The organism is Flavobacterium flevense, assembly GCF_900142775.1.
GTDB classification, from domain to species: domain Bacteria; phylum Bacteroidota; class Bacteroidia; order Flavobacteriales; family Flavobacteriaceae; genus Flavobacterium; species Flavobacterium flevense.
This window is the reverse complement of record NZ_FRCC01000011.1, coordinates 1-90,379: the sequence shown is the minus strand read 5'-3', so window position 1 is coordinate 90,379 and position 90,379 is coordinate 1. Positions and strand designations below refer to the sequence as shown.

The 90,379-nt window shown below is 34.8% G+C and carries 72 protein-coding genes and 1 pseudogene; 32 read left to right on the top strand and 41 right to left on the bottom strand.

Annotated elements, in window-relative coordinates; genetic code table 11:
• The coding region (locus BUB89_RS15880) for a transketolase family protein (protein WP_317048479.1) at positions 1–594 on the top strand (594 nt) is incomplete at its 5' end.
• Positions 595–898: 304 nt separating this feature from the next.
• On the opposite strand, the gene BUB89_RS15875 is transcribed toward BUB89_RS15880, so the two are convergent.
• Together BUB89_RS15875 and BUB89_RS15870 are read right to left on the bottom strand one after the other, a co-directional pair.
• Entirely contained in the window at positions 899–1,399 is a 501-nt protein-coding gene (locus tag BUB89_RS15875) for a hypothetical protein (RefSeq protein ID WP_073246821.1), read from the bottom strand.
• A 9-nt stretch (positions 1,400–1,408) separates the two neighbouring features.
• Positions 1,409–2,173: an MBL fold metallo-hydrolase gene (locus BUB89_RS15870; RefSeq protein WP_073246818.1), complete on the bottom strand. Its 765-nt coding sequence runs from the start codon at positions 2,171–2,173 to the stop codon at positions 1,409–1,411.
• Positions 2,174–2,275: 102 nt separating this feature from the next.
• Here BUB89_RS15870 and BUB89_RS15865 point away from each other — a divergent pair, with 102 nt between their 5' ends.
• Positions 2,276–3,730: a TonB-dependent receptor gene (locus BUB89_RS15865; protein WP_073246816.1), complete on the top strand. Its 1,455-nt coding sequence runs from the start codon at positions 2,276–2,278 to the stop codon at positions 3,728–3,730.
• Between the two features lie 244 nt (positions 3,731–3,974).
• Positions 3,975–4,520, top strand: coding sequence for a LemA family protein (locus BUB89_RS15860; protein ID WP_141384465.1), 546 nt, complete (start codon positions 3,975–3,977; stop codon positions 4,518–4,520).
• A 343-nt stretch (positions 4,521–4,863) separates the two neighbouring features.
• Here the strand turns inward: BUB89_RS15860 and bcp are convergent, their stop codons facing one another.
• A complete protein-coding gene (gene bcp, locus BUB89_RS15855) occupies positions 4,864–5,316 on the bottom strand; it encodes a thioredoxin-dependent thiol peroxidase (RefSeq protein WP_073246812.1) in 453 nt (150 codons plus the stop codon).
• 152 nt (positions 5,317–5,468) lie between these two features.
• On the opposite strand from bcp, the gene BUB89_RS15850 reads away from it, so the two are divergent.
• Positions 5,469–6,116, top strand: coding sequence for an endonuclease III domain-containing protein (locus tag BUB89_RS15850; RefSeq protein WP_073246810.1), 648 nt, complete (start codon positions 5,469–5,471; stop codon positions 6,114–6,116).
• A 569-nt stretch (positions 6,117–6,685) separates the two neighbouring features.
• Here the strand turns inward: BUB89_RS15850 and BUB89_RS15845 are convergent.
• The 8 genes from BUB89_RS15845 to BUB89_RS15810 all read right to left on the bottom strand — a co-directional run bounded on the left by BUB89_RS15845 (position 6,686) and on the right by BUB89_RS15810 (position 21,539).
• The gene (locus BUB89_RS15845) at positions 6,686–7,270 is read right to left on the bottom strand and encodes an RNA polymerase sigma factor (RefSeq protein WP_073246832.1); all 585 of its coding nucleotides are present in this window, start codon (positions 7,268–7,270) and stop codon (positions 6,686–6,688) included.
• Between the two features lie 220 nt (positions 7,271–7,490).
• Positions 7,491–8,246 (bottom strand): glycoside hydrolase family 16 protein, encoded by a 756-nt coding sequence (locus BUB89_RS15840; protein WP_073246807.1) that lies wholly within the window; start codon positions 8,244–8,246, stop codon positions 7,491–7,493.
• Positions 8,247–8,249: 3 nt separating this feature from the next.
• Positions 8,250–10,550: a beta-glucosidase BglX gene (gene bglX, locus BUB89_RS15835; RefSeq protein WP_073246805.1), complete on the bottom strand. Its 2,301-nt coding sequence runs from the start codon at positions 10,548–10,550 to the stop codon at positions 8,250–8,252.
• A gap of 64 nt (positions 10,551–10,614) precedes the next feature.
• Entirely contained in the window at positions 10,615–12,261 is a 1,647-nt protein-coding gene (locus BUB89_RS15830) for a family 16 glycosylhydrolase (protein ID WP_073246802.1), read from the bottom strand.
• Positions 12,262–12,272: 11 nt separating this feature from the next.
• Positions 12,273–13,898 carry a hypothetical protein gene (locus tag BUB89_RS15825; RefSeq protein WP_073246800.1) on the bottom strand — a complete coding sequence of 542 codons (1,626 nt, stop codon included), beginning with the start codon at positions 13,896–13,898 and terminating at the stop codon, positions 12,273–12,275.
• Between the two features lie 4 nt (positions 13,899–13,902).
• Positions 13,903–15,435 carry a RagB/SusD family nutrient uptake outer membrane protein gene (locus tag BUB89_RS15820; protein ID WP_073246798.1) on the bottom strand — a complete coding sequence of 511 codons (1,533 nt, stop codon included), beginning with the start codon at positions 15,433–15,435 and terminating at the stop codon, positions 13,903–13,905.
• Positions 15,436–15,446: 11 nt separating this feature from the next.
• The gene (locus BUB89_RS15815; RefSeq protein WP_073246830.1) at positions 15,447–18,494 is read right to left on the bottom strand and encodes a SusC/RagA family TonB-linked outer membrane protein; all 3,048 of its coding nucleotides are present in this window, start codon (positions 18,492–18,494) and stop codon (positions 15,447–15,449) included.
• A gap of 243 nt (positions 18,495–18,737) precedes the next feature.
• Positions 18,738–21,539, bottom strand: a complete 2,802-nt coding sequence (locus BUB89_RS15810; protein ID WP_073246796.1) for a triple tyrosine motif-containing protein — start codon at positions 21,537–21,539, stop codon at positions 18,738–18,740.
• A gap of 185 nt (positions 21,540–21,724) precedes the next feature.
• On the opposite strand from BUB89_RS15810, the gene uvrA reads away from it, so the two are divergent.
• Positions 21,725–24,511 (top strand): excinuclease ABC subunit UvrA, encoded by a 2,787-nt coding sequence (gene uvrA, locus BUB89_RS15805; protein WP_073246793.1) that lies wholly within the window; start codon positions 21,725–21,727, stop codon positions 24,509–24,511.
• A gap of 54 nt (positions 24,512–24,565) precedes the next feature.
• Here the strand turns inward: uvrA and BUB89_RS15800 are convergent, their stop codons facing one another.
• The 5 genes from BUB89_RS15800 to BUB89_RS15780 form a co-directional block, all read right to left on the bottom strand.
• Positions 24,566–24,859: a hypothetical protein gene (locus tag BUB89_RS15800; RefSeq protein ID WP_073246829.1), complete on the bottom strand. Its 294-nt coding sequence runs from the start codon at positions 24,857–24,859 to the stop codon at positions 24,566–24,568.
• 130 nt (positions 24,860–24,989) lie between these two features.
• Entirely contained in the window at positions 24,990–26,459 is a 1,470-nt protein-coding gene (locus BUB89_RS15795; RefSeq protein ID WP_073246791.1) for a lipopolysaccharide biosynthesis protein, read from the bottom strand.
• A gap of 14 nt (positions 26,460–26,473) precedes the next feature.
• A complete protein-coding gene (locus tag BUB89_RS15790; RefSeq protein ID WP_073246789.1) occupies positions 26,474–27,766 on the bottom strand; it encodes a glycosyltransferase family 4 protein in 1,293 nt (430 codons plus the stop codon).
• 101 nt (positions 27,767–27,867) lie between these two features.
• Positions 27,868–30,300: a YfhO family protein gene (locus BUB89_RS15785; protein WP_073246788.1), complete on the bottom strand. Its 2,433-nt coding sequence runs from the start codon at positions 30,298–30,300 to the stop codon at positions 27,868–27,870.
• A 45-nt stretch (positions 30,301–30,345) separates the two neighbouring features.
• Entirely contained in the window at positions 30,346–30,627 is a 282-nt protein-coding gene (locus tag BUB89_RS15780; protein ID WP_073246786.1) for a DUF4834 family protein, read from the bottom strand.
• Between the two features lie 119 nt (positions 30,628–30,746).
• Here BUB89_RS15780 and BUB89_RS15775 point away from each other — a divergent pair, with 119 nt between their 5' ends.
• Together BUB89_RS15775 and BUB89_RS15770 are read left to right on the top strand one after the other, a co-directional pair.
• Positions 30,747–31,700, top strand: coding sequence for a transporter (locus BUB89_RS15775; RefSeq protein WP_073246784.1), 954 nt, complete (start codon positions 30,747–30,749; stop codon positions 31,698–31,700).
• Between the two features lie 12 nt (positions 31,701–31,712).
• A complete protein-coding gene (locus tag BUB89_RS15770) occupies positions 31,713–32,831 on the top strand; it encodes a GTP cyclohydrolase (protein ID WP_073246782.1) in 1,119 nt (372 codons plus the stop codon).
• A gap of 59 nt (positions 32,832–32,890) precedes the next feature.
• On the opposite strand, the gene BUB89_RS15765 is transcribed toward BUB89_RS15770, so the two are convergent.
• Both BUB89_RS15765 and BUB89_RS15760 read right to left on the bottom strand, forming a co-directional pair.
• On the bottom strand, positions 32,891–33,367 hold the full coding sequence (locus BUB89_RS15765; RefSeq protein WP_073246780.1) for a hypothetical protein: 477 nt from the start codon (positions 33,365–33,367) through the stop codon (positions 32,891–32,893).
• A 118-nt stretch (positions 33,368–33,485) separates the two neighbouring features.
• Positions 33,486–34,748, bottom strand: a complete 1,263-nt coding sequence (locus BUB89_RS15760; RefSeq protein WP_073246827.1) for a cysteate-C-fatty acyltransferase — start codon at positions 34,746–34,748, stop codon at positions 33,486–33,488.
• Positions 34,749–36,601: 1,853 nt separating this feature from the next.
• On the opposite strand from BUB89_RS15760, the gene BUB89_RS18105 reads away from it, so the two are divergent.
• From BUB89_RS18105 to BUB89_RS15720, 6 genes are all read left to right on the top strand, one after another.
• Positions 36,602–36,802 (top strand): YqaE/Pmp3 family membrane protein, encoded by a 201-nt coding sequence (locus BUB89_RS18105; RefSeq protein ID WP_073246775.1) that lies wholly within the window; start codon positions 36,602–36,604, stop codon positions 36,800–36,802.
• A gap of 292 nt (positions 36,803–37,094) precedes the next feature.
• Positions 37,095–37,631 (top strand): YfiT family bacillithiol transferase, encoded by a 537-nt coding sequence (locus BUB89_RS15740; protein ID WP_073246773.1) that lies wholly within the window; start codon positions 37,095–37,097, stop codon positions 37,629–37,631.
• A gap of 87 nt (positions 37,632–37,718) precedes the next feature.
• Positions 37,719–38,069 (top strand): DUF2200 domain-containing protein, encoded by a 351-nt coding sequence (locus BUB89_RS15735; protein ID WP_073246771.1) that lies wholly within the window; start codon positions 37,719–37,721, stop codon positions 38,067–38,069.
• A gap of 126 nt (positions 38,070–38,195) precedes the next feature.
• Complete coding sequence (locus tag BUB89_RS15730) at positions 38,196–38,576, top strand: SpoIIAA family protein (protein ID WP_073246769.1); 381 nt, start codon at positions 38,196–38,198, stop codon at positions 38,574–38,576.
• 18 nt (positions 38,577–38,594) lie between these two features.
• Positions 38,595–39,107, top strand: coding sequence for a pyridoxamine 5'-phosphate oxidase family protein (locus BUB89_RS15725; protein ID WP_073246767.1), 513 nt, complete (start codon positions 38,595–38,597; stop codon positions 39,105–39,107).
• A 156-nt stretch (positions 39,108–39,263) separates the two neighbouring features.
• On the top strand, positions 39,264–40,061 hold the full coding sequence (locus tag BUB89_RS15720) for an NYN domain-containing protein (protein ID WP_073246765.1): 798 nt from the start codon (positions 39,264–39,266) through the stop codon (positions 40,059–40,061).
• Here BUB89_RS15720 and BUB89_RS15715 read toward each other — a convergent pair.
• On the bottom strand, positions 40,058–42,439 hold the full coding sequence (locus BUB89_RS15715; protein ID WP_073246763.1) for a hybrid sensor histidine kinase/response regulator: 2,382 nt from the start codon (positions 42,437–42,439) through the stop codon (positions 40,058–40,060). The two genes, BUB89_RS15720 and BUB89_RS15715, sit on opposite strands and share 4 nt — an antisense overlap.
• A gap of 177 nt (positions 42,440–42,616) precedes the next feature.
• Between BUB89_RS15715 and BUB89_RS15710 the strand changes: the two genes are divergently transcribed.
• The 4 genes from BUB89_RS15710 to BUB89_RS15695 all read left to right on the top strand — a co-directional run bounded on the left by BUB89_RS15710 (position 42,617) and on the right by BUB89_RS15695 (position 47,900).
• Positions 42,617–44,125 (top strand): FMN-binding glutamate synthase family protein, encoded by a 1,509-nt coding sequence (locus BUB89_RS15710; RefSeq protein ID WP_073246761.1) that lies wholly within the window; start codon positions 42,617–42,619, stop codon positions 44,123–44,125.
• 271 nt (positions 44,126–44,396) lie between these two features.
• Positions 44,397–44,975: a non-canonical purine NTP diphosphatase gene (locus BUB89_RS15705; RefSeq protein ID WP_073246759.1), complete on the top strand. Its 579-nt coding sequence runs from the start codon at positions 44,397–44,399 to the stop codon at positions 44,973–44,975.
• Between the two features lie 205 nt (positions 44,976–45,180).
• Positions 45,181–47,049, top strand: a complete 1,869-nt coding sequence (locus tag BUB89_RS15700) for a DEAD/DEAH box helicase (protein WP_073246757.1) — start codon at positions 45,181–45,183, stop codon at positions 47,047–47,049.
• Between the two features lie 86 nt (positions 47,050–47,135).
• Positions 47,136–47,900, top strand: a complete 765-nt coding sequence (locus BUB89_RS15695; RefSeq protein ID WP_073246755.1) for a carboxypeptidase-like regulatory domain-containing protein — start codon at positions 47,136–47,138, stop codon at positions 47,898–47,900.
• Between the two features lie 299 nt (positions 47,901–48,199).
• Here BUB89_RS15695 and BUB89_RS15690 read toward each other — a convergent pair whose 3' ends face one another.
• Positions 48,200–49,663 carry an aminoacyl-histidine dipeptidase gene (locus tag BUB89_RS15690; RefSeq protein ID WP_073246753.1) on the bottom strand — a complete coding sequence of 488 codons (1,464 nt, stop codon included), beginning with the start codon at positions 49,661–49,663 and terminating at the stop codon, positions 48,200–48,202.
• A 313-nt stretch (positions 49,664–49,976) separates the two neighbouring features.
• On the opposite strand from BUB89_RS15690, the gene BUB89_RS15685 reads away from it, so the two are divergent.
• Positions 49,977–51,038: a DUF3810 domain-containing protein gene (locus BUB89_RS15685; RefSeq protein WP_073246751.1), complete on the top strand. Its 1,062-nt coding sequence runs from the start codon at positions 49,977–49,979 to the stop codon at positions 51,036–51,038.
• A 10-nt stretch (positions 51,039–51,048) separates the two neighbouring features.
• On the opposite strand, the gene BUB89_RS15680 is transcribed toward BUB89_RS15685, so the two are convergent.
• From BUB89_RS15680 to BUB89_RS15670, 3 genes are all read right to left on the bottom strand, one after another.
• Positions 51,049–52,353: an NAD(P)/FAD-dependent oxidoreductase gene (locus tag BUB89_RS15680; protein WP_073246749.1), complete on the bottom strand. Its 1,305-nt coding sequence runs from the start codon at positions 52,351–52,353 to the stop codon at positions 51,049–51,051.
• A gap of 92 nt (positions 52,354–52,445) precedes the next feature.
• The gene (locus BUB89_RS15675; protein ID WP_073246747.1) at positions 52,446–53,258 is read right to left on the bottom strand and encodes a lysophospholipid acyltransferase family protein; all 813 of its coding nucleotides are present in this window, start codon (positions 53,256–53,258) and stop codon (positions 52,446–52,448) included.
• 56 nt (positions 53,259–53,314) lie between these two features.
• A complete protein-coding gene (locus tag BUB89_RS15670; RefSeq protein ID WP_073246745.1) occupies positions 53,315–53,968 on the bottom strand; it encodes an NUDIX hydrolase in 654 nt (217 codons plus the stop codon).
• Between the two features lie 87 nt (positions 53,969–54,055).
• Between BUB89_RS15670 and BUB89_RS15665 the strand changes: the two genes are divergently transcribed.
• Positions 54,056–54,496 (top strand): DUF4268 domain-containing protein, encoded by a 441-nt coding sequence (locus BUB89_RS15665; protein WP_073246744.1) that lies wholly within the window; start codon positions 54,056–54,058, stop codon positions 54,494–54,496.
• 10 nt (positions 54,497–54,506) lie between these two features.
• Here BUB89_RS15665 and BUB89_RS15660 read toward each other — a convergent pair whose 3' ends face one another.
• From BUB89_RS15660 to BUB89_RS15640, 5 genes are all read right to left on the bottom strand, one after another.
• The gene (locus BUB89_RS15660; protein ID WP_073246742.1) at positions 54,507–54,926 is read right to left on the bottom strand and encodes a hypothetical protein; all 420 of its coding nucleotides are present in this window, start codon (positions 54,924–54,926) and stop codon (positions 54,507–54,509) included.
• A gap of 11 nt (positions 54,927–54,937) precedes the next feature.
• Positions 54,938–55,882 (bottom strand): NAD(P)H-dependent flavin oxidoreductase, encoded by a 945-nt coding sequence (locus BUB89_RS15655; RefSeq protein WP_073246825.1) that lies wholly within the window; start codon positions 55,880–55,882, stop codon positions 54,938–54,940.
• Between the two features lie 5 nt (positions 55,883–55,887).
• Positions 55,888–57,501: a S8 family serine peptidase gene (locus tag BUB89_RS15650; RefSeq protein WP_073246740.1), complete on the bottom strand. Its 1,614-nt coding sequence runs from the start codon at positions 57,499–57,501 to the stop codon at positions 55,888–55,890.
• A gap of 80 nt (positions 57,502–57,581) precedes the next feature.
• Positions 57,582–58,769 (bottom strand): tRNA 2-thiouridine(34) synthase MnmA, encoded by a 1,188-nt coding sequence (mnmA, locus tag BUB89_RS15645; RefSeq protein WP_073246738.1) that lies wholly within the window; start codon positions 58,767–58,769, stop codon positions 57,582–57,584.
• A gap of 178 nt (positions 58,770–58,947) precedes the next feature.
• Positions 58,948–59,646, bottom strand: a complete 699-nt coding sequence (locus tag BUB89_RS15640) for a toxin-antitoxin system YwqK family antitoxin (protein ID WP_073246736.1) — start codon at positions 59,644–59,646, stop codon at positions 58,948–58,950.
• 328 nt (positions 59,647–59,974) lie between these two features.
• Between BUB89_RS15640 and BUB89_RS15635 the strand changes: the two genes are divergently transcribed.
• The gene (locus BUB89_RS15635; protein WP_073246733.1) at positions 59,975–60,934 is read left to right on the top strand and encodes a fasciclin domain-containing protein; all 960 of its coding nucleotides are present in this window, start codon (positions 59,975–59,977) and stop codon (positions 60,932–60,934) included.
• Positions 60,935–60,980: 46 nt separating this feature from the next.
• Here the strand turns inward: BUB89_RS15635 and yidC are convergent, their stop codons facing one another.
• The 7 genes from yidC to BUB89_RS15600 form a co-directional block, all read right to left on the bottom strand.
• Positions 60,981–62,876, bottom strand: coding sequence for a membrane protein insertase YidC (gene yidC / locus BUB89_RS15630; RefSeq protein WP_073246731.1), 1,896 nt, complete (start codon positions 62,874–62,876; stop codon positions 60,981–60,983).
• A gap of 64 nt (positions 62,877–62,940) precedes the next feature.
• Positions 62,941–64,554, bottom strand: a complete 1,614-nt coding sequence (locus BUB89_RS15625) for a CTP synthase (protein WP_073246728.1) — start codon at positions 64,552–64,554, stop codon at positions 62,941–62,943.
• Positions 64,555–64,697: 143 nt separating this feature from the next.
• Positions 64,698–64,931, bottom strand: coding sequence for a DUF3820 family protein (locus tag BUB89_RS15620; protein WP_073246726.1), 234 nt, complete (start codon positions 64,929–64,931; stop codon positions 64,698–64,700).
• A gap of 8 nt (positions 64,932–64,939) precedes the next feature.
• On the bottom strand, positions 64,940–66,823 hold the full coding sequence (locus BUB89_RS15615) for a PBP1 and LysM peptidoglycan-binding domain-containing protein (RefSeq protein ID WP_073246724.1): 1,884 nt from the start codon (positions 66,821–66,823) through the stop codon (positions 64,940–64,942).
• 117 nt (positions 66,824–66,940) lie between these two features.
• Positions 66,941–68,470 carry a glutamine-hydrolyzing GMP synthase gene (gene guaA / locus BUB89_RS15610; protein WP_073246722.1) on the bottom strand — a complete coding sequence of 510 codons (1,530 nt, stop codon included), beginning with the start codon at positions 68,468–68,470 and terminating at the stop codon, positions 66,941–66,943.
• 124 nt (positions 68,471–68,594) lie between these two features.
• Positions 68,595–69,293, bottom strand: a complete 699-nt coding sequence (locus BUB89_RS15605) for a hypothetical protein (RefSeq protein ID WP_073246720.1) — start codon at positions 69,291–69,293, stop codon at positions 68,595–68,597.
• A 121-nt stretch (positions 69,294–69,414) separates the two neighbouring features.
• On the bottom strand, positions 69,415–70,014 hold the full coding sequence (locus BUB89_RS15600) for a hypothetical protein (RefSeq protein ID WP_073246718.1): 600 nt from the start codon (positions 70,012–70,014) through the stop codon (positions 69,415–69,417).
• Between the two features lie 240 nt (positions 70,015–70,254).
• On the opposite strand from BUB89_RS15600, the gene BUB89_RS15595 reads away from it, so the two are divergent.
• The 7 genes from BUB89_RS15595 to BUB89_RS15565 all read left to right on the top strand — a co-directional run bounded on the left by BUB89_RS15595 (position 70,255) and on the right by BUB89_RS15565 (position 76,476).
• Positions 70,255–70,641 carry a RidA family protein gene (locus BUB89_RS15595; protein WP_073246716.1) on the top strand — a complete coding sequence of 129 codons (387 nt, stop codon included), beginning with the start codon at positions 70,255–70,257 and terminating at the stop codon, positions 70,639–70,641.
• 110 nt (positions 70,642–70,751) lie between these two features.
• Complete coding sequence (locus BUB89_RS15590) at positions 70,752–71,999, top strand: voltage-gated chloride channel family protein (RefSeq protein ID WP_073246713.1); 1,248 nt, start codon at positions 70,752–70,754, stop codon at positions 71,997–71,999.
• Between the two features lie 69 nt (positions 72,000–72,068).
• The gene (locus BUB89_RS15585) at positions 72,069–73,073 is read left to right on the top strand and encodes a DHH family phosphoesterase (protein WP_073246711.1); all 1,005 of its coding nucleotides are present in this window, start codon (positions 72,069–72,071) and stop codon (positions 73,071–73,073) included.
• 5 nt (positions 73,074–73,078) lie between these two features.
• Positions 73,079–73,741, top strand: a complete 663-nt coding sequence (gene gldI, locus BUB89_RS15580) for a gliding motility-associated peptidyl-prolyl isomerase GldI (RefSeq protein WP_073246709.1) — start codon at positions 73,079–73,081, stop codon at positions 73,739–73,741.
• An 18-nt stretch (positions 73,742–73,759) separates the two neighbouring features.
• Positions 73,760–74,878, top strand: coding sequence for a peptidylprolyl isomerase (locus BUB89_RS15575; RefSeq protein ID WP_073246707.1), 1,119 nt, complete (start codon positions 73,760–73,762; stop codon positions 74,876–74,878).
• Between the two features lie 35 nt (positions 74,879–74,913).
• Positions 74,914–76,077 carry a peptidylprolyl isomerase gene (locus tag BUB89_RS15570; RefSeq protein WP_073246704.1) on the top strand — a complete coding sequence of 388 codons (1,164 nt, stop codon included), beginning with the start codon at positions 74,914–74,916 and terminating at the stop codon, positions 76,075–76,077.
• 177 nt (positions 76,078–76,254) lie between these two features.
• Positions 76,255–76,476, top strand: a complete 222-nt coding sequence (locus BUB89_RS15565; protein ID WP_073246702.1) for a hypothetical protein — start codon at positions 76,255–76,257, stop codon at positions 76,474–76,476.
• Between the two features lie 61 nt (positions 76,477–76,537).
• On the opposite strand, the gene BUB89_RS15560 is transcribed toward BUB89_RS15565, so the two are convergent.
• Entirely contained in the window at positions 76,538–76,978 is a 441-nt protein-coding gene (locus BUB89_RS15560) for a hypothetical protein (protein WP_073246696.1), read from the bottom strand.
• A 275-nt stretch (positions 76,979–77,253) separates the two neighbouring features.
• Here BUB89_RS15560 and BUB89_RS15555 point away from each other — a divergent pair, with 275 nt between their 5' ends.
• Both BUB89_RS15555 and BUB89_RS15550 read left to right on the top strand, forming a co-directional pair.
• The gene (locus tag BUB89_RS15555; RefSeq protein WP_073246694.1) at positions 77,254–79,149 is read left to right on the top strand and encodes a heavy metal translocating P-type ATPase; all 1,896 of its coding nucleotides are present in this window, start codon (positions 77,254–77,256) and stop codon (positions 79,147–79,149) included.
• Between the two features lie 85 nt (positions 79,150–79,234).
• Positions 79,235–80,707: a PAS domain-containing protein gene (locus BUB89_RS15550; protein ID WP_073246692.1), complete on the top strand. Its 1,473-nt coding sequence runs from the start codon at positions 79,235–79,237 to the stop codon at positions 80,705–80,707.
• A 45-nt stretch (positions 80,708–80,752) separates the two neighbouring features.
• On the opposite strand, the gene BUB89_RS15545 is transcribed toward BUB89_RS15550, so the two are convergent.
• On the bottom strand, positions 80,753–81,118 hold the full coding sequence (locus tag BUB89_RS15545; protein ID WP_073246690.1) for a hypothetical protein: 366 nt from the start codon (positions 81,116–81,118) through the stop codon (positions 80,753–80,755).
• A gap of 105 nt (positions 81,119–81,223) precedes the next feature.
• The gene (locus BUB89_RS15540; protein ID WP_073246823.1) at positions 81,224–82,402 is read right to left on the bottom strand and encodes an AIR synthase related protein; all 1,179 of its coding nucleotides are present in this window, start codon (positions 82,400–82,402) and stop codon (positions 81,224–81,226) included.
• Positions 82,403–82,686: 284 nt separating this feature from the next.
• On the opposite strand from BUB89_RS15540, the gene BUB89_RS15535 reads away from it, so the two are divergent.
• A complete protein-coding gene (locus BUB89_RS15535; RefSeq protein WP_073246688.1) occupies positions 82,687–82,959 on the top strand; it encodes a DUF4242 domain-containing protein in 273 nt (90 codons plus the stop codon).
• Positions 82,960–83,065: 106 nt separating this feature from the next.
• Here BUB89_RS15535 and BUB89_RS15530 read toward each other — a convergent pair whose 3' ends face one another.
• A complete protein-coding gene (locus BUB89_RS15530; protein ID WP_073246686.1) occupies positions 83,066–85,255 on the bottom strand; it encodes a glutamine synthetase III family protein in 2,190 nt (729 codons plus the stop codon).
• Positions 85,256–85,527: 272 nt separating this feature from the next.
• Here BUB89_RS15530 and BUB89_RS15525 point away from each other — a divergent pair, with 272 nt between their 5' ends.
• Positions 85,528–86,544 (top strand): glutamine synthetase beta-grasp domain-containing protein, encoded by a 1,017-nt coding sequence (locus BUB89_RS15525; protein WP_073246684.1) that lies wholly within the window; start codon positions 85,528–85,530, stop codon positions 86,542–86,544.
• A gap of 139 nt (positions 86,545–86,683) precedes the next feature.
• Positions 86,684–87,634 carry a TerC family protein gene (locus tag BUB89_RS15520; protein WP_073246682.1) on the top strand — a complete coding sequence of 317 codons (951 nt, stop codon included), beginning with the start codon at positions 86,684–86,686 and terminating at the stop codon, positions 87,632–87,634.
• A gap of 56 nt (positions 87,635–87,690) precedes the next feature.
• Here the strand turns inward: BUB89_RS15520 and BUB89_RS15515 are convergent, their stop codons facing one another.
• Positions 87,691–88,206, bottom strand: a complete 516-nt coding sequence (locus BUB89_RS15515; RefSeq protein ID WP_073246680.1) for a hypothetical protein — start codon at positions 88,204–88,206, stop codon at positions 87,691–87,693.
• A gap of 145 nt (positions 88,207–88,351) precedes the next feature.
• Positions 88,352–90,379 (bottom strand): annotated as a pseudogene (locus tag BUB89_RS18100) (hypothetical protein); the annotation flags it as partial.

The window sequence follows — 90,379 nt, the reverse complement described above, 5'->3', positions numbered from 1 at the left end:
GGAGCTACGCACCAAATCCTTGAAGATATCGGTTTGATGAAAATGTTACCGGGAATGACGGTTATCAATACTTGTGATCACAACCAGACAAAAGCGGCTACAATTGCTTTGGCAGATCACCACGGTCCAGCTTACTTGCGTTTTGGACGTCCGGTAGTGCCTAACTTTACTCCTGCTGATGAGCCTTTCATCATTGGAAAAGCAATTATGTTAAACGAAGGTACTGATGTAACTATTGTTGCTACAGGTCACTTAGTTTGGGAAGCTTTAATTGCTGCTGAAAAACTGGAAGAAAAAGGAATTTCTGCTGAAGTAATCAACATACACACGATTAAACCATTAGACGCTGAAGCTATTTTAAAATCAGTAGCTAAAACTAAATGTATTGTAACTGCTGAAGAGCACAACTACCTTGGTGGTCTTGGAGAAAGCATTGCTGGTGTATTAGCATTAAACAATCCTACTCCACAGGAATTTGTAGCTGTTAAAGATAGTTTTGGTGAGTCTGGAACTCCGGAACAATTAATGGAAAAATACAAACTAAACAATCAGGCGATTGTTGAAGCGGTAGAAAGAGTTATCAAAAGAAAATAATTCGATTTTGAAATGTATTAAAAATCCCATCTTGTTTTAAACGAGATGGGATTTTTTATTTGAGAAACATTGTTAAGTTAAGAAAAAACAATATCCATTTTTAAACATATAAGTCATATAAGCTTTTGTTTACTCGCCTCTTGCTAATGATTTAAAATAGATAACATAAGTTAAAACGTGGCTTTACAAGACAATAAATTATTTCGTATTACTTATATGGTCTGATTTGTAAATAACTGTAAGCTATAAAAAATTTAAGCCTAAAACTTATAGGACTTATATGTTTAAAAATCAATACTGATTATTATTTCGCATAAAGCAAAGACTCCATCACTTCAAACGAAATACTCTCATCTTCATTAACAAAATATTTCAACAACACTTCACCCCATATTTTCCCATCACTATAATCAGCAATAATCCAGCGGTGATTTAATACTTTTACTTTGTTGATTACAAATTTATTTTCGCCAATTTGATCTTGTCCTGTGTAAGGATTTCCCTTTGGATTGGCATTTAAATCCATTAATTTTTCGGTAACTATCGGAATCAATTTCTCGTAAGCAATTGTTTTATTGGCTACAGCCGAATCAAAATAATTTTGAGCATTTTCATTTTTTTCCAAAGAAAAATAATTGGCGTCATTCAATTTTGCAGTAACGGAATTCAAACTGTCTCTTAGTTTTTTAGTCGTTCTTTCATATCTGTTTTGCTCAAATTTCACTTCGCTATTTAAAAAAGAATAGGTAAAAACATTAATTAACACCAATAAAATAAAGGCATAGAGTAGAAAAGATTTCTTCATTGTAAAAAATTATAGGGTGATTTCTAAATTATCGTAAGCCAGGAAAACATTTTCAGGAAGTCGTTTTTGTACTTCTTCATGAAATCCTAAAATATGACTGATATGAGTAAGATATGCTTTTTCAGGTTTTACCAAAGCAATAAAATCTAAAGCTTCCTGCAAATTAAAATGAGAAAAATGATGTTCTTCCCGCAAGGCATTCACCACCAGCACTTTCAGATTTCTCAATTTTTCAATTTCAACATCTTCTATGGTTTTAACATCGGTCAGGTAAGCAAAATCATCTATGCGATACCCAAAAACCTGTAGGTTTCCATGCAGTACATCAACAGGAATCACTAATTTATTGCCTATTGAAAAAGGTTCATTATTGACTATTTCGATTGTTTTTACGGATGGTGCTCCCGGATATTTATTGACGGTTTCAAAAACATAACCAAAACGGCTTTGCATGTCTTCAAGCACTCTTTTATGAGCATAAATAGGCATTTCACCCTGCTTATAATTAAAAGGTCTTATGTCGTCCAGACCGGCAGTATGATCCGCATGTTCATGTGTAAAAATAATTCCGTCTACTTTTTGACAGTCGGAAGCCAGCATTTGTTGTCTGAAATCAGGACCGCAATCAATAACATACGAATAGTTATCCCATCGAATCAATACCGAAACCCGAAGCCTCTTGTCCTTACTATCCGTACTTTTACATACGGGATGATCACTTCCTATAACCGGAATGCCCTGAGAAGTACCTGTACCTAAAAAATATACCTTCAAATCTTATTTTTTTCACAAAAATAGGATTATTTCTCTTTTATTAGGCTAGCTATTTAATTAACTTTGTAACATCAGGCAAAAACATAAATTTAAACTAAAAAAATGGGTAGCGAAATAAAACTAAAAGGAGACAGAGTAATTGCACAAGTCCCTTCGATAAAAGACAAGGCACTACGTATCAATTTAAATGAAAATATTTATGGAACATTTGCCGAGATTGGCGCAGGACAGGAAACTGTAAGACATTTTTTTAGAGCCGGAGGTTCGTCAGGAACTATTGCAAAAGCAATGTCAGCATATGATAAAGATTTTAGTGATGCGGTTTACGGGGTGGAAAGAGACGGACGTTATGTGACTGAAAACCGCCTGAAGAAAATGCTCTCGCACGAAGTAAGTCTTATTGAAAAACGACTGAACAGAGAGAAGCACCCTAACAAAATGTTTTTTAGTTATGCCAATACGGTAGCCACAATAGATTTTGCCAAACAATTTAAAGGTCACGGTTGGGTAGGAATCAGTTACCAGATTGACCCTAACGAAGACTACAACGAAATTATACTTCATATTCGTTTTAAAGAAACGGATGCCAAACTCCAACAGGAAACACTGGGAATTCTGGGTGTAAATTTAATTTATGGCGCTTATTATAAGTACAATGATCCTAAAAAATTGTTGCGCTATTTATACGACCATTTAGACAAAGACCAACTGGAGATTGACACCATTAATTTTTCCGGACCACGATTTGCCGATGTTGACAACCGTTTAATCAGCTTGCAACTGGTTAAAAACGGAATGACCGATGCCGTAATGTTCAACCCAAAAGGAAAAAATATTCTTCCGGCTTCTATTTTATACAAGAAAAACCTTCTTGCCCTTAGAGGAAGTTTCCGTCCGGTTACTAAGGTAAACATGGATATGTACGAGAAATCGATGCGTATGTTTATTGAGGAAAATAAGGTGGACAAAGAAAATACTCTGGTTATTTTCGAAATTACCTTGTCTAACCTGCGTTCGGATGGTGAAATTGACGAAAGAGATTTCATGGATCGTGCCGAATTACTTTGTTCATTGGGACAAACAGTAATGATTTCGAATTTCCAGGAATACTACAAAGTGGTAGAATATTTTGCTAATTATACTAAAGCCCGTATGGGACTTGCAATGGGTGTCAACAATTTAGTTGATATTTTTGACGAGAAATACTACCGTCATTTGAGTGGTGGAATTCTGGAAGCTTTTGGTAAATTATTCTTTAGAGACATGAAGGTGTTTTTATATCCAATGATAGACGAAAACGGAGAAATCACCACTTCAGAAAACCTAAAAGTACATCCCCGAATGAAAGAATTGTACAAATTCTTTAAATTCAACGGAAAAGTAATCGACGTTGAAGATTACAATCCTGAAAATCTAAAAGTATTCTCCCGTGAAGTCCTTAAAATGATTAGCCACGGAGTTCCAGGATGGGAACCAATGCTTCCTGCGGGAGTTTCGGAAATCATCAAAGAAAAACGCCTTTTTGGTTATAATCCCGAAAAAACATTGGTTGAATAAACCTCTATCCTATTCATATAAAACGCCACAACTAGATAATTCTATTTGTGGCGTTTTTGGTTTATTAAGTCTTTCTCTACTAATTTTTGAAATAAATATCCTATTTTTGGAAATAGATAAATACTGATAGTTATCAGACAAAATAATCCTATTTTGGGGTGATAGGTCTGATTTTGTCAGACCTATATGCAAGTTAGGCGTAATTATGCAGAAAAACGAAAACTAAATAAGTATAATCACTAATATGAAAATTTTAAAAGGTTGTTTAATAACGATAATTGGTTTTGTTTTAATTTGTGTAGTTGGTTACTATCTATATAGAAATAGTGTGATGTCTAATTTAGAAAGCTCAAGTAAAAATATTGAAGAGAATTGGAAAAAATACACCGAAAATATAAATTTAAGAAACGAGAAATTAATTCTTGAAACAATCAAAAATGATACTTTACAGCATTATTTAAAAACTTCCAAGAATATTGAAAAAAAGGAATTTTCAAGAGAATTCGAATATATAGAATACAAAATCAATGAAAAGCTAATGTCCGAAAATATGGAAACTGACTTTAACGAAAAACTAAATTCGAATGTTGATGTTTATAATCAATCGGTCAGGGTGTATAATATTTATAGAGTAACTTTTCCAAATTCTCTAATTGCAAGAAAAACAAAATATCCAAAAAGTTTCAACTATTTCGATATTATTAGATATGGAATTGAAAACCAAAATCCGAAAGAGAAAAGGCGAAAAGTTGATAATTGGATTAAAAATGGTGGAATACGCCCTGAATAAAACAACTACTTGCAACACACGCTACAAGCGATTTGGGCAATTGGCTTAATAGAAAAATTGGTTTGTATTTGGAAGTTTTGGCTTCTCCGAAATTAACACTAATTTAGTCCCAAACCGCGTGTAGTGCGAGAACGTTGTAGGCAAGGTTCTCCCAGCTCCGCAAAGTCTCCGACTTTGAGGATGTATCACTCTGTCTCTGACAGATATAATTCATTTAAAATTGTCGATTAAAAATCGACAAACACTACCTCAAAGTCGGAGACTTTGCGGAGCAGTATAAAATTCTATTTTTTTACAATTTCAACAACAAAAAACGCCAAGAAAAAATCTTGGCGTTTCTAGTTTACTTCAAAATCTGAGCGGCGTGCTCTTTGGTTTTTACATTTTCAATTACCTCATCGATAATTCCGTTTTCGTCGATTACAAAAGTAGTGCGGTGAATACCGTCATACTCGCGTCCCATGAACTTTTTAGGTCCCCAGACACCAAACGCCTGAATGACTTCTTTTTCTTCGTCGGCTAATAATGGAAAAGGGAATTTGTATTTATCTTTGAATTTGGCTTGTGCTTTTGCCGAATCAGCACTTACACCCAGAAGTTCATAATTATTAGCCTGAAAACGCTCAAAATTATCTCTTAAATCGCAGGCTTCGGCGGTACAACCTGGCGTACTGGCTTTTGGATAAAAGAAAACCACTAATTTCTTTCCTTTGTAATCTTCTAATTGATGTGCTTTTCCATCCTGGTCTACACCGAAAAAATCGGGTGCTTTATCGCCTTTTTTTAATGTTGTCATGTTTTATAGTTGCTGAGTTACTGAGTTGCTAAGATACTAAGTTTTATAAAAAATGAGATTCGAATCCAATTCAAAAACTAAATAATAGTATTTTTACATTCGAAAAAAGTCTTTAAAACTTAGACTCTTAGTAACTCAGCAAATTAATAAAAATGACCAAACAAGAACGGGTAACATTTGTTATAAATACGTTAAAAGAACTCTACCCTGTTATTCCTATTCCGCTAGACCATAAAGACCCCTATACATTGTTGATTGCGGTTTTACTTTCGGCTCAATGTACGGATGTGCGTGTGAACCAAATTACGCCTTTGCTTTTTGCGAAAGCGGATAATCCGTATGATATGGTCAAAATGTCGGTGGAAGAAATTAAGGAAATTATTCGTCCTTGTGGCTTATCGCCAATGAAATCGAAAGGCATTCATGGCTTGTCACAAATTTTAATCGAAAAATACGATGGAAAGGTTCCGCAAAGTTTTGAAGCCTTAGAATCATTACCAGCTGTGGGACATAAAACGGCCAGCGTGGTGATGTCACAGGCTTTTGGAGTTCCTGCTTTTCCTGTAGATACACATATTCATCGCCTGATGTACCGCTGGAATCTGACTAATGGAAAAAATGTGGTGCAAACGGAAAAGGATGCCAAACGTTTATTTCCTGAGGAATTATGGAACGAATTGCATCTACAAATTATTTGGTATGGAAGAGAATATTCGCCGGCACGTGGTTTGAATCTGGAAAAAGATATTATCACCCGAACTATTGGACGAAAAACTGCCTTGGATGGCTATAAAAAGTAACAGGAATCCGCTTACAAACAAAAACAGACCACAGATAACACTAATTGAACAGATAAAAACGGATTTTTTATAGCTCTTTGCAAATAACAATCTACAATAATCATTTAAAATCAGTTTTATCGGTGTCTTTCTTAATAATTGATAGGAAACGGATAGTCATAAAAAAGTAAATCTCACTAATTTAAAAAAGATTAGTGAGATTTACCCAAACAGCTGTTTCCAGCTTCATTAATTTGCAATAATTTCAAAACTATTATCTGCCACTTTAATCATGTGGAGTGATTTCGAATAATTCAAAAGAAAAGAAATAACTTCTTTTTTGGGTTTCATGTTTGAAATAAGCTGATTTTTTTTAGAGTAAATTTTTGCCATGTACTATTTTAATTAAAGGTCTTAGAATAGAAACGTGACAGCTATTTAAATATTGTTTAGTGCCTGTTTAAATTTATAAAAAAAGAAATTTTCTTTTTTTCCCAAACCTAAAGGGTGAAAAATTTCTTGAAAAATTCATCAAAATTACCCCCTTTAGGATTTGGGGATATTAATTTTGATGAATTTTAAACAAACTCTTAATTGGTTAAAATAATCTGATGTTTATCAATTACTTTTCTCAAATTCATTAATGCATAACGCATTCTGCCTAATGAAGTATTGATACTTACTCCTGTGATCTCTGAGATTTCCTTAAAACTCATGTCTTTGTACATACGCATAATCAAAACTTCTTTTTGATCTTCGGGAAGTTCTTGGATTAATTTTTGAATGTCCAGTTCTACCTGATCAGCAATTAACTGATTTTCTATTGTAAGAGAATCATCCGTCATAATAGAGAAAACTGAAAACTCTTCTGTTTCCCGGTACATAGGCATTTTTTTATTTTTTCTAAAAAAATCAATGACCAGGTTATGTGAAATTCGCATAACCCACGGAAGGAATTTACCTTCTTCGTTATAAGAATTAGACTTTAGTGTTTTAATTACTTTTATAAAAGTATCCTGAAAAATATCGTTAGCAACATCTCTGTCGGATACTTTTGAATATATAAAACCGTAAATTTTAGATTCGTGTCTTTTTATTAAAGTAGCTAAGGCGTCTTCGTTGCCTGCTACATAATCCTGTACTAACAAGGCGTCAGGAATTTGAATATCAGCTATCATAGTAATACTTTTTAGTATGAGTTTAATTTGGGTATTTTTCTAAAAAGTAGTTTTATACTATAGGCGCTTTTATTTTTTTACATGGATTAACAGTTCAAATTTAACAAATAATTGTTTCGCTCGACAAATAAAAAACAGAAAAATGATATAAAAACGATTATTTATCGAATTTAAATTCAAAATTCAGACATTTTATAAGCCTAAAATCAATTCTGCCTTATTGATATACTTTAATATAGTCAACAGTAAACTCTTGCGGAAAAATAGTATCATCAACCTCAGGACCGCCAAAATTTCCGCCAATAGCCATGTTTACCAAAAAGTAAAACGGCTGATTAAAAGGCCATACTGCCTCCGTTTTAGTTTCCGGACTAAAGGTGTAAACCAATTGATTGTCAACATAAAAATCAATTTTATCAGGATTCCAGTCTATTGCATACAAATGAAATCCTTGTTCAATTGTTGGAATTGTCGTTTTCTTGGTATTGATGGTATTGCCATGACTGTCCTGAGTATGCAATGAGGTAAAAACGGTATGAGGCTCCTTACCCACATATTCCAGAATATCAATTTCGCCACATTTAGGCCAGCCCACCTTGTCAATATTAGCACCGAGCATCCAAAATGCCGGCCAGATACCGGAACCCACAGGCAGTTTAGCTCTGGCTTCAAAATAACCGTACTGAAATTCCTTTTTGCCTTTCGTGGTAATTCTTGAAGAGGTATATTTTTCACCTTCTTTTTTAGCTGTTATCACTAAAAAACCATCTTTTAACTGTTGGTTCTCATTAGTATAGAGCTGGCGTTCATTATTACCCCAACCGCAGTTGGGGCAACCATCACCTAATTCCACATTCCAATTATTCAAATCTAATTCCTTAGCATTAAATTGTTCTTCCCAAACCAATTTTTTTCCTTTTGGCTGAGCCAAAGAAAGAGTGCTGACGAAAAGTATGATTAAAAATTTATTCATTTGTTAGTTGTTTAAATATTGGAAATCATTTTCCAGAGTTTGCACTGAACTTCCTCCGATGAAAACTTTAAAATCTCCCGGTTCTGCTTCCCATTTTGACTGGGCAGTATAAAACTCAATTGTTTTTTTATTGATTACAAAATTTACTTTTTTAGACTCACCGGGCTGTAATTCTATCATTTCAAATCCCTTTAATTCTTTTACCGGACGCGTCACAGAAGCAATTAAATCCCGAATGTATAACTGAACCACTTCTTTTCCAGGGTATTTCCCTGTATTTTTTACAGTAACCGTAACTTCAATTTGTCCTTCTCCTGAAAATGTTTTTTGACTTAAACTTAAACCTGAATATTCAAACTTTGCATAACTCAAACCATAACCAAAAGGATACAGAGGTGTGTTTTTTTCATCAATATAATGCGACCAGAATACGCTATCGGGCTCAGTCATCACTGGGCGGCCAGTGTTTTTATAATTGTAATAAATAGGAACCTGCCCCACATTTCTGGGGAAAGTCATTGGTAATTTTCCACTTGGGTTATAATCTCCGTATAACACTTGTGCAATGGCATTTCCGCTTTGTGTTCCCAGCTGCCAGGCTTCTACAATAGCAGGAATATGAGCATCAGCCCACGGAATTGCTAAGGGTCGTCCGTTATTTAAAACCAAAACAATATTAGGATTCACTTTATAAACTGCTTCCAACAATTCTTGCTGAACTCCCGGTAATCCAATATCGGCTCTGCTTCTTCCCTCACCTGATTGCAGACCGTGTTCGCCTAAAGACATAATGACAACATCGGCATTTTTAGCTGCTGTTATTGCTTCTGGAAATCCGCTTTTATCAGTGGTATTGATTTTAGTTTCGAAAATAAACTGTGTCTTTCCCTCCGTAACATCAGCACCTTTTGCATAAGTCAACTGATTATCTTTATAATTTTCTAATCCTTCTAACAAAGAAACTGCCGAATTATCATCGGCTGCAATACGCCAGCTTCCCAGCGGACTGGTTTTATCATTTGCCAAAGCACCGATTACGACAATTTTTTGACCTGATTTTTTAAGAGGTAATAACTCTTTTTCATTTTTTAAAAGGACAATTGATTTTTTTGCCATTTCTAAAACACCTTCGTGAAAAGCTGCTTTTCCAACAGTTTCTTTTTCGTAATTTTCATCACAATACAAGTAGGGATTATCGAATAAGCCCAACTCAAATTTGACTTTCAAAATTCTTCGGGCGGCATCATCAATTAAGTCTTCTTTTACTTTTTCTTCTTTTACTAAAGTCGCTAAATGCTCCACATAAGCATTGGATTCCATATCCATATCCGAACCGGCATTAATAGCAATTTCGGCAGCATGTTTGCTGTCTTTAGCAAAACCATGAGGAATCATTTCGTTAATAGAACCCCAATCAGAAACCACAAATCCATCAAAACCCCAATCGGATTTCAGGATTTTTCTTTGTAAATAAGAATTCCCTGTTGCAGGAATTCCATTGAGCTCATTAAAAGAATTCATAAAAGTACGAACCCCGGCACCCACAGCTGCTTTGAATGGAGGGAAAACAATATTTTGCAACGTAGATTCGCCAATATCAACCGTATTGTAATCTCTCCCGGATTCAGCAAATCCATAGGCTGCAAAATGTTTGGCACAAGCCAAAATAGTATTTCTGGCTTTCAAATCATCACCCTGAAAACCTTGTACGCGGGCAATTGCTATCTGGCTCCCTAAATAAGGATCTTCACCGGCACCTTCCATTACGCGTCCCCAACGGGCATCACGGGAAATATCTACCATAGGGGCAAAAGTCCAATTGAGTCCTACAGCAGCAGCCTCTTCGGCAGCAATGGCAGCTGATTTTTTTATTTCTTCTAAATCCCAACTGGCTGCTTCGGCCAGCGGAATGGGACTAATGGTTTTATACCCATGTATTACATCAAAACCAAACAACAACGGAATTCCTAATCGGGTTTCTTCGACTGCTATTTTCTGCAAAGCTTTTACGTCTTTTACTCCTTTGACGTTCAACATGGAACCTACCAATCCATTTTTTAAATCGGAATATTTCTTAGCTGCCTGACCTTCTTTTGGCGTAGGCCCTGTAATTTCCCAAAAACCATTGTATTGATTGAGTTGTCCAATTTTTTCTTCTAAAGTCATCAGTTTTAAAACAGAATCTACTCTGCTGTCTAACTGATTTTTTGAAACAAAACCTGCATTGGGCTTTATTATTTTTTGACTACAACTCCATATAGCAATGGTAATGAAAACAAATAATATTGTTTTTATTACTCTCATTTTGTGTATATTTTTAATTAAAAGGCCGAATAAAACCGACCTTTTAATATCATTTTTAATTTGATTATTGGTACACTCTTACATAATCTACTTCCATAGATGACTGAGTGAATGCCGGATCAATTGTTCCTCCAAAAGTTCCTCCCATGGCCACATTTAAAATCATAAAGAAGTCTTTGTTAAAAGGTAAACTACTGTCGTTAGTAACCGTATGAAAAAGTACATCATCTACATATATTTTTACTGATGCCGGACTCCAGACCGTTTTGTAAACATGGAATTCTGAAGAAGCATTGGTGATTAACGTACTGTTTGTGTTTCCGTTTCCTCCTGAACGTCCCGGATAATGAAGCGTCCCATGAATTCGATTGGGTTCGTTTCCTTTATGTTCCATGATGTCTATTTCACCACAGGCAGGCCAGGAATTAGTAGCATAATCAGCACCTAACATCCAGATGGCAGGCCAAGTTCCTCCACCAATAGGTAATTTAGCTCTTACCTCTACTTTTCCATAGGTAAAATCAAATTTCCCTTCTGATTTTAATCTTGCAGAAGTATAGCCTGATCCTACTTTTTTAGCGGTAATTTTTAAACTTCCTCCAGCAACAACTACATTATCGGAAGCATTGGTATAACTTTGTGCTTCATTATTCCCCCATCCATCAGTACCGGTACCTAAGTCATAAGTCCATTTTGTGGCATCAGGTGCTCCATCGGTATTGAATTCGTCTGAGAATTTTAAAACAGTATAGTCTGGATCAGGAGATGAAGTTGGCAAAGTAGTAGTAAATATAAGATACCAGGCTAGTGCCGTATTATTTCCTTGAACTAGTCGCACTACCATTCTATTTTCAGTGATTGATAAAATTTCATACTGAGTAGCTCCCGCATAATAACCCATAAAACCTCCATCAGAAAAATTCATTACTGTTCCTGTGGTTACTCTTGTATCCACTGGATTTTTAGAAACAACTGAAGAGGAAGGACTTAAAGCTACAATTTTAGTACCTGCTGTGCTGTAAGCTAAACAAGCATCATCGCCACCATTTGTTCCGCCTGCAACACTTTTATAAGAGTTGTTAAAAAAGGAATTCCCTTTGTTATCTTGCTTGTATTCAATTTTACCATTTACCAAAGCAAAAGTATACTCACCATCATAGAAACAAGTAGTTGATTTTTCAAACGGCTCTGCCTGATAATAATTAGCAAAATAATTTTTAGTAGCATCACCATCATTTTGTCCAACTCCAAGATGCCCTTTTTCGGAAGCAGCTAAATACCATTTTTTTCCAGTAGCCGTACCACCAGTAAGAAACTGTGTAGATCTTTCATCGCTAAAATTACTAAAAACAGTGACTTCTACTGTTTCAGTGGTAGCTACACCACCTTTACCATAAGCAATAACTGTTACAGTATAAGTATTAACACCAACTGTTGTAAAGCCATGCTCTTCTATACCTCCTGGAGAATTTTTTGTTTCGCCATCACCATAGATGTATTTATAGGAAATAGCATTATCGGCTGTACTTTTAAACTTAACAGTACCAGAACCATCTCCATTAGGTAAAGCATCCGTTTTTCCAACTATTTCTACTGTAACATCCAGATTAGTTGGAGCGTTTAATGTTCCAAAAACTAAATTATCCTCCTGACAATTGACCATCAATAGAAGGACAAAAACAGATACTATATTTACTATTATTTTTTTCATTTTTTTAGTTTTTAGTTAGATTGTTTGATATCATCAAAATAATAGGCCGTTCCTGTTCCATTTACACCAAAATCAGGGAATAAAATGACTCTATCATACGCATTAGCAGTATTAAAAGCAGCAGAACTTGTCAAATCAAACGTGAGTACCTGCCATGAATTAGCCACAGTAGTGGTAGCTTCCACTTCAATAAAAACCGTTGGATTGCCATTACCATCTTTTGGTGAAGTTGAAACTTCCATTTTTAATAATATTTTGGCTCCAACTTTTGGTGACCAAACATTCACTTTCACCTTAGTTCCTTTAGTAAAATCAACTTTAGCATCTAAATTCAAACTTGCTCCAGCCCAAACCTGTGCACCTGATGGTTTCTCAATTTTCACCACTTTATTAGATAGATTAATACCCGATTTATCAGGATTATCAATCACAGCTGCCGGAATACCTCCAAAATCAGCTGCTCCAAAACCTGCCCATGGATAAGTAAGTGTGGTAGATTCAAAATCAATAGGCATTTCAATTAATGCCGAAGGCGTTTTATAGAAATAAATATTATCGATAAAAACACTGCCCCCAGCCCAAGGTGTACCTACCAATTTCAATTGGAAAATATCGGCTACTGTTAATCCCTGACTCGTAAAAGCCGAGATTGGAATATCAATACTTGTCCATTGGTTTGCTGTTAAATCCCTTACAACCGGTTTTTCACCATTTGTTTTACTGATTAAAGAAGTTTCTATTTTTTGCAAATCAGCAGTCCATACGTCCATGTGAATGAATTCCATTCCGGAAACATCAATAGTCGTTCCGTCAGCCAATGCAATTCCCTGATAACTCAATTTGATATAATTAAGCATTTTATCTCCATTCAAATCAAACTCAGTCCAGCTGCTTCCCTGACCTCCTTGTCCCCAATCCGGAAAATAGTTAGTTCCGGCAACATTTGTATATTTCGAACCATAAATAGAAATTACATCAGCTGCTTGACGATTAGGCGGTGTTGGAGCAGAAGCAAAAGGCTTATTCACAACCGTTACTGTAAATTCTTGTGAGAACTCAGTAGTTTGAATCGCTGCACTTTTAGATACTACTCTTATGGTATAAACACCTGCGTTTTGATAGGTATAAGAGATAGATTCGCCATTATTAGCTGATACTGGATCGGGTTTTCCTGCTTCACCAAAATAAACATCATAAAACAAAGCATAATCAGCTGTTGCTGTAACATTTACTTTTTTAGAAACCTGCAAATCATTTTCGATAGTAACCACTAAATTTTGCGGAGCTTTGAAAGAAACAACAACTTCCTGAATAACTTCTGTTTTTTTACCATTTAAAGTTGTTCCAATAATTCTCGCATTATAAGTCCCTTCTTTGTAAATATGATCTACCGTAGCACCCGGATTTACATAAGCAGGTGTTGTGGTTGCATCACCAAAATAAATTTCGAATTCAGTAACTCCCTCTCCTTTAGGCAAGAAAGTCACTTTTCCTGTATTATCCTGCGTAACAGTAGTTAATGCTGAAATATTAGTTGGAGCACCCAGTGTATCCAAATCAATCAGCTCATTCTCGGTTGAACAGCTAAAAATTATAGCTGCTACAACAAGACTTGTTATATATTTTATCTTTTTCATTGTACTAATTATTATAGTTAGGATTTTGTTGCCAGTTTCCTGCTGCAAATTGAATCTCTTCAATTGGAATAGGAAATAATTCATTCTTATTAGCCGTAAATCCCGGAATTTCCTGAGCTGCTTTTCCTGTACGAACCAAATCAAAGAAACGGTGTCCCTCTCCTGCTAATTCTACTCTTCTTTCTGCCTGAATAAAATCAGCTAAGGCTGCTCCAGATGCAGTAATATCATGGTTGTTATCCCCAAAAGCACGACGTCTTACTTCATTCAGATAATTTCGAGCAAGGCCATCATTTGGTGCTGTACTTTTATTGTATGCTTCTGCTGCCATTAATAGTACATCAGCATAGCGAATGGCTCTGTAATTATTTGGACTTGTTAATTTAACATCCCCAGCTGCTTCTGTTCTTCTTTTTCTGGGTATGTATTTTCTATTAAAATATCCTGTATCTTGATTTTGTTTAGTGTAGCTTGTACCTGGATTTTGTGCTATCCATGCTACCATATCTAAAATAGTTACCTCTTTTCTTAAATCGCCTGCTTCAAAAGCACTAACGAGTTTTGGAGTAGGTAAATTGAAGTTGTTTCCATCAGCAAATACAGGACCAACGTATCCAAAAGGACCTGCAAAACCTACTGCAACATTCCCTTCGCTATATTGTAATTGTCCATAACTCGCACCTTCAACATCAGTGTACTGAATTTCAAAAACAGATTCAGGTCCGTTTTCCCCTGATTCTTCGAAAATACTTCCAAAAGGAGTCAAACCAGCATTTATTTGTTGGGTTGTCAAATCAGCAGTTTTAACTAAATGGTATTTACCAGTAGCAATTAATTTTCCAAAAGTCTCGGCCGCTAAATCGTATTTTTTATCATATAAGTATGCTTTTCCAAGTAATGCTAAAGCTGCACCACTTGTTGCTCTGCCCTGTTGTGCAGGAGTTGCAGGTAAATTTTCTGAGGCATAAATTAAATCATTTTGAATAGAAGTATACACCTCTGAAACTGATGAGCGTGGTATGGAAGTCTCATCACCAGGGGAAAAACGTGCGTCTCCTTTCATTGGGATACCTCCAAACCATTTTACCAACTCAAATTGATAGTAAGCTCTTAAAAAACGGGCTTCTGCAATAACTTTATTTTTTCCATCAAAATCCGTTTTATCTTTGAATTCAAGGATATAATTAGCTCTTTGAACTCCTGCAAACATCCAATCCCATAGTTGTTTTAAATTTTCATTTACAGGACCATGAATCATTTGATCAATTTGTTGGTAACCTATAACGTCTGTAGGGCTGTTTCCTCCTGCAAATGTGTTATCAGAAGCGATTTCTCCCATTAAAACATTAATAAAAGTGGACTGTAGTAAATCATAGGCTGCAATTACAGCATTTTCATAATCGGATTCAGAATTAAAATAATTCTCTGAATCAATAGAATATTGAACAGGACGACTCACAAAATCATCACTACAAGAGCTAGTCATTGTAGCAAAAACAGTTATCGTCATTATGGTGATAAATAGATACTTTTTCATTTTAATATGAATTAAAAATTAATGTTTAAACCTAACATATACGTTCTTGGAATAGGATAGAAACCATAATCGATCCCACCTCCTATAGGAGCACCATTAGAAGCACCCGGGTCAAATCCTTTGTATTTTGTAAAAGTGTAAAGGTTATTCACCCCAGCATACAGGCGTAACTTACTTAGTCCAACTTTTTCTATCATATTTGGATTTAAAGAGTATCCCAGTTGGATATTTTGGATTCTTATATAGGACGCATCTTCAACAAAATAATCAGAAAACAAATTATTAGTTGTAGCTGCTGTCGTAACTCTGGGAATGCTATTACTAGTTCCTTCCCCGGTCCATCTGCCTAAAACATAATTTAAACGATTAGCATCCGGTGCAACACTCTCGTAATTACGAACCATATTATTGCCTAAAGAAGCAAAAGTGTGCATCGAAAAATCAAGTGCTTTGTAATTAAACTGCATATTGAAACCCATTGTTGCTGTAGGGATTGGATCTCCAATATCTGTTCGGTCATCAAAACTGATTTTACCATCTCCATTGACATCAACATATCTAATATCTCCTGGAGATGCCGCTACACCAAGCTCAACCTGAGAAGGGGCATCATTAACTTCTTGTTGATTTTGAAAAACACCATTTGTTTTCAAACCATAAAAATAGCCTATGGAATGACCTACCTGCATTCTTGAAGGCGCTTGTTGACCTATTCCAAAAGAGCCACCTGCAATAAATGGTGTTCCCATATAAGTTACGTTGTTGCGTAGCATAGTAACATTGTAACCCAAACTCATATTAAAATCATCTGAAAAGCTTTTGCTATAATTTACAGCGAATTCAATACCTTCATTTCTAACTGTTCCTGCATTAATCGTAGGGTTTGAAGCTCCGGGTGCTTGCCCTCCTGATATCCCTGAAACCGGAATACCTGGAATTAGTAAATCAGCTCTGGTATCAATAAAATAATCAACAACTATATTTATTTTATTGTCAAATAAATTCATATCTACTCCAACATCAAATTTCTTAGCTTCTTCCCATTTAAGATTCGGATTCGGAATTTGACCACTAGCGCGACCATTTATTAAAGTACCATCAAAAACATAAGTCCCTTCACCCGTAAGCTGAGAAATGTAGCCATTATTAGGAATAGCATCATTTCCTACTATACCATAACTCCCTCTCAATTTTAAGAAATTCACAATAGATGATTCACCATAAAAACCTTCGTCAGAAATTACCCAACCAGCCGTTACCGAAGGAAAATAACCTACTTTATTTCCGGGACCAAATTTGGTTGAAGCATCTCGTCGTAACATGGCTGACAAAAGATATTTCCCTTTATAATCGTATTGTAATCTTCCAAAATAAGATAATCTTCTTTCATCATATACATAAGAGCTTACAGGCACTGTTCCCTCAGGAGGAGCTCCGTTAGCCAGGCTAATATCTGCAAAATCCCAGGAATTATTAGGCACATCGTACCCTGTTGCAAACAAACCGTTACCATATTCTTTATAAATAGTATTACCAACTACACCAACCAATTTGTGGTTTTCCGCTATGGTTTTAGTATAAGTAGCAAATAAATCAAAAGAATAATTATTATCGTTAACCGCATTTTGAGAAACGGAACTACGTGTGGTATTGAACACCTTACCACTACCGTAATCTAATATTGGAGAAAAGCTCTTAGACTCACTATTTGCTGTCTTAAATCCAATGCTACTGCTTAACACAAAAGCGGAAGTAATTTTATAATCCAATCCAAAATTTCCATTTATTTGTTTAAAGTTATAATCATTATAACTATTAGCAATTTGAGCCAAAGGATTGATCATTTCATTTCCTAATGACCCACCCGGAAATACTGTAAAATTACCTGATGTATCGTAAGGATTAAGATTAGATGGTGCGTTAACAGCATTTAATAATACGGAAGCATTACTGTTCTCTGGCAAAGTTCTTCTATTAAAATAAGTGTAAATAACATTTGTTTTTAACTTTAGCTTTTCAGTAACATCTGCCCCCAGAGAAACTCTTGCTGTATTTCTCAAAAATCCAGATTTTGATTCGCCTACAATTCCTTCCTGATCTAAGTGCGAACCACTTACAGAATACGTAATCTTATCTGATCCACCTGAAAAAGTTAAATCATGATTAATAATAGGAACGCCTTTATTTAGTACTTTATCTTGCCAATTCGTTCCTTTACCAAATCCGCTCACATTTGTATATGGTATTGTGTTTCCACTATTGGCATATCTTTCATTAAGCAACAAAGCATATTCCGTAGCATTTAATATTGGTAAAGTGCGTGAAGTTTCCTGGAAACCAGCATAAGTATTATATACTATTTTACCTTTAGAATTCTTTTTACCCATTTTAGTGGTTACCAAGATTACACCATTTGCAGCAGCAGAACCATAAATAGCAGCCTGAGCGTCTTTTAAAACAGTTATGGTTTCGATATCATTAGGATTCAATAGCCCCAATTCTCCAATATATCCATCTATTATAGTTAATGGTTTGGCATCACCATTAGTAGCAATACCACGAATTCTGATATCCAATGCTGCTCCTGGAGATCCGGATTGTGTAGTTACGTTAACCCCTGAAACAGTTCCTTGTAAAGCTTGTTCTATTCTTACAGGCTTTAATACTTCCAGCGTTTTACTATCCACAGTAGAAACTGCTCCGGTAACTTCTTTCCTTTTTTGGCTTCCATAACCAATTACAACTACTTCATCCAGCATTTTCTCATCTTCTGATAAAGCAATACTCATATTAGTATCAGTTCCCGTTACTGTATATTCAAAAGTTTTATAACCTATAAAAGTAAAAACAACAACTGATCCTGATGAAATTCCCTTAATAGTAAACTTTCCATCAAAATCGGTAGTGGTACCTCTAGTGCTATTCTTAATTTGAATATTAACCCCTGGTATTGATAAACCAGATTTTTTTTCTTTTACAGTTCCGCCTATGTCATAACTTTGAGAAAAAACCAAAGTAGAAAACATTAGAAAAACAATTAATAGATAATTTGATTTCATATAGTTTGTGTTTTTATTGTGAATTATAAAATTAGTACCTAAAAACGCTAATAAATCAAAAATAACCCCTACAAAAAACATACATAAAAAATAAAAACGTTTTTATTTATCAATATTTCAATAAAAACCTTAAAACACCTGAATTTACCAAATCTTAAATTCAAGTTAAAAAACATAAAAAAACCACAATATTTTACAAATGTTGTGGTGATGTATAGTTTATTGTGTCTTTGTAAGGACTAGCTATACAGTCAAGATGTACTCGACCAGCCCTTTTTCATGTGGTAAATTCATTTTTTTACGTAAACGGTATCTTTTTATCTCCACACTTCGTACAGAAATATTTAATAATGGAGCTATTTCTTTAGAAGATAAATTGACTCTTAAATACGCACATAAACGCAAATCATTAGCTGTTAAAGAAGGATGTGCTTCTTTCATCTTTTTCAGGAAATCCTGATCGGTTTTATTAAAAGCTTCCTGAAAAACACTCCAGGAATCTTTTCCGGTAATATTTTTATTAATAGTAGAAATGACTGTTTTAATGCTTCGACTGTCACTTTCTTCATTGCTTTTTAAATCTTTCTGGATAAACGCTAATAATTCATTTTTACTATTTAAACTCATCGCCGAAGCAGCCAGTTCTTTATTAATTTCATCTACATTTTGAGACAACTGTTCGTTTTTCAATCGCATTAACTGTTGTTCATTTTCCAGTTCTTTTATTTCTAATAACAAATTGTTTTCTTCAATTAGTTTTTCTTTCTGGCGTTGGTAATATTTATTGTATTCTTTATGAAGTAACTGAATGCCAAAAAATCCCAAAATGATATAAATAATAATAGCCAGATTAGTCGCATACCACGGTTTTAAAATGGTAAAACTATAAGTAACTGTATTTTCCAGATTGGAATTAGCCAGTTTAGCTTTCACTTTAAAAACATAATCTCCGGATGGCAAATTCTTAAAATTAACAGAAGGTCTCACATTCCAATCACTCCATTGATTCTGAAAACCTTCTAAAATATACTGATATTCCACATTAATGTATTTATTATACTCCGCTACAGTGTATGAAAAAGTAATATTATTTTCATCATGCGGAAATTCTCCTTTGTCAAAAATAGGATTTGTTTGCACAGAACCATTCAGGGTGTTGCTACTGATATTTGAAATGGAAACTTTATAATTTTCGAATGCCAGTTCGTTAATATTCATGGTATAATAACCGTCAGTAGTACCAAAAAAATAAGTAAAAGGAGATAATTGGGTAATATTTTCATACCCTAACATAGAATTAGTCAGAGAAGCAGGAATAGGAATACTATTTCTTTTAAGGTTATTAACCAATTTATCAGACGCATAATAACTGATGTAATTTTTAGAAAACAACCAGATTTTATTCGAATAATCCACAATCATTTTACCCGAAGTATATTCGTCTTTTTCAAAAACAGAACTCAGCACAGGTTCCTTGTAAAACTCTTTGGTAGCACTATTCAATTTAAAAACCCCTTCTCTGTTAGCATAATAAATGCTGTTATTAAACTGAATCAAACTGGCATTTTTTCCTTTTTTAGGGTTTTTATAAGCGAAATATTTATCTATGTTTTGAAGTTTCGCATTTGTTTCTAATCTAAAAACGCCCTTGTACTCATGACTCACATAAATTTCAAAGCCTTTAGTAATCTCAAAATATTTAGATGAATAATCAAACCCTTTGATTTTATTTCGAAAAACCCATTCCTCATTTTTTTTCTCCAAAACCGAAATACCATAATAATTTCCTTGCAGTAACAGCTTTTTATTTCCGGGAACTTTTCTAAAATTCCAGGTTCCTGATTTAGAAAATATATTTTTTACCGATGCATTTTTCACCACAAAAGTCCCTAAATCATGTCCGCAAAACAAGGTGCCGTCATAAGTATACAAGGACCACACCTGTCCTTTAGTACCGCTAATAAACTTAAACTCTTCATTACTTTGATAATCCTTATAAAACAATCCCTGATTAGTCCCTACATACAATTTTCCATTATACAATTGTGAGGTATAAACCGTACCTAAAACTCCCGAATCATCCACATAGCTTTGTATAGGCGAATTGAGATTGATACAATTAATCCCATTATCAAGACCTATCCAGAGATTTTTTTCTTTATCCTCAAAGAGCGACAAAGCAGTATTGTTACTCAGGCCTTCCTTTTGAGAAATATGGTATTTCTTTTTTCCGTCTTTAGTAATTATAAAAATTCCGTTAGAAACCGTTCCTATAACAAAACCTCCATCTGATAATAACTCACAACTATACACGCTTTCGTCCAAAAAATCGACATCAATCTCTGTTGGAAATTTCTTTATTTCTTTACCTAAAAGACTGAAAAAACCGGCACGTTGCGTTAAAATCAAAAGTTCTTCTCCTTTTTCAAAAACATTTACAATCCTGTTTTTCTTCAATTCGGGATGAGCAGAAATTAACTTACTCTTTCCGCCTTCAATCTCAAATAATCCCTGATTATTGGTTTGATAATAAATGGCATTTTTAGTCTTAAAAGCTTTAACAACATCCGTATCAGGTGCAATAATTTTAAAACTATTGTTTTGTGTATCATAAATATAAATCCGGTTCAAAGACTGAAACACAACCCAATAATCATAACTTAAGATATTCCAAAATTGTTCATCGTCTAAAATTTTAGATTTTATGGAATTACTTAAAGACTTATATTCTAACAAACCATCTGGTTTTCGTTTCCAAAAACCAAATTCCATATAACTGCCCGTATAAATTCGGTCTCCAATTACTTTTACTGACCGGAGAATGGTTTCATTAGGCGAAGGATATAATTTCCAATACGAACCATTAAATTCTAAAAGTCCTTCATTATTTGCAAAAAAAACAAACTGGTTCTGATCTTGCGAAATCATCCAGTTTTGATTTCCTGCTCCGTAATCAGCCGGCACATATTTTACAATAGGAGGTAAATCTTGTGCGAAAACGGTAAAGAATAAAAATAAAAATAGCAGTGTAAATTTTGTCTTCAAGGCTTTGGTTTTTTGGTGGTCTAGTGTAAATTTAAAACTAAATCCTATTAGTTGTTCTAAAAAACACCAGATAATAATTATTTATTTATTGGCTCAGCACCTAACTTATTTAACTAAATTTAGGTTTTGTTCATCCCTGTTTGTCGTTTTAAAAATGATTACTTTTGTAGAAATCAATATTTTTTATGCAAGTTGACTTTTCTAAAATAGATCCAAAGAAAAATATAATAATAAAAGGTGCTCAGGTTCACAACTTAAAAAACCTTGATGTAGTTATTCCACGTAACAAGTTAGTAGTGATTACAGGACTTTCCGGTTCAGGAAAATCCAGTTTGGCATTTGATACTTTGTATGCCGAAGGACAACGCCGTTATGTAGAAAGTCTGTCTTCTTATGCCCGACAATTCCTGGGCAGATTAGACAAACCAAAAGTAGAATACATCAAAGGAATAGCTCCTGCTATTGCCATTGAACAAAAAGTAAATACCAGTAATGCCCGTTCTACCGTGGGGACTTCGACGGAAATTTACGACTATATGAAACTGCTGTTTGCCCGGATTGGCCGAACTTTTTCTCCGGTTTCTGGTCGCGAAGTGAAGAAAAACACCGTTTCGGATGTTATCAATGATGTTAAACAATTAGAACCTAACAGTAAATGGCTGCTTCTTGCCCCAATTCATCTGGAAGAAGGAAGACAACTGGAAGACAAATTAAAAGTTTTACTGCAACAGGGTTTTTCCCGAATATTAGTGGATAATGAAATGGTTCGTCTGGACGAGATTGACCAACATTCGTTAGACAATAAAGATGTTCTTTTAATTGTGGATCGAATTGTAGTTAAAGACGAAGAAGAATTCTATAACCGTCTTGCTGATGCCGTGCAAACTGCCTTTTATGAAGGAAAAGGAATCTGTTATTTACAGGAATTAAATACGGACAAGCGATTGGATTATTCGAATAATTTTGAATTGGATGGCATTAATTTCTTAGAACCGAATGTCCATTTATTCAGTTTTAACAATCCTTACGGAGCCTGTCCAAGCTGTGAAGGTTACGGAAACATCATTGGGATTGATGCCGAATTAGTTGTTCCTAATACCAGTTTGTCTATTTATGAAAATGCCATTTTTCCGTGGCGCGGCGAAAGCATGAGTTGGTATCGGGATCAATTAGTGAATAGCGCTTATAAATTTGATTTTCCTATTCATAAACCCTATTTTCAGTTAACGGAAGAACAAAAAGAGTTAATCTGGACCGGAAATTCTTATTTTGAAGGCCTAAATGATTTTTTTCAGGAATTGGAAGCCAAAAATTATAAAATTCAAAATCGGGTGATGCTGTCGCGTTACCGTGGAAAAACCAAATGCCAAACCTGTAAAGGAAAGCGTTTGCGTGTAGAAGCTTCTTATGTAAAAATCAACGGCAAAACGGTTTCTGATTTGGTTGATTTACCCATCAGACATTTGGCTGAATTCTTTAAAAATCTGGAATTAGACTCCTACGAAAAACAGATTGCCAAAAGACTTTTAATCGAAATCAATAACCGATTGTCATTTTTAACGGAAGTTGGTCTGGACTATTTAACGCTCAATAGAAACTCATCCACACTTTCGGGAGGAGAATCGCAGCGCATCAACTTAGCGACTTCGCTTGGCAGTAGTTTAGTGGGTTCTATGTATATTCTGGATGAACCGAGTATTGGTTTACACCCAAAAGACAGTGAACGCCTGATAAAAGTTCTTTTGTCTTTACGTGATTTAGGAAACACAGTAATCGTGGTAGAACATGATGAAGATATCATGAAAGCGGCTGATATGATTATTGATATTGGTCCGGAAGCAGGGACTTTTGGAGGAGAACTGGTTGCTCAGGGTGATTTTGATGAAATTCTGAAATCAACTTCCTTAACAGCAAAATACCTCAATGGAGATTTAGAAATTGCTGTTCCTAAAAAACGTCGCAGTTTTAAAAATTTTATCGAAATAAAAGGCGCCAGAGAAAACAACCTTCAAAATATTGATGTTACTTTTCCTCTGGATGTCCTCACTGTAATTACCGGGGTTTCCGGAAGTGGAAAAAGTACGCTTGTCAAGAAAATTCTGTTTCCTGCCATGCAGAAAAAACTGGATAATGCCGGAGAAAAAGCCGGGCAATTTACCGAAATAGCAGGTTCTTTTTCGCAAATAAAACATATTGAATATGTAGATCAAAACCCTATTGGTCGTAGTTCACGTTCAAATCCTGTGACCTACATTAAAGCGTATGATGACATCAGAGATTTATTTGCTAAAGAAAAATTGTCTAAAATAAGAGGGTATCAGCCCAAACATTTTTCTTTTAATGTTGATGGAGGTCGCTGTGAAACCTGTAGTGGCGAAGGAACTATCAATGTAGAAATGGTTTTCATGGCCGATGTACAATTGCCATGTGAAACCTGTAACGGGAAACGCTTTAAAAAAGAAATCCTTGAAGTCGCATTTGAAGGCAAGAACATCAATGATATCTTAACAATGACTATTGATGATGCCGTTGCTTTTTTCGAAAAAAACAAACAAAATAAAATTACTCAAAAATTAAAACCGTTACAGGATGTGGGTCTGGGTTATGTACAATTAGGGCAATCGTCTTCTACACTTTCCGGCGGAGAAGCACAACGTATCAAATTGGCTTCTTTTCTGGTAAAAGGAGCTACGAAAGACAAAGCTTTATTTGTTTTTGACGAACCTACAACGGGCTTGCATTTTCACGACATCAAGAAACTTTTAGCCTCATTTGATGCTTTATTAGAAAAAGGACATTCCTTATTAGTCATCGAACACAATCTCGATTTAATAAAATGTGCCGACTGGATAATTGATTTAGGACCTGAAGGCGGAGAAAATGGCGGACAATTATTAGCCGTGGGAACTCCTGAAGAAATTGTAAAAAACAAAAAATCAATTACTGCTCAATACCTCAAAGAAAAGCTATAAAACAAAAAACTCCGCCTTAATCAGACGGAGTTTTTGTTTACAATTTTAAGTTATTTAATTATAACATTTATCTTCAAAAGTGTTTCCATCTTCGTCGATAGCAATTATAATTTTTTTCTCTTTTTTAGCTTCTAAGCTTTTATATATCCAGGGAATAGACCATAAACCAAAAGTAGCACAAGAAATTAAAAAGTTTAAATGGTGATTGATTTTTTCCGGTTTTTTAGACAAAATCACAAATGGTAATTTATGATTAACTTCCTCTACAACAAAACCTTTCTTAATTTTTTTATCTAAAACCTCATTTAATTTCAAATTTTCCGGTTTATCAAGAATAATATTTATCATAATTGGTTGTTTTAATCTTGTTATACTTCTAATGAAATACATTCTGCTACAAAATTAATACCATAAATCAGGATTTCAAATACCCACTTTTAGTGATTAACACTTGTTTAAACTCGGTTTTTGTAAAAAATTACTTTATTAATTTAAATTTCTTTAACAAACCATCAATAACTTCATTGATTTGAAGAGAAATAACAAATCTATAATTTAAATATATATAAGCTAAACTCACCAGTACCGATTTCAAAACAATGGAAATAATGGAATTAAAGGTAAAATCCCAAAAGTAGAACAGCATAAATAAAATAAAGGTTAAACCTAGAGAATACAATGTCTGATTCGTAAAAGGATACAAATGCAACCTTTTTACAACAAAAGCTAATTTGGCCACGCTGTACAAAGTAATGGACAACAAAGTAGCGAAAGCTGATCCCAGAATTCCGTATAGAGGAATAAAAATCATGTTTAAACCAACGGTAAGGAAAACCAGAACCACACCGAGGAATAAGACTGCTCTATAATATTTAGTGTTAAAAATGATGGCATTGTTATTACCTAAAATCAAATCAAAATATTTTGACAAACCAATCATAAAAACCACATATATTCCTCCTCCGTATTCCGGCGGAATCATTTCATACAGTTGATTAATATTTACAAAAATGCAAAGCATCACGTATCCGCCTACAATTTGCAGATTAATCGAAGTCTTTTTATACAAATCATTCAGCTCATCATGTTTTTCTTCATGCATTAATTTTGCCGTTATGGGATATACAATTTGGTGCATAGCCCTACTGGGAACCGAAATCACTAATGCGATATATGTAGCCACCGAATAGTAGGCAATATTTTCAATTTTGATATATTGATTCAGCATTATTTTATCAATATCCAACAGTAACGTTGCTACTCCTCCTGACAAAATAATAAAAAAAGTATACACCGTAATATCCTTTACATTATTAGGAACAGCTATCTGGAAATGTGGTTTTTTTAGATAAAATGCATAAAACATAGTTACCACAAAAGCTAAAAAATAAATAACTGCTGTTACATAAATAAACTCTACAGGGCTAATCCAGTCATAATACACTCCAACAAGAGCAATTAATGAGAATAAACGCAAGCCAACTTCTTTAATGAAATTCCCAAAAACCGAGTGCATCTGAACTCTTGCCCAGGCATAAAAAATTTCGAAATAAGCCATGCAAATTCCGATGAAAGGAATTAGCCATAAAAAATCTTTTACAATGGGATTCACTTTGGACAAATAATCTGATATATCTCCGTAAAAAAGCACATAAATTAACAGTAACGGAATGGACAAAACCAAAGGAAACAAAACTGCAAAGGATAAAAATTCGTCCTGTTCCTTATCTGTTTTACACTGAGAAAAAAACTTGACTAAAGTATTTTGCATCCCAAAAGCTAGCAAAGGCATAATAATCGCCGCCGCCGAAAGAATATAATTATTTAAAGCATAATAGGTTGCTCCTAAAAAAAAAGGATATAAATAAATGGTATTGATGGCTCCAATCCCGAAACCAATATAGGTTATTATAGTATTTTTTAATGACTGATTTAATACAAGTCCCATTTATAAGTACGAAATTAGTTGTTAGAAGTCAGAAGTTGTACCAATTGTCCCGTCAAATTTTTTCTGGAATATTTTTCCATACCAATCCCGTGAGATTGTAATTTGCCTTCCAGATACTGATTATAAAAGTCCAAAATTAAGTTTTTTAGCTTTACTTTTTCAGAATAATCAAAAAACACTCCCGTATTAGTATTGGTAATAATTTCTGCAAAGTCAGAACCATTAGGTCCAATAGCAATTATGGGTCTGTTAGAAACCATATATTCGAATAATTTCCCCGGAATAATACTCTTTGTTTCTTTCGAATCAATTTCGATTAACAATAAAACCTGCGATTTTCTTTGGTGAACAATAGCCTCAGCATGCGAAACATACCCCAGATTATTCAAATACGAATTCAGGCCAAAAGCAGCAATCGTATCCAGCACTTCCTGACTAACAGCGCCAATTAGTTTAATTTCTAAATGAGATCCAAAATCAGGAATTTCACCTAATAATTCCGTTAAAGATTCCCATAATAATTTAGGATTTCTGGCCGAAAGAAAAGAACCAATATGTGCCAAAGAAAACTTAGTATCCAATGGTTGTTTTTCAACATTTTCTACATCAAAACCATTTGTAATTACTGCAATAGGTTTTGTAGTCAGCGCTTCAAACTCTGATTTTGTAGTTTTGCTGGTCACAATAATAGTATCGGCAGTATTTAAAACTTTAGATTCTAAATCCTTATGTCTCTGAGCTGCAAAATCAGACAGTCGCAATGATTTATGATAGCCTATTGTAGTCCAGGGATCCCTGAAATCAGCAAACCATTTTACATTCAGTTTTTGTTTTAATTCCAGTCCTATGAGGTGTAAACTATGTGGGGGACCTGATGTAACAATCGTATCTATATTATTCTCAACAATGTATTTTTCTAAATAGGAAACAGAAGGTTTTACCCAAAAAAAACGAGCGTCAGGGATAAATAAATTCCCGCGAATCCACAAGAAAACCTTGTCTAAAAAAGATTGTTTCTTTTGGTTGGGAATAATCCCCGAATTCATCTTCTTAGTCTTATTCTTCGATAAAAAAGAAGCCAATTGATAGGGTTCGAATATTTTTTGCTTCAGAATAATCGCCTTATCGGAAACTTCCTGAAGTAAATTTTCGTCTACAATGGGATATGTGGGATTTTCAGGAATATAGACAATGGGCTGAACACCAAAATCAGGTAAATATTTGACAAATTTTAACCAGCGTTGCACTCCCGGACCTCCGGCAGGCGGCCAATAATAAGTAATAATAAGGACTTTTTTTGGTTCCAATTTGACTATAGTTTTCAAATGATAATGAAGCTGATAATTGCAGAATGCAGATTAACTATTTTTTTTTGAATGCAGATTTCTAAATCAAAAATCTTCAATCGTTAATCTTCAACCTTAGTTCCTTTTTTCCTTTGGTAATAAACGCCACCTATTAACAAAATAAGCATTCCTGCCCCACTGATAAGTGTAATGGTACTTCCGATTTTGATGACTTCCGGTTCAAACTTGAATTCTACGGTATGAACACCTTTAGGCAACATCATCGCTCTTAACACATAATCTACCGGAAAATGATCTGTTTTTACTCCATCTACATAAGCATTCCAGCCATTTGGATAATAAATTTCAGAGAAAACAGCTAAACCTTCATTTTTGCTGTCGGAAATATACTTGATATAATTAGGTTTATAAGTACGTAACTGAATGGTTCCTGTAGTATCCATATTGCGTTTTAAACGTACATTTTTAAACTTACTACCGTATAAATTCAAATTAAAAACAGCTACTTTCTTAGTGTTTAAGTGATCCAGTGCTTTCATTTCGTCATTAGCTTTATTCACTAATTTCACTTCGTTAACAAACCAGGCATTTCCATTAGCATCCGGATTAACAACAGGAAATTCTTTTCCTTCCTTATCAGTCTGGATAACATACTTCACATTTAGCATATTGAGGATTTCCAAATTATTTTTAGCAATTTGGAAATCAAACAATTGTTGCATTCTTCGAGGTTTTGCGGCATGATAACCACCTATCGATTTATGGAAATAAGAAGTTCGGGCACTTGAGAAGTTACCACTTACTTCAAAAACACGGTAATGAGATGAATCTCTTAAAATTTGAGCATCGGCAGCTGTTGCCTCAAAAGGAACAGCAACTTCTCTTGAGCTTACAAAATCCTTAGCCGAAACGTATTTTTTATCTACCAAAAACAAATCAGAAACCATAAACAAACCTACCAGAATAAGTGCTGTAGTTTGCGCTATTCTGTTTTTTATAAACAACCATAAAACTCCTGCAGTTAAAACAATAAAGAAAGCCGAACGTAACAAATCAGCACTATATAACGTTTTTCTGTCGCTTATAAGAGCATCTACAAAACTAGGTCCGTAGCTTTCGGAAAAATAACTGTCACTTGCTCCTGAGAAACTAAACATGCTTTTGCATAAAAACAAAATCACAATAGTTCCTAAAACAATCGCTCCTGATTGCCATAAACCTTCCCACTGTTTATTTTTATCTACTTTAAAAAAGGATTGCAATCCCATAATAGCCAAAACGGGGAAGCATAATTCTAAAATAACCTGAATAGAAGAAACGGCTCTGAACTTATTATACAAAGGAACGTAGTCAATAAAGAAATCGGTTAAAATTGCGAAATTTTTACCCCAGGAAAGCAATAAAGCCACCACAGCTCCTGAAAGGAAAACATATTTTATTCTTCTTTCATCTAGAATTAAAGCGAGGATTCCCAGGAAGAAAACCACTACTCCTATGTAAGCCGGAGCTGCCACAATGGGCTGATCACCCCAATATGTTGGCATTCCGCTGACAAAATCAGCCGCCTGTCCGGCAGGAACACCCTGACTAATCATAAAATTATACATACTGCTGTCAGTACCCAAAGCTTCATGATTAGAACCACCAAAAAGTCGTGGTGCAATTAAATTAAAACTTTCTGTTATCCCATAACTGTATTCGGTAATATAATCACGAGTCATGGCACTGGTATTGGTACTTCTGGAACCATCGGGATTAAAGGTCAGTTCACTTTTCCCACGGGTACTAAAATCAGCATACTCAGCTGTAGCCATTAAATTAGTAGCATTGGCACCAAGAGCAAAAATTCCGGCAACGGCTAAAACGCCAAAAGAAGTTAATAACGCTTTAAATTCTTTGGTTTTAATCCTCGTATAAGTATAATAAGCCGAAAGAATCAAAAGGAAAATCAACAAATAATAAGTCATTTGAAAGTGATTCGCATTAATTTCTAATGCTGTTGCAATCATCGTCAACAAACCACCTGCTATATATTTTTTCCTGTAAACCAATATAAAACCGGCAATAACTAATGGCATATAAGCAATCGCATGCGCCTTAGCATTATGTCCCACTCCTAAAATAATAATAAGATAGGTTGAAAAACCAAAGGCTACGGCTCCAAAAAATGCTTTTAACGGATCTGTTTTTAATACCAGAAGCAAACCATAAAAGCCCAGAAAATAAAGGAATAAATAATCAGCCGGGCGTGGTAAAAAACGTAAAGCATGATCTAATACACTTATAAAATCATACGGATATTTTGCACCTAACTGATAAGTAGGCATCCCTCCAAAGGCCGAATTGGTCCAGTAAGGTTCTAAATGTTCTACAGCCCTGAAATCATTTTGTTCCTTAGCCATACCCGTGTATTGGGCAATATCGGACTGGAAAATCTGTTTACCCTGAAGTACGGGATAAAAATAAATGAGTGAAACTAATACAAAACCAAAAATGGCAATAGCGTGCGGATATAACTTATTTATTATTTTCAATTTTTCGGGAATTTTATTAAAATATGGATTACTATCGAGGCAAATTTAATCTATTTCTTCGTAATCCACATAATCTCCTACTTTTTTGGTTTCACGGGGTTTCTTTACGTTATCAGTATTGTAAATTACAGTATCGTCATTTTGATTCTTTTGCCACGATGACTGTTGCTGACGCTGTTGTTGCTGATACATATTTTCTCCTGCTTTCTCCACTACTTTTTTAACTATCAACGGCAAAAAAAGTTTTGCCAGAAACCTAAAAATATAATAGAAAGCTATAATATAAAACAACGTTTTTATAAATCCTGAAAAAGAAGCCAATTGCATAATAAAAATATTTTTTAGCAAAATTAACAAATACTACGCTCAAAATTGGATTATCATTCTTAAATAAATAATAAAATATAGTACATTTGGAAAGCCTATCACTTTTAAAATCCACTAACATGTCTTCATTTAAAGTTTTATTAGTCTTAGTTATAAGCTTAGTTGTTAATTACAATTATGCACAACACACCGATGAAATTAACTCCAACAGGCCGGGTGAATCCATGTCGGCATACGCCGTTGGGAAATCAGTAATTCAGGTTGAAACCGGTGTTTACGGCATCAATGAAAACCACCGTTTACTGGGTTATGATGCTAATGGATATGGTATAGACCTTGATTTACGCTATGGTTTTTTTATGGAAAAATTAGAAATAGTTGCCAATCTTCAGTATCAAAACGAAGACTTTGTAACCGCTTTTAATCAATATAACAAATCCAATTTAAAGCAAACTGTTTTAGGAGCTAAATACCTCATCTACGACCCCTATAAAAATTACGAAAAAAAAGTAAATATTTACAGCTGGAAAGCCAATCATGCTTTCAACTGGCACCAATTAATTCCTGCTGTTTCTGTTTTTGCCGGTGCTAATTTTACGATGAAAAACAATCCGTATGCTTTTTCTCCTGATGCCATGATTTCTCCAAAGGTGATGTTAGTGACACAAAACCATTTAGGCGACGGTTCCTGGGTTTTAGTTACCAATATCATTGCTGATTACATCGCTACAGATTATCCCAGCTACGGCTACATCGTTACTTTAACAAAAGGCATCAGCCGCAAATGGTCCGGTTTTATCGAAAATCAGGGGTATAAAAGCGATTTTTACAGCGATGCCATCATGCGTGGAGGAGCCGCTTTTTTACTTAACAAAAACATGCAAATAGACGCATCCATAAGCCATAATCTAAAAGACACACCAACTGTTTTTTATGGAGGAATAGGCTTTTCATGGCGATATGACACCAATTATAAAGAAGTACGAATGGAAATAGACGACAGTCCTTCGCAACCCAAATCGGTTAGAAAAGCAGCCAAAAGAGATCAAAAACGAAAAGACGCAATTGAATAAAGACAACAAACAATGATTACAGTAAAAGAAGCAATAACAAAAAAAGAACTGACCGAATATATTAAATTCCCTTTTTCTTTATACAAAGACAATGAATTTTGGGTTCCACCATTGATTGCAGACGAATTAGAAACATTCGATAAAACTAAAAATCCAGCTTTTGAAAATGCAGAAGCTTATTTTTATATTGCCTATAAAGATGATAAAATTGCAGGACGCATTACCGCCATCATCAATTGGGCAGAGGTAAACGGACAGCAAAAGAAAAAAGTACGTTTTGGCTGGTTTGATGTCATTAACGACATCAATGTGACCGAAGCTTTACTGGAAAAAGTATACGAACTGGGCCGAAAAAACAATCTGGAGTATGTAGAAGGTCCTATGGGATTTTCAAATCTGGACAAGGTAGGTGTCCTTACCGAAGGTTTTGATCAACTGGGAACTATGGTTACCTGGTACAATCATCCGTATTATGCCACTCATTTTGAACAACTGGGCTATGTTGTGGAAAAAGAATATGTAGAAAGCAAATTCCCTTTTTCGAATGTAAAACCGGAGTTTTTCCAGAAGGCCAATGAATTAGTTAAAAAAAGATACCAGTTAAATGCCCTTAATTTTAAATCTACTAAGGAAGTGATGCCTTATGTAGATAAAATGTTTGATTTGTTCAACACCTCTTATGCTAATTTATCCTCTTTTGTAGCTATTTCTGATGTGCAAAAAGAGTATTTCAAGAAAAAATACATTAGCTTCATCAATCCGGAATATATCAAATTTGTAGAAGACAAGGATCATAACATTATTGCTTTCAGTATTGTAATGCCTTCTTTTTCCAGAGCATTACAAAAAGCCAAAGGAAAATTATTCCCTTTTGGAATATTTCATTTGCTTAAAGCAAAAAAACAAAGCAAAGACATGCTTTTTTACTTAATAGGGGTACATCCTGAATACCAGAACAAAGCGGTAACGGCTATTATTTTTAACGAATATTACGATACTTTTAAAGAAAAAGGCATTGAAAATTGCTTTAGAACCCCTGAATTAGCAGACAATATTGCTATTCATAATTTGTGGAAACACTTTGATCCTAAGGTACATTGCCGCAGAAAAACATTTAGAAAAAATCTTTAAAAAAAATATCCATTAGCGCACACTAATGGATATTTTTTTTTCGTCAAAAAGTAAAGCTATTATTCACAATCAATCTTGTGATAAATGATATTTCCGTCAAATTTAATTTCACTTTTATCCTTAAAAGCCATTCTGTCATTGGTTTCAATCATTTCGCCATGACCTTCCACATAGGTATTAGAATCTTTTTTAATAAAAGCCATTTCTCGGATAGATGTTTTACCTTCAGACTCAAATTTATAGTCGGCAAATATGGTGTCTCCATGCATGTTCCCTAAAAGTGTCCCAAAGCTTCTGTCTTTTTCAAAATACGAGGCATCTAATTCTCCATTTACATCATTAACAGCATTGATATCAATAGTCAGCCTCAGTGTATCCTTCTCAATCACAGCCTGATAACATTCTTTTTTAGGTGTTTCCATTGGCGCTTCAACTTCCTGCGGAGCTACAACAACCTGATCGTTTTTCTTATTCATACAAGACGAAGCAAGAATTACAAACAACGCCACATTACTAAGTATATATATCACTTTCATAATTATAAATTTTTAAAATTAATATCATGTAAAGATATTTTTTAACAAAAAAAATCCACTCATATAATGAATGGATTCTTTTATATAATTCCCATAAAGAGAATTGTTTTTTTATGTATTATGCTTCCATGTTAACCGTAGTTTTCTCTGCAATAGCTTTATAAGTACCATTTACTAATTTTTCACGAATAGCTTCAAATGCAGTTAGTGTTTCCTCAATATCAGCAATGGTATGAGACGAAGTAGGAATCATTCTCAACAGGATAATCCCTTTTGGGATAACCGGATAAACCACAATCGAAAGGAAAATACCGTAGTTCTCTCTCAGGTCGTTTACCATCACCATCGCCTCAGGAATACTTCCTTCAAGATACACAGGAGTAATGCAAGTATTAGTATCACCAATGTTGAATCCTTTTTCTTTTAATCCGTTTTGCAATGCGTTTACATTTACCCAAAGCTTGTCTTTAATCTCCGAAGATTTACGCAATAATTCCAAACGTTTCAACGAACCAATAGTCTGAATCATTGGTAATGCCTTAGCAAACATTTGCGAACGCAGGTTGTATTTTAAATAATCAATCACATCCTTATCAGCCGCTACAAACGCACCAATATTAGCCATCGATTTTGCAAAAGTCGAAAAGTAAACATCAATTCCGTCCTGACAACCTTGCTCCTCACCTGCTCCGGCACCTGTTTTTCCAAGGGTACCAAAACCGTGCGCATCATCAACTAACAAACGGAAATTGTACTTTTCTTTCATAGCAACAATTTCTTTCAACTTTCCTTGTTGCCCGCGCATCCCAAAAACACCTTCGGTAATAAATAAAATTCCTCCTCCGGTTTCTTTAGCCATTTTAGTAGCACGTTGCAGGTTTTTCTCCATGCTCTCTAAATCGTTGTGCTTGTAAGTAAAACGCTTACCCATGTGCAAACGAACACCATCAATAATACAGGCGTGCGAATCCACATCATACACAATAATATCATTTTTAGTAACCAAAGCATCAATAATAGACACCATTCCCTGATAACCAAAATTCAATAAATAAGCCGATTCCTTCATTACAAATTCAGCCAATTCTTTTTCTAATTGTTCGTGATAAGTAGTGTGACCACTCATCATACGAGCACCCATTGGATAAGCAGCACCAAACTGAATCGCTGCATCAGTATCCGCCTGACGTACTTCCGGGTGATTGGCCAGACCTAAATAGTCATTCAAACTCCAGTTCAAAATATCTTTTCCTGCAAACTTCATTCTAGGCCCTAGTTCTCCTTCTAATTTTGGAAATACAAAATATCCCTCTGCTTGCGAAGCCCATTTTCCTAACGGTCCTTTATTGCTCTGAATTCTTTCGAATAAATCTTTTACCATACTATCGTGATGTAATAACATTAATTTTTAACTCCCGAAATTCCGGGAGCAAAAATAATTATTTAAATTTTATTAAGGGCTTTTAAGCTAAATTTATTTTTAGGAGCTATTTCCGTAAGTGCATTTCATTCCCTTTTTCACCCGCTGTTCGCTCTATCTCTTGTGCCTTGTTAAAGAAACAAGCCACAAGAGGATGCCGCTTCCATCAGGGCTAAGAAACAAGAATAGTTTTCAAAATCAACCAATGAGCGGAATGTTTGTAAGGAATTAATGAATATATTTGGGAAAGCAACAAAGCAAAGTTTTGCCAATCTGCCGTTGGATGTATAAGCGCTACTTTTTAGCGAGTATTTAAAAGTTAGCACACATTTAAATGAAAACAGTAGTAAAAACATTCATTATTACATTTTTATGCCTCCTAGTAACAATAATCTTTGCAGGTGGAGGACACGGTACATATATTCCTGCTAAAATAATTTTTCCTTTTACAATGTTATTAGCAAACTTGAATAGAGAAATAAATTTAATTGGTTTTACCCTCGCTTTAATCCAAATACCGATTTATAGCCAAATTTTAATATCCAAACCGAAATGGAAATACTTTCTGTTTGGTATACATTTATTTGCATTAGCTTTATGTTTTTACTTTAATAACGACTCATTTTGAATTTACAAAAACTCACTAAACTAAAAACCGAATATAAAAGCATTGCAATTAAAAGCATATTGCTTTGTGTGATTCTCATTTTACTATTTATAATTGAATTTTTTGTCTTTTGGGGATTTTATGGCGAAGGTGCAACTGCAAGCAGAATTTCAGAAATTTGGTACGTTGAAATAATTTTGGACTATTTACCAATCTTTATAATCGGTGGATATTTAATGTCTCAAATATTTTCAAACTTTAACGAACAGAAATATACTGAATCCAAAACTAACATAATTACATTAGTGATTTTGATTGTTGTATTCTTCATGCGAAACGAAATTCAACAACTAATATTCTAAAAGCAAACAAGTGATAATCCCCACTGCTGTCGCACGAATCCTTTCGTGTGGCTCGTTTCTAAAATCAATACGGAGCTACTTATGGAGTTCCTTCCTTCGTCAGGAAGACAAGTTTGAGGAAATGGATTGAAAATAAAACCAGAACAAACTATAACTAACATGGCATTAGAACACCTGAATATCCGCCGCTCGCATCGGGACTAGGAAATCAGAATAATTTTCTAAAATCAACTAATAAGCGGAAGGTTTGTAAGAAATAATGAATATATTTGAGAAGGAAGTATATAAAAAACGAAAACCCGGTAGCTTGACTAATCAGGGGCTATCGGGAATAATATAGAACAAATATAATAACTTCATTTAAAACCACCAAATTAAAATGAAATATATCGAATTTGAAGATATAATGTCAAGTGCAAGAATGCATAGATATCTTGTAGCAACTGGAAACAACTCAAGAAAAGCAATGACTTTATATCGGAAAAATTTACAGCTTTCTCAAGAAATGTTCACCGTAATAAGTTGCTTTGAAGTTGCATTACGAAATAAAATAAACGAACAATATGTAGCCCAACATGGAAATGATTGGTTAAGAGACAGCATTGCAGCAGGTGGAACCTTTAGCACAAACAGATGTGTAAATACTAAAAAATTAATTGATAAATCATTAAATAAACTAATAGTATATACGCACCCAAAGCTTTTAGCAACATTTGATTTTGGTTTTTGGAGATATCTTTATGCTCAACCTCAATTCTTTGCAGGTGGACAAACTTTACTAAAAGTATTTCCATCAAAACCTACAAGTACACCTGCAATTCAGTATAATCAATCGTACATAAACCATGACCTTAATTGCCATTTTCTTTCCGTTTGTTTCTTTTTTCCTGAGAGGAAAAATACTAACGTCAATCATTTGTTTACTATTACAAATAACGCTTATTGGATGGATTCCAGCTGCAATTTGGGCAGTCATCTCTTTACAAAATTCAAGAGCCGATAAAAGAAATAAAGAACTCATAAAAGCAATGAAATCTAAATCGTAGTTTTCAAGCTGGCACAAATACAATATCACTAAGTTAAGTGATAGCGACTGCACCACCCCGCCCTCTGGAGGGGTGTCTGAAAGACGGGGTGGTTTTTGAATGTTAACGGACTTACTCTTTTAAAGATTTTTTTAAATTTAATACCCGCTGCTGACACGAATCCTTTCGTGTGGTACGTTTCTAAATCAATACGGAGTTACTTACGAAGTTCCTTCCTTCGTCAGGAAGACAAGTTTGAGAAAAACAGGAAATGGATTGAAAATAAAAAATAGCAACAAAACTATAAACTAACATGACATTAGAACAACTAAAATATCCCATCGGAAAGTTTGAAGCTCCAGCAACTATTACAAAAGACATTTTATCACAATGGATAGCTGACATTTCATCTTTTCCTGCAAGACTAAAAAACGAAGTGTATCATTTAACCGATGAACAATTAGATACACCATACAGACCCGAAGGCTGGACGATCAGACAGGTAATTCACCATTGTGCCGACAGCCATATGAACAGCCTGACCCGTTTTAAACTCACACTTACCGAAGACCAACCTACCATAAAACCGTATCATGAAGAACGATGGGCAGAACTTATGGACAGTAAAAACATGCCAATCGCTCCTTCGTTAAAAATGCTGGAAGGTATTCATGAACGATGGACAATGCTGCTAAACCATCTTACAGAAGAACAAAAAGGAAGCGTTTTTATTCATCCTGAACACGGAAAAACCTTTAGAATAGACGAAAACATTGGCACCTATGCCTGGCATTGCAACCATCATTTGGCACACATAACCCAAACAAAAAAACGCAACAACTGGAAATAAACAGCCGGCAGAAAGCAGAAATAAGAAAACAGCAGTAGTTATCGTTGAATATATTAAAAGGTATAGGGAACTTAACAAAAATGAAAAATGAAAAACACCCGAATCTATAAAATGTCCTTTGCTTCGGTTTATCCGCATTACATTACCAAGGCGGAGAAAAAAGGACGCAGCAAGCAGGAAGTTGATGCAATTATTTTCTGGCTTACCGGATACAACGAGCAAAACTTACAACACATATTGGACAACAAAACCGATTTTGAAACATTTTTTGCTCAGGCTCCACAAATCAATCCCAATGTTTCTAAAATTACCGGCGTTATTTGCGGCTATCGTGTAGAAGAAATTGAAGATCCGCTGATGCAGCAAATCCGTTATCTGGACAAATTGGTTGATGAATTAGCCAAGGGAAAATCGATGGATAAAATTTTGCGCAGTTAGAAAATTAACTTCCCTCAGCCGAATCACCTTTTTATACTCCAAAAAGAAAATGATGTAATAATTCGGTGAAAATCTGTAACATACCCCAATATAGAAGTGATATTTTTGAATAAAAACAAAATAATCATGATAGCTATACTACAAAATACTCCCGATAATGTTGCTGCTTTTGAAGCACGCGGCACCGTAACTCAAGCCGATTTTGAAAACGTGGTCTTCCCCACTGTAGAACAAAAAGTAAAAATTTTTAACGAATTAAATTACCTTTTGTATCTAAACACCGAGATTGGAGATTTTACTTTTAAAGCCTGGTTGCAGGATTTACTCCTGGGGATAAAAAATCTTACCAAATGGAATCGTTGCGCTATTGTTACAGACAACAATAATGTGCAAAATTTCACCGAAATATTTAGCGTCCTGATGCCGGGAGAATTTAAGTCTTTTTCGAAAAACGAACTAGACAAGGCTATTATTTGGTGTGCTAACGGAGCAGAAAACAATCATTAACTTTTAAAAATCTAAGACATGTCAATAGAAAATCTAACACATACAAAAGCCATTGAAAAATTAAAAGAATTATCAGAAAGTGCAAGAATTTGTATGTTTTGTACCAATTTAACAGAACTTCCGATGAATTCCCGACCTATGAGCCTTCAGGAATGCGACAATCAGGGAAACCTCTGGTTTATAAGCAGTGCCGAAAGCAATAAAAATTTTGAAATAAAAGAAGAAAACAAAGTACAGCTGTTCTTTATGAATAATAGTAATTCCGAATACCTGTCTATTTATGGCAAAGCTTTTATTTACAAAGACAAAAATACGATAGAAGAACAATGGAGCTCTCTGGCAAATGCATGGTTTGAAGAAGGAAAAGACGACCCTAAAGTAACCGTAATCAGAGTGACTCCAGAAGAAACCTATTATTGGGATACCAAAGCAGGAAAATTTATAACCATGATGAGTTTTGTGGGTGCCGCTTTAACCGGATCAACAACCGATAACAGCGATGGAGTTGAAGGAAACCTGAATATCAGATAAACCTATTCACGCTCTTTTCGTAAAAATAATACAAACAAAGGGGAAGTAAAAAAACTTCTCCTTTTCTATTAAAAAAAATAAAGCCAAATGAAATAATTACAATTAGGACAAAAACTAAATGAAAATATTTATCTTTAGCTCTCATAAAAAAACACAATGCCGCAAAATACAAAAGAACTCAAACTAGCCGTATTAATTGATGCCGATAATGTTCCGTACAGCAATGTAAAAGGAATGATGGAAGAAATTACTAAATTCGGTACCCCAACCACAAAACGTATCTATGCCGACTGGACTAAACCCAATGCCAATGGATGGAAAGGTGTTTTACTGGAACACGCCATCACTCCTATCCAACAATACAGCTATACTACAGGCAAAAACTCATCCGATTCTGCGTTGATTATCGATGCTATGGACTTACTGTATTCTGGGAAACTGGACGGTTTTTGTATTGTTTCCAGTGACAGCGATTTTACCCGTTTAGCGATTCGTTTAAGAGAATCAGGCATGAAAGTGATTGGAATTGGTGAACAAAAGACACCAAAACCTTTTATCAGCGCCTGCGACCGTTTTATATTTATCGAAGTTTTAGATGGCGCTATCAAGAAAAAAACCACTAAAACTGTAGTGGATTCTAAAAAACCAGTGGAAAAAACCACTATTAAAGCCACCGAAAAACCGACTCAAAAACCATTAAATAAAATTGACGAACCTACCATGGATCTTATCGAAGATTCTATTGACGACATTGCCGATGATAGTGGCTGGGCTTTTCTGGGCGATGTAGGAAACCTGATTGTAAAGAAAAAACCCGAATTTGACCCACGAAATTACGGCTTTACAAAACTGACTCCCATGTTAAAATCACTAACTGACATTCTTGAAATAGATGAAAGAGATTCAGATAAAAAAGGGATTAAACACGTTTATGTACGTCTTCGTTATAGTTAAATTAACTTTTTAACTACCTGATACAATAATTCTTTACTAATAGGTTTAGACAAATAATCATTCATTCCTATTTCCTTGACACGCAATTGAGTGCTTTCCATCACATCTGCAGTTACGGCAACAATAGGAATGTTTGCGTTTTGTTCACCCACTTTTCCATTCCTTATGGCAATGGTAGCTTCATAACCGTCCATAACAGGCATTTGAAGATCCATTAAAACTAAATCAAAAGTATTATTTGCAAAAGCATCTAAAGCTTCTTTCCCATTATTGGCATACACAATTGTGGTATTCAACCACTTTTTAGTAATCATTTTAATGACCATTTGATTCATTGCATTATCCTCTACAACCAAAATAGTTTTACCACCTAAATCGCAAACTGCTGAGTCAGCAACCGCAACCGGGATTTTCTTTTTGGCTGCGATTTCATAATCAATTACAATGGTACAAACTGTTCCTTTATGGATTTCACTTTGAATTTCGACAAGTCCTCCTTGCTTGTCCACTAAGGTTTTCACAATGTAAAGTCCTAATCCCAGTCCTCCAAATTTTCGTTTATTATCAATACTGTGCTGAGAAAAAGAATCAAACAAGCTATTCATTTTTTCTTTGGCTATGCCAACACCTGAATCGGTAACAATCAATTTTACACTTGCAATAGTATCTGATTTTTTTTCCACTTCCACCTTGAAATCAACAAAGCCGTGAGAAGTGAATTTTATAGCATTATTTAAAACATTGTTGATAATCTGAAACAATCTGTTCTCATCACCCACAAGAGTTGAAACAGGAGTATCCGGCTTAGTAAAATGGAACTTAAGCCCTTTATCTTTTGATTTGATTTTAGCACTGGACTTAACATTTTTTAAAACCGTCAGTAAATCAAACTCTTTTTTCTCCAGCCTTAATTCATTTTTTTCAATTTTAGAAAAATCCAATATATCGTTTACAGACCCCAATAAACTCTGAGCTGAATATTTTATAACCTCACAGTTTTTCTTCTCTTTTTTATCTTTGACGGCACCGGAAACAGTTTCAATCAAATTACTAATCGCATTCAGCGGTGTACGCAATTCATGGCTGATATTCGATAAAAAATATGATTTTAACTCATTCATTTCTTCCGACTTCACTAAAGCAATCCGGTTAAATTCTTCTTTTTCATTTTTTAATTTCCGAATCAGATTTGACATTGAAAGAGAAAGAAAAATTACTTCTAAACCAGTACCAATTTTAGAACTATTCTGAGTCACAAAAGTATTCTCCACCAATCCCAGATTATTGAGAATAAAAACACCAAAACCCAGAATCAAAAAGAAAATACCGATGATAAACAAAGAATCAACAGCTTTCTTACTGTAGTATAAATATCCTATTGAAAAAACGATCAGAAATAAAAAAACTAAAACTAACAAGTTTACTATTTGGTAACAATAAATCAGAGCTACAGGTACAAAAACAGCAAAAAACAATAAAATTAACAGCAAAGCATAACTCACCCGATACATTAAATAGATAACACTGCTATTCTCCTTAATTTTCAAAAACAATTCGCTATACTTACCTGATAAAAATGCTCCTATTATGGCTAAAAACAGTACCGCATGATTTGAAAACCAGCCGCCACCAGGAGTTATGTATTGGTAAAAATATCCGTCTAATGCAAATTGTAACAAGCCCACAGAGACTACATACAAACTGTAATATAAAAATGTAGATTCTTTCAATCCTAAAAAGAAAAAGAAATAAATAATAGCAACTATGGCTAAAACACCGTAAAAAAGTCCGTTAACAAACTGTGCGGTCGAATTAGCATTTACAAAACCTTCCGGAGAATATAAAACTAATGGCAGTTTAACTACTTCACCGTCACTTTTAATATGCAAAACTAACTTTAAATTCGCTTTCGGTTTAATTTTCAAATTAAACAGACTCCTTCTGTTAGGATAGCTTCGTTCCTCAAAAGCCATAGCGTCACCACTAATTTCTTTTTCAATTTTTCCCGTAGCGGCATTCACAAGATACAATTCAACTACATCCGTTATGGGGCGTGCCGTCTCAAAAAAGTAATGCAACTCTTCATCAGTATCATTCACTAAAGTAGTCATTGACCAAAAATTATTTTCAGTGAATCCTAAATAATCTCCCTTAGCTTTAAGTTCTTGTGGATTTAAAGTATTAAATTCTCTTAAAACAAATTGAATATCAAGGTCTTTTTGACCTACATCAGCAATTGAAGTGTAATCTTGCAGCGAAAGCACATCTGGTAAATCATCTGATTTAAAAACATATTGCGAGTAATTGTTAGCATAAACCAGCAGAAAAAAGAATAATACTATTCTTTTTAGAAAAACCAAAAAGCTTTCCGTTTTCATATTCAATCATTTTAGGGGTAAGCAAAAGTAGCAAAACATGCTGACTTTCATGACATAACACTTATATTCTTTTTTTGCTGACAAAATCTTTAAATTTAATTTATTAATATTTTCTAAAATATTTCACAGGACTATATATTCTTTCTACATTAGTTCATCAACATTTTTTTTAAGATTATGAGAAAGCAAATTTTCATCGTTGGAATTTCATTATTAGCCATTTCGCTATTTTTTAATTATTATATGGAAACATCGTATTTGTTTTCTGTAATAATGCTGGTTTTTATAGCAATCGGATTTTATAATAGTGTCCAGAAAAAGCACGCAATACTCCGAAACTTTCCGGTTATAGGTTACTTCAGATATATTTTCGAAAGTATCTCACCGGAAATTCAACAGTATTTTATTGAACGCTCTACCGATGGAAAACCTTTTTCAAGAAACCAGCGTTCGCTGGTTTATCAGAGAGCCAAAAACATTGATTCTAATACACCATTTGGAACACAATTAGACCTCAACCATACCAATTATGAAGGAATCAAACATTCTATATTTCCTGCCAAAGTAAATGAGGAATTACCCCGCGTACTGGTGGGAGGAAAAGATTGTAAACAACCTTATTCAGCCTCATTGCTCAATATTTCGGCAATGAGTTTTGGGTCATTAAGCGAAAACGCAATTGTAGCTCTTAACAAAGGTGCTTTAAGAGGTCATTTTTATCACAATACCGGCGAAGGAGGATTAACTGATTTTCATTTACAGGGAGCCGATGTAACCTGGCAAATAGGAACCGGATATTTTGGCTGTAGGGATGACAGAGGGAATTTTGACGGTGGAAAATTCAAAGAAAAAGCAAGTCATCCCAATGTGAAAATGATTGAAATCAAACTCTCTCAAGGCGCTAAACCCGGACACGGAGGTGTATTACCCGCTGCTAAAAACACCGAACAAATTGCTAAAATAAGAGGTGTATTACCTCACACATTAATATTATCTCCTCCTGCTCACAGTGCTTTTTCGGATGCGAAAGGCTTAATTGAATTTATCGCCCGCTTACGCGAATTGTCTAACGGAAAACCCATTGGTTTCAAACTCTGTATTGGAAAAACCAGTGAATTTGAAGCCATTTGTCACGAAATGATTGCCGCAGATTGCTATCCTGATTTTATCACCGTTGATGGCGCCGAAGGAGGAACAGGTGCTGCACCTTTAGAATTTTCGGATGGTGTGGGAATGCCTTTTGAACCTGCGTTGATATTTGTCAATAAAACATTAGTCAATTTAAATATCCGGGATAAAATACGCATCATAGGAAGTGGAAAAATCATTTCCGGTTATTCGGTTTTACATGCTATTGCTTTAGGGGCAGACATGTGTAACAGCGCCCGGGGTTTTATGTTTTCACTGGGCTGCATTCAGGCGTTGCGTTGCCACAACAATCAGTGTCCCACCGGCGTGGCCACCCAGAATAAAATGCTGATGAAAGGTTTAGTGGTAACCGATAAATCCGAACGGGTTTATCATTATCATCGAAATACACTTCATGCTGCCAATGAATTATTAGCCGCAGCCGGAAAAAACAGTTTTGCCGAAGCTGATATTTCTATTTTTATGCGTGGGGACGAATTTGCACATCTTTCCGATTCGTATTTTCCAAATAACCTAACCAATGTCAGTCAGCATTAACAAAAAAAAGGAGGGCTATGAAAGCCCTCCAAAAATTGGTTTTGATTTACTATTATCAACTATAATTAACTAAAAAGTGTTGATAGTGTGCTTTCATTTTTCTACCCAAATTAACATACACACATTAATGAATCAAAACCACAGTGTAAAGATACGGCTATTATTCAAAGAAAAATATTTCTTACTATAATTTAACACCTAATTAACCTGAAATACAGATACTTATATATTTTTTAATACAAAAAATAATATTTTTTAAAATTCTCTTATTATGAAACTCGTATTTGCCTCTAATAACAAAAATAAAATCAAAGAAATCCAACAATTATTGCCGGATACCATTACGCTTTTAAGTCTGGAAGCCATTGGTTGTCATGAAGAAATTCCGGAAACAGCTGACACTATAGAAGGCAACGCCATCCTGAAAGCCAATTATGTAACTCAAAAATACGGTTATGATTGCTTTGCCGATGATACAGGACTGGAAGTGGAAGCCTTAAACGGAGCACCCGGTGTCTATTCTGCACGATATGCCGGAATGCAGCGTAATGCAGAAGACAATATGAATCTTTTATTGGAAAACTTAAAAAATCAAGATAACCGCACCGCACAATTTAAAACTGTAATTGCATTAAATATAAATGGCAAACAACAACTCTTCACCGGAATTGCAAAGGGGGAAATTACGCTGGAAAAATCAGGAAATCAAGGATTTGGATACGATCCTGTTTTTCAGCCTGAAGGTTACCAGGAAACTTTTGCCGATTTAGATTTGGAAATAAAAAACCAAATTAGCCATCGAGGAAAAGCCACCCAATTACTCATTTCTTATTTAACAGAAACAAAATAATTATCTAATATCCAATATTTTTCAGGTGTTTTTTCGAAAATAAACCTTCTATTTACCGTTAAAATTCTAAAACTGAAGGCGCTATTTTAAGTTTCAAAACATAACTTTCTGATAATCAAAAGATATTAAATCATTAAAACTTAGAAATGCATTAGTTTATATGGATAATTAACAGTAATTTTGCACCCTATTTTAAAAATACATAATGAATAAATTTGAACAATTAGGATTGAGTGAATCGTTACTGAAGGCGATTTTAGATCTAGGATTTGAGAATCCGTCAGAAGTACAGGAGAAAGCGATTCCCCTATTATTGGAAAAAGATACAGATTTAGTTGCGTTGGCTCAGACAGGGACAGGGAAAACGGCAGCTTTTGGTTTTCCAGTTATTCAAAAAATTGATGCCGACAACAGAAATACACAGGCGTTGATTTTATCTCCAACGCGCGAACTTTGCTTACAGATTACCAACGAACTTAAAAACTACTCTAAATACGAAAAAGGTATTAATGTGGTAGCAGTTTACGGAGGAGCTAGTATTACCGAACAAGCGAGAGACATTAAAAGAGGAGCACAAATTATTGTGGCTACTCCAGGAAGAATGCAGGATATGATTAACAGAGGATTAGTAAACATCACTCAGATTAATTATTGTATTCTTGACGAAGCAGACGAAATGCTGAACATGGGATTCTATGATGATATCGTAAACATCCTTTCAACAACTCCTGACGAGAAAAACACATGGTTGTTTTCTGCAACAATGCCGGCAGAGGTTGCCCGAATTGGTAAACAATTCATGACAAACCCTGAGGAAGTAACTGTAGGAACTAAAAACTCTGGTTCTGCTACCGTTTCTCACGAATTTTATCTTGTAAACGCACGTGATCGTTACGAAGCTTTAAAACGTTTAGCAGATGCTAACCCGGACATTTTCTCTGTAGTTTTTTGCAGAACAAAACGTGATACACAGGCTATTGCCGAAAAATTAATCGAAGACGGATACAGCGCTGCTGCATTACACGGAGATTTATCTCAGGCACAACGTGACGGAGTAATGAAATCTTTCCGTGGAAGACAAATCCAAATGCTTGTTGCAACTGATGTTGCGGCACGTGGAATTGACGTTGATAATATTACTCACGTAGTAAATTACCAATTACCGGACGAAATTGAAACGTACAACCACCGTTCAGGAAGAACAGGTCGTGCAGGAAGATTAGGAACTTCTATTGTAATTGTAACAAAAAGCGAATTACGCAAGATTTCTTCTATCGAAAGAATCATCAAACAAAAATTTGAAGAAAAAACAATTCCTTCCGGAATCGAAATCTGCGAAATCCAATTATTACACTTAGCTACTAAAATTAAAGATACTGAAGTAGATCACGAAATTGACAACTACTTACCGGCTATCAATGATGTATTAGAAGGTTTGACTAAGGAAGAACTGATCAAGAAAATGGTTTCTGTTGAATTTAACCGTTTCATCAACTACTACAAGAAAACAAGAGATATTTCGGCTCAATCTGGTGACAGACGTGAGCGTGGAGACGATCGTGCTCCAAGAGAAAACAACAATAGTGGTGCTACAAGATATTTTGTAAACATTGGTTCCAGAGACAATTTTGACTGGATGTCATTAAAAGATTATTTGAAAGAAACATTAGACTTAGGTCGTGATGACGTTTTCAAAGTAGATGTAAAAGAAGGATTCTCTTTCTTTAACACTGATCCGGAACACACTGATAAAGTAATGGAAGTGTTGAACAACGTACAATTAGAAGGACGTCGTATCAATGTTGAAATCTCTAAAAATGATGGTGGCGGAAGACGCGATCACAACGGAAGAAGTTCTGGCGGAAGAAGTTCAGCTCCAAGAAGAGAAGGTAGCTTTGCTCCAAGACGTGAAGGTGGTTTTAGAAGCGACAGAAATTCAGCTCCAAGAGAAGGTGGTTTCAGAAGCGAAAGAAGCTCAGCTCCAAGACGTGAAGGTGGTTCATCAGAAAGACCTGCCAGACGTTCAGAAAGCTTTGGTGATGCACCAAGACCAAGAAGACCAAGAAGAGATTAACGATTCGTTAATTTTCTTATAATTAAAATAATAAACTACAAAATATTTAAAGCCGTTTTATTACTTTTAAAGTTTTAAACCAGTTTATGAAATATTTTGTAGTTTTCTTTTTTTTAGTATTCTCTACAGTCACTTTTGCCCAGGATCAAATTACTTCCCAAAAAGTAACCGGCTATATCTATAACGACAATACTAAAACTCCTTTATCAGGTGTAAACATCATCAATATCAATAGAGTAAGAGGTTCCAGAACTGATATGAATGGGTATTTTGAAATTGACATTCACCCTACTGACACCTTACATTTGTCCCTTTTAGGATTCCAATCACTAAGAGTGAAAGTAACGAATGACTGGATAAAAAATAAAGTAGCTAAAATATATCTGACTGAAAAAGCCATCGCTTTAGAAGAAGTTGTAATTCGCCCCTTTAACCTTACCGGTTACTTAGAGGTAGATTCGAAAACAATTCCTATCAATAAAAACTACCAATACAGCATTTCAGGATTAAACAATGGTTACGAAGCAGGAGAATATTCTCCCGGAGCTTTTGGAAAAGTTTTGGGCTCCATTTTCAATCCCGCGGATATGCTTTATAATTTCTTTGGAAAAAAAGGAACAGAGCTGAAAAAATTAAAACAAATTAAGAAAGATGATACGGTAAGAAACCTTCTCGAATCTAAATTTGACCGTGAAACTCTTGCGGTATTGCTGGGAATTGATAAAAACGAAATTCCCGAAATATTACAACGCTGTAATTATTCAGAATCTTTTATACAAACCGCTAACGACTTACAAATCATGGATGCCATAAGCGGATGCTATGAACAATATAAAATTCTGAAAAAATAATAAAAAATTTATATTCAATCCTCAATTCCTAATTGGGGATTTTTTTTTAGATAAAGCGCAAAGCAAACACAATAAAACCTACATTTACTAAAACACAATCCTAAAAAATAATTATCATGGCAAAAAGTCAAGACGCTAAAAAAACGGTAAAGAAAGAACCGCAAAAAACAGCCAAAGAAAAGAAAGAAGAAAAAAGAGAAAAGAAAAACAGTCCGAAAAGAGACTAAATTTAAGTCATCAGTATTCCGCTTTTAGTGATCAGCAAAACTGAATACTAAAACGGAATACTGAGCACTTTTTTATTTTACCGGAATATTCGCTAAAATCTCCACTAAAAATTTCCAGAATTTTTGAGAAGAAGCGATACTCGCTCTTTCATCCGGCGAATGAGCTCCGTGAATAGTGGGTCCAAAAGAAATCATATCCATATCCGGATAATTGCCTCCTAAAATACCACATTCTAAACCGGCATGACAAGCTACTACTTTGGGTTTTTCGCCATTTAGTTTTTCATAAAGAGGAACCAAAACCTCTAAAATTTCTGATTGGGGATTAGGAGTCCAGCCCGGATAAGAACCTGAAATCTCTACCTCACAACCCATTAATTCAAAAGCAGAACGCAACTCATTAGCCAAATCAAACTTAGCCGATTCTACCGAAGAACGCGTTAAACATTGCACTGACAATTTTCCTTTACCTAAATTAACTTTTGCAATATTATTTGAAGTTTCGACCAAATTGTCAAAATCAGCACTCATTCTGTGCACACCATTAGCTGCCGTTGCCATCGAACGCACAAAATAGTATTGCGCCATCGGAGGCATCACCTTTGCAGGAGTATTTTTCAATTTTTCGAAAACAATTTCTAAGTTGGGTTCCGTAGTTTTCAGTTCGTTTTTAATTTCGCTGACAATTTGCTGCATATCAAAAACAAAAGCTTCATCATAAACTGAAGCAATAATCACTTTTGCCACACTTTCACGTGGAATAGCATTGCGCAAACTTCCGCCATGAATTTCCGAAATTTGCAAACCAAAATTATCAAAACCATCAAACAACAATCGGTTCATAATTTTATTGGCATTCCCTAATCCTTTATGAATATCAATCCCGGAATGTCCGCCTTTGAGTCCTTTTACGGTGATGCTGTATGCCGTTGAATGTTCCGGCGTTTCTTCCTCATCGTATTCCGCTTCTGCAGTGACATCAATTCCTCCTGCACAACCAATGTCGATTTCATCATCTTCTTCGGTATCCAGATTCAGCAAAATTTGTCCTTGCAATAAACCTTCTTCTAAGTTCATAGCACCTGTCATTCCGGTTTCTTCATCGATAGTAAACAAGGCTTCAATAGCAGGATGAGCGAGATCTTTACTTTCTAAAATAGCCATAATTGCGGCAACACCTAATCCATTATCCGCTCCCAGAGTTGTTCCTTTGGCACGCACCCAGTCGCCATCTACATACATTTCGATTCCCTGAGTATCAAAATCAAACGCTGTATCAGCATTTTTTTGATGTACCATATCCAAATGTCCCTGCAACACAATTGCCTTGCGGTTTTCCATTCCCGCTGTGGCCGGCTTTCTAATAATTACATTTTGAACCTTATCTTCAAAAACTTCTAACCCTAAGTTTTTACCAAAATCTTTTATAAAAGCCACCACACGTTCTTCTTTTTTAGAAGGCCTTGGTACCGCATTCAAACTGGCAAAATTATTCCATAAAGCCCGTGGCTCTAAATTCCATATTTCCTGACTCATATAGTTGTATTGTATTTTCGATTTAAAAAACTCAAAGTTACAAAGTTTAAAATCCTTTTCTAACATTAAATTAATTATTGCTGGTCAAACTCATGCGTTTTATTTCTTGCCACGAATTACACTATTTTACACCAATTTTAATAAATCTAAAAATCACACCAATCTTACAAGCCTTTGCTCTATTCGTGCAATATTTATGACATATCAATTTGTGTTATTTCGTGTAATTCATGGCTGATTTTTTTTATTTCTGAAACGCATGCGTTTGCCTTGTTAATTATTGTAATTATATTTACAACACTAAAATGCTATTTTGAAACGAAAATACTTATTACCATTACTGCTCATTATTCAGATTCTGATTCTAAAAACACTTGCTTTTTTTCCGGAATTAGTAGAGTCTTTTTACAGCAACGGATTGTATCCGTTACTTTCTAATTTCCTGAGAATTCTGTTGGGATGGATTCCGTTTTCAATTGGAGACATTCTGTATTTTATTTTGATTTTACTGGCTTTAAAATGGTTTTGGTCCAATCGAAAAAACTGGAGATTAAACTGGAAAGACCGTGTATTAGCAGTTTTAGGTGCTGTTTCGGTTTTTCATTTCTTCTTTTATTTTATTTGGGCAATCAACTATTACAGAATTCCTCTTTTCGAAAAAATGCAAATTAAAAGAGAGTATTCGGATGCTGATTTATTAGATTTCACCAAAAAAGTTATTGCAAAAACGAATGAAATTCAAAACCAGATTACTAAAAACGATAGCCTAAAAGTAATTTACCCTTACAGCCATGAAGCCACTTTTGAAAAAAATATTAATGGGTACAAACATCTGGCTAAAAACTATCCGTTTTTTAGTTATTCCAATCAAAGCCTTAAAAAATCCCTGTTTAGTCTGCCTTTAACTTATATGGGTTTTGGCGGATATTTAAATCCTTTTACTAATGAAGCTCAGGTCAATTATTTAATGCCCCGGTACAATTTACCTACCACCAGTTGTCACGAAATGGCGCATCAAATGGGTTATGCCAGCGAAAGCGAATGTAATTTCATTGGGTTTCTTGCTTCGGTTCACAATGATGATTTGTATTTTAAATATTCCGGTTACAGCTTTGCGTTGCGGTATTGTTTAAACAATTGGTACATTCGAAATGAAAAAATATATCAGGAATTATTAAAAACCGTTCACCCCGGAATTCTAAAAAACTATAAAGAAAGTGAACAATTCTGGATGCAGTATCAAACGCCGATTGAGAAAGGATTTCATACTTTTTATGATCATTATTTAAAAATTAATCAACAGGAAGAAGGAATAAACAGCTACAGTAAGTTTGTTGATTTATTGGTGAATTATTATAAAAACAAGCCTTTGTAAAATTAAAATGCTACAACTCATCACTGGTAAAAGTGGTAAAACTTCTTTTCTTATAAGGTCTGATTATCAAACGTCCTTCGCGGTCAAAACGGATATAATTATACACCCAATTCAAGAAAACAAACGCTTTATTCTTGAAACCAATGAGTGAAAACAAATGCACAAACATCCAGACAAACCAAGCGAAAAAACCACTAAAATGAAATTTAGGCAAATCGACAACAGCTTTGTTTCTCCCTATGGTAGCCATCGAACCTTTGTCTTTGTATTCAAAAGCTTCCATCTGCTGTTTTTGAATGAGTCGAATAATATTCTTTCCTAATAATTTACCTTGCTGTATGGCGGGTTGTGCCATCATAGGATGCCCTTGTGGATAATCTTCGGTTTCCATTGAAGCGATATCTCCAATAGCAAAAATAGCATCATATCCTTTTACCTGATTGTAGGAATTGACACGAATGCGTTCTGCTTTTTCTACTAACGCACTGGCATCTAACCCGGAAACAAGCGCTCCCTGAACACCGGCAGTCCAAATTACGGTTGCGGTATCAAAACTCAAATCGGAATTTGTGGAAATAGTGCGACCGTCATAATGAGTCACTCTTACATTTTTCCAGATTTTAACCCCCATTTTTAAAAGAAACTTTTCCGCTGCTACAGATGACTTCTCACTCATCGTATTGAGAATTCTATCGCCACTCTGAATCAGGTTAATTTGCATTTTTGTGATATCCAGATCAGGATAATCTTTTTGCAAAATGGCTTTTTTCATTTCTGCCAAAGCACCTGCCAACTCTACTCCTGTTGGCCCTCCTCCAACCAAAACAAAATTGATTAAGCAGTTTTGTTCTTCAACATCTTTAGTAAAAACAGCCTGTTCAAAGTTTTCCAGTACAAGACTTCGAATATTAAGGGATTGCGGTATGGTTTTCATTTCCATACTGTTTCGTTTTATCTCTTCGTTTCCGAAAAAATTAGTTGTAGAGCCCGTAGCCATAACCAAATAATCATAGCTCAATTCTCCTATTTCGGCAATTATCTTTTTGTTTTGAGTATCAATTTCCTGAACATTCGTCAATCTAAAATAAAAATCATCGTACTCCTGAATTACTTTCCGAATGGGAAAGGCAATAGAACCCGCTTCGAGTCCGCCGGTAGCAACCTGATACAATAAAGGCTGAAAAGTATTGTAATTGTGTTTGTCTAAAAGCACCACCTGAACTTTTTTGTTCCTTAATTCTTTGGCCAATGCAATTCCTGCAAAACCACCACCAATTATAACGATTCGAGGATTATCAGAATGGGGAATATTCATATTTTAAATTATTTACAACTTACTAAAGATACAAAGTATAAAAATTCTACTGGTATGGAATACAAAAAAAGAGAGTAAAAAACTCTCTTTTTTTAATCTATTTCCCACTGACGCAATTTATTTAATTGTTCCTGTTCTTCTAATTCCTCAGCCGGAATCACCTTTAAAAAAGAAGGATGCTGCTCAATAGCGTATTCTATTTTTTCTACAATTTCGTCAATAGTTTCGTTATCATAATCAATTACCAGCGGTTCTTTGATGATAAAAGACTGTAAAATTCCTTTCTTTTTCATTCGGATTCCTTTTCTGTCAAATGAACGTCTGAAACCATCAATAACAATCGGCACTACAATAGGGCGATGCTGTTTAATAATATGAGCTGTTCCTTTACGAACCGGTTTAAAAGAGCGGGTGGTTCCCTGCGGAAAAGTGATGACCCAGCCGTCATTTAAGGCTTTTTTTATGTTCTCGGTATCATTGGGGTTTACTGCTTTTTTCTCCATAGCATCTACACCTTCGGAACGCCAGGTTCTTTCTACAGGAATGGCTCCGGCATAAGACAATATTTTAGGCAATAAACCGGAACGCATGGTTTCCTTAGCCGCCACATAATAAATATTCATTTTAGGCTCCCATAAATATCCAATATTCTTAATTGAATCAATTCGCCCGCTTAAACTGGCGTTAAAAACATGAAACATTGCCACCACATCGGCAAAATAGGTTTGGTGATTGGAGATAAACAACACATTGGTATCGGGTAATTTTCGAATGATTTCCGAACCTTCAATTTGTAAATCATTAAAACCCCGATAACGTCTATGAGTAAAGCTTCCAAAAAAACGGATTAGCCATTTTTTTAAAAATAAAATATGCCCAAAGGGATTTCTTTTAATGAGTTTCATAAAAGGTAATTAGTTTAATATTAGATTATAAATTTACAAAAACAAGATGAAGCGCTCTACAACTTTCCAGTATCAAAAACACTTAACAACACATCTTTTAATTCGCTCAGCATCATAGCGGTAGCTCCCCACACTATATGTCCATCAATCTTAAAAGCCGGAACTTCAATAAAGGAACCGTAAGAAGTGGATAGATTTTCGACCGTTAAAATAGCATCATTTTTAAAAACTTCCAGAGGCAATTCAATAATTGAAGCTACTTCTTGAGGATCTAAAACGAATGCTGGTTCTTCGATACAAATTCCTAAAAAAGGATATACCATAAAATTACTTGGCGGAATATACAACGGGCTAAAATCTTTCACAATTTCGATTTTGTCACGACTGATTCCAATTTCTTCCTCCGTTTCTCTTAAAGCAGTTTCTTTTAAATTACTATCACCAACTTCAAATTTGCCGCCCGGAAAAGCAATTTGAGCAGAATGCACTCCTTCGTAGGAATTTCGAACAATCAAAACCAAATGAGCCTGATTGTTTTTAGGATAAAACAACATCGTCACAGCAGCTTCTCTGGGATTTTTTTCTTTCAGATTAATTTTCTCCAAAAGTTCTTTGCGTTCAACAGGCATCATCTTTTCATGAGAAGCAAAAGCAGGAAGTACTGCGGGAACTAAATTGGGTATAATTTTTAAAAAATGCTGAAAATCCATAATCAAAGTCTATTTTTGCAAATAAAACATAAATATACTTTAGAAAACGAGCCTGAACAAATTTTCTAAAGATGAAAGCTTAATAAAATGTATAGTAAAGAAGAAACGCAACGGTTAAAACGAGAATTCTGGGTAACATTTGCCGAAAAACATCCTCGAAAATGGCTTTTATACGACACTAAGATTAAGGACTTCTCTTTTAAATTTTATGTGGATAATAAAAAAGCTCAGGTTTTGATTGATATCGAACATCGCAATACTGAAAAACGAATTGCTTATTTTGAAAAACTGGAAGCTTTAAAAAACATCTTAGAAGAAGAATTCATCACTGATTTAGTTTTTGAAAAAGACTATGTTTTGGAAAATGGAAAGACCATTAGCAGGATTTGGGTTGAAAAATCAGGCGTTGGTTTCAGCAACCGTAATTACTGGGACAGTATTTTTGATTTTTTTAATGAAAAAATGGATGCTCTGGAGCGTTTTTATCTGGAATATGATGAGTTTATAAAGGATATTGAAATCGAATAATGTTCCGATTTTACATCGTAAAAATATTATACACAATCACATGATCCGGATAAGTGATATATAATTGTTTTCGGTTTTCCTGCTTTTTTCGGGTGATGATAGAAAGGGTACAATCAACACCATCATTGTCTTTACAAGTAAAGGAATACACTAAATCACTTTCAGACTCTGATTCCGGCTGATAGACTACTATATTGTACAATTGAATATTTTGAGAATATACTACAATCCTGTTTTTATCAGTATCTAAAGTAACAGTGATATTTACTAATCCCAGATCAGACCATTTCCCCCATTTTCCTTTTTCATTTTTTTCCAAAACACTAAAACCCGAAGTTTTGAATCGATATACCTGACTGTAAGATTGCTGCAAACCCATTGTAAAAAACAATAAACAGATGTAAAAATAAAAGCATTTTTTTTGTGTCATTTTTGACTTATTTAAAATAAAAAATTGGCAACTTGCTTTTTAGCAAATTCATATTCCTGCATCATGTCTAAAACAATGGTTTGAGCGGACTTTATATCGTGAATTAATCCGGCTATCTGACCTATTTCTAATTCTCCTTCAACCACATCTCCTTCAAAAATACCTTTCTTGGCTCGGGCTCTTCCTAATAATCCGCACAAATCCTCTTTAGTGGGACATTGGGTATACAATTCCTGAATGTCTTCAAAAAACTTATTCTTTATCAATCTCACAGGAGTCAGTTCTTTCAATGTTAATTGTGTACCGCCTTCCTTTGTATCCAGAATTATTTTTTTAAAATTATCATGTGCCGAAGATTCTGTCGAAGCAGCAAACCTGCTTCCTACCTGAACAGCATCTGCTCCCAGAATCATAGCTGCAAGCATTCCGTTTCCGGTAGCGATTCCGCCAGCTGCAATAATAGGAATTTTTATTTGTTCTTTCACCATCGGAATTAAAGTAAAAGTAGTCGTTTCATCCCGACCATTATGTCCTCCGGCTTCAAAACCTTCGGCGACAATAGCATCTACTCCTGCCTGTTGTGCTTTTAATGCAAATTTAGTACTGCTCACCACATGAACTACCGTAATTCCATGATCTTTTAAGTAAGGTGTCCAGGTCATCGGATTCCCTGCGGACGTAAATACAATCCGGACTCCTTCTTCGATAATAATCTGCATGATTTCTTCAATATTAGGATATAACATAGGAATATTAACCCCAAAAGGTTTAGCCGTTGCTTTTTTACATTTCCTAATATGTTCTCTTAAAACCTCAGGATACATCGAGCCTGCACCTATTAATCCTAAACCTCCGGCATTACTCACTGCACTGGCTAGTTTGTATCCGCTTACCCAAACCATTCCGGCTTGAATTAACGGATATTGTATCTCAAAAAGTGTTGTTATCCTGTTCATTACAATCAATTTTTAATTATTTTCCCATATCTGGAAAAGAAATCGGATTCAATTTTATAAAAATAAAGTCCGTTGCTTAAGGGTGCTACAGAAAAATTAGTTTCTAAATCCAATATCTTTCTTTCTAAAACTTTTTGCCCAAGGACATTATAAAAAAACATTTTTCCTTTATTAAAATCAGCAGGAAAATGAACTGAAACAGCATCAGATGCAGGATTGGGATAGGCTACAAAATACTGCAGATTTTCGTCTCCTGAATTAGCTTTGTTAGCTAAAGCCAATTTAAAATCGGGAATTCCGTAACCGTATTGATTATCCGGAGTACTATAATTAGTAGAAGATTCAAGCAGTATTTTTTTTATTTCCTGATTTGTTTTCTCCGGATAAGCCTGCCACAAACAGGCTAGCATTCCGGAAATGAGAGGAGCCGAAAAAGAACTTCCACTTAGATAAACACTATTTCCATTCTCATCTGAAACAACCGTATTTTGCCCTAAAGCCATAATATCCGGTTTTATTCTGCCGTCAAATGTGGGGCCAACTGAGCTGAAATTTACCCGATTTTTATTTTCATCAACTGCTCCAACTGCGATAACCGAAGGAGCATCAGCCGGAGTTACAATATAGGGATCCTTTGTAGTTCCTTCATTACCTGCTGAAACAACAACGAGCATTCCACGGCTAAAAGCAATTTCGGCAGCTTTAGAAATAAAAGCCGTACTCCCATTTCTTTGTTCATAAGTATGATTATAAGCGGGGTTATCAAACTCCGTGTAACCTAACGAACTGTTTATAATATCAACTCCTAAACTGTCTGCTTTTTCAGCCGCTTCCACCCATAATGATTCTTCCACCGGATTTTCGACACTTACATCTTCGGTAACAAACAAGTAATACGAAGCGTCAATTGCTGTCCCAATTAACGAATTTTCAGTATAAGCAGCCATTGTTGAAAGCACATTGGTGCCATGCGAATCCTGAGTATAAACAGCATCATTTCTGTTTACAAAATTATAAGCTCCTAAAATTTGATTATTATCTCTCAACTGTTTAAACGGAACCGCTTTATCAACTCCCAGAAAACCGGCATCCAGTACTGCAATTATTTTTCCTGAACCGGTATAATGGTGCTGATGCAAAACCTGTCCGTTCAGCATTTTTATTTGTAAATCAGCCGTTTCCTTGTTAGCAAAAACAGACTTCTCCTTTTTTAGTCTCTTATTTTTCGGAATGCTGGCTTTTGATACTATATTAGTTGGATTCAAAGTGTTAGCGGCAAATTCTATTTTGGATACAAAATCATAATTTTTTAATGAATTAACAGCATTCTGAGAACCTCTGATATGAATGGCATTCATCCATTTGGACGTAGCCATAATTTGGATTCCCGAAACTTTTTTTAGGATACTAATAAAATTTTCACTTATGGGAACATCTTTAAAATCCAAAGCTATATTTTGAGTACTTCGTCTGTCCAGAGCTCGTTGTGAAAGCATTTTTAACGGATTGCTGTAAAATTCCTGTTCCTTTTCTTTAGCATTAAAATACACCCAGGCTTCTTCCTGGGAAAAAACGAAAAGGGGGAACAATAGTAAAAATAACAAACGAAACTTTTTCATAGTGATACCATTAAAAAAAAAGTGATTAACCTGTAACAGAATTAATCACTTAAATTTATTATTTTTTTTCGAAAGTAACACTACGAAATCACACCGGAACCTAACAATTCATCATCCTGATACCAGGCTACAAACTGACCTTCGGTTATTGCCGACTGTGGTTCTTCAAAAGAAACATACATTCCGGATGCAAATTGATGCAAAGTAGCTTCTTGCAATGGCTGTCTGTAACGAATTCTGGCCATTATTTTCATCGTTTCTCCATTGGCAAGAGCCAAATCTTCCCGAATCCAATGCACTTCAGATTTTTCTACAAATAAGGCTTTCCTGAACAAACCCGGATGATGACTTCCCATTCCGGTATAAATAATATTCGAATCTACATCAGTTGCAATTACAAACAACCCCTCGGCTGTACCGCCTACATTTAAGCCTTTTCGCTGACCAATAGTGAAATAATGTGCTCCCTGATGCCTGCCAACGGTTTTACCCATATCCGCTGTATATTGAATAGGACTTGCTGCCAGAGACAAAGTTTCTTCATCAGATAATCCTTTAGGAATTGCGATGTTATAAACGGAATTATCTTTATCAATTTGGACAATTATTCCGGGTTTTGGCTGTAATTTTTGTTGTAAAAATTCCGGAAGACGTACTTTACCAATAAAACACAATCCTTGAGAATCTTTCTTTTCGGCAGTAACTAATTCCATTTCGGCTGCAATTTCTCTAACCTGAGGTTTCGTTAATTCACCAATAGGAAAAAGCGCTTTGGCTAATTGTTCTTGTGATAATTGGCACAAAAAATACGATTGATCTTTGTTGTTATCAACACCGGCCAGCAATTGGTAAACCGGTTTTCCGTCAACATTAATTTCACTTTTGCGACAATAATGTCCTGTAGCCACATAATCGGCTCCCAGGCTTAAGGCGATTTTCATGAAAACATCAAATTTTATCTCGCGATTACAAAGTACATCTGGATTAGGAGTTCTTCCTTTTTCATATTCGTTGAACATATAATCAACGATTTTTTCCTTGTATTGTTCGCTTAAATCAACGGTTTGAAACGGAATTCCCAGCTTTTCAGCTACTAACAAAGCATCATTACTGTCTTCTAACCACGGGCAATCATTAGATATCGTTACCGAATCATCATGCCAGTTTTTCATAAAAAGCCCAATAACTTCATAACCTTGTTGTTGCAACAAATAAGCTGCAACGCTTGAATCTACACCACCAGAAAGTCCTACTACAACACGTTTCATTCTAAAATTTCTTTTTATAAGGCTGCAAAGGTACAAAGTTTTAAAAGGATTTCTATCCCTAAGCTTTGTTAATTATAAAGCGGTTAGGTAATTATCTAAAGTCTATTCAAACATTTTATATAATAGAATCATCTTTAATAATTTTCTTTTTTGCTTGATGAAAAGAGAAACAAAAAAATCACTTTGTTTTGACGGAATCTGCTTTTTTAGAAGAATTCACATTCTCTTCTGATATTAATTTTCCATTTTCGAAAAATTGCCAAATGCCGGTTTTCTTTCCATTAGTAAATTTACCTTTTGAAACGATATTGTTATCTACATCTCTAAAAACAGCATCGCCATCATATTGATCATTTTTAAAAGCAGCTTCTTCTAAAACAAATCCTTTTTCAGAATATTTTTTAGAACTGCCATTTTTCAAACCTGCTTTATAATAAGTTTCTTCTGCAATTTTTCCACTTGGAAAAAACACAGAACGCAATCCTTCTAATTTACCATTTTTATAATGCTCAATGGTCATAATGGTTTTAGATGCCTTGTGATAGTATTTCCATTCGCCTTCAAACATTTTATTGACTACTTTACCCTCGCTGACTTTATTTTTATTTTGATCATAAAAAACAGTATAAGCTGCATTATCATTTGGATTAAAAGTGCGGGTTGCAATAATGGTTCCTGCTTTAGTATCATCAAAAAATTTGAATTCGCCTACTTCTTTACCATGCGAAAAAGTTCCTTCGTAACGCGGTCTTTTGGATTCCGGATAAACCCCTTTCCAAACGCCATCTTTTTTTTGCTCACCATCAAATTGATTAATTCCTGTTTGCGCCATTAGTGTTGTGCAGAACAAAAAGAGTAACAAGCTTTTTTTTATCATTTGGTCAAATTTAATTTTTAACGATTATTATTTTAAAGACTTCATTAAGACTGAGCCAAACTGTTTTTTAATCTCCGTCAAAACAATAATCTGACTGAAGCAATTCGGGGAATCAAATTTACTAAATGGCTATTAGAAACAAGAATTAATCTGTACGATATTTTGTTTAATCAATTAAAGATTATACTAAACAAAAATCCTTGTTATCAATGAAAAAATAATATTCTATGCCTTAAACAACTATTAATCAAATTATAAAATAATTTTTGTTTAACGTTTATTAATTAACTTTAAACAAATTAACAACAACTATAAAAACAAGAAAACTATGAAAATTGTATCAAAATTTAGAATTGCCCTGGCGTGTATTGCATTTTTATCATTAATGGTATCCTGCGATAATGACGACAATCCAAAACCAGTTGACAATACGATAACTGGATTAGCAGTTAAAAATCCCAACCTTAGCATTTTAGTAAAAGCTTTAACACGTGCTGATTTAGCCACAACACTAAAAAGCTCAGGTCCTTTTACAGTATTTGCTCCTACAGATGCTGCTTTTACAGCATTTTTAGCATCAACTCCTTATGCAACAATTAATGATGTACCTAAGGATGTGTTAACACAAATTTTATTAAATCATGTTGTTAGCGGCAAAGTAGAATCCTCTGATTTAACGACGGGATATGTTAAAACACTGGCCACAAGTGCCACATCAGGAACCAACACCATGAGTATGTATGTGGATTTGACATCTGGAGTAAAATTAAACGGAGTAGCCAAAGTAACAACTGCTGATGTAATGGCTTCTAATGGAGTAATACATGTGGTTGATGCTGTAATCAATTTGCCTACGATTGTTACACATGCAATTGCTAATCCTAACTTTACTTCATTAGTAGGAGCTTTAACCGGAGCAGGTCAACCTGACTTTGTTAGTATTTTATCAGGAACAGGTCCTTTTACAGTATTTGCACCAACAAATGCTGCCTTTACTGCATTGAATACAGAACTAGCTCCAGGAGGAATTGCAGGAGTTTCAGCTGCCAATTTGACTAAAGTATTGCAGTATCATGTTGTAAATGGAAATATTTTAGCTGCAAGTTTAACCGAAGGACAAGTGGTTAATACACTACAAACTCCACAAACCTTCACCGTTCAATTGGCCGGAGGTGCTAAAATAAAAGACTTCAATAACAGGATTTCAAATATTACCGCTACAGATGTACAATGCTCGAATGGTGTCATTCATGTCATTGACAAGGTTTTGTTACCTAACTTAAATTAAAAACCATAAAAAAAGCTCTCAATTAGAGAGCTTTTTTTACTTTATATTATTTCTTTTTCTTTTGCGCTTTCATAGCTTCCTGTTGTGCCATAGCTTCCTGAAGCTTTTGTTGAAACTTACTTTGTTTCTTAGGCTCTTTCTTTTTGTTTTCCTGAATTTGAGCGTGAATCTTATCACTATCAATGATGTAATTTTTAATTACTAACATGATTCCGATTGTAATGGTATTAGAAATAAAATAATACAAACTCAATCCTGACGCATAACTGTTAAAGAACAACAACATCATTAATGGCGAAATATACACCATTATTTTCATCATCTTAGCCATATCAGGCATTCCTTCTTGTTGTGGTGTCGCCATTTGCTGATCTCCGGTGGTCATTTTCATGTAAAAGAAAATAGCGATAGAAGCTAAAATAGGGAACAAACTAATATGATCTCCATAAGCAGGAATATGGAACGGTAATTTATAAACCGAATCAAATGAAGATAAATCATCTGCCCATAAAAATCCTTTTTGTCTCAACTCAATAGCTGATGGAAAAAATTGGAATAAAGCATAAAAAACAGGCATTTGCAGCAAACCGGGCACACAACCTGCCATTGGGTTTACACCGGCTTTGTTGTACAACTTCATTGTTTCCTGTTGCTTTTTCATTGGTTCATCCTTATATTTTTCACTAATTTCAGTGATTTCAGGACGCAATACCTTCATTTTTGCCTGTGAAAGGAATGACTTATAAGTAATCGGAGACATCAGTAATTTTACTAAAATAGTAAACAATACAATCGCCCATCCCTGTGAAATAAACATACTTAAAAAACCATACATTGGAATAAATAAATGACGGTTAATCCATCCAAAAATTCCCCAGCCTAAGGCTACGATGTCTTCTAAGTTTCTGTCATACGATTTTAATAATTTATAATCCGTAGGACCATAATACCAATTCATTTTTTGATCAATCTCTCCATTTTTGAAAGCCAATGGCATTACCGCCTTGAAATGTTTGGTAAAAGTAGTATCAACCTCTTCATCATTCACTAAATTATTAGAGTACAATTCAGCTGTTTTAAATGGAGTTGACGATAATAAAATAGAAGAAAAGAAATGTTGCTTGTATGCTACATAACTCACATCTTCGGCAGTTTCTGTTTTATCCTGTCCCTGACCTAAATAGTCGCTCTTACCATCTTCGTATTCAAAATAGATTTCAGAATAACGGTTTTCGTAAGAAATACTTTTTTCGTTAGTATAGGTTTTAAATTCCCATTCTAACTGTAATGGTTTAGCTGTTTTTAAAATACTGCTCAATCCTTGTGTCTGAATATCAAAATCCAGCATATAATCATTTGCTTTTAATACATATTTATATTCTAAATAGGCATTAGGAGCCGCTTTTAAACGCATTGTCAAAATTTGGTCTTCCCCATTTTTTGTCAACGTTGGTTCAAAATAAAGTTCTTTAGTGTTTAAAGTATGGTTATCAGCAGTGGCTAATTCTAAATTAAACTGTGCATTATTGTCTTTAATTAATTTTACTAACTCACCTGATCCTTTTTTAGTACGTTCAAAATTTTTCAGGGTTGCTTCAGCGATATAACCTCCTTTATTGGCTATTTTAAGCTTAACTAATTTGTTTTCGATAGTAGTAAACTCCTCTTTAGCACTTGGTAATGTTGCCGAATAAGCAAAGCTACCTAAGGTTTTTTGCAGTTTAGCTAATTGCAAAGTATCATTTGTTGCTACTGGGGCAGCTGCTAATTTTGCAGTACCCTGTTGCTGTTTAGCTTCTTCTTTAACAACCAATTCTTTTTTGGCTTTTTCTGCAGCAAGTTCCGCTTCAGAAGGTTTGTTTTGGTACATAATCCAAAGCAATATACCGAAAATCAATACAAAACCAATTAACGAATTGGGGTCAAACTTTTTTTCTTCCATTTTAATATAAATTATTTTGTGACTTATTGAGTCCGATTATATTATTCTGTCGCAGAATATTTTATTATTTTTTTCTAGCTTTTACAGCGGCAGCCACAAAATTCACAAAAAGAGGATGTGGATTTGCTACCGTACTTTTATATTCCGGATGGTACTGAACCCCTATAAAGAAAGGATGCTCTTCAATCTCTACAATTTCTACTAATCCTGTATCCGGATTCACACCAGAAGCTTTCAACCCTGCTTTTTCTAAATCGGCTACGTAGGCACTATTGTATTCATAACGGTGACGGTGGCGCTCAAAAATAGTCGTTTCACCATAAATTTGGTACGCTAATGTATTAGGCTTAATCTCGCATTTCCAAGCTCCAAGACGCATTGTTCCTCCTTTATCAGTTACATTTTTTTGCTCTTCCATTAAATTAACCACCGGATGTGAAGTCTGATCGTTCATTTCTGTCGAATTCGCTTCTGATAATCCTAATACATTTCTGGAATATTCAATAACCGACATTTGCATTCCCAAACAAATTCCGAAGAAAGGCATTTTGTTTTCACGTGCATAACGCACTGCAGCAATTTTCCCTTCGATACCTCTTTCTCCAAAACCCGGAGCAACAAGAATAGCATCAATATCTTTGAATTTTTCAGCGATATTTTCTTCATCAATATATTCGGAGTGAATAGAAACTACATTTACCTTAGTTTCATTAGCTGCACCCGAATGAATAAATGCTTCTAAAATAGACTTGTAACAGTCCTGCATTTCTACATATTTCCCTATCAAACCAATATTTACAGTATGTTTTGGGCTTTTTAATCTTTTTAAGAAAGTATTCCACGTTTTTAAATCGGGAGCTGCTTTCTTAGGTAAATCTAATTTTTTCAAAGCCACAATATCTAATCCTTCTTCAAGCATTAAATTAGGCACTTCATATATCGTAGAAGCATCAATAGACTGAATAACTGCTTCTTTTTTTACATTACAAAACAAAGCTAATTTACTGCGTAATTCCTGCGAAAGTTCATGTTCTGTTCTACACACCAGAATATCAGCTTTAATTCCGCTTTCCATCAGCGTTTTTACAGAATGCTGTGTTGGTTTTGTTTTTAATTCTCCGGCAGCAGCCAGATAAGGAATCAAAGTCAGGTGAATAACAATAGCGTTATTTTCACCTAAATCCCAAACCAACTGACGTACAGATTCTATGTAAGGCAAAGATTCGATATCACCTACCGTTCCGCCAATTTCAGTAATAACAATATCATAATCACCGGATTTACCCAGCAATTGCATTCTGTCTTTAATTTCATTAGTAATATGCGGAACAACCTGAACAGTTTTTCCTAAGAATTCTCCTCTTCTCTCTTTTTCAATAACCGAAAGATAAATTCTTCCTGTAGTAACATTATTAGCCTGAGAAGTAGGAACATTTAAAAAACGCTCGTAATGACCTAAATCTAAATCGGTTTCAGCTCCATCATCAGTCACATAACATTCGCCGTGTTCATAAGGATTCAATGTTCCCGGGTCTACATTTAAGTAGGGATCAAATTTTTGAATAGTAGTTCTGTACCCTCTTGCCTGTAATAATTTTGCTAACGATGCTGCTATAATTCCTTTTCCCAAAGAAGATGTAACTCCTCCGGTAACAAAAATATATTTTGTTTGATTCATGCTGTTCTAGTTTGTATTGGAGTTGTGTAAAAAACGTGGCAAAAATACGATTATAAATTTAGATTATGCTAATTTGGAAATGAGATAATTTCTAAAAGTAACTTTTGTTAATACAAAAATAAAAACCCCATTAATTTCTTAAATCAATGAGGTTTTGGGTATCTTTTTTTAATATTTCGTATCAATTCTTCTAATCCATTCAGTTTTAATTCATAAATTAATTGCAACTGTTCGCCAAGTTCGCCTTTTGGAAATCCTTTATTATGGTACCAAACCACGTAATATTCGGGTAAGTCGATTAAAAACCGACCTTCATATTTACCAAAAGGCATTTTAGCATATGCTAATTTTACTAATTTTTGCTGATTTGCATCCATAAAAACTATTAGTTAGCTACTTTTTCAGTCAAATCAGAATCATAGTAAAGTATATAGACTCCTCTATTAGCGTAGCCCAAACCGTCTTTTTTATAATATTCGAATTTATTTTCAAATTGCTCCGTAGCTGTAGTATTAACGGTGTCTTCAAAAGATTTATTCTGCAGTAAACGCATCATCGTGTCAAAAGTAACATCAAATCCTCTGGTCGCATAATCACTTGGAGAAACAGAATTTAACTTTCTGAATTTATTTTCGAAAGCAACTCTTTCAGGCGAATTATTATCTCTTGTCACCGAAGGATACATTAATTTTAGTTTTACCAGATTAGAAAAATTAATTTCATCTGAATCCATAGCATCATTAGTTTCTAACACTACTAATTGCACCTGATAATTAGGCATAGCACTTAGCATTGCTGTTATGGTTGTTTTAACCATCCAGATACTGGCTGTTTCCATTAACACATAATTCATACGTCCTGTAACCAGCATGCTCTTTAGACTTTCTGCCGAGACATTCCCATTAGCATTCAACGGCACTAATTTTACATCAGGCTGACTTTGAGATAGGTACTGAATCATCGAACTTTTCTTTTTATCCACAACAGCAACAATATTTCCTCGTTTAGAACGCATAAAATCAAACATTGCAGTTCGCAAAATTTCATTTGAAGGTACTGTTTGGTACAAATTTGCTATTGAATTACCTGCATCTTTAGACAAAGGCGAAATCACAGGCACATTATAACTCGTTAATAAACGAGCCGTGGCTTCGGCATTATTTTGATAAAAAGGACCTATTAAAGCATCTGCTGTTTGCAGTTTATTGGCATTAATAATTGACGCAGCATTTGAATTGTACTTTGTTTCTTCAGAATCAAATATACTAACATCAATAGGCAGTCCTAAAGTTTTAGCCGAATCTATCGCCATCAAAGCTCCAGCGTAAAAATCCAGAGTCATATTTAGAAACTTATCTTTTTTCAATCGTTCTGACACCGGATTAACCGCATCATCTTCTAAATTAGAGACATTAAAAGGCAGTAACAAAGCTATTCTTTTACGTCCGCCATCAGTGTTTTTAGGAGTCAGATCAGCATACACTTTATTTTCCTGAATCGCCGGAAAAGAAGTAGTTGCTGGTACTTTTAAAAGCATTCCTATTTCTACACCATTCTTAAGTTCCGGATTTAGTTTTATCAACTCTTCCTGACTCAAATCAAACATTTTTGACAAACTATACAAGGTTTCTTTAGGCTTTACCTGATAAGTATTGTATTTTTTTACTGAAGCAGGAGCAGCTTCTTTTTGAAGAGCACTTTCATTTTTTGATGGATTTCCTTTAATTAACAAATGGTAACCAATAGTAAGATTAGGTATAATTTCAGGATTTTTTCTTTCTAATTCAGCAATGGTAATGCCGTATTTTTTAGCTATAGAATACTTTGTCTCCTTAGGTTTTACATCATGATAAATCACTTTCTCCTGGTTTGCCGCAGCCTTTTTTCCGGGAATTGTTAAAATTTGACCTATTTGCAAACCATCTGTTTCCAGAAACGGATTAGCTTTTTTCAAATCAGCATCCGAAACATTGTATTTTTTCTCAATTCCGTATAAGGTTTCTTTAGGCAAAACTTTATGTGTAATTTGAGACTGATTAGTTGTCACCTTCAATCCTGATTTAGAAGGAATCAAAAGCTTCATTCTGGGTTTCAGTCTGTCCTGAGCATCCGGATTTAACTTGTAAATATCATAAGGAGTTACTTGATACTTTTTAGCGATTTCAGTTATCGTTTCTCCACGCTCTACTTTATGAGTAATCATTTCCTGCGAAAAAACCACATTAGCAAACAGTAAAACAGGAATCCAAATGGCAAAAAAATACTTCATTCGATTATTTTATTTAAAAAATTATTGTACTAAAGATAAGAAAACGGTATCAAATTTTATTCCAAAATCTGATACCGTTTTCATAATAACTAAGAAACATTAACTAAAAAGTTTCTATTATTCCCACTCAATTGTTGCAGGTGGTTTTGAACTAATATCATAAACAACACGATTTACCCCTTTTACCTTATTGATAATATCATTAGATACTTTCATCAGGAAATCATAAGGTAAATGAACCCAGTCAGCAGTCATACCATCAGTAGATTCTACAGCACGAAGCGCCACCACTTTTTCATAAGTACGCTCGTCACCCATAACACCAACACTATTTACAGGAAGCAAAATAGCTCCTGCCTGCCATACTTTATCGTACAATCCCCAAGATTTCAATCCGTCGATAAAAACTTTATCTACATCTTGTAAAATTTGCACTTTTTCTAAAGTAATATCTCCTAAAATACGAATAGACAATCCTGGTCCCGGGAAAGGATGTCTTCCTAATAATTCAGGATCAATTCCTAAAGTTGCTCCCACTCTGCGTACTTCATCTTTAAAAAGCATACGCAAAGGTTCTACAATTTTTAATTTCATATAATCCGGTAAACCGCCCACATTGTGGTGTGATTTAATAGTTGCCGATGGTCCTTTTACAGAAACCGATTCGATAACATCAGGATATATCGTTCCTTGGGCTAACCAGGTAACGTCTTCAATTTTATGTGACTCATCATCAAATACTTCGATAAAAGCATTTCCGATGGCTTTTCTTTTCAATTCAGGATCAGTAACTCCGGCTAAGGCATCATAAAAACGTTGCGAAGCATCTACCCCTTTTACGTTTAATCCCATTCCTTCGTATTGATCTAATACACTTTGGAACTCATTTTTACGAAGCAAACCGTTATTTACAAAAATACAATACAGGTTTTTCCCGATTGCTTTGTTCAGCAACACTGCCGCTACAGTTGAATCTACACCTCCTGAAAGTCCAAGAACAACTTTATCATTCCCGATTTTTTCTTTCATTTCAGCCACGATTTCTTCAACGAAAGCATTTGGCGTAAAGTTTTGAGGAACATGAGCAATTTTCACTAAAAAGTTCTCTAACATTTGCTTCCCTTCCGTAGAATGATATACTTCCGGATGGTATTGAATAGCATAAGTAGTTTCACCTTCAATTTTGTAAGCAGCAAATTCCACATCATGTGTACTTGCCAGTTTTACTCCATTTGTTGGCAACGTCTTAATACTGTCACTATGACTCATCCAAACCTGACTGTTTGGAGATACACCTTCAAAGAAAACCTCATCTTCTTTAATATAAGACAAATTAGCCCTTCCGTATTCTCTGGTGTTAGATGCAGCAACTTCACCTCCGCTAAAATGAGACAAATATTGTGCTCCGTAACATACAGCCAGCATCGGTAATTTTCCTCTTATTTGAGATAAATCCGGATGTGGAGCATCTTCTGCACGAACAGAAAAAGGACTTCCTCCTAAAATTACAGCTTTATAACTTGATAAATCTGATGGGAAATTATTATATGGAAAAATTTCGCAGAATATATTTAATTCGCGAACTCTACGCGCAATCAGCTGAGTGTATTGCGACCCGAAATCTAAAATAAGTACGTTGTGTTGCATGGGCGCAAAATTACTTTTAAAATTTGGAATGGAAAAACGGATTTTTGAAATTTTTTATTTTTTTTACTTTCTGTTTTCATCCCAGATTTCTTTTCGAAAAAAACAATCCCCAACGCAATCCTTATTATTCTTTTACAATAACAAATTTCCCTTTGACACCCTTATCCCAGTTGTCCCAAAACTCCGAACGAACTAAAACTCCTTTATCATCATAGATTTTAAACTCGCATGTATTCCCTCCAGAAGTTCCTTTACTGTAAGCTTCCATTTCGAAAGTATTGAAACCCTCTTTTAAATCAAAAATAAACTGACCATAACTGGAGTACAATTCCTTTATATCTCCTATCATCTGGCTGTTAATTGTTGCTTTAATCAAATCTCCATCGATGTATACAAAATCACGATATTTAACAACAAAATATTTAGATTTAGTCCTGATTTCTCCAAAATTTTTATCGATTTTCACTAACAGCCTATCATCTTCTCTCAAACCTTCCCTAACCAGTGTTTTATCTAAATCTTTGGTCATTTTATCCCTAATACGATCTCCCGGATTAGCAAAATCATTGGTTTGTCCCATCGAAAAAGACTTGGTTTCCCCTATTTTATACTTAGAGCTCGAAGGCAAAACGACATCTGGTTTTTTAAAAAGATCCGGTGCTTTGATTAATGGAGCATCAGTCTTTAAAGGTTTAGCTTCCTTAGGAGCCGGAGCAGTATTTAATGGCGCAATTGCTTTAAATTTTGCAGCACCAAACTCGCTCTGAGCAAAGCCACTACTCCATGCAAAACATATCATTATAAATAACAGAAACTGCTTCATATTATACCAAGTTTGTTTTATTAACTACTTCCTGAGTATCAACAAATATACCAAGCTTTAATTTCACAAAACAAATCTATCGGGAACATTAAAGAAATTTTAACCTAACAGAGTGAAACCCTTATTCTTTTTCTAAAATAATAGTTGCTTTGTAACCTTCTGCAATATTCCATTGATTGGATGAAAGCACATTTCCGGCATCATCAAAGATTTGAAATTCGGCTGTATTTGGCGCAGCATAACCCTCATTGATTGCCTCAAAATCAATACGATTGACTCCTTTTTGCAATTCAATATCAAAACCTTGTTCTTCACCATTCAAAAGTACTTCCGGCTGAATAATCACATAATTCAGATACACTCTTACTTTATCTCCATCCACATAAGCCGCATCACGGTACCTTACTTTTGCAACTCCCGAAGCTACTTTAACTATCCCCAAATCCTGATCTCTTTTAGCTAATTTTTCAGCATCATACTCTTCTCTTTTTGGGATTTCATAGGTGTTTTCAGCAACATCTTCTATCACATACGATTTGATTTTATTATAATCGGCTGTGGATATTTTCACATCTTTTTCTTTTTTAGCTTTCACCTCTTTCTTTTTAATGGGTGCAGCCTTAAATGTTTTAAATTCTTCCTGAGAATAGGCATTAGAAAATATTCCGAACATTAAACCTAAAATAAAAACCTGACCTTTAAAATTAAAATATTGTTTCATCTTTTATATCATTTAATTATAACTCCATTCAAAAAAACGACTTTTCTGAACTTATTCCTAATAGATAACAATAAAGTTTGAATTTTATTGTAAAAACAATGAATCAAAAATAAACAAAAACACAATATTGCGTTTATGTAAATGGGTGTTTTTTATTTTAGTATTTTTTATAAATTGCACCACATATTGAAAACTTAAACCAGAGGCGTATTCCTCTAAAAACTAATTAAATACATCAAAATGAAAAGAGAAAACATCTTAACAGGATCGCCATGGGAAGACAAAATGGGATATTGTCGTGCAGTACGCATTGGAAACATCATTGAAGTTTCAGGTACTGTTGCTATTGTTGACGGCGATAAAGTAAAAGCAGATGACGCTCATGCTCAAACCTTAAATATCTTAGAAAGAGTTGAAAAAGTACTTGAAGATTTAAATGCAAGTATGAAAGATGTGATCCGTACCCGTATTTTTACTACTGATGTAAGCACTTTTGAAGCAGTTGCAACTGCTCACGCAACATTTTTTAAAGACATCAAACCAACTACTGGTTTTTATGGAATTAACCAATTAGTAGCTCCTGAATACCTTGTTGAAATTGAATTAACTGCTGTTATTGCAGAATAATCAAAATTCTAAAGTGTCTCACTTCGAGCGCAATAAAAGCAACTTTAGATAACTAAAACTGCTTTTATTGCGCTCGATGATTATAAAACAAGAACAAAGACTAAACAATAATGGATTTTAAAAAAACAATTTTCCTTCTTGTTAAATGGATTTTAATCTGTGCTCTAATAGGCTTATTTTCCGGCTCGGCTTCTGCTTTTTTATTAGTCGCTTTAGAATGGGCAGCTCAGCTTAGAACACACCATATCTGGCTTATTGGACTTTTGCCCATTGGTGGATTATTAATTGGGTTATTGTATCATTATCATGGCAAAGATGTTCTAAAAGGCAATAATCTTTTACTGGAAGAATACAGGCTTCCTCAAAAAGTAATTCCATTCAGGATGGCTCCTTTTGTGTTAATCGGAACTATTTTTACCCATCTTTTTGGTGGGTCAGCGGGACGTGAAGGCACTGCTGTACAAATGGGAGGTGCCATAGCCGACCAGTTTACAAAAATATTTCACCTTGATAATTCCGACAGAAAAACACTTCTCATTTTAGGTATCAGTGCCGGATTTGCTTCTGTTTTTGGCACACCACTTGCCGGAGCTATTTTTGCCCTTGAAGTTATTTTGTCATCTAAATTTAGTCTGAAAAGTGCTGTTTTATCTTTTGTAGTTGCTTATTTTGCTTTTTATACTGTGGAACTGTGGGGCGTTCATCACACCATTTACAGTATTCCTGTTGTACCAACATTAACTCTTCATAATCTATTCTGGCTCATTCCTTCCTGTGTTTTATTTGGCTTAGCCGCCATGCTGTTTTCAAGAAGCACGCATTTTTGGGGTTCTTTATTTTCAAAAAAAATCACCTATCCTCCTTTCCGACCTTTAATAGGCGGACTCCTTTTAGCAGTAGCTTTTTATTCTTTTGATGCTACTAAATTTATGGGATTAGGAGTTCCTTATATCGTGGAAGCTTTCAGCAAACCCAACGAATATTATGATTTCTTACTCAAAATACTGTTTACAGGATTCACTTTAGGCGCTGGTTTTAAAGGTGGTGAAGTCACTCCTTTATTCTTTGTAGGGGCAACTTTAGGAAGTGCTTTATCCGTTTTTATCCCTTTACCAATAGCTCTTTTGGCCGGAATGGGATTTGTAGCTGTATTTTCAGGAGCTACACATACACCGGTTGCCTGCACTGTTATGGGAATAGAACTCTTTGGCATTGAAAGTGCTGTTTTTATAGCAATTGCTTGTTTTATCGCTTACCTGGCTTCGGGCTCTGTGGGTATTTATCATTCTCAAAATCCAAGAGGTGTTAAATACCTTTTGTACGAAAAAATAAAAGCCGGCAGGCTAAAGTATTTTTAAGTTCTAAAAAAGAAGTTAATTTTTAAATGATTTCATAGTTTACATTAAAAAAATGTAAATTCGCAACCTATGAAAATACATGACATACAAGCGATAGCATCGTTATTGGCTACGCCAAAAAAAATTGCTATTATTCCGCACCGAAATCCTGATGGTGATGCTATGGGCTCAACCTTAGCACTATACCATTTTTTAACAAAAAACGAGCATCAGGCAACCGTAATCTCACCCAACGAATTTCCTGATTTTTTAGCCTGGTTACCGGGTTCAGAAACCGTTCAAATATTTGAAAAAGACAAAGGAAACTGTACTCAGATATTAGAGCAGGCCGATATTGTTTTCACCCTTGATTTTAATGCTTTTCATCGTGTAGGCGAAATGGAAAAAGTACTGGAAGTACTTGACACCACTTTTATAATGATTGATCATCATCAAAAACCCGATGATTATGCCAATTATATGTATTCGGATACTTCTTTTGGTTCTACCTGCGAAATGGTGTATAACTTTATTTCGTTTTTAGATAAAAAAGACCAAATAGACAAAACCATAGGAACTTGCATTTATACAGGTATTTTAACAGATTCGGGATCTTTTCGATTCCCGAATACCACTGGAAACACCCACAGAATTGTAGCCGAACTGATTGATTTAGGTGTAGAAAACACAGCCATTCCTAACTTACTTTTTGACAATAGCTCGTATCACCGACTGCAATTACTTGGAAAAGCACTGCAAAATCTAAAAGTAATTCCGGAACACAAAACCTCATACACCACCTTAACTCAGGCAGAATTAAATAGTTTTAATTATGTAAAAGGGGACACCGAAGGAATCGTAAACTATGGCTTAAGTATAAAAGGAATTCAGTTTACTGCTATTTTTATCGAAAATTCAGATGAGAATATTATTAAAATTTCTTTCCGTTCGCAAGGAGATTTTGATGTAAATGAATTTGCCAGAAGCTATTTTAACGGCGGAGGACATCGCAATGCTGCCGGAGGAAAATCGGAAGTATCGATGGAAGAAACCATCAAAAAATTTGAAAATCTGGTACACAACCTAACATTATAAATATCATGAAAGCCATCCGAATCATTATTGTATGTTGCCTTTTCTGCATAAGTTTCTCAGCCTGTAAACAGCATCAGGATGCCAGACGCCCTGTATCAAGAGCCTCTGGTGTTTTCATGAAAAAATCTGTAGAAAGGAATAAAAAACTAATTGCTACTGAAGAAGATCGTATTAAGGCCGTAATGAAAAAAAATCCTAACATTAGCTACTTTGCTTCTACTAAAGGCTATTGGTATTCTTACGAAACCAGAAACACTTCGGATACATTAACACCTAAAAAAGGCGATGTAGCTTTTTTTAACTATGAATTAAAAGATCTTGACGGTAACATATTTTATACAGAAGTAGAATTAAGACCTCAGGTATATCGTGTGGACAAACAAGAAATCATGACGGGATTAAGAGAAGGTATCAAACTGATGCGTAAAAATGAGAGAGTGAACTTCTTGTTTCCCTCCCATATTACCTATGGTTATCATGGTGACAATAAAGAAATTGGTCCCAACCAACCCTTAATTTGTACCGTAACTTTAAATGATTTCAAACCTGAAGCCGTTTACAGAAAAGAATTAGAACAAAGAGCCTCTTTAAATCTGGACAGCATCAAAAAACCACAAAGAGCAATTTTGAAACCAAAACCGGCAATTCAAGACAGCTTACAACAATAAGTTTAATATAAATCTATTATGAAAAAAACCATTTTATTTGTATTACTTCTCCTTGCAACTTTTATTTCCTGTAAAGAAGAAAATAAAAATCTGGCTGATGGTTTATATGCCAAAATTGAAACCAGCAAAGGCGACATCTATTTAGCATTAGATTACAAAAAAGCACCTATTACCGTAGCTAATTTTATCACACTTGCCGAAGGAAACAATGATTTTGTTACTAATGAACACCTTAAAGGACGTCCGTTTTATGACGGTTTAAAGTTCCACCGTGTTATTAAAGAATTTATGATACAAACCGGAGACCCACTGGGAACAGGATCCGGAGATGCAGGTTATAAATTTAAAGACGAATTTAGCGATTTAATTTTTGACAAAGAAGGGCTTTTAGCCATGGCTAATAACGGTCCGGGCACAAACAGCAGTCAGTTTTTTATCACCCACGTTCCTACTCCCTGGCTGGACAATAAACACACTATTTTTGGTCATGTTGTAGATAACGGAATGGAAGTTGTCAATAAAATTGAACAAAATGACTTAATCAAATCCATTACTATTATACGCAAAGGAGAAGCTGCAAAGAAATTCAATGCCGTTAAAACTTTCTATGATTATTTTTCTGTTGAGTCCAAAAAGCAAAAAGAGCAAATGGATCTTGAAGCAAAAAACGAACAAGAATATGATTCTAAATACGGAAAAGTAATTGAAGAAAAAACAGCTTATTTTGATGCTTTAAAAACCAAAGCAACTAAAACTGCTTCGGGATTAAAATACAGTATTACCCACAAAGGAAATGGTAAAAAACCGGCAAAAGGCACACCTCTTTTTATTCATTATGCAGGTTTCCTTGAAAACGGCAAACTATTTGACACCTCTGTTGAAAGTGTAGCACAGGCTTTTGGGAAATATGATCCGGCCAGAGCTGAACAAGGCGGTTACCAGCCCATCCCTTTTCAGGCAGGAAGAAAAGACGGTTTGATTCCGGGATTCATAGAAGGAATCGATAAAATGGTTATAGGCGACAAAGCTATTTTGTTCATCCCTTCTCATCTGGCATACGGAGCAGGCGGAGCGGGTAATATCATCCCTCCTTATGCCAACCTGATTTTCGAAATTGAATTAGTTTCGACCAAATAATCCTTAAAAACAACTATTAGCATAAATCACATCCAATGAAACTGAAATTATTATTTTTAGCCTTTTTTGCTTTAGCAAACTTGCAGGCACAGGAGACTTCCAAAAAACCGGTTAAGAAAACCGAAAAAGCAGCTCCTATCAAACAAGATGGTGTTTTTGCAACCATCAATACTAATAAAGGAGCTATAATTCTGGAATTAGATTTTCAAAAAACACCTGTTACAGTAGCTAATTTTATTAGTCTTGCTCAGGGCAAAAATGAATTTGTAACAGATAAAAAATTAAAAGGCAAACCTTTTTTTAATGGCTTAAAATTCCACCGTGTCATAAGTGATTTTATGATTCAGGGTGGTGATCCGCAAGGAACAGGTGCAGGAAGTCCGGGTTACTCTTTTAAAGACGAATTTATTCCCGAATTAAAATTTGACAAAGGCGGAATACTGGCTATGGCTAATTCCGGTCCAAAAACTAATGGAAGTCAGTTTTTCATTACCCACAAAGAAACCCCATGGCTTAATGGAAAACACACTATTTTTGGTCATGTTATTCAAGGAATGGATGTAGTAAACAGTATTGCTCAGGATGATGTTATCGAAAACATTATTATTACTCAAAACGGAAAATTAGCTAAGAAATTCAAAGCCGAAAAAGTATTTGCTGATTATTACAACAACAAAGCCGAAGAAGAAAGAAAAGAAGCGGAAGCAAAGGCTGAAGCTGAGAAAATCCAGAAAGAAAAAATGGCAGCTTTAATGGCTGAAAAAGTAGCCCACTTTAACAATTTAAAAGCAACGGCAACCACTACTCCTTCCGGTTTAATTTATAAAATAACCGAAAAAGGAACAGGAGTTAAACCTGTCGCAGGTACTACCATTTATTTCCACTATTCAGGGTTTTTAGAAGACGGAAAATTATTTGACAGCAGCCGTGAAGAAGTTGCAAAAACATACAACCAGCATAATGAAATGCGAGCTATGCAAGGTGGCTACAAACCTTTTCCATTTGAAGCTGGCAAAAAAGACGGGATGATTCGCGGATTTACAGAAGCTATTGATTTACTTTCTTTTGGAGATAAAATCACAGCTTTTATTCCTGCCAAGTTAGCGTATGGAGAAAGCGGTGCAGGTGGTGTAATACCTCCTAATGCTACATTGATTTTTGAAATAGAAATATTTGACAAACAAACAGAAACTAAATAACTTAGGATTATAAAACGCTAAAGTCCGGTTTGCAAATTGCAGACCGGACTTTTTTTTATGAAAAACAGTTTCTTTTCTAGATTCAATAACAAAATACAAAAGCATTAGACCAAAAAACTTATACTGTTTCTTTAAAATATTTTTATTATCTTAGAGAAATTCAAAAACTTAAAAATTATGAATCTATCCAAAATTATTGCAATTGTATTAATCATTCTGAGTTTATTTATAGGTTATATAGGAATAAACAAAGTACAGGAAAACACTAATAAAATTAATTTTCTGGGTATAAAAATTGAAGCTTCGGATGAATCCGGACAACAAAAAGGCTATTTATATATTGGATTTGCCGTATTACTTTTAGCTGGCGGTTTATACAGTCTGAACAAATCGAAATAATAGAAAAACCCTTTCACTATAAAAATGAAAGGGTTTTATTTTTTTTTACAAAACTGAAAATTTATTTTTTTCCAAATTTCCAGTCAAATTCGTCTTTATCGTTGATGATAGCACCTACTTCTACTTTTACTACCTCATTAAATTCAGTTTGAAATAACAACCAATGGTCTTCATCAAAATAGTTTTCAAAAGTATCAAATTCTTCCTGTGTGAATTTAGTAATGCCTTTTTGAGCTAAATCTTTTTTCACGTCTTTGATATTTCTGCCAATCACTTTATTACCAAATAAGTCTAAATCAGCAGCTGAAGCAACAATATAGCCCATTTTAAAATCTTCTTCTTTATAGAATGTCAGACGCATTTTGAATTTATTGTAAACAAAAATTACATTCTCATCTTCGTCTTTATAATTTCTGTCGGGTTTTCCATAAACGGCTTCAACATCTTTTTGTTTCATACCGAAAATGAGTTTATCAATTCCGTTTTTAAGATTTATTTTCATTGTTTCTAATTTTGTACAAATGTCGCAAACTTTTTCTTTTTTTACTCCTTTTAGACCATGCAATATTTTATAATCTTAAGGTTTTATTAAAGCCAAAGGAGATAAGATAATTTTTCAGTAAATTAGTAAATAGCGCCATCCGTTAAATTATTTAAAAAACGAGTTTTATCGGATCCAACAAATGGTTATTCTGGTACCAACAGCAATTTTGCTCTAAAAAATTCGAAGAAAAAATACTATTTCAAATTTGCTTTCGAATAAAAAACTGTATTCTTATGAATTTACCTTTTAAAGACAAAAAGTTTCTTTTTTTACTCCTATGCGTCAGTATTGTACTAGTACTGGAAATATTATCCCTTTTAGGAATTCATTTACCCATGCCCTACGAACCCTTCGTTTTTAGTACTTTCATCATCATAATTGGTCATGATGTTATCCTTAACGGACTACAAGCACTGATAAAACTCAACTTCAGCAGTATTAATTTACTGATGACTATTGCCGTAATTGCGGCACTGTATCTGGGTGAATATCCCGAAGCAGCAGTTGTAATTGTATTGTATGTTTTAGGAGAACGGCTGGAAGATATTGGCCTTGAAAACTCCAAATCGGCTCTGGATAACTTAATCAAAAGTATTCCTAAAACAGCATTTGTAAAAACCGCCAACAAGGAAATACCCATCGAAGATATCGAACCCGGAAGTATCATCCAGATTAAAGCCGGCGAAATCATTCCGCTGGACGGAAAGATTACTTTGGGTTCTGGTTTAATTGACGAATCAGCCATTACCGGCGAACCCATGGCTAAAGAAAAACAAAAAGGTGATACCGTTTTTGCAGGAACATTTAACAGCAATGGTTTTATTGAAATCAGGACTACTAAACGTTCTGCTGATACTACTTTTGCTAAAATTATCCAACTTACATTTGAATCAGGATCAGCCAGAAGTGAAACTCAAAAATTCATTCAGCGTTTTTCTAAACTCTACACACCCATCATTATCGGAATAGCAATTTTAATTTTCACTATTCCTGTTTTTCTGCTTCAGTTAGATTTTGATCATTGGCTTAAACAGGCCGTGACTTTATTAGTGATTGCCTGTCCGTGTGCATTAGTCATTTCAACGCCAGTGGCAATTTATGCTGCTATAGGTAATGCTTCCGCAAAAGGTGTTCTGGTAAAAGGAGGAAAATATCTGGAAGCCTTAGCCGATATTCAGGCTATTGCAATGGACAAAACCAGAACCATTACCTATGGAAATCCGGTAGTTTCAGATGTTTTCCCATTGGTAGGAACCAGCCGTGAGGAATTACTTTCCTGTACCGCCGGAGCCGAATTATTTTCGGAACATCCTTTGGCGCAAGCCATTATCAAAGCCACAAAAGACGAAGGTTTTGAACCCCAGACCGCCACAGATTTTAAAACCATATTAGGTAAAGGAGCAATTGCAAAAATGGAAGCTTGCCGCATAGATACGGTATTGGTAGGGAAATTAGATTTCATCAGAGAATACCATACCATATCAGAAGAAGTAGAAGCTATTGTTGCAAAATTATCCAGCGAAGGTAAAACGAGTGTGGTAATCAGTTTTGGCAAAGAAGTAAATGGAATCATTGGTTTAACCGATGAAATAAAACCTGATAGTTATGCAGCCATCAGACAATTGCAGGAGCAAAACATAGCCGTAATTATGCTTACCGGTGACAGTGAAAGAGCGGCACATTATGTCGCCAGGAAAGTAGGCATCACAAAAACCTTTGGAGGTTTGCTTCCGGAACAAAAATCAGAAGAAGTAAAAGCCTTGTTACAGCAATACGATAAAGTAGCCATGGTAGGTGATGGAATCAATGACGCTCCTGCTCTGGCATTAAGTACAGTAGGAATTGCTATGGGTGCTGCGGGAAGTGATACTGCTATAGAAACCGCTAATATTGCTTTAATGAATGATCAGCTTTCCTTAATTCCTTTTCTTATCCGACTGGGTAAAAAAACAATAAAACAGATAAAAACCAACACTTTTGGTGCTATACTTACCAAATTTGTATTCATTATTCTGGCTGTTTTGGGTTATAGCAATCTGGCATTAGCCATTGCTGCCGATGTAGGCGTTACACTTATTGTGATCTTATTCAGTTTGAATTTAATGCAGTTTGAAAAAGAAAAACCTTAAGGACATTTTCTAGAATTGTATAGTAATACAGAATAATCAAAATATTATTTCTTAACTTCATAAAGCCAAATAAAATTATTTTGCCATGAACCTCTCGCTTGAAAAAAAAATATTTCTTGGTTTCATTATCAATCTGATTGTAGTTGTAACAGCGGCTTACATTTTCATGATGCGATTAGATCCTGAACGGGATAGAACCTTAGATGCTCAACTGGAAACCATAGAAATAGTATTATTTATACTTTCGGCTTTTTTATTAATTGTGGTTTATTTTATTATCAGAACACAATTAAAAGCAAAACAAGCGGCACAAAACCAACTGGAAGAAAACCAGCAATTATTACAATCTATTATTGACAATACCTCTAATCCCATTTTTATAAAAAAACTAAACGGCGAATATTTATTAGTCAATAAACATTTTGACACTTTATTTGGAACTGCAAATGAAAAAATTATAGGAAAAACAGATCTTGATTTTTTACCCAAAGAGACTGCCGAAATCTATCGCAATTCGGACTTAGAAGTTGCCAAAAAATTAATCGAATTAAAATCAGAAGAAACCATTCAGGAAAAAGACGGACCTCATACATACCTTGCCGTAAAATTTCCATTGTATGATGCCAAAGGAAGAATTTATGCCATAGGCGGAATTTCCACGGACATTACCGAAAGAAAAAAATTGGAAGATTCCCTCAAGGCCACCGATGCTTTTTTTAATATGTCATTTGATATTTTTACTGTTGCTAAAGGGGATTATTTTATCAAAATCAATGCTGCTTTTACCAATACACTGGGCTATACCCAGAAAGATATGGATGAGATTCAATTTATGGACCTCACCCATCCAGATGACCGGAAAGTTTCAGACGAAATTCTTTCCAAAATAAGAAAAGGCAGTACGGTTATCAGCTTTAAAAACAGAGTGCGTCACAAAGATGGCAGTTATCGCTGGCTGGACTGGAACAGCAGTATTGATGTACAAGAAGGAATCATTTATTCTGCTGCACGTGATATTACCGAAAAAGTAGAACTGGAGCGGGAACAGCAAAAAGCAGTGGATGAATTATCTGAAAACGAAGAAAAATTGCGGGTTATTGTTGAAAATATAGGTGAAGGTGTCATAGTAGCTAATGCGGATAAAAAAGTAATTCTGGCTAATTACATGGCTAATGATATTTTTGGTGTGGAAGAAGACGATAAAATATCGACAGATTTAACAGCACATTTCGAACTGTATTTTCCGGATGAAAAAACCATATTTCCAGCACAAAACCTGCCTATGGAACGTGCCTTTAATGGAGAAATAACCGATGACGTAGATGTGGTACTCTGGGATCCTGACACCCGCGAAAAAAGAAGAGTACTCATTAGCGGACGCCCTTTGATTGATCAGGATAATAAAATTATTGCAGCGGTAATAACCATTAAAGATATTAGTAAATACAAAAAAATGGAAGAAGAACTCGAAGAAACCGAAACCAAATACCGCAAACTAATTGGTTTTAAAAATACTCCTAAACAAAATAAAGAAGAAGATAACGACACCAAGTTGTAAGCACAAAAAAAGCGTTAAGTTTTAATTCTTAACGCTTTTGTATTTTTACTCTTCTTCTTCGTACATTTCGTCGTAACGGGCAGGAATTTGAGGATCAAAAAGAGGACATTTAAATTCTTCCATAATATCTACTAATTTATCCATGGTTTTTCCGGATGTTCCGTAACAATCTATTTCAACAATTTGAGAAGTTGTTTTCACCTGAAAAGCGCCTACTCCTTCGTTATTTTTCCAGCTGTTCTCATCTACTCGTTCCCATTTAGAAAAAACAGAAGCGATTCGGTTCAGGATAACCGCAACCGGAAGTACTTCCAGACCTTCGATTGTTTCCTGTTCATCAATAGCTTCATAGACCTCCTGATGATTCAAATAAACTTCTTCTAAATATTTCCAAAAAACTAATTCGTACATGTTTTTAAAGTTTCTGAGGTTCTGAGATTCTGAGGTACTGAGCTATATTTAACTGAAATATGACATCTCAGCAACTTAGCGTCTTAGTTTCTTAGCAACTTCTTGTTAATATTCGAAAGTTCCGTATTCGCTGGAAATAGTTAATTTTTTAGTATCAGCAGCTTCAACACGACCCACAATTTGTGCGTTTACGTTGAATGATTTTGAAATAGCGATTATATCCTGTGCCACAGCTTCAGGAACGTAAATTTCCATACGGTGTCCACAGTTAAAAACCTGATACATTTCTTTCCAATCCGTTTTTGATTGCTCCTGAATTAATTGGAACAAAGGAGGAACCGGAAATAAATTGTCTTTTATAATATGTAAATTATCTACAAAATGTAAAATCTTAGTTTGTGCTCCACCACTACAGTGAACCATTCCGTGAATTTCATTCGCAGCATATTTATCTAATATTTTCTTGATAATAGGTGCATAAGTACGTGTTGGCGACAGTACTAATTGTCCGGCATCGATTGGAGAATTAGCTACAGCATCAGTTAATTGTACCTGACCTGAATAAATTAATTCTTCCGGAACAGCAGCATCATAACTTTCAGGGTATTTTGTTGCCAAATATTTCCCGAAAACATCATGACGAGCCGATGTTAATCCGTTACTTCCCATTCCGCCATTATAGCTTTTTTCATAAGAAGCCTGACCGAAAGATTCCAATCCTACGATTACATCACCCGCTTTGATATTGGCATTATCAATCACTTTTGAACGCTTCATTCTTGCCGTAACGGTAGAATCTACAATGATAGTTCGAACTATATCACCCACATCAGCCGTTTCCCCACCAGTTGAATGAATGCTCACACCAAAAGTTGCCAATTCTTTAATCAACTCTTCAGTTCCGTTGATAATTGCCGAAATTACTTCGGCAGGAATTAGATTTTTGTTTCTTCCAATAGTTGAAGAAAGCAGGATATTATCGGTTGCTCCTACACACAATAAATCGTCAATATTCATGATTAATGCATCCTGAGCAATACCTTTCCAGACAGAAATATCTCCGGTTTCTTTCCAATACATATAAGCTAATGAGGATTTTGTCCCGGCACCATCAGCGTGCATGATAAGACAATATTCCTCGTCCTGTGTTAGATAGTCAGGAACAATTTTGCAAAATGCCTGAGGAAACAATCCTTTATCAATGTTTTTTATTGCATTGTGCACATCTTCTTTAGATGCTGAAACACCGCGTTGTGCGTATCTTTTTGAAGTATCTGAACTCATGAATTGTAATTGTGTAGCTGCAAATAAGCAACGTGATTTTGCGGCAAAGATAATTATTTTTTTGGGTTTATCCCGTCCCATTCTTCTGTGCATTTTTTAAAATTTGTAATCCTCATTCTAAATCTCATTTTATTTCACTAAATTTAATATAAAATACTAAATATCAAACAGATAAACCTTAAAACCACTACACTACAAATACAATAAGGTGGAAACCAGCAACCACGGTAAAAAACGGGGCTATTCCGAAAAGCCAAAAGAGTAGGAAACTAATTTTATAAAAGATGCCAAAATATGTAATTGAAAGAGACATCCCTGATGCAGGCAAACTTACTGCTGAACAACTAAAAGGAATTTCGCAAACTTCCTGCGGAGTATTGAGAAAAATGGGTTCTGAAATTCAATGGGTAAACAGTTTTGTTACCAATGACAAAATTTACTGCATTTACATTGCTCCGGATGAAGAAATGATTCGGGAACATGCTAAACAAGGCGGATTTCCGGCAAATTCGATAAGTAAAGTAGCAACAATTATCGACCCAACTACCTCTGAATGATTTATGAAAATCAACAAAAATCATTTTCATTTTTTGCAAAAACTTAGAAATAAAAAAATGCCTATCCAAAACGAATAGGCATTTTCTACAATGAACAATATCTTAATTATTTAGTAAACAACAACTCTCTGTATTTAGTCAGTGTCCACAATTCATTATCTACCAGCAATTCTAACTTATCACAATGATTTCTGATGATTTCAAAATAAGGTTTTACTTTGTTACAATAAGCTTCAGCGGTTTTTTGAGCATCATTCATCATATTAGCCGTTTTTCTTTCGTTTCGCATTTCTTCTACCTTAGCATTAATACCTTCGATATGAAGCGAAATTTCTTTAATCAAGCCAATTTGTTCTTTAGCAATAGATTCAAATTCCTTTCCAAAAATATCTTTCAGACCTTTTACATTTTCAATCAAAGTATTTTGGTAACGAATAGCTGTTGGGATCACATGATTTTTAGAAATATCGCCTAAAACCCTGCTTTCAATTTGGATTTTTTTAGTGTATTCTTCTAATTCAATTTCGTAACGCGCTTCTACTTCCACATGATTCATAATCCCTAATTCAGAAAACAAATCTAATGCACGTTTTGACGCTCTGGCTTTTAAAGCTTCCGGAGTCGTTTTAAAATTACTCAAACCTCTTTTCTTCGCTTCTTTTTCCCAGGCTTCACTATAACCGTCACCTTCAAAAAGGATGTCTTTCGATACCTTAATATATTCTCTTAAAACATTAAAGATAGCATCATCTTTTTTCATTGCTTTCGAATCAATCAAAGCATCTACTTCTACTTTAAAATCTCTCAATTGCTTAGCCACAATGGTATTTAAAGTAGTCATCGCATTCGAACAGTTTGCCGAAGAACCTACTGCTCTGAATTCAAATTTATTTCCTGTAAAAGCAAAAGGTGAAGTTCTGTTTCTGTCGGTATTATCTAAAATTACTTCCGGAATTTTCCCTACTACATTTAATTTCAAATCGGTTTTTTCCTCAGGAGATAATTTACCTCTGGTTACACTTTCTAATTCAGCAAGAACTTTAGTCAGTTGTTCTCCAATAAACACTGATATGATTGCCGGTGGCGCCTCATTAGCACCCAAACGATGGTCATTACTTGCCGTTGCAATTGAAGCACGTAATAACTCTTCATAATCATTTACTGCTTTAATAGTGTTGATAAAGAAAGTCAGGAATTGCAAATTACTCATTGGTGTTTTACTTGGACTCAATAGATTCACTCCGGTATCTGTTGCCAATGACCAGTTGTTGTGCTTCCCGGAACCATTTACTCCTTTAAAAGGTTTTTCATGGAATAAAACAATGAAGTCATGACGTTCTGCTACTTTTTGCATCACATCCATTAAAAGACAGTTATGATCTACTGCTAAATTTGTTTCTTCGAAAATAGGAGCCAACTCAAATTGATTAGGTGCCACCTCATTATGACGGGTTTTTACCGGAATTCCAAGCAACATACATTCCTGTTCTAAATCACGCATATACGTTAAAGCGCGGGTAGGAATCGAACCAAAATAGTGATCATCAAGTTGTTGCCCTTTGGCTGAAGTATGTCCAAGCAAAGTTCTTCCTGTCATCATTAAATCAGGACGGGAATGTGCCAAAGCTTTATCTACCAGAAAATATTCCTGTTCCCAACCTAAAGTTGCAGTAACTTTTTTTACATTTTTATCAAAATAACGACACACTTCGGTAGCTGCCTCATCCATCACAGCTAAAGCTCTTAACAATGGGATTTTATTATCCAGAGCTTCTCCTGTGTAGGAAATAAAAACGGTAGGAATACACAAAGTCGTTCCATAAATAAAAGCAGGAGAGGTAGGATCCCATGCGGTATAACCACGGGCTTCAAATGTATTTCTGATTCCGCCGTTAGGAAAACTCGAAGCATCCGGTTCCTGTTGTACTAATTGAGCTCCGCCAAACTTTTCTACAGGATCACTTCCATCATAAGAAGTTTCAAAAAAAGCATCATGTTTCTCAGCTGTTGTTCCTGTTAAAGGCTGAAACCAGTGTGTATAATGAGTAACTCCTTTAGACAGAGCCCATTCTTTCATCCCCATAGCGATATAATCAGCTAGTTTTCTGTCTATTTTAGTACCATGTTCAATAGCGCCTTGTACCGCTTTAAAAGCATCCGAAGTTAAATATTGCTTCATTGCTTTTTCATTAAATACATTCGAACCAAAAATGGTTGACTTTCTGTTTGTTTCTTCAAAATGTACTGCTTTTCTATTAGAAGCTTCTCGTAGCGCTTGAAAACGTATTGTTGACATTAGGAGTATTTTTTAAACTGTTAATAATCAATTTTGTAATTAAAAACACAAAGATAAAGAAAGTTGAACTAAAAAAAGAAGGATAAGCCATTATCAAATTATATTTTATTTAGCATCAAAATTGCTTTTTTTTGAATATACCCCCCACCAAAATATAGTAATGTGAAAAATAACATTCATTCAAACAAAAGAGACCCCAAGGTTTTCAGCACTAAAAAAATTATTATATATTTGCACCTCAGTTAAAATAAAGAAAATTAATTTATATTATTATGGCAAAAATAAAGTTAGAGTACCTTTGGTTAGACGGATACGAACCAACTCAAAATCTTAGAAGCAAAACTAAAGTTGAAGAGCACGAAAATTTTCAGGGAACTTTAGAAGAAATTGGAAACTGGTCTTTTGACGGTTCTTCTACAAGACAAGCTGAAGGTGGTTCTTCTGATTGTCTTTTAGTACCAGTTGCTATCTATCCGGATCCAGATCGTATCAACGGATACTTAGTTATGTCTGAAGTTATGTATGCTGATGGAACTCCACACCCTTCTAACGGTAGAGCTACAATTGATGATGACAATGATGATTTCTGGTTTGGTTTCGAACAAGAGTATTTCATCATGGATACTAAAACTTTATTACCATTAGGTTTCCCTGTAGGTGGTTACCCAGCTCCTCAAGGTATGTACTACTGTTCTGTAGGTGGAAAAAACACACACGGTAGAAAATTAGTTGAAGAGCATGCTAACTTATGTATTGAAGCAGGATTAAACTTTGAAGGAATCAACCAAGAGGTTGCTTGCGGACAATGGGAATTCCAATTATTTGCAAAAGGAGCTAAAAAAGCAGGTGACGAAATCTGGGTTGCTCGTTACTTATTAGATCGTTTGACTGAGAAATATGGTTACTATATTGAATACCACCCAAAACCACTAGGTGATACTGACTGGAATGGTTCTGGTATGCACGCTAACTTCTCTAACGAAGTATTAAGAACATGTGGTTCTCAAGAAGTTTACGAAAAAATCTGTGAGGCTTTCCGTCCTGTAACTAAAGAACACATTGCTGTTTATGGAGCTTACAACGACCAACGTTTAACTGGTAAACATGAAACTGCTTCTATCAATGATTTCTCTTACGGAGTATCAGACAGAGGATGTTCTATCCGTATTCCTTTAATGACTGTTCAAAAAGGATGGAAAGGATGGCTGGAAGACAGAAGACCTGCTTCTAACGGTGATCCATACAAAATTGCTGCAAGAATTATCAAAACAGTTAAATCTGCATTGTAATAATTCCTTATTTATAAAACTAAAAAGTGCTTTCAGAAATGGAGGCACTTTTTTTTATTACTATAACAGATTAACAAAGAATAAACATAAAGTATAACACAAAAAATTATCTTTGTAAATCATCAAAAATTAAAATTCTATGTTAGTCTGGATTTGCTTTTTAGCTGCTATCTTAATATTCCTTGCCCTTGATTTAGGTGTTTTCAACAAAAACCCTCATGTAATCAGTTCAAAAGAAGCCGGAAAATGGACCGGAATCTGGGTTTCATTATCTTTTTTGTTTTCTGCTGTAGTGTATTGGCTGTATCAAAATCATTATATAGAAAATCCCGACCATCTTAAACCGATGGCCGCTACCATGAAATATATAACGGGTTACCTGATTGAACTTTCGCTGAGTATCGATAATATATTTGTAATTGCTATTATCTTTTCTTCTTTCAGAATCCCAAAAAAATACCAGCATCGTGTATTATTCTGGGGAATTATAGGTGCCATTATCTTTAGGGGACTTATGATTTATTTTGGCGTCATGATCATCAACAAATTTGCCTGGACCACTTATTTGTTTGGCGCTTTCTTAATTTATACCGCTGTGAAAATGTTTTTCACCAAAGAAGATCACGAATACAACCCACACAACTCCCCTATTTATAAATATTTAAGAAAACTAACTCCCATAACAACAAAAATTGAAGGAGAGCATTTTTTTGTAAAAATTGGTAATGTTAATACCGCTACTCCATTATTTGTAGCATTAATTCTTATTGAGGTAATGGATGTCATTTTTGCATTAGATAGTGTACCTGCTATTTTAGCGATTACTTCCGATCCTTTTTTAGTATTTAGTTCGAATATTTTTGCCATTTTAGGGCTGCGTTCTATGTATTTCTTCCTGGCTAATATGCTGGAAAAATTCAGTTATTTAGAATACAGCTTAATTGCTATTTTGACCTTTGTAGGTTTAAAAATGATCCTGCATAAATTTATACACCTGCCGGAATGGGCTTCCTTAGCATTCATTGCAGCAGCTTTATTATCAGGAATAATTGCTTCGCTTCAAAAAGAAAAACGAAACCAAAAAGTATAACACATAAAAAAAGGAAATCGAGAGATTTCCTTTTTTTATGTTATCAAATTAGGCAATTACAATTTCACTTTTTTAACATTGGTTTCACTAATTTTTAAAGTATTCATTACTTCTGTATAGTTGCTTGTATCCATAGAAGCGGCTAAATAGGATGGCATAATCACAACACGAAAAGTCTGATTATTTAAATATTGTGGTGTTAAACTTAAATCATAATTACCCCCAGCAAAAATTTTAAATCCTATAGGGCTAAAATTATAATCATAATCAAGTTCTCCTTGATTGGTATAAAGTGTTCTTGGAATTAACTGCCAAACTGGGGCACCGGAATCAAGAACATCCTCAAGTCTATAAATTAAAACCGTTTCATCATCATACAAATCTTCTCCAATCCAATCTTCAAAAAAATAACTCAGATTATAACCGTCAGTATTATTAAATCCAAAATTTTTATTTTCAATTTCAAACGCATATGGTATAGTATCTTTATCTTCCTCAAAATCATCTGAAGTTGAGCAACCGGAAATAGCTAAAAAGCTAACAAAAGCGAAAAGTGTTATTATTTTTTTCATGATATAAATTTTTAAATAGTTAAGGTATACAATTTATTATTCATTAATTGTGCCAAAATTTAATTTCTAAAAAACTTTTCTCAATTGCCCATAAAAAAGCACCCGTTACAAAACGGGTGCTCATTAATTTAGATTTATTTATTAACTATTTAGCAGCAGATATTACATCATGAACTGTAGCTCCTTGACTAGTTGTTAATCTTATATAGAAAACTTGTTGTTGTTCGCTATTAAAATTATAATCTAATGTAATTACTGTACCATTAGTACATTGAGTTTGTGATTTAGTATAAAGCAATTGGTTTTTCACATCAAACACTTCAATTACAGCATCAGAAGTATAGTCAAAAGTACATTGCACTGACAATTGACCATCAATAGGAACCGGATAAGCTACAAAACCAGCTAAACCAGCTAAATCAGCTTGTACAGCAAATAAAGATAGTGTTGGTTCAATAACCGGACAGTCTAATGGTTCAATTCCGTAACCCAATGGTATTCTACATTCATCAAAAGCATTATTGATTTTATCAACCACATCTGCAATAGCACTTAGTGACACACCGTTAGTGCTTCCGCCACCTAAAGCCTGATTTGCCAAAGCAAATAATCCCTGAACTGTAGCATTACCACCTAAGGCTGTAACAATATTAGCTGGAATACTGTAAAATTCATACTCATTATTTGCTGTTCCATCAGGATTACAAGAACGTGCTTTAGGTGTATCAGAACCACAACCTCCTTCTGAATCGGCGGTTGCAAAAGTTCCGGCTTGTAATTCAAAATTACCTAGATTCGAATTGATACCTAAATTAAGTCCTAAAACAATAGTTTGAGCTAATAAAGTATTATTGATATTTCCGCCTTTCAATAAACTTTGAGGTAAATTACTTATTGAATACAAACCATTATTAGGCTGACTAGGAAGCTCTTTACTCATACCACCACCTGGTAATACTGCTATAACAGCTTCAATATCAGCATTCATAACTGAAACATGACGAACATCTTTTATACCAATATACATAGCACCATTATAAGCTTCTAAAGCTCTTGCAATAAGCGCTTTGGTAGTATATTGTTTAAATTCCCCAGGATTTTCAGGATCAGGAGCACAAGACATACCACCTTCATTACCATAATATCCTTGGGTGTAAGTACATAATGGACCTCCACAAGCTACAATCATAAGTTCTCTTGAACAAGTGCTTTGACAACCATCTTTGGTAATTGTTACAGTATAAACCCCTGCAACACTCACATTGATAGTTTGTGTATCAGCACTAAAATCATTAGGACCTGTCCAAGCGTAGCTGGTCATACCTTCTGTCGCTGTGAATATAGAACTAGCTCCAGCACAGATAGTTTGCTCTCCTGTGATTTCACAAGTTGGATTTGGATTTATAGTCACTGTAGCGACACTATCATCTCCAACACATGGTGCGGTTGCTGATAAACTATATCTAAAGGTACTTGTTGTTGCATCTAATGCCGGAGTATAAGTTCCTGTTGCTGCATTAAATGTTCCGCCTGTACCTGTTAATCTAGTCCAAGTTCCTCCAGCATCTTCTCCTGTAATCAAACTAAATAAGTCAATAGGAGTTGTACTGCTTTCACAAACGATAGTAGAACCATCTGTACCCGCATTTGGCTGGCTATTAATGGTCACTGTAGCCACACTATCATCTCCAACACATGGTGCGGTTGCTGATAAACTATATCTAAAGGTACTTGTTGTTGCATCTAATGCCGGAGTATAAGTTCCTGTTGCTGCATTAAATGTTCCGCCTGTGCCTGTTAATCTAGTCCAAGTTCCTCCTGCATCTTCTCCTGTAATCAAACTAAATAAGTCAATAGGAGTTGTACTGCTTTCACAAACGATAGTAGAACCATCTGTACCTGCATTTGGCTGGCTATTAATGGTCACTGTAGCCACACTATCATCTCCAACACATGGTGCGGTTGCTGATAAACTATATCTAAAGGTACTTGTTGTTGCATCTAATGCCGGAGTATAAGTTCCTGTTGCTGCATTAAATGTTCCGCCTGTACCTGTTAATCTAGTCCAAGTTCCTCCTGCATCTTCTCCTGTAATCAAACTAAATAAGTCAATAGGAGTTGTACTGCTTTCGCAAACGATAGTAGAACCATCTGTACCCGCATTTGGCTGGCT

What these genes read in the sequence shown, in the direction of transcription:
- BUB89_RS15875 (WP_073246821.1), bottom strand. Translation starts at nt 1,399, where the DNA reads ATGAAGAAATCTTTTCTACTCTATGCCTTTATTTTATTGGTGTTAATT.
- BUB89_RS15865 (WP_073246816.1), top strand. Translation starts at nt 2,276, where the DNA reads ATGGGTAGCGAAATAAAACTAAAAGGAGACAGAGTAATTGCACAAGTC.
- BUB89_RS15860 (WP_141384465.1), top strand. Translation starts at nt 3,975, where the DNA reads ATGAAAATTTTAAAAGGTTGTTTAATAACGATAATTGGTTTTGTTTTA.
- bcp (WP_073246812.1), bottom strand. Translation starts at nt 5,316, where the DNA reads ATGACAACATTAAAAAAAGGCGATAAAGCACCCGATTTTTTCGGTGTA.
- BUB89_RS15850 (WP_073246810.1), top strand. Translation starts at nt 5,469, where the DNA reads ATGACCAAACAAGAACGGGTAACATTTGTTATAAATACGTTAAAAGAA.
- BUB89_RS15840 (WP_073246807.1), bottom strand. Translation starts at nt 8,246, where the DNA reads ATGAATAAATTTTTAATCATACTTTTCGTCAGCACTCTTTCTTTGGCT.
- bglX (WP_073246805.1), bottom strand. Translation starts at nt 10,550, where the DNA reads ATGAGAGTAATAAAAACAATATTATTTGTTTTCATTACCATTGCTATA.
- BUB89_RS15830 (WP_073246802.1), bottom strand. Translation starts at nt 12,261, where the DNA reads ATGAAAAAAATAATAGTAAATATAGTATCTGTTTTTGTCCTTCTATTG.
- BUB89_RS15825 (WP_073246800.1), bottom strand. Translation starts at nt 13,898, where the DNA reads ATGAAAAAGATAAAATATATAACAAGTCTTGTTGTAGCAGCTATAATT.
- BUB89_RS15820 (WP_073246798.1), bottom strand. Translation starts at nt 15,435, where the DNA reads ATGAAAAAGTATCTATTTATCACCATAATGACGATAACTGTTTTTGCT.
- BUB89_RS15815 (WP_073246830.1), bottom strand. Translation starts at nt 18,494, where the DNA reads ATGAAATCAAATTATCTATTAATTGTTTTTCTAATGTTTTCTACTTTG.
- uvrA (WP_073246793.1), top strand. Translation starts at nt 21,725, where the DNA reads ATGCAAGTTGACTTTTCTAAAATAGATCCAAAGAAAAATATAATAATA.
- BUB89_RS15800 (WP_073246829.1), bottom strand. Translation starts at nt 24,859, where the DNA reads ATGATAAATATTATTCTTGATAAACCGGAAAATTTGAAATTAAATGAG.
- BUB89_RS15795 (WP_073246791.1), bottom strand. Translation starts at nt 26,459, where the DNA reads ATGGGACTTGTATTAAATCAGTCATTAAAAAATACTATAATAACCTAT.
- BUB89_RS15780 (WP_073246786.1), bottom strand. Translation starts at nt 30,627, where the DNA reads ATGCAATTGGCTTCTTTTTCAGGATTTATAAAAACGTTGTTTTATATT.
- BUB89_RS15775 (WP_073246784.1), top strand. Translation starts at nt 30,747, where the DNA reads ATGTCTTCATTTAAAGTTTTATTAGTCTTAGTTATAAGCTTAGTTGTT.
- BUB89_RS15770 (WP_073246782.1), top strand. Translation starts at nt 31,713, where the DNA reads ATGATTACAGTAAAAGAAGCAATAACAAAAAAAGAACTGACCGAATAT.
- BUB89_RS15765 (WP_073246780.1), bottom strand. Translation starts at nt 33,367, where the DNA reads ATGAAAGTGATATATATACTTAGTAATGTGGCGTTGTTTGTAATTCTT.
- BUB89_RS15760 (WP_073246827.1), bottom strand. Translation starts at nt 34,748, where the DNA reads ATGGTAAAAGATTTATTCGAAAGAATTCAGAGCAATAAAGGACCGTTA.
- BUB89_RS18105 (WP_073246775.1), top strand. Translation starts at nt 36,602, where the DNA reads ATGACCTTAATTGCCATTTTCTTTCCGTTTGTTTCTTTTTTCCTGAGA.
- BUB89_RS15740 (WP_073246773.1), top strand. Translation starts at nt 37,095, where the DNA reads ATGACATTAGAACAACTAAAATATCCCATCGGAAAGTTTGAAGCTCCA.
- BUB89_RS15735 (WP_073246771.1), top strand. Translation starts at nt 37,719, where the DNA reads ATGAAAAACACCCGAATCTATAAAATGTCCTTTGCTTCGGTTTATCCG.
- BUB89_RS15730 (WP_073246769.1), top strand. Translation starts at nt 38,196, where the DNA reads ATGATAGCTATACTACAAAATACTCCCGATAATGTTGCTGCTTTTGAA.
- BUB89_RS15725 (WP_073246767.1), top strand. Translation starts at nt 38,595, where the DNA reads ATGTCAATAGAAAATCTAACACATACAAAAGCCATTGAAAAATTAAAA.
- BUB89_RS15720 (WP_073246765.1), top strand. Translation starts at nt 39,264, where the DNA reads ATGCCGCAAAATACAAAAGAACTCAAACTAGCCGTATTAATTGATGCC.
- BUB89_RS15715 (WP_073246763.1), bottom strand. Translation starts at nt 42,439, where the DNA reads ATGAAAACGGAAAGCTTTTTGGTTTTTCTAAAAAGAATAGTATTATTC.
- BUB89_RS15710 (WP_073246761.1), top strand. Translation starts at nt 42,617, where the DNA reads ATGAGAAAGCAAATTTTCATCGTTGGAATTTCATTATTAGCCATTTCG.
- BUB89_RS15705 (WP_073246759.1), top strand. Translation starts at nt 44,397, where the DNA reads ATGAAACTCGTATTTGCCTCTAATAACAAAAATAAAATCAAAGAAATC.
- BUB89_RS15700 (WP_073246757.1), top strand. Translation starts at nt 45,181, where the DNA reads ATGAATAAATTTGAACAATTAGGATTGAGTGAATCGTTACTGAAGGCG.
- BUB89_RS15695 (WP_073246755.1), top strand. Translation starts at nt 47,136, where the DNA reads ATGAAATATTTTGTAGTTTTCTTTTTTTTAGTATTCTCTACAGTCACT.
- BUB89_RS15690 (WP_073246753.1), bottom strand. Translation starts at nt 49,663, where the DNA reads ATGAGTCAGGAAATATGGAATTTAGAGCCACGGGCTTTATGGAATAAT.
- BUB89_RS15680 (WP_073246749.1), bottom strand. Translation starts at nt 52,353, where the DNA reads ATGAATATTCCCCATTCTGATAATCCTCGAATCGTTATAATTGGTGGT.
- BUB89_RS15675 (WP_073246747.1), bottom strand. Translation starts at nt 53,258, where the DNA reads ATGAAACTCATTAAAAGAAATCCCTTTGGGCATATTTTATTTTTAAAA.
- BUB89_RS15670 (WP_073246745.1), bottom strand. Translation starts at nt 53,968, where the DNA reads ATGGATTTTCAGCATTTTTTAAAAATTATACCCAATTTAGTTCCCGCA.
- BUB89_RS15665 (WP_073246744.1), top strand. Translation starts at nt 54,056, where the DNA reads ATGTATAGTAAAGAAGAAACGCAACGGTTAAAACGAGAATTCTGGGTA.
- BUB89_RS15660 (WP_073246742.1), bottom strand. Translation starts at nt 54,926, where the DNA reads ATGACACAAAAAAAATGCTTTTATTTTTACATCTGTTTATTGTTTTTT.
- BUB89_RS15655 (WP_073246825.1), bottom strand. Translation starts at nt 55,882, where the DNA reads ATGAACAGGATAACAACACTTTTTGAGATACAATATCCGTTAATTCAA.
- BUB89_RS15650 (WP_073246740.1), bottom strand. Translation starts at nt 57,501, where the DNA reads ATGAAAAAGTTTCGTTTGTTATTTTTACTATTGTTCCCCCTTTTCGTT.
- mnmA (WP_073246738.1), bottom strand. Translation starts at nt 58,769, where the DNA reads ATGAAACGTGTTGTAGTAGGACTTTCTGGTGGTGTAGATTCAAGCGTT.
- BUB89_RS15640 (WP_073246736.1), bottom strand. Translation starts at nt 59,646, where the DNA reads ATGATAAAAAAAAGCTTGTTACTCTTTTTGTTCTGCACAACACTAATG.
- BUB89_RS15635 (WP_073246733.1), top strand. Translation starts at nt 59,975, where the DNA reads ATGAAAATTGTATCAAAATTTAGAATTGCCCTGGCGTGTATTGCATTT.
- yidC (WP_073246731.1), bottom strand. Translation starts at nt 62,876, where the DNA reads ATGGAAGAAAAAAAGTTTGACCCCAATTCGTTAATTGGTTTTGTATTG.
- BUB89_RS15625 (WP_073246728.1), bottom strand. Translation starts at nt 64,554, where the DNA reads ATGAATCAAACAAAATATATTTTTGTTACCGGAGGAGTTACATCTTCT.
- BUB89_RS15620 (WP_073246726.1), bottom strand. Translation starts at nt 64,931, where the DNA reads ATGGATGCAAATCAGCAAAAATTAGTAAAATTAGCATATGCTAAAATG.
- BUB89_RS15615 (WP_073246724.1), bottom strand. Translation starts at nt 66,823, where the DNA reads ATGAAGTATTTTTTTGCCATTTGGATTCCTGTTTTACTGTTTGCTAAT.
- guaA (WP_073246722.1), bottom strand. Translation starts at nt 68,470, where the DNA reads ATGCAACACAACGTACTTATTTTAGATTTCGGGTCGCAATACACTCAG.
- BUB89_RS15605 (WP_073246720.1), bottom strand. Translation starts at nt 69,293, where the DNA reads ATGAAGCAGTTTCTGTTATTTATAATGATATGTTTTGCATGGAGTAGT.
- BUB89_RS15600 (WP_073246718.1), bottom strand. Translation starts at nt 70,014, where the DNA reads ATGAAACAATATTTTAATTTTAAAGGTCAGGTTTTTATTTTAGGTTTA.
- BUB89_RS15595 (WP_073246716.1), top strand. Translation starts at nt 70,255, where the DNA reads ATGAAAAGAGAAAACATCTTAACAGGATCGCCATGGGAAGACAAAATG.
- BUB89_RS15590 (WP_073246713.1), top strand. Translation starts at nt 70,752, where the DNA reads ATGGATTTTAAAAAAACAATTTTCCTTCTTGTTAAATGGATTTTAATC.
- BUB89_RS15585 (WP_073246711.1), top strand. Translation starts at nt 72,069, where the DNA reads ATGAAAATACATGACATACAAGCGATAGCATCGTTATTGGCTACGCCA.
- gldI (WP_073246709.1), top strand. Translation starts at nt 73,079, where the DNA reads ATGAAAGCCATCCGAATCATTATTGTATGTTGCCTTTTCTGCATAAGT.
- BUB89_RS15575 (WP_073246707.1), top strand. Translation starts at nt 73,760, where the DNA reads ATGAAAAAAACCATTTTATTTGTATTACTTCTCCTTGCAACTTTTATT.
- BUB89_RS15570 (WP_073246704.1), top strand. Translation starts at nt 74,914, where the DNA reads ATGAAACTGAAATTATTATTTTTAGCCTTTTTTGCTTTAGCAAACTTG.
- BUB89_RS15565 (WP_073246702.1), top strand. Translation starts at nt 76,255, where the DNA reads ATGAATCTATCCAAAATTATTGCAATTGTATTAATCATTCTGAGTTTA.
- BUB89_RS15560 (WP_073246696.1), bottom strand. Translation starts at nt 76,978, where the DNA reads ATGAAAATAAATCTTAAAAACGGAATTGATAAACTCATTTTCGGTATG.
- BUB89_RS15555 (WP_073246694.1), top strand. Translation starts at nt 77,254, where the DNA reads ATGAATTTACCTTTTAAAGACAAAAAGTTTCTTTTTTTACTCCTATGC.
- BUB89_RS15550 (WP_073246692.1), top strand. Translation starts at nt 79,235, where the DNA reads ATGAACCTCTCGCTTGAAAAAAAAATATTTCTTGGTTTCATTATCAAT.
- BUB89_RS15545 (WP_073246690.1), bottom strand. Translation starts at nt 81,118, where the DNA reads ATGTACGAATTAGTTTTTTGGAAATATTTAGAAGAAGTTTATTTGAAT.
- BUB89_RS15540 (WP_073246823.1), bottom strand. Translation starts at nt 82,402, where the DNA reads ATGAGTTCAGATACTTCAAAAAGATACGCACAACGCGGTGTTTCAGCA.
- BUB89_RS15535 (WP_073246688.1), top strand. Translation starts at nt 82,687, where the DNA reads ATGCCAAAATATGTAATTGAAAGAGACATCCCTGATGCAGGCAAACTT.
- BUB89_RS15530 (WP_073246686.1), bottom strand. Translation starts at nt 85,255, where the DNA reads ATGTCAACAATACGTTTTCAAGCGCTACGAGAAGCTTCTAATAGAAAA.
- BUB89_RS15525 (WP_073246684.1), top strand. Translation starts at nt 85,528, where the DNA reads ATGGCAAAAATAAAGTTAGAGTACCTTTGGTTAGACGGATACGAACCA.
- BUB89_RS15520 (WP_073246682.1), top strand. Translation starts at nt 86,684, where the DNA reads ATGTTAGTCTGGATTTGCTTTTTAGCTGCTATCTTAATATTCCTTGCC.
- BUB89_RS15515 (WP_073246680.1), bottom strand. Translation starts at nt 88,206, where the DNA reads ATGAAAAAAATAATAACACTTTTCGCTTTTGTTAGCTTTTTAGCTATT.